Below are 113290 nucleotides of genomic sequence, written 5' to 3'. Positions count from 1 at the left end.
TTTTATTTAGCGGAACCATTGCCGATAATGTGCGCTTCGGCAGGCAGAATGCAAGCGATGAAGACGTCTGGCAGGCGCTGCGAACGGCGCAGGCAGAAGAATTTGTTTTGCAAAAAGATGGAGGCATCGATGCGGAAATTGACCAGGGTGGATCGAATCTATCTGGCGGTCAAAAGCAGCGTCTTTCTATTGCAAGAGCGCTAGTGAGAAAGCCGTCATTCTATCTGTTTGACGATAGTTTTTCAGCACTTGATTACAAAACAGATGCGAAGCTTCGGGCATCTTTAGAAGCTGAAAAAGCGCATGCAGCCCTCATCATTGTGGCGCAAAGAATCAGCACAGTGAAGCATAGTGATAAAATCATCGTACTAGATGATGGGAAAATCGCAGGTATCGGAACACATGAACAATTACTGAAGGAGAACCTTGTCTATCAAGAGATTGTTGCATCACAGGAAGGTCAGGAGGTGGAGCGAGGATGAGTAAAAAAATGTCTTCCGGCATGGGCCATAAAGGCGGTCACCCTAGAGGACCTGTCGCAAAACCAAAGGAATTTAAGAAAACACTGCTTCGTTTGATTGGCTATTTAAAACCAAGGAAGATTCAATTGATCATTGTCTTCATTGCAGCAGTCGGTTCAACCGTCTTTAACGTCATTAGTCCAAAGCTACTCGGGGATGCCACCTCTTCCCTGTTTGACAGCTTTACACAAGGAACAGCTGTACAATTTGATGTCATTTCACGAATCTTATGGCTGCTTGTCGTGCTATACGTCGTTGCTGCTCTCTTTTCATTCGTTCAGCAATATGTCATGGCGGGTGTCTCCCAACAGACCATTGCTGAATTACGGCAAGAAGCAAATGACAAGCTCACACGTCTCCCCCTTCGGTATTTTGATAAAACAACCCATGGGGACACGCTGAGCCGTGTGATGAATGATATTGATAATATTAATACTTCGCTTCAGCAGGCACTCACCCAAGTGATTACATCTGTCATCACGGTCATTGGGATTGTCGTCATGATGCTCTTGATTAGTCCGCTGCTGACCTTGCTTGTTTGTTTAACACTGCCGCTCAGCCTGTTTGCGATTCGCGGTATTACGTCATTTTCTCAAAAGCATTTTAAAGCGCAGCAAAAAGAGCTAGGAATGATCAATGGACATATTAATGAAATGTTCACAGGGCATCAAACGGTTCGTGCGTATGGCTACGAAAAGAAAGCGATCGATACATTTGATCAATTAAACGAACAGCTGTATGAATCATCAAGAAAAGCGCAGTTCATATCCGGATTAATGATGCCATTGATGACGTTTATCGGGAACCTTGGCTATGTGGCAGTCAGTGTAGCCGGCGGGATTCTTGTGATTAACGGGAATATTCGTGTCGGTGATGTGCAGGCGTTTATTCAATACACGCAGCAAATGTCTCAGCCGCTCGTGCAAGCTTCAAGCGTCGCCAACTTGGTTCAATCAGCGATTGCTTCTGCTGAAAGGGTGTTTGAAATCCTGGATGAGAAAGAAGAAAGTGCCGAGGAAGATGCAGCAATTGATCTTGAATCACTTTCAGGCAATGTGAGCTTTGAACAAGTTCAATTTGGATATGAAAAAGACCATCCGATTATTAAAGATTTGAGTTTAGATGTCAACGAAGGACAAACGGTTGCGATTGTTGGGCCAACAGGCGCTGGAAAAACAACCATCATCAATCTTTTAATGCGTTTCTATGAATTAGATCAAGGCTCTATCCGCATCGGCGGCGTCAAAACAACTGATCTCAGCCGTCAGCAAGTACGCGACTTATTTGCGATGGTTCTTCAGGATACGTGGCTTTTTGAAGGGACGATTCACGACAATATTGCCTATGGCAGGCAGAACGTCTCAAAAGAGGATGTCATCAAAGCCGCCAAACATGCTTATGCTGACGACTTCATCCGCACGCTTCCAAACGGATATGACACACTCTTAACAGAAGATGCCGGCAATCTGTCCCAAGGTCAGCGCCAGCTATTAACCATCGCCCGTGCAATTTTATCTGATCCAAAGATCTTAATACTAGATGAAGCAACGAGCAGTGTGGATACACGAACAGAGATGCACATTCAAAAGGCGATGAATGAGTTGATGAAAGGCAGAACGAGCTTCGTTATTGCACACAGACTGTCGACGATCAAGGATGCCGACGTTATTCTAGTCATGAAAGATGGCACCATCATTGAAAAAGGAACGCACACCGAACTCTTAAAACAAAATGGCTTCTATGCAGACTTATATATGAGCCAATTTACGGAGAATCAAGTGGGTTAAATATAAAAAAGGATAGACACGCATCCATGCGGTCTATCCTTTTTTGTTAATCAGCTCGCTTTTTCACTTTTACACTGAGTTTCGTTATATACTCTGCTTCATCTTTAGACATGAGTGAATGAAGCAAATACTCCTCAAATACATCTCCATCTAGCATCATGTCCTCTTTTTCAATTTCATCTAACAAGCGCGAATAAGCAGAATCAATCTCCTCGTATGATCCTTGATCATACATCACCGCATAAAGGCCCGCAGGTTTTTTAACTGCTTCCGGCGCTTCCATTCGGCAAAACAGCTGATCTGACTGATGATAGTGACGCTGAAGGAACTGCTCCTTTTTTAAGACAGCCCCATTTGCCGCAGCCCCTTTTATGCCAATTTCCTTTAGAAAATGTCCAACAATACGAGATATTTCTTCTACGGATGTATTCATGTCAATCGGGTTCGGTGCACTTAATACAACTGGTTCTTCTGGCAGCTCTTGAAACAAGACCTCCCCCATTTTGACAGATGATAGTTCCTGCGTCGTCTCCATGACCCGCATAAGAAAAGACTGGATATCTTGAAGTTTTTCAATCTCTTGTTTGACCTTTTCTATTTGTTCAGCTGCTAGGCTTTGGAGCCTTTCTCGGGAAGGCTCAGTGAAATATTGCTTTAACTCTTTTATCGGAAATTGCACAGCTCGAAGGGATTGAATCGCTATAAAATGATCAAATTGCTCAAGTGTATAGTATCGGTACCCATTTTCATGAACACCAGCTGGCTTAAATAAATCAATTTTATCGTAATAAAACAAGGTGTCTTTCTTTACATCAAATAGCTTGGCAAATTCTCCAGTAAAAAATGTTTTTTGCACATCATTTATCATAACTAAGGCTCCCCTCTTGACTATGGAGTTACTCCACCCTTTATGATAACATGCAGAACACCACTACGCTTGGAAAGGATAAAAACATGAACAACATCACTCAACATGAAGTGGCATTAGAACTTGCAAAAAAAGAGGACTTCCCTTTTATGAAAAATGAGCTACAGAAAGCTTTTACAGCTGGTGTGATCGACGCATTTGGCGATGCGCATGATGGACCGATTCCTCCAGGTGAAGTGATTGATGAATCTTTTCATTCGAATGAACACATCGTTTACCATATTATGCTAAATGACGAAAAAGCAGGCGGCGTTGTCATTAAAATCAACCAAGAGACCCACCACAACTCAGTTGACTTATTATACATCTCTTCATCCTCACACGGAAAAGGCATTGGTCAGGCAGCATGGAAAGCCATCGAGGCGCAATATCCAGAAACGATTGTTTGGGAGGTTGTGACCCCGTATTTTGAAAAACGCAACATTCATTTCTATGTCAATAAGTGCGGCTTTCAAATTGTGGAATTTTATCATATGAAACATCCAGATCCGAACGCACCTCATGCAGCTGATCAAGAAACTAAGCCTTCAGCACCTGAAGAATTTGAATTTTTTAAATTTGAGAAAGTGATGAAGAAAACCTGCTCTAGCTAATAAATATCTGCATCAAAAAAACACTACCCCATGAAAAAAGGTAGTGTTTTTTATATCTCTTCTAGCTTCTAATCTGACCGTTACCCGACAGAAGCAGCTTCGTTGTCGTGAGTGCTGGAAGTCCCATTGGCCCTCTGGCGTGCAGTTTTTGTGTAGAGATGCCAATTTCAGCCCCATATCCAAGTGCACCTCCGTCTGTAAAACGGGTAGATGCGTTATGATAAACCGCCGCCGCATCGATTTCGTTTAAAAACTTAAGTGCCTGCTCTTCATCCTCTGTCACGATGGCTTCTGAATGTTTTGTACCGTACTCTTCAATATGGTGGATCGCTTCCTCAATGGAATCGACTACCTTTACTGCAAGATCAAGACTTAAATACTCATCTGTCCAGTCCACTTCCTCAGCAGGAATGGCGTTTGAAAAATGAGGCAGTGCAGCCTCGTCGCCATGTACGGTGACATGGTGCTCTAGCAGAGCTTCATTCAACGATGCCGCATTTTCTTTCAGCCAATCGCGATGGATGATTAGCGTCTCAAGTGCATTACATACAGCCGGACGATTCGTTTTTGCATTGATGACAATCTCAATGGCTTTTTTCACATTGGCTGTTTGATCAATAAAGACATGACAGTTTCCTGTTCCTGTTTCAAGGACAGGAATGGTAGATTGTTCAACCACGGTTTTAATTAAAGAAGCTCCGCCTCGCGGAATTAAGACATCGATCCATTCTTTTAGATGAAGCATCGCTTGAACCGATGAACGGTCTGTTTGTTCTATCAATTGCACCGCATCACGCGGAATCTTTGTTTGATCTAATGCTTCATGAATAACATTCACAATGGCTTTGTTGGAAGAAATAGCGGAGGAACCGCCTTTTAAAATCACTGCGTTGCCTGCCTTAAGGGCAAGCCCTGCTGCATCGACAGTGACGTTCGGTCTCGCTTCATAGATCATCCCGATCACGCCGAGCGGTACTCTTCGGCTTTTCACATGCAAGCCGTTCTCAAGAGTCCATTCATCCAATATTTCTCCAACAGGATCTGTTAATCTCGTCACAAGCCGCAAGCTTTCGGCAAACTCATGAATTCTTTCTTCATTTAACATTAAACGATCCAAGAGTGCCTCTGAAAAGCCCTTTTCCTTCCCGGCATCTATATCCTTTTGATTCTCTTGCAAGATGAACGTGCTATTTTGTTCTAACGCTTCTGCTAGTTTCAGCAGTGCCTCGTTTTTATCCTCTGTATGAAGTAAACCTAGTTTTTTTGAAACGTGCTTTGCTTTTTTTGCTTTTTCTTTGACCGATGTGACAACTTCAGCTGTCAGTGTCATGGAATTCCTCCCTTTTGGTTAGCAAACTGGTATCGATAAATCTAAATGACAAACAAAAGCTTCAAGATCGACGACATGAACCACTTCATCCTGCAACGAGTCACTGCTCAGTGCAAGTTCGTCAGATGGATAATTCACAATACCAAGCCCGATTTCTCTTCCATCTTGATCTAAAATGCGGACGACATCGCCTTTTTTAAACGAACCCTTTACATTGACAATGCCACCCGAATCAAGGCATTTCTCCCTATGCATGAGGTGTTCCTGCGATTTCTTTTGAACAACAATCTCGCCTTTTGGTCCAGAATGAAAGGCAATCCACTGCTTCTTGTAATTCAGCGGTGCTAAATTTTCATCCGCGGTAAAATAAGTGCCGTCCTCTGTTCCATTAATGGCTTTGTCTAAAATGTGAGGCGTATCCGCTTTGCCTAAAAAGCCGTTAATGCCAGCTGCCATTGAAATTTTAAACGCATCGAGCTTCGATTTCATTCCGCCTGTGCCCACACTGCTGCCTGCATCTCCAGCTGCTGCTTCGATGTCTTCTGTGATGTCTGTGACTTCAAGAATTCTTTTCGCATTCGGATTTGTATGCGGGTTCTCTTCATACAAGCCATCAATATCAGATAAAATGGCAAGGAAATCCGCATCAATGAGTCCAGCTACTTTTGCAGACAATGTATCGTTATCTCCGAACTTCAAGCGGTTAATCGTCACTGTATCATTTTCATTGATAATCGGAATGATGCCTCGATCTAATAACACATTCATCGTGTTGCGCACATTTTGATAGCGCGTTTCATCTGAAAAATCACTTCTTGTGATTAAAAGCTGTGAGGCAATATAACCGTGTGATAAAAATAACGTAGAATATGATTCCATTAAAAGGCCTTGCCCAATTGAGGCAGATGCCTGTTTTTCCGGCAGTGTTTTCGGTCTATCGATAAATCCTAGTTTTCGGTAACCAGCTGCAACCGCACCAGATGAAACCAAAATGACTTCGTGTCCTTCATCTTTGAGTTTCACAATTTGATTGACGAGGTTTTCTATTTTTTTTAAACTAATCTCTCCTTGAAAGCTAGTAAGAGAGCTGCTTCCGATTTTTACAACAATTCGTTTTCTCTCTTTATCTGCGTACACCTTATCACTCCTGTACCTGGGCTCTATTTATTATATAGATACTTTTTGTTTTTGCTGTTTGCTGATCTCTTTTGATCGATTGGCAGCATGTTTGACGGCCTGCTTGATTGCTTCTCCTCCGCCAAAATCATCTAATGCATTCAGTCCTGCAGCTGTTGTTCCATTTGGCGACGTAATTTTCTCTCTCAGAGTAGAAGGGTCCTCCTCTGTTTCTTGCAGCATTTTCGCAGCACCGAGAAGTGTCTGCGCGCCAATTTGGCGAGACAATTCCTTAGATAAACCTGCTTCTTCTCCTGCTTCTTCGATTCTTTCCATTAAGAAATAAAAATAGGCTGGCCCGCTTCCGGCAATTCCAGTGAAAATATCCATTTGCTCTTCCTGAATGGTATACACTTCGCCCATTTCAGATAAAAGAGCCTGACTCATGCTGATATGGTCGTCTTTCACATAACGTCCAGCACATAAAGCGGTCGCTGAAGCCCCGATCGTACTTGACGTATTCGGCATGACCCTCATCACGGGCTGTCCTTCATGCAGCATATCTTCAATATACGATTGCTTCACGCCTGCAAGGACAGACATGATCAGTTGGTCTCTCCGAATATGAGGTTTTAACGATTCAAGTGCTGTTTCAGCATCCTTTGGCTTCATGGCCAGGATCAACATATCCATTTCTTCAAAAGGAAAAGAATCCATTGTGGCTGTTTGTATTCCGTAACGTGTCGTTAGTTCATTCAATCGAATTTGATTTTGTCTGTTTGTTGCGTAAATTTGGCCTAGCGGCATTTGTCCTGATCGCACAATCCCGGCAATCATTCCTTCCGCCATAGAACCTGCTCCAATGAAAGCAACTTTCTTTTGATCAATGATATTGATCCTCTCCCTTGTTCGCTTTTTGTTCGTGTTTTTCGCACGTTAGTTATCGTAACATGATGAGAAATCGTGTCAAGAAAGAGCCAGCGCTTTTCAAAAGTCCCGAATACGCGTTCAACCGCTTGCTGTATGTATACTGACTGCGCTTTTGCAAAACAACATTTTAGATCAAAAGTACTATTCTTATTTGCATCATAGTACCCTTTCGTTCGACTGAATTCCCCATTTTATTTTTGGTTTCGGTGACTTCAATTCTATTTTTTAGAAAGCGCTATCATTTTTAATGACTTTCTATTTTCCTATACGATGAATGTGCTTGAATCTTTCGAACAGACTATTGACATTTTTTAGAAAACATGTCCGTTGAAATGATATTTTACGGGTGATACCGTGAAAGGGAAACTAAGTGAAAAAGGAGCGTTCATAATGAAAGTGAAAGAAAACTATATCAATGTCATTCCAATGAAAGAAATCCGTTCGACCGATGACCTTCTTTTCCCGTTCCCTATTTACAATGAGCTACGTGCGCAGAGTGATATTAGATATGATGAAACAAGAAAGTGCTGGGATCTCTTTCGATATGCGGATATCCAGTCTGTTCTGAAGCAGCCAAAAGTGTTCTCATCTCAGCGAGGAAGAAGCACAACGAAAACGAGTATTTTAACGATGGACCCGCCAAAGCATACAAAAATGAGAGCACTCGTCAATAAAGCATTCACGCCAAAAGCGATTAAACAATTAGAAGATAACATTAAAGACCTGACACATGACCTGCTGCAACAAGTCAAGGATCAGCGTACGTTTGATATCGTGGAAGATCTAGCAGCTCCCCTGCCTGTCATGATCATTGCTGAGCTTCTCGGCGCAGAGGTAAAGGATAGAGCGTTCATTAAGAAACATTCTGATGCCCTAGTAGCAGGTGCTAAGGATGAATCAAAAGAAGCCATTCAAGCAGTAGTCGATATGCAGAAACGCGCAGAGGAAGAGCTGTCCGCTTATTTTGCTCACTTGATCCAAAAACGAAAAGAATCCCCTGCTGATGACCTGATCTCACTTCTTATTCAAGCAGAAATCGATGGTGAGCGTTTAACCGAGAATGAACTACTTGGTTTTTGCATTCTATTACTTGTTGCTGGTAATGAGACAACGACCAATTTGATTACTAATGCAGTAAGACTGCTAACAGAGCAGCCGCATATCGCCGAAGCAGTACGGCAAGACCCCTCTCTTATTCCTCAATTGACCGAGGAAACACTACGCTATTACCCGCCTGTTCAAGCCATTGGGCGAATCGCGGCCGAGGATGTTGAGATTGCAGGCTCGAAAATTAAAAAAGGAGACTATCTCATTAGCTGGGTTGCTTCAGCAAATCGTGATGAACAGAAATTTGACGATCCGGATACGTTCCGTCTTGACCGGAAATCAAACCCGCATATGAGCTTTGGCTTTGGCATTCATTTTTGTCTCGGTGCACCGCTTGCCCGCCTTGAGAGCAACATTGCACTTGAGATTTTACTCCAGACGTTTCAAGACATCACCTGTGCGGCAGATCAGCTAAAACCCATTCAAAGCACATTTGTTTTTGGGGTAAAAGAATTTCCTGTACAGGTCACCCGTTTTTAAAAGTCCCTTTTGAGGGGCTTTTTTTCATTTTCTTCAATTCATCATCTCTTTCTTACCTTCCACCTCCGAACATGCTAAAATAAAGTCCATATAAAGTGATAACGGATTTCAGAAAAGGAGCCAAAAATTCATGACCGATTATACAGCAATGAAAGACGGAATATTCAAATCAGTTTGTTCGTTAGATTGCCCAGATCAGTGCGGTCTTTTGATACATAAAGAAAATGGAAAGATCGTAAAAGTGCAGGGAGATCCAGACCACCCCGTCACCCAAGGCAACATATGCAACAAGGTGCGGAATGTCACAGCCCGTTTATATGATGAAAAGCGACTGACCACTCCTTTGAAGCGTGTTGGCCGCAAAGGCGATGGACAATTTGCTCCGATTACGTGGGAAGAAGCCATTGAAACCATTCGGCAAAAATGGACAAAACTGATTGAAGAAAAAGGTCCAGAAAGTATTCTGCCTTACAGCTTTTATGGGAATATGGGCAATCTAAATGCAGAAGGCATGGACCGCCGCTTTTTCTATCGTCTTGGTTCAAGTCAATTAGACCGGACCATCTGTCAGTCAGCAGGAACGACTGGCTATAAATATACAATGGGTGCAAGCATTGGGACAGATCCAGAAGAGACCATTCATACGAAACTATTCATCTTTTGGGGGATCAATGCCGTGTCGACCAATATGCACCAAATCACCCTCGCACAAAAAGCGCGAAAGCAAGGAGCAAAGATTGTCGTGATTGATGTACACAAGAACCAAACCGGACGGATGGCAGATTGGTTCATTCCGCTTCGACCTGGTACTGACAGTGCCCTTGCCCTTGGCATCATGCATGTTCTTTTTAAAGAAGGACTAACAGATGAAGCCTTTTTAGAATTTTATACAACCGGTCATAAGGAGCTGCGTGAGCATGTGAAGCAGTATGATCCAGACACTGTTGAGGGCATCACGGGGGTTTCTAAAGAGGACATCCTTACACTTGCAAGAATGTACGCAGAAACATCGCCGTCTCTCATTCGCATTGGCAATGGTTTGCAGCACCATGATAATGGCGGAATGAGTATTCGAACCATTTCCTGCCTCCCTGCCCTGACTGGTCAGTGGCTCCACAAGGGCGGCGGTGCGATGAAATCAAACTCTTCTTTTCTCAGCTATAATGAAACAGCTCTTCAGCGGCCAGATTTATTAAAGGAACGCACGCCAAGATCATTTAATATGAATCAGCTAGGCAGTGTGCTGACGAATGCAGCGCCTTCCATTGATTCACTCTTTGTCTACTCGTGCAACCCAGCTGTTGTGACGCCTGAAGCGAATAAAGTAAGAGAAGGTTTGCTGAGAGATGACTTATTTACAGTCGTTCACGACCTATTTCTAACAGAGACAGCTAAGTATGCAGATATTGTCCTGCCGGCCACATCCGCCTTTGAAAATGAGGATTTCTATACATCATACTGGCACCATTATATTCAAATTCAAGAGCCAGTGATTGAACGCTATGGAGAAAGCAAATCCAATACAGAAGTGTTTCGCTTGTTAGCCCATGCGATGGGCTTTGAAGATGAAGCCTTCCGCGAGACAGATGCGGAACTCATGGAACAAGCCCTTCATCATCCAGAAAATCCGCATTATGAGGACATTTCATACGAGGCATTAAAAGAAAAGAAATGGATCAAAGCAAAACGAGGACCTTTCCAAGACTTAAAGCTCTCTACCCCGAGCGGCAAAATTGAGCTTTATTCTGAACAAATGAAAAAAGACGGATATCCGGCGCTTCCTACCTACGTGCCCCTTTATCAGGAAAGCGAATATCCGCTTACCTTTATACCGGGACCGAATCATAATTTTCTTAACTCGACCTTCTCACTTCATGAAAAGCATCAAAAGCTTGAGAAGTTCCCGAAGCTTCACATGAATGAACAAGATGCAAAGGCAAGAAAAATTGAAGATGGTGACATGGTGCGTGTGCTCAATGACCGAGGAGAATGCGAGCTTGTCGTGTCAGTCGGTCACAATGTATTACCTGGTGTTGTGGTCAGCCAAGGATTATGGGCAGATCAAAAAGGCAAAAAGCATCTAGTTAACGGGCTAACACCTGATCGGCTGGCAGATATGGGCGGCGGTGCGACGTTCTTTTCGGGCAGAGTGGAAGTTGAAAAATGATCATAGACAGAAGAAAAGCCAGCAAAAAACTGCTGGCTTTTTTCATTTGGTTTTATCGAATAATCAGCTGGTTGGTCATTACATTCGCACTTCCGTTGCTTCGGTAGCCTTCTACAGTTAATGCTGTTTCATACATTTTCCCCATTGGCATACCTAGGCTTTCCCATTTTCTGAAATGCTCACTGACGGATACAGTACCGCTCGTACGTTTTGTTTGACGTACACTCCAATATTGCTTAAAGGTAGCGTCTCCAATAATAGAAGGCTGATTGACACGTAGCGTTTCATAAATGTCATATGTGCCTCCATCGGCATAAAATGATCCTTTATACGTTCCTGTTGGGCGATAGGTGCCCCATGACTCAACAATGTAGTATTCAGCTAATGGAGATTGTGTCCAGCCATAGACACATAAGTAGGAATTCCCGCCTGGGTTAAAGGCTGCGTTGTAATTGATGGAGATGTTGCCAAGTTGATGATGAGTTTTAGTGGAATCAAACTTCTTCCCTTTTCGAAACAAAGCATTTCCGATATTGTTCCATTGCGCGCTAAATGCCCCGCCGTTATTGAGTGTCATTGCGGTATTTCCGTAATCCTTCCATAATTCAAAATCGTACCCGCTGTGATTGCCTATTCTATTGTCATAAATCGTTTCCGCATGAGCTGGTACAGCCGTCAGTGTCAGCACAAATCCAATACACATCACAAACAATAGCCTCAATCTTTTCAAGTTCATTTTCAATCCCTCTCCTTTTTTCATTAAAATTGTTCTGCCTTCTCTAAGATGAAGCGAGCTCATCACCTCCTTTCATGTCACCCTTTTTGCTAGACGGAACGGTATTGTTCTAACCCAGCATGGATATCTCTTGTTTGTGTATAGACCTTTTGATACAGATGAAACAGATCATCATATATACTTGCAAGCTGCTGCTCTGGCTCATAGACAGCAGCTTGATGAATAAACTGATTTGCACATGCTTCAAGCGACGGATACCAACCGCAGCCAACGGCGGCCAGTATAGCTGCTCCTAAAGCAGGCCCTTGTTCATTGTCTAACTGGATGACCTCTGCCTGAAAAATGTCTGCTTGCATTTGAAGCCATGTCCGGCTTCTCGCACCGCCTCCAATGGAAACAATTGAATCTATGTGTTTCCCAGCTTGCCTGAATAAAGCGATCGATTCATTTAACGAGAAAGTAATCCCTTCTAGCACAGCCCTAACGACATGTGCCCTTTCATGCCGGCTGTCTAATCCAATCAAGCTTCCACGAATGATAGCATCCGCATGAGGTGTTCTTTCCCCGACTAAATATGGCGTGAAGAGCAATCCATTTGCTCCTGGCGCGACATAAACCGCACCCTCTAAAAGTGATTGGAACGATTCCTCTGGAGCCAGTAAATGTTTTATCCAGTTAAGGCTATATCCTGCTGAAAGGGTCACACCCATTGTGTAGAAAGCGTCTTTTTTTGCATGATGGAACAAATGCAGGTTTCCTTGAAGCTCTCTTTCATGATCCTCTTCGTAAGAGAGAATGACCCCAGATGTGCCAATACTGCATAACGTGCGGCCAGAGGATAAAATACCAGCACCAATTGCTCCGCAAGCATTGTCTGCCCCGCCAGCAAAGACTTTTGCACCCTCTTCGATCCCCGTCTCACGTGCAATGTGCGGAAATAGTGTACCAACCTCTTCCTCTGATGAGATCAGTGGCGGACAAATATGAGGAGGAATATCAAATGCCTGACAAATTTCTTCACTCCACGCTTGCTCTCCAATATTTAATAACAAGGTGCCAGCCGCATCAGAATAATCGATATGAACAGAACCTGTTAATCGAAATCTGACATAATCTTTTGGGAGTAAAAACATGTCGATTTGTTGATCAATTTCTGGTTCATGCTCCTTTACCCATAATAATTTTGGCAGTGTGAATCCTTCAAGCGCTTGATTTTTCGTGATCTGTTGGAGCCGTTCCCCCAGTTTTTTTGTAATATGTGTACATTGCGCTGTCGTTCGTGTATCATTCCATAAAATTGCAGGGCGGAGCACCTCGCGGGATTCATTTAAAAGAACCAGACCATGCATCTGTCCAGAGAAGCTGATGCCCTCTACTTTCTTTGAAAGGACAGGCTGCCTTGCCATCAGTTCTTTCATCGCAGCCACTGTTTGCTCAACCCATTCCTCTGGGTTCTGTTCACAATATCCAGGTTTATCTTGAATGAGGCGGTAAGGCTTAGTGGCCTCGCCGCACACCTTTCCATTCTCATCTACTAATATGGCTTTGACTCCGCTCGTTCCAAGATCAATTCCCATCACATACTTCATGTCTTCACTCCTTCAAAACAGGTCCGCTTCTTCAATCAATCTTCTAACAAGTATTGATTTAACCGGGCTTTCAACTGTTCCTCTCTTCCCGATTCGTTTTTGATTAAAGGGTGCTTGAGCGCATACTCTTCTAATGTATGAAAGTTTGCCTTTCCTTCTGAAATGTCACGGCCAATCCCTTCAGAAAAACTGCGATATCGGTGCTTGATCACATCTTCAAACACACGATCTTCTATGAGTCTATGAGCCACCCGAAGTCCTTTTGCGAATGCATCCATTCCCGCAATATGGGCATACAAAATATCTTCAAGCTCAAAAGAAGCTCTTCTCACTTTTGCATCAAAATTGAGACCGCCAGTTCCAAGTCCGCCATTTTGCAGAATTTCATACATGGCAAGAGTTGTGGCATATAAATCGGTTGGAAATTCATCCGTGTCCCAGCCAAGCAGCGTATTCCCTTGGTTCGCATCCACAGAACCGAGCAATCCATGTATTCTTGAGACGCGTAATTCATGCTCAAACGTATGACCAGCAAGCGTCGCATGATTGGCCTCGATGTTCAATTTAAAATGTGAATCTAGTCCGTATTGCTTTAAAAAGGCAATAGATGTCGCTGCATCTGCATCGTATTGATGAGTGGTTGGCTCCTTTGGCTTAGGCTCAATTAAAAATTGGCCAGTGTACCCAATTTCCTTTGCATAATCAACAGCCATATGCAAAAATGACGCCATGTGATCAAGCTCTCTTTTCATATCTGTATTCAGCAGAGTATCGTACCCTTCTCGTCCTCCCCAGAAAACGTAATTTTCTGCGCCAAGTTCTTTAGCTGTTTCGATGCCTTTTTTCACCTGTGCGGCTGCATAGGCAAAGACGTCTGCATGACAAGATGTTGCTGCGCCGTGTACAAATCTAGGATGCTTGAACATATTGGCTGTATTCCACAGCAGCTTGACTCCGCTATCCCGCATGTATTCTTTCATTCTTTCTAAAATGATGTCTAATTGCTGATTCGTCTCTTGAAGCGTATCTCCCTCCGGTGCAATGTCACGGTCATGGAAGGAAAAATACGGAACATCCAATAGATCAAACAGTTGAAAGGCTACTTCCAATCTAGCTTTTGCTAAATCCATTCCGCTATAGGAGTCCCAGGCTCTCTGCATCGTACCAGTTCCAAACATGTCTGTTCCATCAGCAGTCAATGTATGCCAATAAGCGACTGAGAAGCGCAGGTGATCTTTCATTGTTTTTCCGCCAATCATTTCACTTGGATCATAGTGTTTAAAAGCGAGTGGATTTTTTGATTGTTTTCCTTCAAATTGTATTTTTCCGATTCCTTCTAAGCTGTGTAACGTTTTCATATTTGAGTTGGCCATCTTTTATTCCTCCTATGAATATACTTTGTAAGTTGATTCAACAAACTAATGTTCAATTGATGATCAATTCACTTTGAATTTTCCATATTTTTTAGTTTTTTAGAAATATTTTCGTTATAATAAAGTTAAAATCATCCTTCTTACAGATTACATGCGTAGAAAAGCAGCTTTTTTCTTCACTTAATCTAAAGACGAAACAAATGGAGTGGATAACATGGATATCGCTGATCAGAACTTTGTGAAAAAAATAAATCAAAAGCTATTATTAAAAGAAATTCTCCAGCATGCACCAATTTCTAGAGCTAAATTATCTGAACGCACTGGGTTAAATAAATCGACTGTTTCCTCTCAAGTGAGTACATTAATGAAAGAGCAACTCGTCTATGAGATCGGTCAAGGTGAGTCTAGCGGCGGGAGAAGACCGGTTTTACTGATGTTTAATAAACGTGCTGGCTGCTCCATCGGGATTGATGTCGGCGTTGATTATGTCAATGGCATTTTAACCGACCTTGAAGGGTCCATCCTTCAAGAAGAACAGATCAAGCTCCCATCAAGCGCTCCTGATGTGACCATACGCATATTAACTGAATTAATACAGCAGTTGAAGGCCCAAATCCCCTCTTCCCCATATGGGCTCATAGGTATTGGCCTATGTATACCCGGGCTAGTGGATGCCGATCAACAAATCGTGTTTACGCCGCATTCTAAATGGAAAAATGTTGACATGAAAACAACGCTCCAAGACGCATTCCAAGTACCCGTCTTCATTGAAAATGAAGCAAATGCCGGTGCATATGGTGAAAAAATCTTTGGTGCCGCTAAACATTATGATCATTTGATCTATGCCAGCATCGGCACCGGCATTGGAATCGGGATCATTATCAATCATCATTTATACAGAGGTTCATATGGCTTTTCTGGTGAAATGGGACATATGACCATCGACTTTAATGGACCAACATGCAGCTGCGGAAATCGTGGTTGCTGGGAGCTGTATGCATCTGAGAAAGCCTTGTTTCAGTCCCTTCAAACAAATGATCAGCCCATCTCTCATCAAGAATTGGAAAAGCTGGCGACGTTAAATGACATGAAAACCCTCAATGCCCTGCGCAACTTTGGCTTTTACCTTGGGGTTGGTCTCACAAACGTCCTCAATACCTTTAACCCGCAAGCGATTATTTTACGAAACAAGGTGATTGAAGCGCAGCCAACGGTTCTACGTGTGATTCAAGAGGAGGTCTCCTCCAGGATGGATACTCAATTCAGTTCACATGTCGAGCTGCTTCCATCGTCATTAGGACACAACGCACCAGTATTAGGGATGACATCTCTCGTCATTGAAGCTTTCCTGCAAGATGCCACCCTCTCACCATGACAGATTCATAGATAAAAAAGACAGCTCTTACCGTGTTGTCTTTTTTTATTTATCTGTTTCCTCATAACGGAAATAGTTGAAATCAGCAGGAAGACGCTCGCCGCTTGTATCCTGGCACTGCATGCCGACAAATGCCCCTGTAAAAAATCCTCCTCCTCGAATGAAGTCATCAGATAGGTGGCTAGATTCAAATATCACATCAATTTCCTTCCAGTCTTTTTGATCAAATGAATAAGAATAGGTATATGTTTCTTTCTGAACGGTCACTTTTAAATACACATAGGTGACCTCCTCTGAAATGACGATTTTTTGTGCCAATGGCTGAGAAAAGGAAAGGTTTTGACAGGCAGATAATTCAAGAATGCGGCCAAGTTCCTCGTCATATGTCACCTGAAGCGCTGTCCAATTTTCCGTATTGTAATAATTCACAAGACCAGCAGCTTGCTGAAAATTCTCTGGATAGAACAACACAGCTGTCTCTGCTTCAAAATAAAAGCTTTGCCAGCGCCTTGCAACAAAGGCTTGAGTAAACTTAGATGTTAGAGATTCGTGACCATATAACCTTAAATGCTGAGGTTTTTCCGTTAATGAACCGATCTGTTCAGTAAAAGGAATTCTTAATGTTTGAAAGTGTCTATTTAACGTTGATTCTTTAAACTCATCGACTGTATGGTAGGTAGGAGCAAAAACCTTTTCGTTGATCGCTGGCGCTTCAACCTCCAGCGCTCCTTCTTTTCCGCCCACTACATACGGCCAGCCATTCTTCCATTCAAGCTTTTGAATCGCTGTTTCTCTTCCTAAAGGACACCACCCTCTTTGCTGAAAAATAGATTCCTTGCTTGATTGAATAGGGCGGCCAGTCAGATGAGCGAGATACCACTCATTTGTGTGCGTTTGAACAATGGAAGCATGACCGCATTTTTGAAGCGGATGTTCAGGTGAGTGAAAAGCACTTAAAATTGGGTTATCAGGATGAACCTCATAAGGCCCTTCAATCTGCCGGGAACGGGCAATTGTTGCCGCATGCTCGTACCTAGTGCCTCCTTCTGCTGTTAATAAATAATAGTAATCACCGATGTGATAAAGATGCGGTGCTTCTGTCAATTTAATCGGTGTGCCTTTAAAAATGACCTTCCGCTGACCAATGAGTTTCTTTTCCGTCACGCTATATTCCTGCAGGGCAATACCCGCAAAGGAATGGTGCTTTTCTCTATGATCCCACAGCATATTTAAGACGTATTTCTTCCCGCTTTGGTCATGAAATAAAGAGGGATCAAAGCCAGAGCTATTAAGCTTAACCGGCTCACTCCAATCACCATCAACTTCACTTGCCGTCACCAAATAATTATGACCATCTTTAAATGGACCATCCACTACTTTGATATCTGAATAAATGAGCCAAAACTGACCATCTGCATAGCTTAGGCACGGTGCCCATACTCCGCCAGAATCAGGATTTCCTTTCATGTCCAGCTGCGACGTTTTTTGCAAAGGACGCGCAGCAAGCCGCCAATGGACGAGATCCTTCGAATGATAAATTTGTACCCCTGGAAACCATTCAAATGTAGAGACCGCCATGTAATAATCTTCTCCTACACGGCAAATACTTGGGTCCGGGTTAAATCCTTTGAGTACTGGATTGGTGATTTTCATTCAACTTCCTCCTCTTTCACGACCTACATTTTAAAATCATCCATATGATCGATATATACTTGATCCCTATTCTCAAGCTCCCTCACGACTTTTTGGTGCTCTTCTTCATCTAGGTTATAAAAATTAATATCAATCATCGCTAAAATCAGTAAGCATACAGGAATCACTGTTACCGTGATTAAAATGCCAAGCAATGCTTCTGGCGTCTGTATTTGGTTTGCAACATAGCCAAATCGATCGAGTACAAGCCCCGGAACAATCCCGCCTAATGCCATCCCAAATTTAAAGAAAAATCCAATGACTGCGTAGATCAGTCCGCCCATCCTTTTTCCAGTTTTATATTCGCCGTATTCAACAGTCTCAGGAATGAGCGCCCACATGTAAGCACCCGCTGTAATACTCCCCGCAGCAGCAACAAGCCTGAAAATCAGTATTAAAGTGATTTGACTCGGCGGTATCACAAGTAGGGCAAGAAGACCTACGATATTCAGCGATAAAGAATAATTAAGCAGCTTTTTCTTTCCTAACAGCTTGTGCAGCTTCGGAATAAATGGCAGCACCATTAAAGCTGGCAGACTGCCAATGAGTCCGTACCATTTCACTAAATCTTCTCTGCCAAGGTTATACGTCACATAATAGATCCCAACAGAGTTGCTGATCGAGTTCACACCAAAAATAATAATAAAGAAAATGCTTAATACAACAAGCGGGCGATTCACTCGTAATTGGACAAAGATATCACTGAATTTAATCTTTTCCTCTGGCTTTTGAAGCGTGACACGTTCATTCGTGCTTTTAAAACAGAAAATCAGTAATGCGCCGCCAAGAACGCCGAGAAAAGCCATCGTCATCTGCCAGCCAAGTGCTGTATTTCCTGTCGTATCACTTAAAAAGGTCGCAAGAAAAGGAACAAAAAAAGCAACAACTAGACCACCTAGATTGGCAAACACCATACGAACGGACGTAATACTGACAACCTCTTGGTTATTTCTTGTCATTGCGGAAGTTAAAGCACCATAAGGAACGTTGATGAATGTGTATGTAAGCGATAAACCAACATACGTGATGTAGGCATAAATGAGTTTACCCATTTCGGAAAAATCAGGTGTTGTAAAGCAAAGAATGGCAAGTACGACAAAAGGAAACGCACCGAATAACAAATAAGGTCTGAATCTACCAAAACGGCTGTTCGTCCGGTCTACCAATGCACCAATAAATGGATCTGCAAGCGCATCGATGGCGCGAACAACCAAAAACATCGTCCCTGCTGCTGCCGCTGATAAACCGTACACATCTGTATAGAAAAATAATAGATACGTAGAAACAGTAGCGTAAATCAAATTACATGCGAAATCCCCTGAAGCATATCCCACTTTTTCAGACATACGAATCTTCTTTAAATTCTCACTAACCATGAGCTTTCTCCCTTCTTCACTTAGCCTCTTCTAACGAACAGATGACGGAGGGCAGCAGCAATCAATACAGGGAATATAAAGCGCTTTCAATTTGTTATAAAAATGTAGCTGAACATCTCTTCCTTTCAGCTTAGCCCAAATGCGCAGCAAAACAGTCGAATGACAGAATCATCTCCTTCAATATAGGGATCAATACTTGAAATTCATCTTAGTTTATTGACCAAACAAACTAAGATGAATTCATTTTATAAAATCTGATCTGACTTTTCAATATATTTTGAAAAAATAATCCAAATAATCGATTTCTTGTCATTCATCTTGTGAAATGACAAGAAAATCTGAAAGAATTCATTTAAAGGTTGCATTCAAGCTCATCCCATGCTATATTAATCAAGCGATGAGCTGAATTGTGTAAGTCGGGTAACATGTCTCTTTGAGACACACACGAATGTGGCGTGTGGTTATTCCGCCTCAATACGCAAAAGACATCTTCTTAGGAAGATGTCTTTTTTCTTACCCTATTTTTGTTCCATTCTCAACCGGTTCATCTGTCGCTAACAACACCACGTCTTCTTTTGACGGCATGCCTCCTAAGACAAGCACTTCTGATTTGAACCCTGCAATTCTTCTTGGCGGGAAATTAACGACCGCTACGATTTGTTTGCCGGTAAGATTTTCCGCTGTATAACGCTTTGTCAGCTGAGCACTAGATTGTTTTACACCAATTTCTTCACCAAAATCAATCTTGAGCTTCAATGCAGGCACTCTTGCCTCTGCAAAAAATTCTGCTTCTATGATCGTCCCAACGCGAATATCTAACGCCAAAAACTGTTCAATATCTGCCATCTGACTCTCTCCTCTTCATAAAAGGTAACGTAATCTATTGATTATTCATTGTAGCACATTCATTTTGTCATAGAGGAGGTTCAAAAAGCCTATACAGCGTTAAAATCACCTTTATAGTTTACATAATAAATTTATTGTCGTGTATTAAATGTTTGCATCCTGAAAATGAATTCAGTAAAATGGCAAATAATCCTACTGCTTCCTCCCGAATATATTGGGGAGGGTTCACACTTGTTTACATTATCGGATATGTGGACGTTTTGCTGGTCGTTTTTTGTCATTCTTCCTATCGTTGCCATCCTGCATCAGCTTGGCCATATTGTGGTCGCGTGGATGTTTGGAGCAAAGGTTTCCTTTGCGCTTGGCAGAGGGAAAAAAGTGTTGAAAGTAGGCGTCGTTGAAATTAGACGAATCTATTTTCTAGATGCATTTTGCCACTATGAAGAAATGAGGAAAAACAACCGATTGTCGCACATTCTTGTCTACTTAGGCGGTTCATTATGCAACCTGCTCAGTGTTCTCATACTGAACACAATGATCGCCAATGATTTCCTGCCAGAGCACCAATTTTTCTATCAATTTGCTTACTTCTCAGTCTACTATGTATTTTTTGCACTGCTGCCAGTCCAGTATGCAGATCATCATCCGAGTGATGGGCAAGCGATTGTGAACATCATTCGGCACGGTGAACCATGCGACATCATTGACTAGCATGATGACTTTCACTGTCAATATGATAATGAATCGTTAAAAAAGGAATACCGAACAGCTTCATTTGATGTACCGCTGTGAGACTTTGATCTGTCTCCGGCTTCATATGAAAGCTTTCTTCCATTGGCAGTTTCATGGTGATAAAAGGCGTATGCAAATACAATCCTTCGTCACCGGTACTGCCTTTTGGACATGCGCTTTTTAATAGAAAATCTCCTTTCTCATTAAAAGGCTTTAAAATAGCTGTCAGCTGTGAATACGGAAGTGGCAGCGCAATATTCATATAACCCGAAGCTGCATCGTAATGAAGAGCATAAAGTGCAAAAAAGACTTGCTCTCCTTTTACATTGTGACGTATCCAAGCCCGAACATTTTCCCTTTCTTCCTTCGGATGTTGAAATCTAGTCAGACATCCCTGCATCTCATATGGATGACGAGATAACCCCAAATAAAGCTGACCTATTTTCTTAAACACTGGCTGAAGTAAAAAAACAAACGGCCTTACCCACCAATGAAAGCTGACGGCTGCTTTTAATGTAAAAGCCATAGGGTCTTCATAAAATCTGCGAATCACAGGTGACACCCTATCAGCTGAAAACGTCGTTCCATTTAATTCATCAAGCGAATCGACTAAACCCAGCTTCTCATGGTTATGCACGCTTTCCTCTTGAAAAGAGATCAGTTGAAACCGGCCATACACTTTGGAAATCGGAAAGTTCTTCTGCTTTAATTGATCCTTCGGCCCTTCAATCAGCCAGCCAATCAACCCCGGCAAAATCACAAAAAAAGCATTGATACTGCCATGAAACCAAATCATCTGATCCATGCTGATGTAGGTCACACGCATCAGCATACCAGCGGAATAAAGAAGTGATAACACGATCGTCCCCATTAAAACTAAGCTAGAAAACACAACAAGTCCTTTTGCCAAAGTCGACCGAAATCTTGTTTTCATACAAAGGATACCATATATGTAGAGGGCCATCACATAAAGAATGACGCTGAACGTATCAAATAGACGGGAAAAGCTAATCCCAACAGCTATCATCACAGGCGACAGCAAAATCACCCAGCCTGCCGCTTTGTATAAAGCTGTCTCTTTTGTTCGCTGCCTTCCTAAAAATCCATAAAAAAGCGGGATAAAAAAAGCCGAGTAATGAAAATGAATAGCGGTCAAAAGAACAATGATCGGCGAAAATGTCATCACCTGTATATCTGCTGTGTACAGCCAAAACCACAGACCGCCTAAAGCGAGATACATCCATGCGCCATCAATCATCAGCTCATGAAGTGGAAAGATTCCTCTTTTCAGCAAACGACAAAAGCCAAATAACGCCAATAAGATTGTATATAAAAGCCATCCCGATGCAAACCAAGCGGAATGATAGATAAAAGCAGTGGTTGCACAAAGAGCCGCTAGTGGAAAGGCTTTCATTAAAAAGCCGATCAGCCTCTCTGGCTTGTGTTTCTTCCCTTCTTTCTCAAAAAAGTGTAAGGCAGAGGGAACAAAAAATAGAATTGCCATGAGAACAAAAAATTCTGCTACCCGGCCTGTCATGAAACGGGTGGCGATAAAACAAGCCATGAAGATCAGACTGGATGTCAAATGCCACTTATTCATCATGAGACACCCTTTCTGTAAAACGGCCTTTATATGTAAAAAGAGTACCAAACAGGCGATTTTTCACGTGGACATCAATGGTATATTCACCTGCATGTTCATCGTAGCCTTCCGTTACATCTGACACACCATAAAGCCATGAAGGCAGCGGCCATTCCCTGCCGAATATCAAAAACTTCTGCCGGCCGGATTGGATGTGTAAGAAACCATGCTTTGTTACTGTAAAATGAAGCTCTGACACAAGAAGTCTAGGCTTTCCAAAGTAGTCTAGTACTGTATGACTCTTCTGATCAATGATCATATCTGCATCAAAGTGCCGCTCCTTCTTTGGGAAATAAAACGTTCGATACCAGTGCATCCCTTCCTCCCCCTTATTTGTCACAAAGGGCTCGTTGACTATTTGAAAAGGAATGTTTCTCCCTCTCTCGGGGAAAAAACAACGAAACAGTGGACCCATTCTGAAGATCAACCGAATGAGTCTTGACCCACCGCCTATTTCCTCCATGGTGCCTTCAGCAGAAAACGCGCGGTTGTATCTCTCTTTTAGCTTTGGATGCAGCTTATCGTAATCCTTTACTTGATGACGATGAACGACCATGTCTACCTCCCCTTTTTCGTTTGATGGAAAATACATCTACACAATCTTTTAGATTGATCATACCTGCAATCGACAAAATGAAAAATGCACTCATCACAAGCGGCTCATGAAGCGTCGTTTGCGGGGATAGGACCCCTATACAAAGCATGATGAGAAGAAACATACTTTGAAAAATGAATAGATATTTCTTTGATAGCTTGGGAATTAGCCATGATACGCCTAAAAGCGCATAAAACAATCGGAAACTCGTGCTATGATCAAAAGCCGAATGTGAAAAAGGAATGACCGCTTGGCATAGCCAGACGATGGCAAACAGCAAACAAATCCCGTAATGAGCAAGTGTTCTCTCTAGCAGCAAACGGGGATGTGTTCCCTTTTCAAGCCACGTCTTTAATGCCCCAAAACTAAAGGCTGTCATAAACCCGATCATTGGGCGAAAAAGAATCCGGTCTGCCCATGTCCATCCTTTTCCTTCTTTCGTTTTGTAATCAAATTGAGTTTGAAACACAATGTGGTCGCTTGTTTTCATATACTTCCAGTAGCCGCTGCCTTCTTTGATAAAAGACAATGGGTGTGACGATTTGAAATGAAGTGAGGATGCCCGCTCATTCCGTTCATCCATCATTCTTGTTCGATAAGCTCCTGTCCCTGTTACACTTAAACCAAACCCTAGATGCTTTTCATACAAAAAGGATTGGGGCTGTTCATTTTGAGGTTCATTTAATGAAATGGTTGAAAAGCGAAAATCCCATTGTTCATGAAGCTTTGGATTTTGCGTATATTCCCATACTTTCTCTATCGGTGCATGAATGGTTGTTTCCACATAAACAGGCTTTCTTTTCATCTGCCTCTACTCCTCTATGTGAATTATTTCACATAACAAGCATACCATGTTTCACAAAACTGTCAAATGTTTATTCTTTTTTTGTCAAAAAATTGGTTTAAGATGGTCGCCTCTTTAACATATCGGTTCACTACCAAAAAAAGACCTGTCAATGAGACAGATCTTCTTTTTGCAACACACCTGAGATATAAAGCTTGACCGCATAGCTCACACTGTCTTCAAGCTGTTCTTTTCGTTGAAATCCATTTTTATTTGAAATATCACCGAAGCCGTGCAATAAGCTTCTTAGTCCTCTGACCACATGTGTCATCTCTTCTTCTTTGACACCAAAACGGGCCATGATGGATTGGACAAATTCAACAAGGCGCTCTGCCTCACTTCTTACTTTTTTCTCCTCCATATGTGAAAAGGCCGCTTCATAAAGGCCTGGATGTTCGCGGACAAATTCAACATACTGTTTGGCAAAGGCTAACACAGCTTCTTCTTTATCCAATCCCTCTGTTACGTGTATACCTTCTTCACGTAGCATGGACAGCCCTTTTTCTGCGAGTGCCGCCTGAATTTCAAGAAGACCAGATACATGATTATAAAGAGAAGGTGGTCTGATGTTCAGCTTTTTAGACAATGTAGCAATGGTCAATGCAGAAAAGCCCTCTTCATCAACAAATGCGGCTGCTGTATCGATGATTTTTTCTTGCGTGATACCCATTCTTGGAGACACGGTTTACTGCTCCCCTTTCTTTAACTGATGCTGCCTTTTTGTTATGGCAGCTTGAAGCTTGGCATGAGGTTCCATGATAAGATCACCATGTCCTACTGCAAGACAAGATAAGGGAAGTGCCAGCAATTTTTCGGCACTTTTGAGTGCTGTTTCTGCATCCCAAGTGGCAAAAGCCGGGAACGGGAAGGTCAAGCGAAACTCACCCGTTACGAATAAACCGCCTTTTGTCACAAGTGCATCTCCTGCAATGACAATCCCTGACCTTTCATCGTATAAAGAAATGCTTCCAGGTGTATGTCCTGGTGTTGCGATGACTTTAAGTGACCCAATCTCGTCCCCTTCTTCGACAAGCACATCTGGTTTTGTGTGAATGTCTTTTGAAAAACTGCCTTTAATTTTTTGCTGAGGTTCACCAGGAAGCAAGGAAAAATCACCTTCAAAAAGGAGGGCATCGCGTTTTGATAAATAAACGACTGCCTCTGGAAAAGCCTTTTTCACTTCATCTAGTGCACCGATATGATCCATATGACTATGAGTGAGAATAATCTTGTCGATTGGCTTGTCTTTTTTGTGCGCAAATTCAATGATCGAGCTTGCTGCCATTTTTAAAGCAGCATCAATTAATATCAGTCCATTTTCTTCCTCAAATACATAGCAATTTACCGGAAATAGACGCGGCATCAATGTGAGCTGGTGCAGGCGATCAAAAGTTGTCAATCTCATCATATGTCCTCCTAAAACTAATGTTGTTAGTTTTATATTAACTAATGATATTAGTTTTAGCAAGCATTTCTTCATCAACCGCAATATAAATATCAATTTGCGCTTCTTTTGGATCTATAGATCTTTCATCATACCATTCAAAGTCGCCTGTATATGTGCGGTATTGGCGCTCATCCCACGCCCAAATCTGCTGCCATGTCTCCAACACAACCTCTTCAATAGGTCCCTTTCTCGTTCGGAATTTTGCGTAGGTCGATGAAGGAATCTCTATGACATGTTCTACCTGCTGATCCACGAATTGCCCAGCAGTAAATAAATAAGAGCCATGCTCATCTTTTTCATAATCTGAATATAATCCTATGACGGGCGCTTGCCCTCCGTGAAGCTGCTGCGCAAAAAATTGTTGCCAGAGTGGAGCAATCTTCCGCTCTTTTGTTTGCTCCATTTCGTTTGTTGTTCGAACAGACAACCCTTTCATCCATTGTTTCTCTAATGTCACGATATCGTACATACATTCTCATCTCCTTTTTTTCTATCATATAAAAAGAAACCTGACAACATTGTGTCAAGTTTCTATTCGTTTGAGAAATTGTTTCAACTGAATGTCAAACGCTTCTTTGACATGCTTCGGGGAAAGAATGTCAACATCTGGACCTAAATGGAATAGGAAACTATTTAACCAATCATCAAGAGGTACGGTAATGGTGGCAAGGTAAGTGCCGTCTGAACAAACATTCAATTCGTTCTCATCTACCCACTCCTTCACTTTCCCCACTGATGCTTCCGTTAACCTGAGCGTGACAGAGCTGACCGACGGTTGTTCTTGCCAAGAATCATTCCAAGGCTTTTCTTCGTTTTTGATTCTTTTCGGTTGAAAATACCCTGAAATGGTGACAAGACCCGTCATTCTAGTTAGCTTGAACAGACGAAAAGCTTTTTTTACACAACAGAACGCATACAAATACCAATGCCTCCCTTTTAAAACGAGCGTATAAGGCTCCACTTTGCGTGGAAGTGTTTCACCTTTCGCATTGCGGTAAGTAAACTGAATGTATTGGTGCGCTGACGCAGCTGTATGAATGAGCTGGAGCTTCTTTTCTGCCTGGCTGTCTTTTCCCCAGGAGCTTAAATCAATGAAGACATGATGCTGCTTTTCGTTTTCACACGTATGCGTGGGAATAAGCGATTTGATTTTTTTCAGTACATGTTCGCTTTCTTTAAAGGAATAGGCACTCGTCATGCTTTCGAGGGCTGTTAAAATGACCTCGATGTCATCATCGGTAAATAATTTTTTCTCTAAACGATAATCCTCAATAAGTGAAATGCCTCCACCTGCTCCTTGGGTTGTGACAACAGGGATTCCCGCTTGATTGATGGTATCAATGTCACGATAAATGGTCCTCGTGCTCACTTCGTGAAGTTCAGCAAGATCTTTCGCCTGTACTTGCTTCTTGCTAATGAGCAGCATCACAGTAGATAAAATGCGGTCGATTTTCATGACTTTTCCTCTTTTTCATAAATGTAGGTTTTGTTTTGATAAAAAAAGAAAGAATGGTAAAGATAAGTAACAGCCAGCATTCGTTTACATCCCTGCACGTGCAGGAGGAGGTTGCATCATGACACATAACGTGTGGCAATTGTTCATGATTGGGAGCATTATGTTGATCTGCATCATGATTCGAATGAATCGAATGAGACGCTTTCAGCTTGTACGCCCCATCAGGCTTTTGATGAGAATGTATCTCTTTGGTCTTTCAGCCCTTATTCTCCTATCAGAAGGATGGCAAAATCATAATATCCTCATCTATGCCGCTATTGGTATGCTTTTTGGAAGCAGCCTAGCTGTTCATGCCTATCAGACGATTCGTATGAAAGAAGAAAATGGCCGGCTGTATATGAAAACGAGTAAATGGATTGAAAGCTTCATTTTGTGTTTGTTTTTATCCAGGCTTAGTTTTAAGCTGGTTGAGCTCACAAACCATTCGATGACCAAAATCAGTGTCGTTGAACTGTATCAGCACATCGTGAGCGATGATGCGATGACCATGCTCAGCTTTTTTCTTTTAGCTGCTTACTATGTTGTTTTTTCTTTTCACATGATGAAAGCAAATAAACGATCGACACATGTGCATCATGCATAAAAACCTTCCTATATGAAAGTAGGAAGGTTTTTTATCAATCGTGCTGTGCATGGTGAATCATCTGTTCAAGCACTTCCATCACATGCTGATCTTCAGGGCTGTAAAAAATCGAGGTCCCTGCTCGTCTAGATTTCACGAGACGAAGGTTTTTTAAAAAGCGCAGCTGATGAGAAACGGTTGATTGCATGAGATTCAGTGTTTCTGCTATATCATTTACCGAGTGTTCACCTTGAGACAGCAGGTGCAGAATTCGAATACGTGTCGGATCAGATAAAGCTTTAAAGGTTTGGGAGACAAGAAATAGACTTTCTTCATCCAGCTCCATCCGTTCCTGTTCTTGATTTGTATTCAGTTCTTCCTTCATTTTGCTTCACCTTTCTTGTCCGTCAAATCACGACTTATTCTATGTATCATCATATACCAAAACGTCCGGCATGCAAAGAGAGCACACTTTAGAAAAAAGATTTACTCAAATAGCATTGACACTTGGTAGCATTCTTTTTAAAATGAGCATTATTTATTCATTTTTTTAGAGGAGCTGATAGGCAAATTGACTGAAGAGCCAAGACTAAAACGCAGCCTGACTGTCTTCCCACTTGTTGTGATCGGGCTTGCTTATATGGATCCACTTGTCGTATTTGATTCATACGGCATTGTGGCTCAGCTGACGAAAGGACACGTCGCTACAGCTTATATATTTACGTTACTTGCATTACTATTGACAGCGCTTAGCTATGGGAATATGGTGAAGGCTTTTCCAAAAGCAGGATCTGCTTATACATACGCGCAAAAAAGTATTCATCCTCATGTTGGCTTTCTTGTAGGCTGGACACTTTTACTGGATTATTTATTTTTGCCTATGGTGAATTTTGCGATTGGAAGTGCTTATTTAACCGCAGCCTTTCCTGATGTACCTCATTACATTTGGATCACCATACTTGCTATCGCCATAACGACTGTCAATGTAATCGGTATCCGGCTTACAGCCAACATCACGGCACTATTTGTGACCTTTCAGGTCATTGTCGCCGTCACTTTTGTTGGGTTTATTATGTATGGGCTCACGCAAAACGCAGGCAGCGGGGAATTATTGTCCGCCCGGCCTTTTTATTCGGCGAGCTTAGATCCAGCGCTTATTTTTTCAGGAGCAACCATTTTATGTTTTTCGTTTCTAGGATTTGATGCGATTTCGACCCTGTCTGAGGAAACCATTAAGCCAAAAAAGACGATCCCACTTGCCATCTTCTTAACCGTCGCCATTGGAGGCGTACTGTTTACCTTGACGTCTTATTTTTTGCAGCAAGTATTTCCAAATTTTCAGCAGTTCAAGCATCCCGATGCGGCCTCACTTGAAATTGCGGATTTTGTGGGCGGCGCCTTTCTCCACTCGTTCTTTTTAGCTGGCACAATGGTCGCTGTTATCTCTTCTTCCTTATCGTCACATGCAAGTGCAGCAAGGCTATTATATGCAATGGGTAGAGATGAGTCGTTACCGAAGCGCTTCTTCGGATATATACATCCGAGATTAAAAACGCCTGTTTTTAATATTTTATTAATTGGTGCTTTCTCCTTAACCGCAGTCGTTGGCGAACTTGAAGTCATTTATTCCTTTATCAGCTTCGGCGCGTTGATTGGATTCACATTAGTGAACTTATCTGTTTTTGCGTACTATTTCATTAGACAAAAACAAAGAGGTGTACTCAATACATTGAGATACGCAGTGATTCCTCTGTGCGGGACGGCCTTTTGTATATGGCTGTTAACGAACATCAGTACAAATGCATTAATCATTGGTTTGCTTTGGCTGATTATCGGTTTTGTTTATTTCTGCTACAGACTGAAAACAAGACCCGAATTTACATTTGGGTACGATTGATTATAAGGTTTTCACTTGGTATCTTGTGCAGGATATGGCATAATAAAAAGGCTGTACTTCCCTTTTAAAAGCGGGGCAAAACAGGGGTGAACTGACCTTGAAAAAGAAAAAAACAGGATGTTTTGCCATTTCAGGCTGCTTCACGATTTTTCTGTTTGTTTTCGTATTAGCAGCCATTGTCATGTCCTTTAATCAAAAGGAGTTAAAAAAGCTGCCGATTGATACGGAATCAATTGTTTTGTCGAGATTGGATGATTTCAAACCGCTTGTAGAAACAGAGTTAAGAGATCAAGATTTAGATCAATATACCGCGTTAATCCTCGGTATGATGTATCAAGAATCAAAAGGCAGAGGCGGAGATCCAATGCAGTCCTCTGAATCTCTTGGTTTGAAACGAAATGAAATCAATGACCCTCAGAAAAGCATTAGACAAGGAGTCCATCATTTTTCTACTATGTACAAGCATGGGAAGAAAAAAGGCGTTGATTTGGAAACCATTATCCAAAGCTATAATATGGGAATTGGCTATATTGATTTTGTTGCAAAAAACGGGGGAAAACATTCCGAGAAATTGGCAAAACAATACTCTAAAAAGCAAGTGAAACGAAACCCAGAAGTCTATACGTGCGGAGGCAACAAAGATAACTTCCGCTACCCATATTGCTTCGGTGACTTCACTTATGCTGAAAAAGTAAAAGAAAAAACGAAAACAGTTGAAGAAAAGATGAAATTGGCTTCGTCATCCTCACCATCATCGTAAAAAAAGCACTTCCTAAATGGAAGTGCTTTTCATTTTATCGATGTTCTTTCCCGATTTCCGGCAGGATCGTTTTCGCTAAATGCTGATCCATTTCCTCATATTCATCATAATGAATCGTTTCATACAGCTCTTGTCTCGTTTGCATGTCCTTTAGCATTCCTTGCTGCGTCCCCTTCTCCATGATTTCTGTAAATAAACGCTCATACGCTTTTGCAGCGACTCTGAGTGATGACACAGGGTAAATGACCATTTGAAAGCCAAATACAGAAAATTCGTCTGCATGATAATAAGGCGTCTTGCCAAACTCCGTCATATTTGCAAGGAGCGGTCCTTTAATATTGTTTGACGCATGCGTGAAGTCCTCTGCTGTGATGAGTGCCTCAGGAAAAATAGCGTCAGCTCCTGCTTCTACGTAAAGATTGGCCCGGCGGATGACATCCTCCATCCCATTTACGGACCTTGCATCGGTTCTCGCAATCACTAAAAGCGTTGGTGCCGCTTGTTTGATGGCTTTGATTTTTGCGATCATCTCTTCTACTGGAACGAGCGATTTTCCGTTTAAATGTCCGCATTTTTTTGGCATTTGCTGATCTTCAATTTGAACAGCTGCCACCTTACTTTCTATCATTTCCTTTGCCGCCCTTGCAGCATTCAATACACCGCCATAGCCAGTATCCATATCGACCAAAAGCGGCAGCTGAGAAGCTCGAATGATTTCCTTTGCTTTTTCAGCTATTTCCGTTGAATGGATCATGCCGAGATCAGGCAATCCTTTGCTGGCACAAAAGGCGGCTCCGGATAAATAGAGCCCTTGGAAGCCCATTTTTTTTGCATAGAGCGCAGACATTCCATCGTGAACGCCTGGAATTTGAAATAAAGCTGATTTGTGCATTTGTTCTTGAAAGGCTGCGGCTAAATCTACTTGACTTGATTCATCATTCACGATCCACACACTAATTCCCTCCCTTATATGACGAATAAGTCCATAAATGCTGGTACGGTTGTTGTTTTTAATTGATTTGGATTTTGACAGAGTGACACAATTTGATCCACTTGTTTTTGTGGAAATCTCGTCTTCAAATGATAGAGCCATTTCTTTTCAAGCAGAGGAATGCCTTCCTGCCTTCTTCTGCGATGACCAAGTGGATATTCAATTTCGATTCGGTCTGTCATCGTCCCGTCTTTAAAGAAGATCTGCACACTGTTTGCAATGGATCTCTTTTTCGGATCTAAATAATCCGCTGTATATTGTTTATCTTCTTTGACGACCATTTGATCCCGGAGACGATCAATGACCGGATTTTGCGCCGTTTCTTCTTCATAATGGTCAGCTGTGAGCTCACCATAGATTAATCCAATCGCAGTAATATATTGCAAGCAATGATCGCGGTCTGCTGGATTATACAGCGGTCCCTTCTTATCGATAATCCGAATCGCTGATTCATGTGTTGTAATCTCTACTCGGTCAATGTCATCTAATCGACCTTTTACAGCGTCATGCAGGATCATAGCAGCCTCTGCAGCCGTTTGGGCATGGAACTCAGCAGGATAAGCAATTTTGAAAAGCACATTTTCGATGACGTATGATCCTAGCGGCTGAGCGAGTGTGAGAGATTTCCCTTTCATCAGAACATCTTCAAAGCCCCACTTCTCTGCACTAAGCGGCGTTTGGTAGCCCATTTCCCCTTTGAGTGTCATCATTGCGAGTCTCACCCCGCGGCTCGTTGCATCACCCGCTGCCCATGATTTCCTTGATCCTGTGTTCGGGGCGTGGCGATACGTCCTAAGCGGTGAATTATCAACAAACGCTTGCGATAAAACATGCTGCACGTCTTCCTTTGTTCCGCCAAGCAATGCACATACAACAGCACTTGTTGCTACTTTGACAAATAGCACATGATCCAAGCCATTGCGATTCAGACAATTTTCTAAAGCCAGCACGCCTTGAATTTCATGTGCTTTGACGATCGCATGTAGTACGTCATTCATCGAAAGCGGCTCTTCCCCGTTTGCAAGCCGTGTTCTGCTGATGTAATCACTCACAGCTAATATCCCGCCTAAGTTATCTGACGGATGTCCCCACTCCTCTGCAAGCCACGTGTCATTATAATCTAACCAGCGAATCATACAGCCTATATCAAAAGCCGCTTGAACAGGATCTAGCACAAAGGAAGTACCTGGAACTCTTGCTCCATTAGGTACAACGGTTCCAGGGACGATCGGTCCAAGATGCTTCGTACATTCAGGAAAATTGAGCGCCAGCATTCCGCAGCCAAGTGTGTCTATGAGCACATAGCGTGCCGTTTCAATGGCTTCTTTACTCGTAATTTCCCCGTCTACTGCATAGGCTGCGATTTCTTCTAATAGCTGATCCGTTTGATTGGCGACTGCTGTTTTATTCATGTTCATTCCCCCATTTTTCCATCATCATCTGAAACTTTTAATCCTCTTGGCCCTAAATAACGGACTCTCGGTCTGAAAATGCGATTATGCAAATGCTGTTCAATGACATGAGCAGCTAATCCACTTGCCCTTGCAGCAAAGAAAATCGGTGTATAAAGTGAAATTGGAATCCCGAGCACGTAATAAATAGGTGCGGCATAATAATCAAGGTTCGGATAGAGGTTTTTCTTCTCTTTCATGTATGCCTCTCCTGCTACACACATGTCATAAAGCGTTGTATCTCCCTTTGATTCCGTAAGCGTTTTCAATGATCGTTTTAAAAGAGCGGCTCTTGGGTCCATTTTTCTCATGTATACCCTATGGCCAAAGCCCATCATTTTTTCCTTTGCTGCTAATTTTCGCTCAATCAGCGCAAGGAAGCCTTCCGTGGTTTTCCCTTCGAGAAGCATATGCATGACAGCTTCATTCGCTCCTCCGTGCAAGTCACCTTTTAATGAAGAAATTGCTCCAGTAAAAGCACCATACATATCAGAATGTGTGGATGCGATAACTCTAGCCGCAAACGTTGAATTAGGCAGCTCATGTTCACTATATAATGTGAGTGTTTGGTCAAAAGCGGTGATTTCGTCTTGGGTTGGCGTGCGTCCGGTTAGCATGGTTAAAAAGGTTTCAGTGTAGGATTTGGTCTGATCTGGAGAAATAGCGGCGTCTTTTGTGAGAATATGATAGCTTCCAGCGACAATGGCCGGTAGCTGGCCGAGTAATCGAACAGCACGCTTTTGCTGGCATGCTTCTGATCGATCTTGTAACGCATCATCGTACCCACTAAGAGCAGATATGCACGTTCTCATGGCATCCATCGGATGTGTGGTTTTTGGCAGTTTTGTTAAAATGGTTTGAATGGTTGGATGTAAGTTGGTTTGTGAGGAAATGTCTTGCTGAAACTGGTGATATTCCATCGCATCTGGTAATCTTCCATAAATAAGCAGATAGGCTGTTTCTAAATAGGTCTTTTTTTGTGCCAACTCGATGAGGTCATACCCGCGAATTACAATCTCTTCTTGCTGCACATCTAAGTATGAGATAGACGTTTCGCTTGCCACAATGTCTTCAAGCCCCGGTTTATACTGCAGTTGTTCAGTCATCATATAACCCCCGTTTCGTTCAATTGTTGTTCTCCAAACGAGCAAACGGCCAAAAATGATGTGAGTCTATAGATGGGAAGATACCGTGCAAGTCGGATACCCAATTCCCATTTTATCCAAAGCACTGCATCTTGTAAATAAAAGAACGTATGTCCAGTTGGACATACGTTAGCTGTAGTATGGAGAAATCATCATATACACAATGACGCCAGTGAGACTGACATAAAGCCACAGCGGCATGGTCCAGCGAGCAATTTTACGGTGACGCTCGACTTGCATCTGTGCGCCTCTAAACAGCGTAATCAGGGCAAGCGGTACAATGACTGCTGATAAGACGATATGTGTGATTAAAATAAAGAAATAAATTGGACGGATAATCCCTTCTCCTCCGAAATGGGTATCAGCTGCCATTGAGTGATAGGTCACATACGAAATTAAAAAGACAAGTGTCGTTGAAAATGCAGCAAAGATAAATCGTCTGTGCGCTTTAATGTTCTTTTGTTTAATCATGATGAGTGCTGAAAGTAAAAAGATAAACGTAAAGCTGTTCATCACGGCATTAAGTAACGGCAAAAATGTAATATCCAGATGGCTAAATTTATCTGATTTTGGCATTAAAAATAATAAAGCGATTAATCCGTTGATGGCAATTGTTAAAATGATCACAATACCAGTAAAATTTTTCGGTTTTTGATTCTGTTCGTTCATGTTTGAAAACCTCTCTTTATTAGTTCCGACTAAGAGTATGTTATTTAAATTTCTCTATAAAGTCAATGAATTCGCTGTCTTCGTCGAATTTTAGACAAACTTGCAGGTTGCAGGCGTTCTAACGGCTTGAAAGATCCATCCACTTCCTTTAAAATTGGAATTTATGTGATTTTGATCATTTCTGATAGGAAAGGAGTAATGGACTTGTCAATCTTACAGGAAACAGCCAACGATGTGAAGACGTTAGAGCAAGAATTACAGCAATTGCAGTTCCAAATGTATCGAATGCAAGAAAATATGAAAGATATTTCGAAAAAAGCAAAGATCATTGGCATTGATCAAGCGAAAGAAGATGAGTGGCTGATCGTCTCTGCCATTGAAAGTGCAGATACATGTAAAATTATGCTCAGCGATTGTGAAAAAGCTTTTCGCGGACAATCTGATTTTTCCTTAATTGCGGAATATCCTGAAGAAGGAAAGATTCATATTGCCGATATTAAAGGCCCGCCAGATAATGGATACGGCTCCATCTGCATGAAGCATTTAAAAGAAATCGCAAGAGAGCAGAACATACCCGTGATTACTGGCGACCTCGTCAAAAGAGACTGGGATCACGTAGATCGCTTAATTCATTTTTATGAAAAGCATCAATTTGATGTCCAGATCAATTGGAAAGAACAAAGCGGAGAAATTTATTGGGTGGACAGCTAACGACAAAAACTAGCGTGTATCATAAGATATGCGCTACTTTTTGTCGAAAATGCAAATTTTTCTGAAAAATATGTGTATTTTTGACCCAAAAAAGGGTACAATAAAAGCATCAGGCCGCCACCTGATGCTTTCTTCCAAAAAACAATTGTTTACTAGTTAAGTACTTTTACTTTGACTGATTTTACGCCCCAATTTTTCGCTTGGGATTTGCTTGGTACATGTACATCAATTTTGTTACCTTTAATTGCGCCGCCAGTATCTGCTGCGATGGCTTCACCATAGCCTTCAACATAAACCTTACTTCCTAATGGAATGACATTAGGATCTACTGCAATGACTTTTGCATTTGGGTTTTTGTTTAAGTTTACCCCTGTTGCAGTAATACCTGAGATGCCACCATCATTTGCTGTATAAGCCGTAGCTGTAACAGTCATTTCTTTTTGTACACTCTGACTAGCAGAAGATGATTCTGCTTTAGCTGTTTCCTTTTTAGGAGCAGCTTTTTTCGTTGTTTGCTCTTTTTGGACAGGTTCCTGTTTTTGAACAGGTTCTGAGCTTACCGGAGCCGAGCTTTGGCCAGCAACACTTAGTGTTGAACCAACCATAATTATATCTGAGTTTAAGTTATTCCAAGACTTAATATCGCTAATTGACACATTGAATTTTTGAGCGATTTTCCAGAGGCTGTCCCCCTTCTGGACTTTATACTGCTCCTGAGTTTTCTCTTTTGAAGAGATTGTCAATTTATCACCTACATAGATCATATCAGTAGATAAATTGTTCCAACCCTTTAGGTCCTTTAGAGACACATCATTTTTTTGTGAGATTCCCCAAAGTGTATCACCTTTCTGTACAGTGATTTCCTTTGCAGAAGCTTGCTGCGCTCCAAATGCTGTTGTTGAGATTGCTGCAACAGCAACCAAGGACATAATAGTCTTCTTCATAAAGTAAATCCTCCCTTGTTAGCTTTTTATGGCGGCTAACGAGTGCTATCGTAACATATGTAAATGTCAATTCAATAACAAAACGATATGTTTTAGATTACAGTTCCTTTACATGAAACATCTCTCTCCATTGGTAAATCAGACCACAAAACGGCTTGATTCCCTGCCATATCAAGGTTTTAAAAGGATCAAAAACGGCCTGATGAAAACGTGTCCAAGTGCAGCGAAAAATATTTATTTTTCTTCTTCAAACTCTTTATTTTTTCTCTTTTTCTATAAATAAACGAATTTCTTCTAAAAAAACATCTCCGTATTTCTCTCTTTTTTGAGCGCCAATCCCCTTAATTTGGAGTAATTCATCATCTGTTTGAGGCTCTACCGCTGACATTTCCTTCAATGTTTGATCAGAAAAGACAACAAACGGCGGAACACCTTGCTCTCTAGCTAGCTTCATTCTCAGCGATCTCAATCGCTCAAATAATGCATCGTTTTCTTGAATGGCTTCTGCTTTGATTGCCTGCTTCTTATACACAGCCTCTTGTCCAACTAACACTTTCTTCCCTTTATGGGTCACCTTCAGTGTTGGGTAAGCTCCTTCAGACATGTGCAAATACTCTTCTGTAATTAAAAATTCAATGAAGTCACTGATTTGCTGAGCCGAATGTTGTTTCATTAAAGCATATGTAGGGAGACGATCGAAACCTAGCTCTAGCACTTTTTTGTTTTTAGAGCCCGCCAGTACTTGGGCGATCATCATTTTACCGAAGCGCTCATTCATTCTCACTGTACAAGATAACACCATCTGTGCTTCTCTTGTGACCTCTTCACGCTCTCTTTCATCAAGGCAGTTGCTGCATTTACCACAAGGCGAACTAGCTGTTTGATCAAAATAATCCATCACAAATTGCTGCAGACATTGCTCAGTATGACAGTAATCCACCATTTGCCTTAATTTAAGCAGCTCATGCTGGTAGCGCGTCTCATCTTCTATTGACTGTTCAATGAGAAAGCGCTGCACTCTTACACCTTGAGGTGAAAACAGTAAGATGCATTCACTTTCAAGCCCATCTCTGCCGGCACGCCCAGCTTCTTGATAGTAGCTTTCAATATCCCTTGGAATTTGATGATGGATCACAAAACGGACATTCGACTTATTGATTCCCATGCCAAATGCTGATGTGGCGACCATCACCTGGATATCATCATTTAAAAAGAGGTTTTGCTGCTCTTCTCTCGTATGATCATCCAATCCACCATGATAAACGCCAGCTTTGATCTTTTGTTTTTTTAGTCGATGATAAATATTATCCGCTTCTTTACGAGTGGCTGTATAAATAATGCCAGACTCAAGACTGTTTTTCTTCATATATTGTGTGATAAAACGTTCACTGTTTTCTCCTTTGATCACTTGAAAGGACAAATTTTCTCTAGCAAACCCAGTAAAGACGGTTTCTTCTCCGTTTATGCCAAGCTGTTCACATATATCTTGGTGTACCTTTTTCGTCGCTGTAGCTGTTAATGCGACAATCACCGGTCTTTTTGACAGCTTGTTCAAGCATTCTTGAATGAAGCGATAACTTGGCCTAAAATCATGTCCCCACTCGGATATACAATGCGCTTCATCAATCGCGATTAAAGGAATCGTTAACCGATCTAACAGCTGAAAAAAACGTTCATTTTGTAAGCGTTCAGGTGTAATATAAAGCAGTTCATATTCCCCATTTTCGCATTTTTTCAGCCTTTCATTCATTTCAGCTGCGGACAGAGTGCTGTTTAAAAAGGAAGAACGTATGCCCATCTCATTTAACGCATCAACCTGATCCTTCATTAAAGAAATAAGCGGAGATACTACGATCGTTGTACCTTCCATCATTAGCGCAGGGATCTGATAGCAAACTGACTTCCCTCCGCCTGTCGGCATAATGCAGACGGTATCCTTTTGTTTATTTACAATCGCTTCAATAGCTTGTTTCTGTCCTTTTCTAAAGGCATCAAAGCCATAATATTGTTTCAGGAGTGCTTCTGCTTGTTCTAACATTCAATTCCCTCTCCGTCATTTGTTTTGTCCATTTTAACATAGATTCTTGCCTCTACAGGCGATCAGTCGAATTTCGTCTTTTTACATAATAAAAAGCCATTTTCCGAAATGGAAAATGGCTTGAATCATCCTAGGAAAAGCTGCGGATGCCGTAATCTAAGTAAGAAAGTTTTAAACCACCACTCCTCAAAGTGGGTGTTTGCAGAAACGTTCCTGTCTTCCTCTCTAAGGAGGCATGACATTCCGGCTTCAATATAAAACTCCCTATTACAGCTTAAAGGTTAAAACTTAATTAACATTACGCGCATCGCAGCCTTTAAACTATATTACACGAAAGTTTATTAAATTTCAAGAGATCTTTTTTCTATGAAATACTCATGTATACAAGATATTTGTCATTGCATACATAAGAAAAAATTATTCTGAAAAAATGTAACTTCGATTTATTATCCTATTTTTCTTCGTCTATGTCAACATCCTGCTCTTCCTCTAATCGTTCATACGTATCTGAATGCATCTGATCCATTGTTTGTCTATTTGTTAAATCACGCATTTGATCTGAGAAATTACGGTCAAACTCGTTTGGGTCTTGAGTGGTTTCTTCATTTTTCTTCACATCGATTGAATAACGTGTATAGGGAACTGCTTTTAAACGTTCATATGGAATGTCTTTCCCTGTTTTCTCACAAATCCCATATGTTCCGTCTTCCATTCGTTTCAGTGCTGCATCAATTTCAGCTTCAAGCTGGCCATCAACTTGGTCCAACGTTTGTTCGGTAATGCGGTCTAAATAAATGCTCCCATGATCAGCGATATGGTTCCCAACACCATTTGAAATCTCGCTCGATTCACTTAGCATAGATTCTTCTTTCTTTTTTGACCCTTTTACATCTTCCTTTAATTGATTCAATCTTTCGTATAAATCAGCTTTTTGTTCTTTCGTTAAGCCCACGGTCAATCACTCCTTTCTTATTACCTTCCCGCTGCAAGGGAATTGAAAACATCAAAAAAGCCGCCGCCTTATTGGCAGCAGCTTGCTTCTCTTACAGGGTGCGAAGTGCTTCTTCTACTGGTTTATCCCCTTTAATTAAGTCAAAGGATTTATTTTTCACATTGGATTCTGTTAAGCTTTCCACTAGTACAGTGGCTACGTCCTCTCTTGAAATCTCAATGTTTTGATTATCTGAAATATGCTCCGCAGCTTCAATCTTTCCTGTCTTTTCCTCATGCAGCAAGGCACCTGGACGGACAATGGTATAGGAAAGTCCAGACTGTTTTAGATGTTCATCTGCTTTTCTTTTCGCCTCATAATAAATTTCCATACTTCCTTGCCCTTTTCCCTGGTTTGGATCATCGGCATTAAAGGAACTCAGCATCACAAAATGCTGAATGTTTTCTTTTTTCGCTGTGTCGACAAGACGTTTTGCACCTTCTTGATCCACTGCAATCGTCTTATCTGCACCTGTTTTGGAGCCTGAACCAGCTGCAAAGATGACAGCATCTGCTTGTTTCACAGCATCTGTCACATCCTTTTCAAGATCACCGATGACAGGCGCTGCACCTAGTTCTTTTAGCGCATCCGCTTGTTTTTCATCTCGAATGAGAGCAAGCGGCTCATGTCCTTTTTCTTTTAAATAACGAATGACGAGTCTACCTGTATGTCCATTTGCTCCAGCAACTAATACTTTCATTGTTCATTCTCCTTTCTGTATCTGTTTCATCTTTATCCTTTTTTGCTATCATTCAAACACCTAAACAAAAAAGCCCTTCCCAGAAAATATGGGGAAGGGATCAGACAATGTGCGATCTATTAAAATAAATACGTAGAATGAGAAAAGTGCATGTGATCTATGTAATCGCAAGGTTGATCAGCAAATATGTTTTGTCAAAATGGCTTGAACATCACTCAAATCGGTCTCTTTTGAAAAATCGAGTTCAAATACTTTTGAGCTTGTGACAAGCAGCATACCTGTGTCCTGATCAAACACGCCAGCTTCTTGAATGGCAAAACTTTCAATTGATCGATATGGCAAGGAGACCCTAACTTTCTTCTTAGAAAATACGCGGTTATCGCCAAAGATCAGTCGTTTATTGGTGAAACAAATTTGGTCGTGACGCAGTCTGTAAACAGCTTCAATTCTTTCCCCTTCAATTAGTAAGGATTCGAATTTCTTATCATTTTGTTTACTGACAGAAAAAATACCCACGTAAACCCCCTCTTCCTCCATCAAATTCCTTTATGAAAAAACGGCCACACGCTCTGTGGGTACGTTTTGTTCTCACTTATAGAATACGCTATAAATGATCGTTATTCCATTACGAATAGATTAAATTTCATTTAACTTTTTCTTTTTGATTCGATGCTCTTTCCTCTACTTATTTAGACAGTTAAAGCAGGAAAAAAGTTTCAGTTCTTTTTGAGAAAAATGGTTGAATTGTGACCAATAAAAAAACAGTGATTTTTTCAAATCACTGTCAGCGTGTAGACAAACCCTCGCATTCTTTGTCAGTCCGGTGCTCACGAATGTCAAATTCGCTCCGCGCCGGTACTCGTCCTTCCTAGGGCTGCAAAGGTTTTCATGTCACACTGAAAAAGAAGACAAAGTGCTAAAATAAAGATCATTTTAGCACTCTGTCAACAATCTGGACTATTCGTCTTTTGGTGTTTCAATGGTTCCCTCGGCATATACATCGGAAATCTGCTCAAGCGTAATTGCCATATCAGCATCTTCGTTATCATGCCAAGCATTTTGTTGATTCTGCTCATCTGTTTGCTTCTTTTTCATCATCATCACCCTTTACTGTTTTTCTTAGTATGAGTGATGATGATCAAAATCATTCAGCAGAAAAGTCTTCGAAATACTCTTTATAATACCCGCCTACTTTACCTGTATTATCAACGACAAACAGGAATTCTTCTGTTTCATTTTTCACTTCATATGTGCTTCCAACCGTTAGTGCACGGTCGACCATATATTTTTTCGCATTCGTATGTATACATTTTACTTGTTTTAACGTTTGAGCCGTTTGCCAGTTTTGATGGATCATGATTTAAAAACTCCTTTTTTCATCTATACATTTATTTTAGCCAATTTTTCATGAAATGCAATGAGTGTTATGGATTGCTTTCAAACATGTGGTGTAATATGATGAATGTATACGTTTACATCCATGTGCGTATACTAGATCATTTGCTTCAGGTCCGCTTTTTCACCTAGAACTCGCAGAACAACCCATATCTTTAAGGAGGTTTGTTTATTTATGAGCTCTACAACACTTCAAATTAGTTCAAAACTCGAATCTTTTCTCCAAGGGACGAAAAAACTCTACATTAATGGTCAGTTTGTCACAAGTCACGATAACAAAACCTTTTCAACTCCTAACCCAGCCACAGGTGAAACCCTTATTGATGTATATGAAGCAGGTGCAAAAGACATTGATGAGGCAGTAAAAGCAGCCAAAAAAGCCTTTCATGGTCCTTGGCGCTCCATGTCTGCCGCCGAACGCGCCCGGCTCATGTTCAAGCTTGCTGATTTAATGGAAGAAAACCAAGAAGAGCTCGCTCAGCTTGAAACTTTAGATAACGGAAAGCCAATTAATGAAACAACCAATGCAGATATCCCTCTCGCAATCGAGCATATGCGCTATTATGCGGGCTGGACAACCAAAATAAGCGGACAAACCATTCCTGTCAGCCAAGGATACTTTAATTATACCCGTCATGAGCCTGTTGGCGTTGTTGGACAAATCATTCCTTGGAACTTCCCGCTGCTCATGGCCATGTGGAAAATGGGTGCTGCACTTGCGACAGGCTGCACCATCGTGTTAAAACCAGCAGAACAAACACCCCTCTCTGCTCTTTATTTAGCTGAATTAGTGGATAAAGCCGGCTTCCCAGAAGGTGTGATTAACATCGTACCTGGATTTGGCGAAACAGCTGGGAATGCGTTAACCGATCACCCTGATGTGAATAAGCTTGCCTTCACGGGGTCAACAAGTGTTGGGAAACTCATCATGGAGAAAGCAGCCAAATCCATTAAGAGGGTCACATTAGAACTTGGCGGAAAATCACCAAATATTATTTTGCCAGATGCCGATTTAAAGAAAGCCATTCCAGGTGCTTTAAATGGGGTCATGTTTAACCAAGGTCAGGTATGCTGTGCAGGTTCTAGGGTCTTTGTTCACCGGAGCCAATATGATGAGGTTGTCGATCAAATGGCTGAATATGCGACATCCCTCAAACAAGGAGCCGGTCTTCATCAAGATACGCAAATCGGACCTCTCGTAAGTAAAGAACAGCACGAGCGCGTGTTAGGCTATATTGAAAAAGGTAAATCAGAAGGTGCAACAGCCGTTGTCGGTGGCGATTGCCCTTATGAGGCTGGTTATTTTGTCTCCCCTACTGTTTTTAAAGATGTAGAAGATGACATGACCATCGCAAAAGAAGAAATCTTTGGACCTGTCCTATCTGCGATTCCTTACGATTCCATTGATGAAGTGGTCGAAAGAGCCAACCAGTCTGACTATGGTTTAGCCGCAGGACTTTGGACAGAAAACTTAAAGCATGCCCATGACATTGCTGCACGTCTTGAAGCAGGCACGATTTGGGTCAACTGCTATAACGTCTTTGATGCTGCCTCCCCGTTTGGAGGATACAAGCAATCAGGTCTTGGCAGAGAAATGGGATCATACGCCCTTAACAACTATACAGAAGTCAAAAGTGTGTGGATTAATCTCCAAGACTAATGACGCCTATAAAGCCGGTGACCATGTCATCGGCTTTTTTGTAATTGCATGTGACAGGCAGGCTCCTGAATATAGTAATAAAGGAAAGGAGCATGGCCGAATATGCAAGATTTTAAAACAAAAGTAAACGAATATATTGATGAATTGCACATGCAACTGCAGCGCAGACAACGAGAAGATGGCGCTTTTGTCTTTTGCTTTGAAGGGCCAATGATGACAAATGCTTTTTTGATTATGCTGTTAAAGGCTGTCGGTGATTCGGATCAGGCTTTGGTTCATCAATTGGCAGAAGCTATACGCGAAAAGCAAAATGAGGAAGGTTCTTTTTCTTTGTATCATGATCAATCAGGACATGTAACCGCGACTGTGCAAGGCTACTGCGGGATGCTCGTGTCAGGCAGGTATCAACAAGATGAGCCGCATATGGAAAAAGCAGCACATTTTATTCGATCAAATGGCGGCTTGAAGAATGTTCATTTTATGACAAAGTGGATGCTTGCTGTCAATGGCATGCACCCTTGGCCATACTTCTATGCACCACTTTCATTTTTACTCATCCCTACATATTTCCCGCTTCACTTCTATCATCTTAGTGCATATGCAAGAATTCATTTTGTCCCAATGATGATTGCACTCAACAAACGATATGCCTCTCATGAACAGTTTCCAAGCTTAGCACATCTCGATGCAAACATGTCTAAAAATCCTTTTGACTGGTTTATGGCAAGAGAAGAACGTTCCACTCACCACTTTCTAGCATACATGCGGTCGTATACTGCACTCGACAGCCGGCTCGACTTTTTCGGGTATGAGGCAGCGAAGCGGTATATGTTTGAACGACTTGAAAAAGATGGCACGCTGTACAGCTATTTAAGTGCCAGTATTTTTATGGTCTATGCACTCATGAGTCTTGGATACTCTCCGGGACATCATCTCATTTTAAAAGCAGTCAAAGGGATGAAACAGCTAGTCACTGACTGTGGGGGCAGGAAATATGCTGAGAATTCTACATCCACTGTTTGGGATACAGCGCTTGTCAGTTATGCTTCTCAGCGAGCAGGCAGAACACAAAATGATCCAGCTATCAAAAAGTCTTTTACGTACTTACTGAACCGGCAGCAAATGAAGAAAGCAGATTGGGCGATCCATAACCGGCATGCGGCTCCGGGAGGCTTTGGTTTTTCAGATTTAAACACAAATAACCCAGATTGCGATGATACGCAAATTGTGTTAAAAGCCGTTCCTCAAACATACGCTCCCGTTCAGTGGAAACGAGGATTTGATTGGCTTCTTTCCATGCAAAACCGGGATGGCGGCTTTTCAGCTTTTGAAAAAAATCAAAATCACTTCTTGCTTCGTCATCTCCCGCTCGAATCTGCTGAGGATGCGGCCATTGATCCTTCTACGCCTGATATTACAGGTCGTGTGCTCCATCTTATTGCTCTTGAAGAGAACAACATGTCACCACTCATGCAAAGGCAAAAAGATCATTGTGTGAAATGGCTGCTTGATCATCAAGAGAAAAACGGATCATGGTTCGGCAGATGGGGCGTTTGCTATATTTATGGTACTTGGGCTGCGTTAACAGGACTAAAGGCTGCTGGCATCTCCTCATCGCATTCTGCTGTTCAAAAAGCATGTCGATTTTTAAAAACAATTCAATTAGAAGATGGCAGCTTCGGAGAATCGTGTAAAAGTGCAGAGGTTAAAAGGTATGTCCCGCTTCCATTTGGAACAGTGGTTCAAACAGCTTGGGCTGCTGAGGCACTTTTACAATATGTGCAGCCAGATGACAAAGTGATTTTAAAAGCCATCTCATTTTTGATTCAACATCAGCACTCGAGTGAAGCCTTGCACTATCCAGTAGGTATTGGTCTTCCAAAGCAATTTTACATCACCTATCATAGCTATCCATTTGTCTTTCCAATGATGGCTTGTTCCACATTTTTAGAAGAAATGAGGCGTAAAAATGAATAAGGAAGAATATCGCATGCAGCTTAAAGATTGGCTTAGCTCCATTCAAGGTGCAGTTCAAGATGACAACACCCGTCAGAAAGCAGAACATTTATCGTTCATCATGAATGATGAACATTCCAGTGAAGAAGAGTGGTACGAATTGGCTGAAAGTATTGCAGAGGATATAATTCCACAAGATGCAATGCGAGATGTGGCAGTTGGCAGCCATCAATTACCCCCTCTCCCTTACCGGTATGATGCACTAGAACCGTTTATTTCAAAAGAGGTGATGTATTTGCATCACCAGAAGCATCATCAATCATATGTTGATGGTCTGAACCAAGCTGAGCTTGCCTTAAAAAGAGCAAGAAGAACCAATGATTTTAAAATGATCAAGCATTGGGAACGGGAGCTAGCCTTCAATGGTGCGGGACACTATTTACATTGCATTTTTTGGTTTTCTATGAGTCCTTCAGGCAAACGAAAGCCCACTGGTCAAATGCTTCGTCTTATTGAACAATCGTTTGAAAGCTATGATGCATTCAAATCCCAATTTTCAGCTGCAGCCAAACAAGTTGAAGGTGTCGGATGGGCCATTCTCGTATGGGCACCAAGATCTCAGCGATTAGAGATTTTACAAGCAGAACGCCATCAATTTTTATCACAATGGGATGTGATCCCTCTTCTAGCTCTTGACGTATGGGAGCACGCCTACTATCTGCAATATCTGAATGAAAAAGCGACATATGTAGATCGCTGGTGGAATGTCGTTGACTGGCGTGAGCCAGAAGCACGCCTTAAGCAAGCTCAGCAAGTGAAATGGACCCCTTTTTAAAAACGCTACTCCATGTAGGCATTTGCTTATATGGAGTATTTATAGTTTACATAATATTATTATCACCACTAAAAGAATGGGTTGTTTTTTCAGAAAATTCATTTAAAATAGAAAAGATATGTGTAGAAAGAGAGCTGAAGCAATGAATGAAGATTTTATTAACCATTAGTCACTTTGCAGGAAGAACCTTTGCAATTTGGGTCATTTTATTTGCGTGTCTTGGATTTGCCTTTCCTGCCGAATTTTCTAAGATTGGACCTTATATTCCTTTTTTACTCGGTATTATTATGTTTGGGATGGGGCTTACCCTGTCTGCTGAAGATTTTAAAGAGCTGTTTCGAAAACCTCTCTATGTGCTGATTGGGGTTCTGGCGCAGTACACACTCATGCCGCTTATCGCCTTTCTATTAGCTTACGGATTACAGCTTCCTTCTGAAATTGCAGTAGGCGTTATTCTTGTGGGCTGCTGCCCAGGCGGCACAGCATCCAATGTGATGACCTTTTTGGCGAAAGGAAATACGGCATTATCTGTAGCCGTCACCACCATATCGACCCTTCTTGCTCCGATTTTAACACCTGTCTTTATTTTACTCTTTGCAAGATCATGGCTACCTGTATCGCCGGAAGCGCTATTTTTGTCAATTGTACAAGTTGTGTTGATCCCAATTATCTTAGGTGTCATCGTTAAATTGTTTTTCAAAAAACAAGTGACCTATGCGGTTCAAGCATTGCCGCTTGTATCTGTCGCCGGAATTGTAGTGATCATTGCAGCGGTTGTCAGTGCAAATAAAGAGCAGATTCTTCAATCTGGGCTGCTAATATTGGCCGTTGTGATCTTACATAATGGACTTGGTCTTTTATTTGGTTACCTTATTGCAAAGTGGTGCAAAATGGATATCCCTTCTCGAAGAGCCATCTCGATTGAAGTAGGCATGCAAAACTCTGGACTTGGTGCAGCTCTAGCGACAGCACACTTCTCGCCACTTGCAGCCGTACCAAGTGCCATTTTTAGTGTGTGGCATAATTTATCTGGTTCCTGGCTTGCGACGTATTGGTCAAAGAGAGGAAATACTGAAAATGAAAAGAAAAAAAGCTAGCACCTTTAATGGGTGCTAGCTTTTCAAATTAAAGATTATCCTTCAAGCAAGAGCTGCTCTGGATCTTCAAGTAAGTTTTTAATCGTGACAAGGAATCCAACTGCTTCTTTACCATCGACAATCCGGTGGTCGTAAGAAAGAGCTAAATACATCATCGGACGGTTCTCAAAACGTTCTTCATCAATTGCCACAGGTCGAAGCTGAATTTTGTGCATCCCTAAAATTCCAACTTGAGGGCTGTTTAAAATTGGTGTTGAAAGCAGTGAACCGAATGTTCCGCCGTTTGTGATCGTGAATGATCCACCTTGCAGCTCATTTAGAGACAATTTGTTATCTCGTGCTTTTTTCGCAAGATGACCAATTTCCTTTTCAATCCCTGCAAACGACAATCTGTCTGCATCACGGACAACCGGTACGACAAGTCCTTCGTTAGCAGCAACAGCGATGCCGATGTCATAAAATTTCTTCAAGACGAGCTCATCACCTTGAATTTCTGCGTTAAGCAGCGGATATTTCTTCAGTGCTGCTACAACTGCTTTTGTGAAGAAAGACATGAAGCCAAGCTTTACATCATTTTGTTCAAGGAAGGCATCTTTACGGCGTTTTCTTAAGTCCATCACAGCCGTCATATCTACTTCATTAAATGTCGTCAGCATTGCAGCCGTTTGCTGAACCTCAACTAAACGTTTTGCAATCGTTTGTCTGCGGCGCGACATTCTCTCACGTTCAATTGGCTTTCCTGGTTGTTCATTTTGCACCGCAGCATTTGCTTTTGGCGCGGCTTTTGGTGCACTTGCAGGTGCTTCATTTTTTTGATAAGAAGCGACATCCTGCTTTCGTACCCTGCCCAGCGGATCTACGGTTGGAATTTCAGATAAGTCTAGTCCCTTCTCTCTCGCTAGTTTTCTAGCTGCAGGAGAAGCGATGGTTCTGCCATTACCAGATTTCGGCTCTTCTTTCACTGCTTCTTCTTTTTGAGCAGCTGCCGGTTCTTCTTTCGAAGCTGGTGCAGACTCTTGCTCAGGTGCTGGAGCTGCGGACTCGCTTCCGCCAGCTTCACCCGCTGCAATTGTTCCGATGACTTCTCCAACTTGTACAGTGTCACCAGAATCCTTCAGCACTTCTTTCAGTACACCAGATTCTTCTGCTGTCAGTTCGACATTGACTTTATCTGTTTCAAGTTCTAACAGGTATTCTCCCTGCTCCACATAATCGCCTGGCTGCTTTAGCCATTGAGCTATCGTTCCTTCCGAGATCGATTCCGCTAATTCAGGTACTTTAATTTCCGCCATTTTTCATTTCCCCCTTAGTTTTTGCGAGTCAAGCTATCAGATACAATTCGTTCTTGTTCTTTTTTATGCACAGTTGGATCACCCTCAGCCGTACTTGAACGTCTTCTTCGACCGATGTAACGTACTTTTACTTTTTCAGACGCAATTTCACGTAAATATGGCTCAATGTATCCCCAAGCCCCCATATTTTGTGGTTCTTCTTGCGCCCATACGATTTCTTCTAAGTTTGTTAGTTTTGATAAAATCGCTTTAATATCTTTGGCTGGGAATGGATATAGTTGTTCGACTCTCGCAATGTGAAGCCAATCTTTCGGCTCTTCCATTTGAGTAAAACGATCACTAATATCGATTGATACCTTCCCGCTAGATAGCACGAGTCGCGATACTTTTTCGTGATCATGCACAAGGCCTGGTTGTTCAAGAACTGGTTGGAACTGTCCATCCGTTAATTCCTGGACTTCAGACAATGTGTTCGGGTTACGAAGCAGACTCTTCGGTGTCATGATGACAAGCGGACGAATCTCTTCACGAAGCAGCATTTTCGCCTGTCTTCTAAGAATGTGGAAGTATTGCGCTGCACTTGTGAGGTTCGCCACTGTCCAGTTATTCTCAGCAGCTGATTGCAGGAATCGCTCTGTTCTTCCACTTGAATGCTCAGGACCTTGTCCTTCATATCCATGAGGCAAGAGCATCACTAGACCTGATTTTTGTCCCCATTTTGCGCGTCCAGCTGAAATAAATTGATCGAAATACACTTGAGCCGCATTTGCGAAGTCTCCAAATTGAGCCTCCCAAATGACTAACGTTTCAGGAGAATAGACATTATAACCATATTCAAACCCGATGACTGAGCCCTCTGACAGTGGACTATTATGAACAGTAAATGATGCGTTTGCATCACTCAGCTCATGAAGAGCAATAAATTCATCTCCAGTTTGACTGTCGTGAAGAACAAGGTTTCTTTGAGCAAAAGTACCTCGCTCTGAATCCTGTCCGGTCATTCGAATTGGCGTACCGTCTTTTAATATAGATGCAAATGCAAGTGCTTCCCCAAGTGACCATTCTACTTTACGGTCATCTGTAAACACTTTTGCACGTTTTTCAAGGATCCGTTTAAGCTTACCAAATACTTGGAAATCGTCCGGCCAGCTGATCAATTCTTCATTCAGCTTTCGTAATACATCAAACTCTACGGATGTATCCACTGCTGGGAAGCCATTTGATACTGGTTCTGGCAGTTCAATTTCTTGAATCGTATGCTCTTTCTTTGAAGGCACCTTTTGATAGGCCTCTTCTATTCTCGTCGCTACAGCCTGCTCGATTTCTTCACGCTGCTCTTTCGTTAGAAGACCTTCTGTGACAAGTTTATCTGCAAAGATATTCTTGACCGTTTTGTGCTTTCTGACTGCATCGTACAGCATCGGCTGGGTCGTAGAAGGCTCATCCATTTCGTTATGACCGTATCTGCGGTAACCGATCAAGTCAATTAAGAAATCCTTCTTAAAGCGTTTGCGGTATTCTACAGCTAATTGAACAGCCGCTAAACATGCTTCTGGATCATCTGCATTGACGTGAACAATTGGAATCTCAAACCCTTTTGCAAGGTCACTTGCATATTTCGTTGAACGAGATTCATTGCTTTCCGTCGTAAATCCGATCATATTGTTTGCAATGATATGGATTGTTCCGCCCACTTGATAGCCTACAAGTTGACTTAAATTTAATGTTTCTGCCACAATTCCTTCCCCAGGAAATGCCGCATCACCATGAATTAAGATGGCTAATGCCTTTTCAACGTCTTGTACTGGATAGCCCTTTTGAGTACGTAATTCCTGAGCAGCACGTGTGCTTCCTTCAATGATTGGATCAATGAATTCCAAGTGACTTGGGTTATTAGCAAGCGTGACTCTCGCACTCTTTGTATCTTCGTCTTTAATTTGACGATCTGCTCCAAGATGGTACTTTACATCACCTGTCCACCCGTAGCTGATGCCAATAGAGCCTTCTGATGGAACAAGCTCTTTATTTGGCGCATGCTGGAATTCTGAGAAAATAATCTCATATGGTTTTCCTAACACATGTGCTAATACATTTAAACGGCCTCTGTGTGCCATTCCAATGTTAATATTTGAAGTCCCTTGTGTAACAGACTCTGAAATAATTTCATCAAGTACTGGGACAAGTGCGTCTAATCCTTCTATTGAGAAGCGCTTTTGCCCAACAAATGTTTTATGAAGAAACTGTTCGAACTGCTCAACTTCTGTTAATCTCTTGAATACAGAAACTAGTTTATCGGCTGGTTTTTTCTTAAATAGTTCACCAGACTCGATTGATTTTGAGAGCCAGTTCCGTTCTTCGAAATCATGTACGTGATCAAACTCAAATGAAATGGTACGCTTATACGTATTTCTCAAATGGTTAATGGCTTCTATGCCGTTTGAAATGTGTTTTGGTGCGTCAGGACTAATAATAGATATTGGAATATTCTTGACGTCTTCTTCTGTTAAACCGTATTCCTTTAAAGGAAACAGCTCTTGTAATTCCTTTTCTTTGCGAAGAGGATTGACGGAAGCATTTAAATGGCCATACGTTCTGATGTCTTCTGCCAGTTTAACGACTGATGCTATCTTTTGGATTTGTTCAGAAGTAACTACGCTATTTTCTTTTTTCCCAATTTCCTCCTTCATTTCACTCGGTGGTGCACCAAGTTCATCAAATATGCCTCTTAGATCTTCATCAACACTAGTAGGATCCTGGACATACTGATCGTAGAGCTCGAGCACATAGCCGAGGTTCGGACCATGAAATTCTTCCCAACTCAACGGTTGTTTCACATCATTTTGAAACATTTTGAACACTACCCCCAACTTTGATCATCAAGTGATTGAACACTATCTCGATATAACTTCCAGAACACAATGACCAAATTTATGTAATAAAACGCTTCCAATAATATTCTACCACTGTTTCGGATTACTTTCTACATTCTTTGTTCAATTAAAGATAAAAAATTCACAGAAAAACAAAAAATTTAAATCATTCCGAAAAATATTTTGAAGAAAGGGGCAAAACCTTATGCCCCAATGCTTTTATGCAGTAATTTCTTCAGTAACGGATATAAAACATCTGGCAATGTATCGACATCTGGTACAAAAATGCTGAACTTGCCATACATATCTTGAATGGTTTTCATCTGTGCTTCTTCGATCGGTGAATTGGATAAAAACACATTGATTACTTCAATGCCTTTTTTCCTCGCCTCAAGCACTGCTTCATGTGTATCGACGATCCCATTTTGTTCGTAGCTGAATGCAGCTGGCTCTCCGTCGGAAAAAACAATGAGAAACTTTTGCTCTTCTCTTCGTTTTAATATCATTTTTGTCATTTGGCGAATCGCATAGCCATCCCGGTTATCCTCTTCTGGCTCAAGAGACATAATGGAAGGACCTGCATCAAATAAAGAATCTTTGAACGACACGACTGTGTTGAAATAGTTCGGCTGACTTGTTTCTGATGCGTCGTTTGTATCTTCCCAAAACCCCACAATTTGATGCGGGACTTGAACGGACTTTAAGGCTTCATGGAATAGAACAATGCCTTTTTTCGTCTCGTCCATCTTGTCAAACATGCTAGCAGAACAATCCACTAATAAAGTGAAAACAGCATCAATCTCCGAAGAAGGTGCCTGTTTTTTATAGAAAAGACGCGGATTCGACTCTGTAAAATAACGAATGAGCTTTTTACTCAGACGTCCTGCATGAAGATCCGTTTTTGGCCATGTTTTTTTATGTTCGAGCGTTTTTTGAATCATCTGTTTTAACCGTTTCTGATACGGCTCAATCTCCTTGGCGTGCTGCTTGTATACATTGATTTGTTCTGGCGCGGGAGGATCTGGTGAAATCATGACTGGAAACGCATATTTGTTCTCTTTTCCATTCTCATGAGCATCCGCTCCGCTTTCCTCGCCTTCAGCCTCTTCCAGCGCCTCAAGCTTTGAATAATCTTTTCGGTGAGTCTGCTTGGCAGAGCCTTGGACAGTGCCAAGTGCTTGATCTCCGTCATCGCCTTCTCTTGCTGCATCCTTCCCGAGATCACTTTTCCCGCCGTGCTCTAAATCAAATTGAAGGAAGCTTTTTGACGGCGCTTCTGTTTCTCGATGCCACACTTCCATATACTCTTGGTGGATGTCTTCATCGCCCTCTTTTTCCCGGTCGACTTTGATGTCCTCGCTTAATTTAGGTTTTCTTTTTAAGTCATGAAACAGCGGTTCTTTTGCCGCTTTTTCATAGTCCAATTCCGGGAAGAAAAAGTACGTATTCAGCATATCTTTATCAAGAAGCTCATCAAAGCCTTCCATTAATTCTTTGACGATGACTGCGATATCTCCGGTTGAACGCGCTTCATATACACGCTCAAGACTTGATTCAATAAATGGAATCATTGGGTTGATCCGCTCGTGAAGAGGCGGAATTTCTTCTAGCGGTGAATCCGCTGTCAGCTTCACATACATTGCACAATAGAGTGCATCCGTTAAAATGCTCCGCTCTTGGTTAATCGTTAATTGCGTCTTAAAATGACGCCGGTATAGCTCTCTTCTTCGTTTAAATACCTTTTTTGTTCCTGGGCGGTCACGTTTAATCCGCTCTTCAATCCGGATATCTTCAAAGAGCATAAACAATTGTTTACACAGGTCAGGAATGGACATTGTATGAGCATAGCGAATGATTTCCTGAAAGACAGTCAGATCACTATAAACGGTTCCTACTGCACGGAGGAATACATCACTTTTCAGTCCGGCTGTCATGTCTTCCTGTTTACGGTCATCCCAAAAATGGCTGATGAAAATTTTCTTTTCAAAAGGATCATAGTAGGACTGCACTCCGTATTCAAGCTCGACATCATCACTTTTTGCTAACGTTTTGGCTAAATCCGTTAATTCCATAAATAAAAATGAATCGATTCTGCTGTCATTAAATTTGATGAATTTCAAAACTCAGAACCTCACTCGAATAATGTTTGGGCAATATTTCTTACCGCTGCTTTTTCCCGGTCATCTTCTAGCTTTTCAACAATCCCTCGTTCAACTGCACGAAGCGGCGGGATGTATTGCGCAAGATCACATGTGTCTAGAAGGGCGCGAATGGATGCTGCTTCTTCACTCACCTGCCCGTTGTGTGCCTGTGTAATGAGGTCTGATGAGAGCTGCACGAATTGATCGATTAAACGTTCATCCTTTAATACAGATTGAGATTGCAGTACATCCTTTAAGATGCCGCCGCCGATATATGGAACGTCAATGACAACAAATCGGTTTTTTAATGCTTCATTTAGAGGCACTGTGCCGACATAGCCTTCGTTGATTGCCGCTATCACGCCAAAGCCTTCATCTGCTCGAACGACCTCTCCTGTAAATGGATTTGTCATCATTTTTCTGTAGTCGAGTACACCGTTTAAAATAGGCAGAGTTTCTGGCTTTGCCATGTTGATTTCATCAATATATAAAAGATGGCCTTTTTTCATTGCTTTCGTTACAGGTCCTTCAATAAATTCAATAGAAGCAACTTGACCATCATTGTGAATGGTTTTATAGCCAATCAAGCTTTCTGCATCAAGATCAACCGAGCAGTTCACACTGTGCATCGGCTGCTGAAAGAAAGCAGATAAAGTTTCTGCTAATTTTGTTTTACCTGAACCAGTCGGCCCTTTTAAAAGAACGTTTTTGCCGAGTGCTAGTGCAATCATCGCATCTTGTATGATAGACGTGTCCTGTGATTCATAGCCGCCTGTTCCAATAAGCGGACGGAATTCTTCTTCTAGTCCTTTTGCTTTTGCTTCAATCATTGCTTGAATTTCTTCTGGGAGTAATTGTTCGTTAAACATGTATGATTAATTCCTCTCTTCGATCATTTTCCTCACCAAGTATACTAAAAAAACCTTTATGCACTCAATACATAAAGGCTAGACATCTGTTATTTTACCATTTCTTTTGTGATCGCTCCGCATGCGATGCGTTTCCCTGAGTTTCCAGAAGGGTTGCTTAAGTAATCATCTGCTTCTGCATGAATGATAAAGCTACGCCCATTTTGATCGATTAATTGGTTCGATCCTCCCTTTAACGTCACATCTGGTACATTCACGACAACATCAATTTGTCCATCTGCCCCAACTTCTAAATTAGGCATATCTCCAGCATGATGACCCTTTGGGTTATCAAAGCCATGCTCCCGGTGTGTTGGATTAAAGTGAGCCCCTGCCGTTTCAAAATCTGGCGCTTCACATCTTCCTGTTTCGTGAATATGGAAGCCATGAGGACCTGGCGGCAGATTTTTCGCTTTCACATGTAAATCCAGCCCGTTTTCTGAGGAGTCTCTTACTTCGATGCTCCCTATTTTTTGCCCGTTTTCATTGATGAGTGACGTGGTAACTGGTGCTTGCTTAGGTGCTGCAACTTCAATGGTTTCTTCTGTCGTTTCTTTTTTCGGCGGTGCATGACAAGCTGTTGCAACAAAGACCAGACACATCATGATCAACCACACTGACTTTTTCATATGATTGCCCCCTTTTAATATCAGTATGGACAACCTGATCAATAGGCAAACAAAAAAAGCCGAAAATCGGCTTTTTTAGAAGAAACGTTTTGCACCTAAATAGGCTTTTTTCCAATATGGATTGCTTAAGTTTGAGATCCCCACTCCGTTGTCACTTGCGTGAAGGAAATCTCCTCCGCCAAGGTATAGTCCCATATGAGATGGACCCGCTTTGTACGTTGTGAAATAAACAAAATCGCCAACTTGAGGTGTGCTCACAGGTGTCATCATACTCCAGTAGCCTGCAGTGCTTAATCTCGATACAGACGAAACCTTGTTAATGAGATAATAAACAAAGCCGCTGCAGTCAAATCCAGATGGTGTATTGCCGCCCCATCTGTAAGGAATGCCTGTCAGCTTTTTACCTTCTTGAATCATCGTCGTGATTTTTGCATTCATTGGCACATCGGGTTTGTTATTGTTGACCGGCTTTGTCGAGCCGTTAGACGTAGAACCATTCGACCCAGTTGAGCCTGAAGCTGCACCATTAATTTTGAGAACTTGTCCAATTCTAAGCACATCGCTTTTTAAGCTGTTGGCTGTACGGATGGACTGAACTTGCACTTTAAATTGATTCGCAATTTTCCATAAAGAATCGCCTGATTTTACAGTATAAGATGTTGCTTTCCCGCTTGAAGACTGGTTACTGTTTGAATTGCTTGGTTTAGTAGGTTTCGGCTGACTTGGTTTTGATGCAGCCGTCCCTTTTACTTTCAATACTTGATTCGGATAAATCATATCAGATTTTAATCCGTTCAATGTTTTGATTTCACCAATCGACATATTGAGCGAATTCGCAATTTTCCAAAGAGAATCCCCTAATTTGACCTTGTATGTACTTGATGAAGATGAACTATTTGAGTTCGTTGTCTTATTGTTTGAGCTGGAATTTGAAGAGGAGTTTGATGACTGGCTCCCGCTTGTCTTCGTGCTTCCAGATACCTTTAGCTTTTGTCCAGGACGAATTAAGTCACTGTTTAAGCTGTTTAGACTTTTTAAGCTTGCCACTGACATTTTATGATTTTTCGCAATGAGCCATAAAGAATCTCCAAGCTTTACTGTGTAGCTTGATGTCGTTGAAGCATTTGATTTCGTTGCTTTTGAACCAGTTGACGAACTGGATTTTTTGCTTTTTGCGCCAGGAATTTTCAAGCTTTGTCCTGCAAAAATCATCGTCGTTTTTAGTTGATTAAGAGATTGAAGCTCCGAAATACTTGTATTGTACTGTTCGGCAATCTTCCAAAGTGAGTCACCGCTTTTCACCTTGATCGTCTGTGCTTCTGCCGGTGCAGCAAACACAGCTGAGCCAGCGATCGCTGAAACTGTGAGGCCGGTTACTACTTTTTTCTTCATAGATAAATCTCCGCCTTTCATGATTTCATTCAACAAGACTTATGTACTAGTTTTAAGTTTAGCATTTAACGACTCTGCTTCTCTTGCACTATTTTATCTTTATTTCTATTATATTACTCGACATGTAGACGTTGGGCAATAACAAATAGGCTAAAGCAGTCAACTCAAAATGCTAAAACAAAGCCATATCGTTTGTATCGGCCGTTTGCTGTATTTATAAACATTTTTTAAGGAATTTTTAAGTTGACGTTTAGAAATTTGTCAAAACAAGCACGCTGCTAGTTTCATAGTTCTATTCTACATGACAAATTTTTCTGTATCAAATGACTTTTTACTTAATTGCCTGTTTTTTCTCCTCAAATGAAAAAAGCATCCTTCCGAATGAAGAATGCAGCGATTGGTTTTTTATTTTCTGATTTCAGGTTCTTTTACAGTGAGCGGATAAAGGACTCCTTCTTTCGCAAATGACATTTTACCCGTTTCCTCTGAAACGACGAGAACAAGTGCATCGGTCATGCCAGAGAGTCCGATCGCAGCCCTGTGTCTTGTCCCGAGAGAAGGACTGACTTTTTTTGAAGTAAGCGGGAGCACATTTGCCGCAGATACGAGCGTATTTTCTTTGACTAAAAGCGCACCATCATGAAGTGGATTTCCTGGGTAGAAAATGCTTTCAATTAATGAAGCACTAATTTTCGCATGGAGATTTGTCCCTCTTTGAATAAAATCCTCGACCTCATCCCGCCTTTGTATCACAATCAGTGCCCCGTGCTTTTGTTTTGATAAGCTCTCAATGGCTAACGAAAATTGAGCAAATCCAGGAGTGAATTCTTCCATATACGATTGTAAATAAAACGAGGAAGCCTCTGCATGCATTTCATTAAACTCATCATGTAATGACTCGAGATCACAAAGTAGACATTGCTCAATCTCATCAAGGGAATCGATAATGTCACTTGCATCCTTCATAATTTTCATCAAGTGTGTTCTCATGCCCACTTTAAATTGCACTTCTTCATTCGTACGATTGATCATTTGACCTTTTCCCTCCTCCTTTTCGTTGTCATAAAATAACAAATTATGTGCATTCTATTGTTATGGAGGTGACTTAATATGACCATTCAGAAAGTGATTCAATATGCTTGCAGCATTTTAGGTGTTGTCAGTCTTTCCTTTATTTATGCCCAAATGTTTAAAAAAACGAAGCCATCTAAGAAAAATAATCCGACAGAGAATTGATTTTTTTACATAGCATGATATAATCCTCTCGTTATTTCTGTTCAGAGAGGAACTTATGATGAGAGAAACAAATAGCATTCGAGCTAAGGTGACACTATTTTTAACCATTTTGATTCCGATTTTAATCACTCAAGCGGGTCTTTCGCTTATTACGTTTTTAGACACCGTGATGTCTGGAAAAGTGAGTGCAGAAGACCTTGCGGGTGTTGCGATCGGTTCTAGTATTTGGACACCCGTTTATACAGGACTTGCTGGTATATTAATGGCCGTTACGCCAATTGTCGCTCAGCTGATGGGCGCAGGGCATAAAAAAGATGTTCCTAAGGCTGTCTTTCAGGCGATTTATTTATCCTTTCTTTTAAGTATCTGTGTGATTGCAATTGGAACAATTAGCATCCCTTACGTATTAGGGGGACTTGGACTTGAGCAATCCGTAGAGGATATTGCGCGGCATTTCTTAAGTTTTCTTGCTTTTGGTATCATCCCGCTGTTTGGTTATTCGGTGCTCAGGTCATTTATTGATGCATTAGGGAAAACACGTGTAACGATGTTTATCACGTTAACAGCACTTCCGATTAACTTTGTGTTAAACTATGTATTTATTTTTGGGAATTTTGGCTTTCCAAAGCTTGGCGGTGCGGGAGCTGGTCTTGCTTCTGCGTTGACGTATTGGGCGATTTTCATCATGAGTATTTGTATTGTCATGAAAGCAGAACCATTTGCCTCATTTCGTTTGTTTCAGAAACTGCCTCAAATCAATATCTCCCGTATGGGGCAAATACTGAAAATCGGTCTTCCTATTGGGTTTGCGATCTTTTTTGAAACGAGTATCTTTGCAGCAGTTACGTTATTAATGGGTCACTTTGATACTGTGACGATTGCAAGTCACCAGGCTGCGATGAACTTTGCTTCCATCTTATATATTTTACCGCTCAGTATCTCGATGGCTTTAACGATTGTCGTTGGGTTTGAAGCTGGTGCCAAGCGTTATAAAGACGCGCAAAGCTATAGCTATATCGGAATTGGAACGGCGGTATTATTCTCCTTGTGTACGGCAGCACTCATTTTATTATTTAGACCAGAGATTGCTGGTTTATACACAGCTGAATCGGCTGTTTTACAGTTGACACAGCAATTTTTGATTTATGCGATCTTTTTCCAGCTGTCAGATGCCATTGCTGCACCCATTCAAGGGGCGCTGCGCGGCTATAAAGATGTTAACTATACGCTCATTGCCGCATTTGTTTCATACTGGGTGATCGGCCTTCCTTCCGGCTATCTGATTGGCACCTATACCTCGTATGGGGCATTTGGGTATTGGATTGGTCTCATTGCCGGACTTGCCGCTGGTGCCATTGTCCTCTTTATCCGTCTCAGATTGATTGAAAAACGATTGCTTCAACAAGCGCCCAATCACTAAATACGACACAAAAAAACAGCTGATCGATGTCAGCTGCCCAGCGTGTAGACAAACCCTCGCATTCGTTGTCAGCTCTGCGCGCCGGTACTCACGAATGTCAAATTCGCTCCGTTCCGGTGCTCGCCCTTCCTAGACTTCAAAGGTTTTCTATCAAGCTGAAAAAAAGAAGACAAAGGGCTAAAATCAAGATCATTTTAGCCCTTTGTCAACAATTTGAGCAGCTGATCAATGTCAGCTGCTTTTTTTATTTAGTCATTCCATTGGTACGTCCAGAAAATTTCTTCATCGAACCATTTTTGGACGACAGGTTCTTTGTTTTTCAGCTTCTGTTCAAGCTCTCTCAGCATGCCTTCTGTTTGCGTTCTATGCGCTCTCAGTGCATTTAATTTGATATCTGCTACATCTGTAATGTCGATCGTAATATCTGCATTTCCAAGCACTTCTTCTCTATTTTTCGTAATGGCCATGCAGTATGTGACAGGACGGTCTTCTTTTTTCTTACGATAAAGAGCGCGAATCACCGCTTCCCCTGTCGCATCATGATCAGGGTGTACACCGTGTCCAGGATAAAACGTCACAATCAGTGTAGGTTTGACTTCATCAATAATGGTTTCCATCACATCAGCTAAATACTCGTCGTCTTCAAATTCCAATGTTTTATCACGAAGTCCAAGCATACGTAAGTCTGTGATATCCATTTCTTTGCAGGCGTTGATTAATTCCAGTTTTCTTAATTCAGGAAGTGTTTCACGGTTAGCGTATGTTGGGCTGCCCATATTTCTGCCCATTTCCCCAAGTGTCCCGCATGCATACGTGACTGGGATGCCGCGTTTTCTACTTTGTGCAATGAGACCTGCAACCCCAAACGATTCATCATCTGGGTGAGGCAGCATCACTAGTACATGTTCATTCATGACTCGTCACCCTTTCTTCTACACCTGAAATGGTGTTTCACTAATTTGTAATGAGATCGCTAGTTTCCCGTCTGGCAAGTGCCCAGCTAACAGCAGGCGGCCATGGTCATCAAACACATAATCCGTTAATCCTTCTGCATAAATCCAGCCATCTTCTGTTTTCATTCCAACACGGTACGGACCTTGTCCTTTTATTTTCGCCTGTGAATAGATGACTTTCGCATTGCGGATATAGGCAACGACCGTCATATTTTGTTCATTTACATGAGCTGAATAAGAACCAGTGGTCGTTTCAAGATGAACGAAGACTGGACGATTTAAAAACGATTCAAGATGTGCTGTGACATCTTCCGTTTGAATTGGTTTCATGAGTGGTTCCTTCCTTCATTTTGAATTAATTCGCGCAGCTTTTTTGTATGTAAGCTGATCAGCTGCAGCTGATGATCATGCCGAAGCCCACTTTCTAATATTCTCTCTACAGCGAGTACATATTTTTGATGAAATGATTTTCTCGCCCTCGGATGAGTGCGCGCATCGCTTAAATCATCACATATTGCCTCGTGTAAAGAAGACATATCATCGACATCAAGCTGACGATTTTTCCATAAAGATTGATAAGCAGCTGTAAGCTCATTGGCTGATGACATGTAATCACCTCTACAGTTTTGGTAACAACTTATTATGACATGATCCGCCTTCAAAAAAAAGCAAACTGCTCGTAGGACTTAATGAGAATTCGCTGTTTTTTTCATGCGTAATTGAGAGGTCGTAAACAATAAAATCGCCACCCAGATACAAAGAAACGTCACAATTTTAGCTGAAGATAAATGCTCGTGATACACAAATAACCCTAAAAACAGCGTAATCGTTGGTGCAATGTACTGTAAAATACCCACTTGATAAAGAGGAATTCTTTTTGCCCCTTCAGAGAATAAAAGAAGCGGTACCGCAGTAAAGACCCCTGCAAAGAATAAGAGACCAAGCGATCCGAAGCTGTTAGGATTCATTGTCACCACAGGTTCTTTTAAGAAGAACAATAAGTACACAAGAGCTGCCGGGGCTAGAAGCAGCGTTTCAATTGTCAAACCAATGGCACTCGTGAAGCTCATTCTTTTTTTAATCAATCCATAAAAACCGAAGCTAAAGGCAAGTAATATTGCCACGACAGGAAATGAACCGTACTGAATCGTAGAAAGAATCACCCCAGCTGCGGCAATTAAAATCGCAATGGTTTGTAATTTATTGAGCCGCTCTTTCAAGAAAATGATGCCTAGTAAAACAGAGACAAGCGGATTAATATAATACCCTAAACTAGCTTCTAGCATAAGATGATGGTTGACTGCCCAAATGTACACATACCAGTTAACCGATATTAAAATAGCAGATAATAGTAATGAAAAAAGTGCCTTGCCATCGAGCATGAGACCCTTCACTGTCTGCATCGCCGGCCGGACTTGTTTTAAATACAGAAGAATACCGCACATAAAAACAAATGACCATAAAATTCTGTGCGCTAAAATTTCGCCTGACGAAATATGTTCCATCAGTTTCCAATATAACGGGAATAATCCCCATAATGTAAAAGATGCTGCCGTATAGAGAACACCTTTTGATTGCTGTTGTTCGTTCAATCTAACCATTCCTTTCTAAACCTATCGTATATTATAGCACGCACTCAAGTGAATGGGCATATACTAATTCAGGGCATTTAGAAAGGATGATTTGCATGTTTGACTGGAACCGATTATTCCCTTTTCAAAAGCAATTTTCAAAAGAAGCCTTAAAGAATTCAGACCCTAAAGACGTCGAGCAGTACGTCAATCAAGTGATGGAAAGTGTATTCGGATCCAATTATCCTGCTCAGTTCCCTTTTCAGGACCCACTCTCTCAACATCAAAAAACGAGAGAAACAGACGTCAAAAAAGAAAAAGAACCCGAAGTGGAAGTGTTCGAAACCACTGATCACGTGTTCGTTAAGATTGAGCTTGCTCGGCCGAGCACAGAAAAAGTAAAAATTAAACATACAGCCAACCTGCTGTTTATTGATCATTTTCCTGAGGAAGGCACGCAGAAGAAAGTCGTCCTCCCTGCTGCTGTCAAAAGAAAAGGAACGAAGGCTTCGTATCAGGACGGTATTTTGGAGATTATGTTTTTAAAGCATGATGATCCGGGGATTTCTGAAATCGATATTCCATTATAAAAAGCCTGCTTTGATATAGAAGCAGGCTTACTCTTTTTTCTTAATAGTATGGTGGATATCCTCCGCCATAAGGTGGTGGAACAGGCGGTGGTGGTGGTGGGTAATATGGACGGGGATAATTAAAAATCGCACTTCCTAAAAACCCGCCAAGCAGTCCGCCGACTAAAGGAGCGCCAAAACCAAAAAACAAAGGGACTCTGGATTCATATGGCGGAATGCCAGGGGCGCCGCCTCGGAAATACGGAGTATGAGGGTACATGCATTTCTCCTCCTTTGTCATGTGCCTAAGATCAGCATATTCATCAGGAGTCAAAACGTTTGGGCAAACCTGAAACTAGGCTTGTTCCTTTTTTTCATGAGATTCTGTATATTCCCCTGCCCACCTAGATACCTCATGAAACACATCATTTAGCGCATTTCCTTTTTCAGTTAAACAGTAAATGACTTTCACAGGCGTCTCAGGCAATACAGTTCGCTCTATAATCCCTTCTTGCTCAAGTTCCTTTAAACGCTCTGCGAGCATTTTTTGACTGATGGATGGGATAATGTCCGTCATGTCTTTAAAACGCTTTGGACCATCAAGCAATACATGAATAATGAGACCGTTCCACCTTTTGCCTAGCAGTAAAAAAGCTTGCTGAATGTGTGGACATAATTGAAATTCCATAAATTTCAGCCTTTCTTTTCATGATTGTTTGACAAACTAACGGTATACAATTTAAAATATATCTCTAGTTACAATAAGTAAGTTTCTCACTTTTTAGTTATTGTACCATATTATTTGCAAAAACGGGAGGAAATATCCACATGGCGACTGATCAAAAAACGATTGACATTTTAAAACAAAGAGCTTCAGTAAAAGAGTACGATACAACTCATGAAATGACAAAAGAAGAGTTAACAGAGCTTCTTGATATCACAACAAAAGCACCATCCGCGTGGAACCTTCAGCATTGGCATTTCACTGTCTTCCATAGTGCTGAATCTAAAGCGAAGTTACTTCCAATCGCTTACAACCAAAAGCAAATCTCACAAGCATCAGCTGTTATTGCTGTACTAGGTGATCTTGAAGCCAATCAAAATGGTGAAAAAATCTACAGTGAGCTGGCAGAACAAGGCTTCATTACTGAAGACATCAAAGAAACATTGATGACTCAAATCAATGGCGCATACCAAAGCGAGCAGTATGCACGTGAAGCTGCGTATTCAAATGCTTCATTAGCTGCTATGCAATTAATGATTGCTGCAAAAGCAATGGGCTATGATACATGCGCAATGGGTGGTTTCAGTAAAGACGCCTACATCAAAGAATTCAATGTAAGCGGCCGATATGAGCCAGTCATGCTGATTTCAGTTGGTAAAGCAGCGAAAGAAGCTCATAAAAGCAATCGTTTCGACATCGAAGAAGTATCTGATTTCCTTTAAAATTGGCAAGGCCTCAGCTTTCATGCTGAGGTTTTTTTATTTGGTTTCAATATTATTTCTGCATATTTTCTTTTCACTTTACCCCTTTTCACCTCCACTTTTTCTCCTTTTTAAGAATGAAAGCGTTATATTAGTATGATATTCAGCGAAATGATTGTTTTTTCTGAAAATGGTCTTGTGATCTAATCTGACAACTGCTATTATTATGAAATTACAAAAAATTCAGGAGGAAATCATGAATAAAAAATTGATACTGGCACTACTTATAGCGATTCCATTCATCGGACAGCTCGCACTGCTGCCCTTTGCGAATCGTATCCATCCATTTGTGATAGGCCTGCCTTTTTTCCACTTCTGGCTCTTACTATGGATTGTTCTCACACCAGTCTGTACATTCATCATTTACCGCATGCAACATTCAAATGGAGGAACTGACTAATGCAAGGAAATTTAACAGCTTTATTGATTACAGCAAGTATCATTTTCATCGTCGTGGTCATTGGATTTGCCGCTGGCCGTGATAAATCATCCAGACAGTCAGTAGAGGAATGGTCTGTCGGCGGGAGAAAATTTGGCGGGCTGCTCGTCTGGTTCCTCGTTGGCGCAGATTTATACACAGCTTATACCTTTTTAGGGCTCACTAGTACAGCCTATACAGCTGGAAGTGTCGCTTTTTTCGCTATTCCCTATTCAGTTCTAGCGTATTTTATTGCTTATTTCTTCTTACCAAAGCTATGGACGGTTGCGAAGAATCACAACCTCACAACGCTCGCTGATTATGCACGTGAGCGCTTTGACAGCAAGCTGTTATCCAGTCTAATTGCAATTATTGGAGTACTTATGCTCATTCCTTATATTTGTCTTCAACTGAGCGGGATTCAAGATACGTTAACTGTCGCTGGAACTAGTTATATTAATGTGAATGCAGTTGTTATTATTTCATTTATTTTAGTCGCACTTTATACATTTTTCAGCGGGATTAAAGGTCCTACATATACAGCCATTATTAAGGATATTCTCGTTTGGGTCATCATGCTGTTTATGGTGGTTTCACTGCCAATCATTCATTTTAACGGCTGGACTCCGATGATGAATACGTTAGCTAAGGAAGCTCCACAGCTTCTGACAATTCCTGACGGCGGTCCTAAAGGCATTTTATGGTTCATTACCGCTTCAGGTGTTTCTGCCCTTGCTTTGTTTATGTGGGCACATGCGGCAACAGGGGTATTTACAGCAAAAAGTGCAGATGCTATCCGTAAAAACAGCATGTTTTTGCCTCTTTATAACATCGTATTGATTTTGGTCATCTTCCTTGGATTTATTGCCTTTTTGGTCTTACCAGAAGATACGAATCCAAGATTTGCACTTCTTCATTTAATTCAAACGTCATATGGCGGCGTGATGCAGGGTCTTGCTTATTCAACGATTGCACTGGCTTCCCTCATTCCATGCTCGATCATGGCCATTGGTGCATCGAATTTATTTGCCAATAATTTATATCGTGACTTAATTCATCCGAATGTATCACCTAAAAGGTTGACCATCATCACTCGTTCAATGGTGTTTATCGTGATCGGACTGGCTCTATTATTCGGAATGCTCTTTCCAACAGCACTTGTGACGCTTCAGCTCATTGGTGTTTCAGGAATGGTTCAAATCTTCCCAGCCATTGCGATCAGCTTGTTCTGGAAAAAACAATCGAGAGAAGCAACGATTGCGGGGTTAGTTGTTGGCATCATCGTCACCTTTACAGCCAATATCTCACAAGTCACGTTCGGTCTTTATGAAGGGTTTCTTGGTTTACTAGCAAACGTTGTGGTCATCCTGATTTTGAATCCATTCTTCCAAAAGAAGGTCACATCCAATTCTGTCATGAATGAACTATTTGAAAAAGATCAAGACAAAACAGAAGCGATTGGAAACAACGCGTAAATATAAAAAGAGCAGTCCCCCTATGAGGACTGCTCTTTCTTTATTTCATTTCTTTTTTCAAGACTTCAATGGCTTTTTTCATTTGAGTATCATTTTTCTTTAGCTTATCTTGGATCTTTGTCATCAGTACTGTCGTTGTATCTCCCGTCAGAATTCCGTCTGCTTTCAGATCGTTGTCTGTTTGGAAGCTTTTGACGATCGTCTGGAAGGCTTGATCATACTCACCATTTGCTTTTGCTTTGTAGTCAAGCGCTTGGAACATTTTTTGAGCCGCTTTGACTTCATCTCCATTGTCATTCAGCTGATACGTTTTTTTCGGGCTTAAGTATGGCAGCTTTGCATAACTTGGGAGCGATGCTTTGACCTGTGGTTCAATTCCTTTTTTATGAATCCACGAACCATCCGGCGTTAGCCACTTGGCAATGGTTAACTTGACACTAGAACCATCATTATAGCTTTGCGCATTTTGAACAGTTCCTTTACCAAATGTCTTTTCACCAATAATTTTGATACCTGAAGATTGGTGCAGAGCCGCCGCCATGATTTCTGCAGCGCTGGCTGAGCCGCCATTTACAAGGACAACTGCCGGCTGATGAACTTTGCGTTCTTTTTCAGCCTTGTACTCTTCTTTCTTCCCTTTTTCTTCAACTTGCATGATGACTTTCCCTTTATCGATAAAGTCATTACTCATTTCAATCGCTTCTGTCATAATGCCGCCTGGATTATCTCTCAGGTCAATGACAAACCCTTTTGCCCCTTTTTTCTCGAGGTCATCAATGGCTTTATCTAACTCTTTTGACGTTGTTTCAGCAAAGGACGTAATTTGGATTTCTCCTATTTTGTCTTTTGTGAGTTTTGCATACACTGTTTCAACTGGAATGGTGTCTCTTGTGATGGTCACATCAACATTTCCCACTCCTTGGCGGTTAAGGTGAAGCTTGACATCCGTTCCTTTTTTCCCTCTGATTAGAGAGACTGCTTGATTGACCGACATGCCTTTTGTGCTTTTTCCATCCACTTTTAAAATACGATCATGAGGTTTCAACCCGGCTTTTTCAGCAGGAGAGCCTTTAATCGGTGCGACAATTAAAATTTGTCCATCCTTCTCTTCTACTTGTGCACCAATTCCTTCAAATGATGAAGAAATGGTGTTGTTAAATCCTTCGGCTTCCTCCTGATCCATATATGTAGAGTATGGATCATCAAGTGATGCGATCATTCCTTGAATCGCACCATCTACTAGTTTTTGATCATCCGTTTTTTCGTAATACTCATCTTTTACTTTCGTATACGCAGCCATGAGTTTACTAAACTTCTCATCTCCTGAGACATTGACAGTCCCTTGTTTTGTGATCACAAATGTAATCGCTGAGGACAGTGCCGCTGTCACCAAAATAGCGATGACGATCTTAAATTGTTTTTTCAAAAAAACACCACCTTTATCTCCTTTCATTATTATCAAGGACGATGCTTCATCCGTCAACCAAAGGATCGAAGTTCTCTTTGAAAAGATAAGCCATTTGACCTTGCATTGCATAATCTTTAAAGAGGAACTTGATAAGGAAAGAAGGGATTTTATGAGTGATTATGTAGAAATGCTTGCCTATTTTGGCGTATCTAGTGCCCATCCTGGCGGAATTGAGTTAACAAAAACGATGCTTGAGCATATAAAATTGATGCCTGATGCGCGCATACTGGATGCGGGATGCGGGACTGGACAAACGGCGGCATATTTAGGCAATATCGGTTATCAGGTGGAGGCGATTGATACACACCCTTTGATGATTGAAAAGGCTAATCTGCGATTTGAGCGAGAAGAACTGCCGATCCGCGCACTGCAAGCATCGATCGAACAGCTGCCATTTCCAGATGAAGCGTTCACTCTTCTGATCAGTGAATCTGTTTTGAGCTTTACCAACCTTCCAGCGGCACTTGCTGAGATTAAACGCGTGCTTGCCCCTGGAAGTCAACTTGTTGCGAATGAAGCAGTATTAAAAGCACCCCTTACACCGAAGGAGCTTGCCGCCGTTCGAGATTTTTACGGGTTTCACGCACTCTTTTCACTTGAAGAATGGAAGGAGCAGCTAAAAGCAGCAGGATTTCATGACGTTCGCATTCTCTCATTTGATGATCACATGGTACAAGAGGAGCCGACAGAAATGGAATTATCTGAATATATCCCGCCTTCTCTTTACGAAACGATGCAAACACACTACGATCTGATTCAAGCGCACCGAAAGCAGCTAAGCCACATTCTATTTGAATGTACCGTATAAAATGAGCGAATCTCCTATATGTTTTGTCCAAACTCTATGAGGTCTCTCGCATAGGATAAGAGGGAAAAGAGTTTGTCATAAGGAGGAAAAATATGGAGCGCTATCAAAAGCTTTGTCAGCAGCATATGGGGAAAGTCGCTAGAATCACAGATCGTAATGGCAGAGTACATGTCGGACGCATTGAGCGGGTGACAAACCGCAAAGTGTATATTCGTCCAGTCGGCGGTTCTCGCGGCGGCTTTGGCTTTGGTTATTACGGAGGGTATTACGGCTGGGGTGCCGCTTATGGCATCGGGCTTGGTTTCATTACAGGTTTCGCATTAGCAGGATTGTTCTTTTTTTAAAAGAAGAATAAAGAAGGCCCCCCGAATAGCTGGGAGGCCTTTTTATTTGATTAAATTTTCTTCACTTTATTCATGTACTCTTCAAATGTTAAATCGTGATCATGCATCGCTTTTGCTGCTTCTTTTCCAACATAGCGCAGATGCCACGGCTCATATTCATATTTTGTCATGTCTTCTTTTCCTTTTGGATAACGAATGATAAAACCATATTTATAGGCGTTTTTAGCCACCCATTTGCCATCAGGTGTTTCACCAAACTTTTCAGAGATGTCAAAGCCGGCACTTTTTGAGGAAATGTCCATTGCAAGGCCTGTTTGGTGTTCACTTTCGCCTGGTAAAGCTACTGCTTCTTGCGCTTTTTCTTTGCCTTTTAACTTGACTTCACTATCAAAAATGACCTTTTGACGGTCATAGGAGCGATAGCCAGATACGGCAGCCAGCTCAAAGTTTTTCTTTTTCGCATCTTTGAATAATGTCTCAAGTGCTTCTGCTGCTTCTTTACGAATATATCGTTTTTCAATATCCTCTGAAAAAGAGAATTCTACTTTTGGAACAACGAGATCAGAAGGTTTATAGGTTCCTGGTAATGCGTATTCTTTGTTGACAAGTGCTAGCACGTTTGCAGGATTTTGAATGGTTTTCAGCCCGCTTACCACTTTGATGTCATTGAAATATTCACTCTTTAACGTCAGCTCTTGATCCGATGAATCTGCTGTATTGTTTGAGTTTTGCTGGGTAGATGAATTTTCTGCGCTTTTTTGTTCGTTTGTTTTGTTCGATTCAGATGTACCGCTTTTTTGATCCAGCAACTGGCAGCCCGATAGTGCGGCTGTCAAACCAAGAATCGATGCGATTGAGAGTATTTTATAGCTTTTCTTCATGACATACCTTCCTTTTGCTCTTCTAAAAAAATAAAGATGCGCTACATCGTAGCACACCCTTTATACTATTATAAAACGGAGTCTAGCGCAATTAAGATCATTTCGTCAAATGTCGTTTGACGCTCTTCAGCCGTTGTTTCTTCTCCTGTGAGAACATGATCACTCACTGTCAGAATGGATAACGCTTTACGATCAAATTTTGCTGCAAGCGAATATAGAGCGGTTGTCTCCATTTCAATTGCTAGAATTCCGTATTGAGCCATGAGCTCAAGTGGTTTTTCATTGTAAAATTGATCTGCTGTAAATACATTACCGACACGAACAGCGACATTTTTTGCTTCTGCTGTGTCGTATGCTTTCTTAAGCAGTCCAAAATCAGCGCAAGGTGCGTAATCAATCGGTCCAAACGCCACACGATTCATTTGTGAATCTGTTGAAGATGTTTGAGCTAAAATGACATCTCGTACGTTGACATCCCTTTTAATAGCCCCGCAAGATCCAACGCGGATTAAGTTCTGAACATCATAGCTTTGAATGAGTTCATTCACATAAATCGAAATAGAAGGTACGCCCATTCCGGTTCCTTGTACAGAAACGCGCTTTCCTTTGTAGGTTCCAGTATAACCATACATTCCGCGCACTTCGTTATAGCATTCGACATCTTCTAAATATGTATCTGCAATATATTTCGCACGAAGCGGATCGCCTGGCAGCAATACCGTTTCTGCAATTTGTCCTTTTTCTGCTCCAATATGTACACTCATTTTTTTAGCCTCCACTTACGTTTACTATGTGTTTTATCCTATTTAGTATAAACGATTGAGCCCAAAAAAGAAAATACCAGCTAAAGCTCGAGCTGGCATCGAAAATCTCTATTTAACTCATCGTCAACAGTCGTTTACTGCGTTTCCATCCTGCCGGAAAAAGCTGATAATAGCATTTTCCCTTTTTCTTATCATCAATCACAACAATATCACCTGTTGTGATAAACCGTGCATTGTAATCACTAGGGACTGTATCATGTACATTAAAGGTCGAGAATGCTTTTTCCAGAACATCCAGGTGTGTTCTGCCGCCAATCTTTGTCCGGTACACAGGCTGATGCCCACTTGCAGCGCCATATTCAGGTGTCTGATAAATGGTTAAGTGAAATGCTGAAGGTTTCTTTTGAAAAAATCTCAACGTCAATTGCATTCAAATCCCTCCCCTTTTATATAAAATTGGCTGGGGTCTGTCAATTTCCTTCTTCTATTTTTGTCGAATGATAGACAATTTTTCGTCAATCTTTTTACAAATGAGAAATAAAGCAAGTCCTATCGCAAAACCGCCTGCAACATCTGTCAAAAAATGAACGCCGATATACATTCGGCTGATCCCAATCAAAACAACACAGACCCCTGTGATCAAGTAGACGATTTTTTGTCTTTCTTTCAGCCATGGAATCATTTCAACTAATAGATAAGCTATAAACGGATAGATTGTGGCTGCATTCATCGAATGTCCGCTCGGAAAGCTGTAATACGTTTCATTGACAAGATGATCAAAGGCCGGACGCTCTCTAGCAACCAGCCCCTTTAGTTCATGGTTGATGGTCTTTTCTGTGAGATATAATAGAAAAAGCATCATGATAGAGTAATAGCGCTTATACATGAATAAAGCGACACTAAAAATGAGCATGATGGGCACGAGCAGCGCACTAATGCCAAAGTCCGTCAAAGTCAGCATGACATCATTTAAAAAAGGGAGTCTGATGCTCTCAAACCATAAGATGATCTGGTTGTCCAATGCTTGACCCGCTCCAGATACCATGAGCGCAGCAATGGCACCAAATAAAATTAAAAGAAATAGGATATACACGCGAAAGATTCTCCTCCCTCTCTTCAGAATCACTTCAAAGTATAGTGCCTACCACGCCTCTTCTTCAACTATCATTGTTTTTTTCAGCATATATTCAAACGTAATGTCAGCCAGCTCAAACGTTTCCAGCTCAGCAGGTATGTACCCTCTTTTGACCAGCTCCATGTAGAAGAATTCCGCAATTTCCTCTGTATCGATCACCAAATCTGCTTCTTTCATGACATTCCGCCTCCTTTTTTATGATGTATGAACGACGCCTGTTTTTTATTACAGTTTGTCATAATGGCTCATTCCATACATATAAATGCAGTAAACAAAAAGAAAAGGGGTTTGAGGCAATGAAATGGTTCAGCATATTAGATGGAGAAATGTTTGATCAGGTGATGGGCCGTATCTTGAGGGGATGGTTTTATGTGATTGTTTTTTTCTGTGTGCCTTATTTTTTATTCGTGTTAGGACAAGTCTTTCTTTAACCAAAATGCTCGTGTAAACTTTCCAATATAAAATCCATCATATCTTTGTATTCTGGATCTTCGAAAAATTCGTAGAGAATTTTATAGTCATTATAAATATCAAGAAGCTCATCCACTATAGATACAGCGAGAAATTCTAGTGATGCTTCGCTTTCTTGTTTCTCTTCTAATTGTAATAGAGCTGTTTGCACCATATCTTCTTCCATTTCTTTTGAGGTTTCACCGACGTAATGCACAAAAAGAAGCTGATGAACGAACTGGTCCATCTCATATTTCCTTAGGACAAGCGTTAAGTCTTCCTCTTCTGTTTCCAGCCACTCTCCGTCCTTTAGCCTCGTGAGTTCATAAATGACATCTTCCCAGCCATCATCAAGGTATCGCCATATTTCAGTCCGATGCCCAATAATTTTAAATAGCTCTTTTCCGTAATCTTTTACATATACAACATCGCCAATGAGGAACTCATATTCAATGTCCAGCTTTTCTGTATCCACAATCACCCCGTCGTACTCATCGTAAAGCTGAAGTGATGTTTCAAAATAAAGCACCTCATTATGATTGACCTCATACAAATAGTGCTGGTCAATTTGATGGACTTTTGTAATCGTTCCGACTGTGCCGTACATGACAACGACGACAATATCCCCTACTTGATATTTTGGTGCTTTCGCCTTCATTCTGTCTCCCCCTTGCCCGACTTTTGGTCTTAACGTATCGTATGCCGGCGCAAGGAATTCTGCATGGGCAACCACACCATGCAAAACGCCATTTTATTTCTCATCAAAAAACCGCTTCTCCCATCTGGAAAAAGCGGTTGTGTGTTATTTTTTTTTGACTTCTACTTCATATTGCTCAAACGCTTCGTCAAATGTTGTCATTGAGCTTAAATAATCGCCATTTAATTCTAAATAGGCACAAAGCTCATGATAATCAGTGGACGCTTTCGGGAAGCTGTGATCCTCATAAGCAGCATTTGCAAAATGGCTGATTTCATCTTTCGGTTTTGGATGTCTGTACTTCATTAAATAATGGTAAAACGACTTCACCTGTTTTTCCCTCCGCGACACTCTATTTTGTTGTTATATTATACAGCAATTTGATGACTTGTATAGGCGGAGGTACAACTTATGATGAAAAGTCAAAGTAATTTCGCTTTAATAACCGCTCCATGCTCATTAATTCTTCGTATGAAATTTTTTCTGGAAGTTTTGTCTGATCCACTAAAATTAATTGATCTTCTATCCCTTTAACCGTTTCATCTTTTTGATATGTCATACCGCAGTGTGTGCAGGAAATGGACGGTGTTTCGATGATTTCAATGGATTGTGTGCCAGTGATCAGTTCCCAATAGACTGTTGTCTGCTCTGCGTTTGCTTTGTTTTCCTCACACCAATCACATGTCAGCAAGGTTATTTCTCCTCCTTTACAGTTTGATCTTTTTTGAGCTGCGCTTGATATTTTTTCTCTTTTAATTCATCTCGTTTTTCACGTTTGTTTTTGAGTGTGTCATGCTCAGGATTTGTCTCATATGCTTCTCTTCGTTTCATTCGGCTTAAATTCTCTGGCGTAAACGATTTCGCCTCATCCTCAAATAGTGCGGTAATACCAATTGCCGGGTCTTGTTTCTCTTCATAAATTTCATTAAAATACGCATCTGCCTGGCCTGCGACGTAATGCTCTGGTTCAGGGTAAGAGGTGATGACACCTTCAAAGTTACGAAGGACGACTTTGTCAGGGCTTTGCGATAATAAATAATTTGGCTGCAAGGCGATCTTTCCTCCGCCTCCTGGTGCATCCACAACAAAGCTTGGCACGGCATAGCCGCTCGTATGCCCTCTTAAGCCTTCTATGATTTCAAGACCTTTTGATACTGGTGTTCTAAAGTGGCCAATGCCCTCAGATAAATCACACTGATAAATATAATAAGGTCTGACCCGTATCATCACGAGATCGTGCATCAGCTTCTTCATAATCGGCACACTGTCGTTAATTCCTGCAAGGATGACGGCCTGATTACCTACAGGCACGCCGGCATTTACAAGACGTTCGCACGCTTCTTTTGCTTCTTTCGTAATTTCAATGCTTGTATTGAAATGGGTATTCAGCCAAACTGGATGATATTTTTTCAAAATCTCGCACAGCTCATCTGTAATGCGCTGCGGAAAGACGACCGGCGCGCGGGTTCCTATGCGAATGATTTCAACATGCGGAATGTCTCGTAAGTTTTTCAAAATGTATTCAAGCACTTGATCATTGATTAAGAGCCCATCTCCGCCGGAAATTAACACATCCCGCACCTCAGGTGTTTCTCTAATATATCCAATGGCAGCATCTAACTGCTTTTTTGGCACGCCCATACCGATCTGACCGGAAAAACGTCTTCTCGTACAATAGCGGCAATACATGGAGCACTGATTTGTTACAAGAAAGAGCACACGATCTGGGTACCGATGCGTTAACCCCGGGACAGGTGAGTCTTCATCTTCATGCAGCGGGTCTTCCAGGTCATATTTTGTTTTATGAAGCTCCTCAGCAATTGGCACAGATTGCATACGTACTGGACATCTTGGATCGTCTGGATTCATCAATGAGGCATAGTAGGGTGTAATGTTAAGTGGAATGGTTTTGGTGGAAATCTTCACCCCTTCTCTTTCCTCTTCTGTTAAGTTTACGACTTTCTCTAAATCTTCAAGCGTTTTCACGGTATGCGTCAGCTGCCAAATCCAGTCGTTCCACTTTTCCTCAGGTACATCTTTCCAAAGTTCAATGTCCTTCCAATGACGCGCCGGTTCATATAGTTTTTGATTCATATCCATTCCCCCTATCAGCATTCACCTTATACTATGCAAGTTATGTGCCAACATGGGAAAATGCCCCTATTCTTTATAGAAGGAGCTTTGCCCGTGATATTCACTGGATGGTGATGCCTATATTTCGGCATCTGCATATTTCTTCAGTTTATATTGCAGTGTTTGTCGAGGGATTTTTAAAGCAGCAGCGGTTTTTTTAATATTGCCATGATGCATGTTTAAAGCTTCTTGAATGAGTGTTTGTTCAAATGAAGAAACCTGACTTTTTAAGGAGACATTAAGTGTTCCTTCCTCAAGCTTCTGCGTACGTAAATGAGCAGGAAGGTATGAAGGTGTGATGTCTTCCGCTTCCTTTGGCATCATCAATACGGCATGCTCAATGGTATGTTTTAATTCTCGAACGTTCCCCGGCCAGTGGTGAGCCATAAACAATTGCTTTGTTTCTTCAGAAAGGCGTTTGACGTTTTTTGAAAACTGCTGATGATAGGTTTGAATGAAATGGCGGGAAAGCAGGGGGATGTCTTGCTTTCTCTCACGAAGCGGCGGGATATGAAAAGATGACACATGCAGTCTATAAAATAAGTCTTCTCTTAAAATTTGCTTTTTCACCGCTTCAAATGGGTCCATATTGAGTGCAGTAATGAGTCTTACATCTACTTGAATCGCTTTTGCATCTCCAATGCGGCGCACCACGCCATCCTCTAACACACGTAATAATTTCGTCTGCAGCGTGAGCGGCATCGCTTGCAGTTCATCAAGAAAAAGCGTGCCTCCATCAGCTAATTCAAAGAGCCCCTTGCGATCAATTGCGCCTGTATAGCTCCCTTTGACAGATCCGAACAATAGGCTTTCAAGTAGCGATTCTGGGAGTGCCGCACAGTTTTGCGGAATGAACACTTGGTTTTTCCGATCAGATTCATGAACGATGGCTTGAACGAGCACTTCTTTCCCTGTCCCTGTTTCCCCGTAGACAACAACTGATGACGGATAAGCAGCAGCTTTTTTTGCCTTTTCAAGCATTTCATTTAAGAGCGGATCATTTGTTAAAAATGAAGAAAAATCATGCATTTGTTCTGCCCCAGCCGCATCGTGTATTCGTTTTTTTTGATCTAAACGATTCGAAAGGGCTGACAGCTTCGATACATCTTTTGCGACTTCGACTGCACCTATTAACTGGCTGTCTTCAATAATAGGCAATGTCGTATTGACGGTCTCAATTCTTTCGCCGTTTTTATTCAAATAGGTTTGCAGCGAATGATAAATGGGCTTCCCTGTTCTCAAAACATGCATGAGCGTACTTGTTTTTTCTGTTAAAGAGGGATACACATCAAGGATGTACTTGCCAATCACCTCTTCTTTTTGTAAACAGTCAAACTTAGCGGCATTATGATTGTAAAAGATCGTCATTCCTTGATCATCTACAACATGGATGGCTTCATCAATGGCTTCTAAAATTAATTCAAACCAGTCCGCTCTTTCGACAACCTTCCCCATTCTTTCCCCCTCACTTTCAGTGCCGAAAAACCGGCATCTATTGCCGGATTTTCAGCGGCTTGATCATCTTCATCACACGTTCTCCTGTCCTTTCATGTTTCGCTTTTTCCTTGCAACTTCCTGCTTTTTTTGTCAATAGCGTCAAAAAAGCACCCCTCTTATGAGGAGTGCTTTCGCCCTGATGTTTGATAAAGAGACATATCGAATTCTTGCAGCGATTCCATATACAGCGGCATTATCGGCTTTCCTTCTTGAAATAATGTAAATTGGGAAGGGTATAAATTAATTGGCTGATGATAAAAAGCAAATCGCTTTACAACCTCAGGGTCAATACGACAAAAAGTATGATGCATCAGTAAATAGACATCTTGTTTCCATTTAAAGAGCCGCCTGTTTGGCGGATTAAATACTGGTGACACTTGAATCATGCCGCACTCTTCATACATCTGAAGCCGTTCATTTGAAATCGTATAGATATCTTTAGGGTGAAACTGAAAATATTGCACGTCACGCTTTGAAGCAAACCGCCTTCTTTTCTGACCTTCAATATAATAGAATGTTTTCCCATGATCTGCCGTGACAACTGTATAATTAGGTACTGCCAGCATGTCTTTCATCTCATATTTCATCGCACATAACGACGGAACCCGAATGGCGCGTCTGTTTTTTTCGTTCACCCAGCACCTTTCAATTTGATGAAGATTCCCGTCTGCGATTTGGTAGTAATCCCCTTCCTTTTCAATCACCGTTCCGTCAATGAGATCATACGGCATACTCGAAAACAAATGATGAAAGGAATGAGGCGTTTTATACGTTGTATCAAGTACATCTCTTAATGGAAAAAAAGCAGCAAAATCATTCAGCCTCATCCAAAAAACAGAATCTGCATGATGCCAGTGTTTCGGCTCATCAGCCCAATATTGTCCGTATTTTTCATGAATTAGCGGAAGCAAACGCCTTCTGTGCATGACCGAACAATGGTCCACTTGAAAGGACGCATGCTCCAATATTTGGTCTGCTTCACGCACAAAGTTCATCGTCTCAACTAATTGCTTATCAACATGCACGACCCGCTGCGAGGAATACACAATATCGATATGAGGCTTCGACTGAAAAACATCCACCATTTTCTGCAAACGATCTTGATGATACACGGTATCATCGGTTAAATAACAAATGAGCTCACCTGTTATACGAGCTAGCGCTTCATTAATTAGTGTCGCATACCGTACGGTTAACAGCCGTTTTGCAGGATGAACCGTGCGTGAATACAGATGAATGCGCTCATCTTCTAAATAGGGCTGGATCTTTTGGATGGTGCCTTGTTCTGAGCCATCATCCATAATGAGAAGCTCCCAATTTGAATACGTTTGTTCCACCATACTCTTTAGCACACGATCAATGAAATCAGGTTTATTGTAGCTTGTTAAAATCACCGATACTTTCATGATCATTATCCTTTTTAGTTAGATTAAAAAGCCCCCCAGCTGACGATGTTCACGTAAGGAACATTCACTCTTAGCTGATTTGTCGCGTTTTTAAAGACCGCTACTGTATCAAAGAGCTGCACAACAACTACGTTTTGAAGGACATCTCCATTGACTAAATGAACGCGTGGCACTGGAATGCCAAGTTCAAGCCACGGACGAAGTAATTCTTTAATATCTGACACACTCTCTTCCTCACTTTCTTCTAAAAGACGAAGAAGAAGTAAAATCAAGATGACTTCAAGTACTCCTTCTGCTTCTAGTAATTCTTCGTTCCAACCATTTAATAATTGATCAAATTCCATTCATAATCCCTCTCTCTTCGCATTTAATCTTTACTAGAGTATGAGATTCACTTCATTTAGCCTCAGCATTTGAAAACATTTTTAAAAATGTGTGAAGTGATTAATTGATAAAAAGAGCAAGGAATCAGCGTTCTGCTTATACCAAAAAAAATGAACGGCATATACATAGGGGTGAGTTTGAATTGATGAAGAAAGGATGGGAAAAAATGAGCGACAAGCGTGCCGAATTAAAAAAAGAACTATTGAAAGTGTTTTTCAAACCGCTTACTCGTACATTAACAGTTAATCTTGAAGAAGGAGGAGTACAAATGGAAGAAAAATTGAATGATTTATTAAGTGAAGTGGCAGCCGAGGCATCACCTTCAGATTCTGCTACAACACTCGATGTATCTCAGCCAGCAAGATGGATTTTTGCAAGACTTGCACCAGGAACCGTCATTAGCATTGTCACTGACTCAGGTGATTTAATCGGGCCAGTTCAATTCGTAGCATTCAATGCTTTAACGGGTGTTGTATTTGTTACACAAGAAAGCTCAGTTACACCAACAGGCTCTGCAACGACTTTATTAGATGTAGATAAAGTTGAAAGTGTTACGTTCACATCTTAATGTGAGAGGGCCATCATGAAGCTTCTTTATATCAGCTCTGGCTACGGCGGAATCTATCATATGTTTGATCAATGGGTAGAAGAGAGCTTCATTGATTCCCCCTTTTCATGTGTAAAGATTGACAGAGAATCTCTACCCGCTCACATGCACAAAATCCGGACATTTTCTCCGGATTTTGTTTTGATGATGATCGGTGATCATGTTCCGAGCGAAGTGCTTCATCAATTCAAACAAGAAAAGATCCCGATCGTTTTGTGGATGACAGAAGATCCTTTTTATACAGATGTGTCAGCTGCTTGCACGCGTGATGCGCGGCTCATATTAACAATTGATGAAGGAGCTTTGCCTTTTTACAAGCAATTGGGCATAGTTGACGCCTACTACTTTCCCATTCCGGCAAATACACGTATTTTTCAAAAAAATGAATCGCCTGAAAAGATGTGCATCTACGACATTGCACTCGTTGGCTACCCTTATCCCAACCGCATGAAAGCCATTGATACACTCTTACAACAGAAAAAATGGCGAATTCTCGTTGCAGGTAAGGAATGGCATCGTCATTTAAATAAGTCACGAAGACATGATCGCGATCTCACATTAGTGACCAATTGGCTGAGCCCTCAGCAAATGGCGGACATCTATCAGCAATCAGCGATTGTTCTTAACCCGCACAGACCGGCTCAATTTGCCTATAACAAAAACAAAGCCATGATTCAAAATGTAAGCCTGAACAATAGAGCGTTTGATATCGCTGCAGCTGGAAGCTTTCAATTGACGGATCTACAACCGCCTCAAGCTTTTTCAAGCTTCGCTTTTTATAAAGATGAGGACGATTTGCTGGAACAGGTTGAATATTATGGATCAAATGCCGAGAAAAGAAAAGCAATCGCACGAAACAATTACGAACAAGTCGTTTCATGGAATACATTTGAGTCATTTCCACACAGACTTTATGAAATCGTAAAAAGCGCCCTATGACCGGGCGCTTTTCTCGTTGAAATTCTTCTTATACCTAACCCTCCGCATCTCTGCGAGCCAATAAGACTTTCTCCGCTTTCTCAAGATCTTCTTCCTGTTTGACCACAAGTGATTTTTGGGAATCCATGATATACGCTCCAACAGATCCTTCTAAAAAGGAATGAATGCATTCTTTTGCATATGGAACATGAAAAGCATACACTGCTCCATTTAAACGGCCATACGTATATGGCTGCTCATGCTTTGGCATGAAAAAGTAATGATTGTCCTTATATAAAGTGGCTTCATTATTCTCATGCAGTGTCCATGTCTCATTTGGGTTTTCTAGCGCCTCTGTAAAAGATGCCACGCAGTCATAGCTCCCTTCTACTAGAAGCTGCAAGCACTTCTCAATATCTTCCGGCTGTCTTAAAGGAGACGATGGATGCAAATATAGAACAATATCAAAGGTTTTCCCCTCACGCTCTAAGTAAGCAAGCGCATGCTTCACCGCTATGAGTGACGGTGTTTGTTCTGTTACATGACTGTCTGGAAGTTCTATCACACGGGATCCGTAGTGAGAAGAAATGATTTGTGTATTGACATCCTCTGTAGAGACGATGATTTCGTCTAACTCAATCATTTGCAGTAACGGCTGAATGGTCCAATAGATGAGCGGCCGCTCCGCCAATACGCGAATGTGTTCATCATGCTGATCGCGCCTGCTTCTAAAAGCTGGTATCAAGGCTAAAATACGATTTCCCCTATACATGTATTCCCTTCTCCCCTCGCGCAAAGCTCTCTACATATTCTTCCGAGCTGATCGCAGTACTGAAGTGTTCAGGTCTCTCATTTTTCTACTTATTCTCTTATCTCTCCATATTCTATTAAAACGTCATGCAGATGGTTATAATGTGTTCACCTAATTTATATAGAAAGTGGTTCTTTTCCTCAAACGGATACCACTCTTTCACATATGATGCAAAGTAGAGAAATGAGAGTTGGGGGATTAGATATGTCCAAAAAGATAGAAACGAGTTTGAAGGCTTTTTTTCGTGACAAAACGATATTAGTTACAGGCGGTACAGGTTCAATCGGACGTCAAATTGTGAAAAAATTAACATCATGCTCTCCAAAAAAGATTATCGTCTTCAGCAAAGATGACAGCAAACAATACATGATGAAAAATGAGTATGCGGATCACCCAGAAGTCGCCTTCGCTTTAGGCGATGTACGAGATGCAAGCCGCGTGAGACAGCTCGTCAAAGGCGTTGATATCATCTTTCATGCAGCCGCCTTAAAACAAGTACCTACTTGTGAAGACAATCCGTTTGAAGCCGTGCAAACAAATATTATCGGCGGGCAGCACATCATTGAGGCTGCAATCGAACATGAAGTCAGTCATGTTGTCAACATCTCCACAGACAAAGCAGTTTCTCCGACAAATGCCATGGGTGCAACAAAATTAATTTCAGAAAAACTATTTTTCCAAGCAAACGAAAGTATTCTGAACCAAAAAACATTGTTTTGCTCTGTGCGTTTTGGCAATGTGCTTGGATCAAGAGGTTCCGTCATTCCCATCATGCTCCAGCAGCTGTTAAATGAAAAACCTTTGACCGTAACTGATCCTCATATGACACGTTTTTTTATGTCCATCGAAGAGGCTGTCTCCCTCACACTTCAAGCAGCCATCATGATGAAAGGCGGCGAAACGTTCATTCTCAAGATGGAGTCATTACAGCTTGCTGATCTCTTAAAAGCGTTTCATGAATATGCTGCTCAAATCAATGTCTCATCTCCGGAAATTCTCGTTGTCGGGAAAAGACCTGGAGAAAAGCTTCACGAAGAGCTTACATTTCCGCACGAAGCAGATGCACTATTTGAGCATGAACAATTTTATGCCATTTTACCAAGACCAAAACTGCATGCTTCCTTTCAAAAAGTCGACTTAACCAATTACACATCCAATGAAGCGCCTCTCATTACAAAAGAAAAGCTATTCCGCATCATTGAACAATTACATCACACGCATCATAAAAAATAAAAAATCGTCACACGGAAGCAGATGCCTTCCATGTGACGATTTTTTTTTAATAGATCAATCAAATAGATGTTTCAAATCCCCATAGCCTTCTTTTTCAAGATCATCTTTTGGGATAAACTTCAAAGCGGCTGAGTTAATACAATACCGAAGACCATTTGGTCCTGGTCCATCAGGAAAGACATGACCTAGATGAGAATCAGCTGTCTTGCTGCGCACCTCTGTCCGCACCATCCCATGGCTCTTATCCACCTTCTCGGCTACTTCCTCATCTTCAAGCGGCTTTGTGAAACTCGGCCAGCCGCAATGGGCATCAAACTTATCTAAAGAAGAAAAAAGCGGCTTGCCTGAAATGATATCTACATAAATGCCTTCTTCTTTATGATCCCAGAATTCATTTTGAAATGGCGGCTCAGTGCCATTATTTTGTGTGACTTCATACTGCATTCGGTTTAATTCTTTTAGTCGTTTTTCTTTATCGTTTGTCATGATTTATCACTCCAATGGGACTCAATAAAACCCGCTCTGCCAGAACCGACATGATATCGTTCGTAGTGCATTTTGTTCTTTTTATAATAGTGCTGATGATACTCCTCTGCGGGATAAAAAGGAGCAGCATCTAAAATTTCTGTCACAATTGGCTTTTGAAAGATGCCGCTTTCGTTCAGCTTCTCTTTCGATGCCTCTGCAAGCTTTCTCTGCTCATCATGATGAACATAAATACCTGTGCGGTAGGACTCTCCTCTATCACCAAATTGCCCGCCATCATCTGTTGGGTCTATTTGCTGCCAATACAGTTCTAATAGCTTTTCATACGGGAATACGTCTGGATCAAACGTGATTTGAACCGCTTCTCTATGCCCCGTTGTATTTGTACATACTTCTTCATAGGTCGGATTCACTGTATGTCCGCCAGTATACCCTGATTCAACTTTGATAATGCCCGGCTGTTCATCAAAAGGTTTAACCATACACCAGAAGCAGCCTCCTGCAAATGTGGCTAATTCTTGTTTTTCAGACATATTAGTGCCCCCTTCATTTAAAAAATGGTATCATCATATTATAACATGATGAAAAATAATGAAAATGATACGACTCGTCTACCTAAATGATAAAAAAGCATTTTGTCGTATTTTAAAATATAATGGGGGTTTAATGATTGGAACAAAGAAAAAAAATGATGTATGAAATGGATACTTTACTGAGAACCGTATTTAAGCAGATCCGTTATGAGATTAACAGCCTGCTCGAAAACGAATTATCTCGGAATGAATTTCTCATTTTAAATCTGCTTCGTGAGCAAGGTGCAAAAAAAGTAACGGAATTTGCGTCCATTCTAGGAGTGTCAGCAAGCCATATCACAGCTGTGACCGACACACTCGTAGAAAAGGGCTGGATCACCCGTATCCGTTCTAAAGAGGATCGCCGCATCATCAAAATCCACTTAACCGATAAGGGTAAGGAAATTACTGAGCATTTTGAGAAAAAGAAAACAGAATACTTTATGGAGCGATTTGAGTCATTCGACGACGAAGAACTGAAAACAATGATCAAATTATTTAAAAAGCTGGATAAAAGTCAAAAGGATTAAGCATAGAATTTAGCGCACTGGACATGCTACGGATAAAAAGAGGTGGAATAAACCATGACAAGCCCTTATCTTTGTCCAAACTGTAAAACGAACAGAACGCGCTTTAATCTGATTGAGCAGCTTTCAGAACCTGTGAAACTTGACCCTGCGACCGGAGCAGTTGTCGAAAGATACGAAGGAGAGCAGCTTTCTCCTTTTCACATGAGCTATCAAGGTCCTCAAATAAAAGTCCAGTGCGGTGTTTGTGGTCTCATTGAGGATGAAAAAACGTTCATTAAGCTAGCTGAATATCATCAATATTCTTCTCCTTCTTAACATGCGGGCCTGACGGAAAACGTCAGGCTTTTTTCTATGCTTCGTTTGCCTATACAGATCGCCTTTTTCATGCATACGCTACAAAAAACACCATCGCATAAGAAAGTAGGGATTGATACATGCAGCAGCTCTTTTATCATAACTATCCATACCGTCCACTCGCTGCGGGCTTCGAGCACCCTCAAAGCAGCCCTTCATCCAAAGCCTTTATTCGGCTTTTTCACGCTGCCCCAGATCTTAGTGAGCTCGCTGTTTATGTGAACCGGAATGAGGTTTTGAAAAAAATGCCTTACAGCCAGTTAACAGCTTATATGGAGTGGGATGAGGGAATGTATGAGATAGAAGTGTTCAAGCTAGCTACAAAACAAAGAGTTCTTCATTCTCGTATGAAAATTAAACGTGACGAGATTTACACCCTATGTATCACGGGTGCACATGCAGGTTTTGCGCTGCTGACAGAGCGGCAAGACCCTCTGATTCAACATAAGGACCTGTCAGCCCTTACATTTGTCCACCTTTCTCCAGACCTTCCTTCCATTGATATATATGAACGTGATAAAGGGGTGTTAGCTAAGGAGCTTCACTATGTAAACAGCACTCACATTCATCATTTCTCCCCGAATAAATATCATTTTGAATTGAAAGCCGCCGGCACTCAAAGTATACTGCTTGATATCCCAAAAGTTCATCTGCAAGCAAATCGCGCATACCTCATTCTGCTTCATGGATTTGCTAACGGAGAGCCAGAGCTTATGGCGAAGGTGGTCTTGTCTCAGCAAATATAAAAAAGAGCCTTTTCCATAAAGGAAAGGCTCTTTACGAGACATCTTCAGCTTTTTCTTGCTTTTGAAAATCAAAAGCAAGAATCATGATACCTAGAAATAATGCACAATAGGCAATATTTAAGTAAAACTGATCGATATTTTCTGCTCTTAAATCAGTGGCAGCTGTGATGCCAAAGTACGCAGCAAATAAAAACGACAGTAAACTAAAATATTGATAGACTCGCTTCATGATTTCACTCCTGACTCACTTTCTATTGCTTTGGATGATAATATGAGAACTCAATTTCATCGTTCTCTAGATCAATTTTGTTTGCTTTCACATACATATCATTCGTCAACGGCATTTCTGAAAGGCGCACTTCAACCGTTTTTTGATCCGGTTTCACATGAACGAATTCTGGCAGTTCATAGAACTGGCCCATGTAGCTTAGAACAAAACTAATCGGAATGCTCAATTGTCCAATTGAAAGGCCATCCACTTTCAAAAGCACATCACCATTATCTTCGACAGTTGGCGTAAATGAGACGTTTGCATCAATCGTCGAAGAGAAAGCTTTAATGGCGCCTGTTACTTTTACATCTTGATCGATCGCCACATGAAAGTCTGGCATATCGCTTGACCCTTGATTTTTCAAGTAATCATTGATAAAGCTGGTGAGTGATTCCTTTGAGCTAGATATATTAAAAGAATACTCGCTTTTCAATTCTTTAGTTGAAGCGGATTGACCGCCTGGCATTAACATCAAAATACCGCAGGCAAGTACAATCAATAGATTGATTGCAAGTAAAATAAAAAATAAGCTTTTCCACTTTTTCATACGTTCACCCTATTCCTTCGGCAGTCCTTCTTTTTTCACTTTGGAGAATAAACGATTTGCCATAAGAGAGTACCCCTTTTGGTTTGGGTGGAAATCATCATCTGCCAGTAATTTTTCATCAGAATCTTCCTCAAATAAATCTGCTACATTGATCATATCAGCGTTGCCATCTTTTTTTAGTTCTTTTTTGGCGACGGCATTCCAGTCTTTGACGACTTCATCAATGTCTTTCAGCTCAGTGAGACTGAATTTAAAGGGATTATACATGCTTACATACATGATCTTCGCATGGTCATTATGTTCTCTCAGTTGAGCAAGAATGGTTTTAAAGCGCTCCTCAAAAGGCCCCTGCTCTTTTTGAAAAGGAGCAAACGTCAAATTGAGTACATTTTGACGAACGACATGCATTAAGTCATTGCCGCCGATCGTAAAGAAAATATAGTCAGCATCTTTCAGACCGTCTTGCACCTTTTTTTCTTTTAATCTTTTTAATAAATCTACCGTTCTACTGCCTTTAATGGCATAGTTTTTTAATGTGACAGATTGCACGCCGTCCACTGCTTCTAACTTGTCACGGGTCATGCCTGCATATCCTTTTTTTTGTTGATCTCCGATTCCTTCTGTTAAGGAATCTCCAACCGCTGCGATGGTAATATGTTCTTTTACGTCTTGTGTGTCTTCTAGTTTATCCTTTATGCCAGCCTCTTGCGCGGAACATGCAGAAAGAACAAAAGCTAGAGACATCACAATCAAAATCAAACGAGCCTTCAAACGATGATGTCCCTCCTTTTTCTGATTAAAAAAGTGTATCATGTTTTTGCTCATTTGAACATCTTTATGCTAGCTACGGATCAGCGTTTTGATGTCCTTGATGATGTCATCATATGGCGTGTTTTGTACACCATCATAATTTTTCATCACTTTTCCTTCTTGATCAACTAGGAAAAACAATGACTGATGAATCACTTGGTCTTCATCTTCAGGTTTCTTCACAATGGTTTTAAAGCTTTTCATTGCGAATTTTTCAATTGCTGACTGCGAGTAACCAGTGAGGAAATCCCAATTTTTAAAGGATAAAGGATATGCTTTTGCAAATTCCTTTAGCTTTTTCGGTGAATCTACCTCCGGGTCCACGCTAAAGGAAATGATATGCGCATCCAATTTTTCTTCTTTTAACCGTTTTTGCAGCTCTGTCATATGTGCAGTCATCGGCGGACAGATCGTTTCACAGCTTGTGAAAATAAAATCTGCCACCCATACTTTCCCCTTCAAATCATCCAATGACACCTTTTGTCCATCCTGATTTTCATATTCAAACGGCTGTATTTGATAATTTAACGCATCTTTGATTTGTCCATTTGAACATGAGACTAAAAGAAGCACGCTTATGATCATAAGCGCACCAAGTGAGGCTCCCCTTTTTTTAAGCATGGTACGTCCATCCCCTTTTCGAAGTCAATCGGTATAAAAAGTAAAGCCTATTGCACCTTTTCCAGTGTGACACGAAATAATTGGTGTTGTGTAGGCGATGTCAACAGGTGCTTCAGGTGTATGATCAAGCAGTGCTGATTTGAGCTTTTCAGCGAGTTCTAATGCATCTGCATGCGCTATCCCAATGGCTTGAACTGTTTTTCCTTTCACCGCCTGTACATACTGTTTGGTTAAATAGCGGACAAGAGCAGAATAGCTTCTCACATTCGCTTCTGGCGTGTATACCCCGTCTGTTAAGCTGGCAATTGGTTTGATGTGAAGAAGTGAGCCGATCAGCGCCTTCCCTCTTCCAATTCTTCCACCTTTCACGAGATTTTCTAATGTATCGATTGTGACAAATAGCTTTGTTCCAAGACGGATTTTATCCATTTCTTTGATAATGTCTTCACGGCTTGCACCATTTTGTGCAAGTTCGGCTGCTTTGGTGACTTGAAACCCTAGTCCATATGAAATAAAGTTTGAATCAATCACCGTGATGCTTCCGTCTACCATTTTCGAAGCGCTTTCAGCAGTTTGAACCGTACCACTCATCCCACCCGTTAAATGGATACTAATGACTTCGCTTCCATCTGCCGTCAGCCTTTCATATAATTCGACGAATTGACCGATCGCAGGTTGAGACGTTTTCGGCAATTCCTCAGCGGCCTCCATTTTTTCAATAAATTCATCTGGCTGTATATTCACTCGGTCAATATAATCAACCCCAGAAATGGAGATATTGAGCGGAATCACGTGAATGGAAAGATCATTGATTTTTTCTTGCAGAAGGTCCACTGTTGAATCTGTTACAATTTTAATTTGTTTCACTATTGTCTCATCCTTGCTGTCTTAGTCTTTACTTATGATATTACCTTATTTCGTGCAAACTTGAAAACAACTGTCATGACGTTTTTGAAATTGTCACATTTTCTTCTTATCATGAAAAAAATCCTTGCCAAGCTGAGCAGCAGCCATTTTAAAACAGCCGCTCACTCCCTTTGACAAAGATTCCTTTTTACGCATTGTGTTTCAGTGTAGGCTCCTGATAGATCTGCTCATATGTGCTCCACTTGACGTTACGTTTCACATCCTCTCTGAAAGAGTACACAGCTCTCTTTCCTTTAGATACATAGACTTTTTTCAAGAAAGCTTCAAGTCTAAAGGTGAGCATGAAACGATACGGCTCATCTCCCTTTAGTACAGGAACTTCTGTTACCTTGATCTGAGCTCCATCCATCCGTCTAAAACATATTGTTTTGAGCAGCACAAACGATCAATCCTCTTTTCCAATGTTCTGTTACGCCTAAATAAATAGGTGGAATAAATCTTGATCTTTATTCACTTCAACATAATGGAATCCTTTTTTATTCATCCGTTCAATGAGCGCCGCATAGTCATCTCTTTCTTTCAATTCGATGCCAACAAGCGCGGGTCCCTTGCTTCGGTTATTCTTTTTCGTATATTCAAAGCGGGAGATATCATCATTTGGCCCTAATACTTCATCTAAAAATTCCCGAAGCGCACCTGCTCTTTGCGGAAAATTGACAATGAAATAATGTTGAAGCCCTTCATAGATCATCGACCGTTCTTTGATTTCCTGCATTCTGCCAATATCATTATTTCCTCCACTGACAATACAGACAACATTTTTCCCTTTAATCTCCTCGCGATGGGCATCCAGCGCTGCGATCGGAAGTGCGCCTGCCGGCTCTGCTACAATCGCACATTGATTATAAAGCTCTAAAATGGTTGTACATACTTTCCCCTCAGGTACAAGACTAATTTTATCGACAACAGATTGTAGCGATGTAAACGTCTTTTCGCCAATCCGCTGAACCGCTGCTCCGTCTACAAACTTATCAATGGAATCAAGTGTCACAACCTTGCCCTTTTCATGAGAGGCATGGAGTGAAGCTGCGCCAAGTGGTTCGACGGCAATGATTTCGGTTTCTGGGGCGATATTTTTGATATATGTACCAACTCCAGATAACAGACCTCCACCTCCAACACTTGCAAATAAAAAGTGAGGCTCCACTTCGATATCATTTAATATTTCTACAGCTGTCGTTCCTTGTCCTGCCATCACATCTAGATCATCAAACGGATGGATAAACTCACGCTTTTCTTCATCTCCGCATTTAACTGCTTCATGATATGAATCATCAAACGTATCTCCGGTTAAGATAATTTCAACATATTCTTTTCCGAAAAGCTCTACTTGAGATACTTTTTGCCTTGGTGTCGTAGCAGGCATAAAGATTTTTCCGTGGATACCTAGATATTTACAAGAATAGGCAACACCTTGTGCGTGATTTCCTGCACTTGCGCAGACAATGCCGTTTTTTAGTTTATCTTTTGGAAGCTGGCTCATTTTATTAAAAGCGCCTCTTAATTTAAAGGAACGAACTACTTGCAGATCCTCTCTTTTTAAGTAGACATTACATTCATATCGTTCAGAAAGTCGCTCATTTTTTTGAAGAGGTGTATGAATGACTACATCCTTCAAATTTTGATGGGCCTTTAAAATGTCTTTCACTTGAATTAGCGTGTTTTCTTTGAGCAACGGTTTCATGTACAAGATCCTTTCTCTTTAACCTTATTTAATTTGTCATTATAACATGAATATTCAAAAAATAAACCAATAGATCATAGATCAAGCATAAATTTCATAAACTTTTTCGTTTCTCTGTACATTTGGTTTTATTGGGTGTTACAATAGAACCAATTGGAACCATAAAGAAAGGAATCACCCGATGACCACACATTCGTTTACATCTATATATGGAGAGCATCAAGAAATGAAGCGTGCCATTCACCTGGCAAAGCAATTCACAAAGCACGAGCAGCCTGTCTTGATCACAGGAGACATTGGCACAGGCAAAACACGATTTGCCCATGAAATTGCTCATGCATCGGCTTCAAACGCTTCACTGACACATCTATATTGCCCCATCTTAGATGAAGATACCTTGCAGAAAGCCTTCACGGAAAAGACCCGTCAAATCCTTTATTTAGACGAAATCGCCGCATTAAGTATTCCTATGCAGCATCAGGTTGTTCGTTTTCTAGAAACATCTCCTGCAACAAAAATCATTGCCACTTCGTCTTTATCAATAGAGGCATTGAGGGTTTCATCTACCTTTTTACCTGAGCTGTTTTATCGCTTAAATGTTTTCCATTTGCCCTTACCGTCATTAGCAGATCGAAAAACTGACATTCCTGTGTTAACAACTGCTTTCTTTCAGGAGCTGAGCATGGCGCCTGATATTGATCCAAGTGTTTGGGAAACCTTGCAGGAGTATCCGTTTGAAGGAAACGTACAGGAACTCAAAAATATCGTTCATTATGCTGCAGTCATTCTCGAGGGGCAAACGGTATTTTTACACCACCTGCCGCCTTTTGTGTTAACCCCTCTTTCGCCGGAGGTAAAAGGAAAAAAGGAAGATCATCAGCTCACACTAATGGAAAAACAAGAGTTTGTTTTCCTGCTAGAAGCCATTAAATCTCTCAATGAGAAAGGTGAAGCAGCCAGCAGACGCATCTTGTCTGAATTAAGCAAGCAAGGCGACATCCCGCTGACCCCTCAGCAGGTGAGGAGCCGATTAGATGATCTTGAGAAAAAAGCATACGTGACGAAAGGAAAAGGCAGGGCCGGCACAAAGATTACACTTGAAGGTCTTTCATTCCTGAAGTCACTTGATGGTTATATACCGGTTCAATAAAAGGAGGACATCCATTGTTTACTGTAAAAGAAGAAATTGCAAACGCCATTACACATGGCATTGGCGTTATTTTATCCATACCAGCCATTGTTTTTCTCGTGTTATTCGCTGTTCAATACGGCACTATCACAGAGATCGTGAGCTTTTCAATATTTGGGGCATCCATGCTGCTGCTCTATTTAAGCTCGACCTTGCTTCATAGCATTCGGCACAAAAAAACAAAAGATGTATTTGAAATCCTCGACCACTCGGCTATTTATGTATTGATCGCTGGTACCTATACGCCCTTTTTACTCGGACCATTAAAAGGCGCACTCGGCTATACGCTTCTTGCGATTGTATGGGCTCTTGCTGCTGGCGGAATTGTCTTTAAAATCTTTTTCGTCAAACGGTTTATCATTGTGTCCACCCTCGTTTATTTATTAATGGGCTGGATGATTATCATTGCCATCAAACCACTTTACATTGGATTAACGGGCGCAGGATTTGGCCTCTTGCTGTTAGGCGGTCTATTGTATTCGGTCGGAACCATCTTTTATATTTGGCGGAAAATCCCCTATCATCATGCCATTTGGCACAGCTTTGTTCTCGGCGGCAGTGCATCCATGTTCTTCTGCATTCTCTTCTACTGTGTGAACATTCCTGCTGCATGAAAAAAACCAGCATCCGAAAGTGGATGCTGGTTTTTCTATGCTCGCTTTTGGGCGTAATCGCTCATCATGACAGGTGCTTTAATATGAATATCAACATTAACAGGGCGCAGCCTTTTCACGACTTTCCCAGTTAATAGACGCTCCGTTCCACTTGTTTCAACCGGTACAAGCGGACAATCACAATCTTCAGCAAGTGCCTCTGCCATGTGACGATATAATTCCGAAAGCAATACACTCTGCCCCGATAAGATTCTTTCCTTTGCTTCTTCTAATAAGGCATCATCAGATTGATTCTGATGAATAACCGCCATCTTCTTCAGCCATTGTTTTAAAATGGGATATCGAAAAAGATTCGGCTTTGCCATGAAAGCAAATGGTTTTTCAAGGTGACCAATCAATAATGTCGTTGTGACTGGATTCAGTGCCTGTGTGATATAAATAACGGGTCCATCTGGCAGCTTCTTTTGCTGGTGAATGGTCATAACTGATCCTGACTGGTCAATACATCCTCGGGCAAACCTTTTTGCATGCTCATGAATGAGATGCATTCGTTTCGTATAGGAAATGCGTGGATCAGTAAATTCATGGGCATGCAAATGCCTCATACTTTTAAAAAAGGATACAACAACATAAAGTGTTAAAAACCAATAACGAAACAACCGTACTCCTCCTACTCATTTATCCTTTTTTGTCATATACGACAAATTCATAATTGTAGGGGTTCTTTTCGTCACGATGGCCTTTTTTGCGTGATACAACCGTCCATTCGTTTTCATTGTAATCAGGAAAGTAGCGGTCTCCTTCAAACGCATGGTGAATATGCGTGATATATAGACGATCCGCATATGGCATCATTTCTTCATACAGCTTAGACCCGCCGATGATAAATAACTCGGTCTCGCTTTCCCCAATTGCCAAAATATCGGCAATGGAATGGACAACCTCGCATCCTTCTGCTTCAAAAGAAGAACTTGTTGTGAGCACGATATTTCGGCGGTTAGGCAGCGCTCGTCCAATGGATTCAAACGTTTTTCTGCCCATGACAATCGTATGGCCGCCTGTGACCTTCTTAAAATACGCTAAATCAGCTGGTAAATGCCAAGGCATTTGATTATCTTGACCAATGACTCTGTCTTTTCCTGTCGCCACAATCATCGAAATCATACACTGACTTCTCCTTTAATATGCGGATGCGGATCATAGTTCTCAAGTACAAAATCATCGAACGTGAAATCGAAAATGCTCTTCACATCTCTTGTGATGCGAAGCTGCGGAAGCGTGCGTTCCTCGCGCTCTAGCTGCATTTTCACCTGCGGAAGATGATTCTGATAAATATGTGCATCTCCTAGCGTATGAACAAACTCTCCTGGCTCAAGATTTGTGACTTTGGCAATCATCATCGTGAGAAGAGCATATGAAGCAATATTAAATGGCACGCCTAAAAAGATATCTGCCGATCTTTGATAAAGCTGGCAAGAAAGCTTCCCGTTTGATACGTAAAATTGAAACAGACAATGACATGGTGGCAGTGCCATTTGATCAATTTCAGCCGGGTTCCAAGCGCTGACGATCAGTCTTCTTGAATTCGGATTATGCTCGATATCGTGGATCAGCTTTGTGATCTGATCCACTGTCTCACCGTCCCCACTAGCCCAAGATCGCCACTGCGCTCCGTATACACGGCCCAGTTCGCCATTTTCATCTGCCCATTCGTTCCAAATACGGACACCATTTTCCTGAAGATATTTGACATTTGTATCACCTTTTAAAAACCACAGTAACTCATGAATAATTGATTTCAGGTGCAATTTCTTTGTTGTTAACAGCGGAAATCCTTCCTGCAAATCAAATCTCATCTGGTAACCGAACGTGCTGATTGTACCTGTTCCCGTTCTGTCACCTTTTTCATCCCCGTGCTGTAATACATGACGGCATAACTCTTTGTATTGTTTCATTTTTTTCATCCTTTATTTATGTTCTTGTTGTAGTTTACCTTATTTCCGCTTTTGTTTAAACACCAAAAAAACATGCCTGCATAATCATGAGCAGACATGTTTTTCTTTTATACTTGATTCACTCGATCCTGCTCTTCGTCCTTAATATCTTGGTGTGAGTGAGCAATACGGCTAGCTGCTGCTGCGGCAAGCGCGGCGACAAGATCATCAAGGAAGGTATGCACTTCACCTGGACGCCCTTCATCTAATTCCTTGATAATACCAAATTTCTCTTTATCTAAATAACCGAAGTTGGTCAAGCCGATTGATCCATATACATTGACAATGGAAAGCGGAATAATCTCATCAATTCCATATAGCGGCTCATCTGTTTCAACTAAGTGCTGCAAAGGTTCTGGCAACAGCTTTTTTTCTGCCAGCTGATCAAGGGCAAGTCCTGTTAAAACCGCATGGACAATTTCCCTTTTATTCAACACTTTTTCAACATTTTCAATACAGACACTAAGTGGAAGGTTTGGATGATATTTTTCTTGAAGCTTTAGCACAATGTGTGCAATATCTTCAATTTTCACTCCGCGTTCGTTTAACATTCGTTTTGTAATCTGCACCATTTCGTTCATTGTATACTTTTTCAATTGGCATGACATCTCCTTCTAGTGGCTCATCCAGCTCGGCGGGGTGTTTTTGTCCCAGTAAATATTACCGAGTTCATGATGCGTCTGGAATCCATCTTCTGCTGTATGGTAGTGAAAGTTAAACCAATATCCGCTGTGTGGCGGCTGATCTCTTCTCACATGAAAACGGAGCAAATCTTCTCCAGTCTTCCGGTTGTAGATGTGAAAGATTTTTTCGCCATTTCCGCTTGAAGGCTGATCAGTTAACACAACATCTTGAAATTTTTCGTCATCTTTGAAATTTGTTAAAACATCGGTTAACACTTGTTCAATTTTCGGTTGAATCTCTTCTCTGTACTCGTCTTCAATGACAGGTGTGATTTTACGGCCGAATTTGAGAAATGACTGATTTTCTGCACTTGATAGAACCTCTTCCTTATATTGCTCAAAGGGGTCTACCTGCTCTTTGCTTGCCTCTTGCGATCGTTCCCAGCCTGATGTATCATAAACCGCTGTATAAGGCGTTTTATCAGGTGAAGAAAGTTCAGATGGCTTGTCTGTCATCAAAGCCGACGGAGGAGAAACCAAACCAAAAGTTGCAATGGTAAAGAGCGCAACAAGCGTTTTTCTCATCCACATCTTCATGATATCTAATTCCTTCCATAAGTTATCATACTGCTATTCTAGCATATAATGAATTTTCAGTCATTCAATTTGGTCACTGATTTGAGACTTTCTTTTTCATAATAAAACGTTTACAATGACAGTAATGACAACTAAAATTTGGGAGGAATGGGTATGCTTGAAGGCTTTTTCGTCACAGCTTCCTTGCTGACACTGTTTTATTTTGTCTATATGGAGATTACAGATTAAAAGCCCTTAGAGAGGGCTTTTTCAAATTGTTGACAAAGGGCTAAAATGATCTTGAGTTTAGCCCTTTGTCTTCTTTACAGCGTGATAGAAAGCCTTTGCAGTCCTAGGAAGGACGAGTACCGGAGCGGAGCGAATTTGACATTCGTGAGCACCGGCGCGCAGACCTGACACCGAATGCGAGGGTTTGTCTACACGCTGTAAAAGCCCTTAGAGAGGGCTTTTTTCTTTCTCGATATACCCATAATGAAATTGGGCTGTTTTTCGTTTGATGACGTGAAATTGGTAAGAGTCCGCTTTAAATCGTGTGCTTTTCCAATGATCTTTTAACACCACTCTTTTTCTTGCCACCCTTAATGCTTCTTGCACGGCTGCTTCGTGATCAAAGTCGTGCTCTGCCGCATGACGTAGCGGCGCTATACTTGTAGATTCTTGGATCGTTTCCTCAAACATCGGATCAAAATAGACGATATCAAATGAACAGTCAGGATACTTCTTTAGCTGCTCGATACTGTCTCCACTGATAACAGAAATCCGTTTCATCGCTTCATCAGCTTCCTCTATCCCCGTCTCCCATGTATTCAGTCCTTCTTTCACTAGTAACGCCGTAATGGGATTCTTTTCAATACCGACGACCTGTCCATTCCTGCCTGTCGCACAGCTTGCAGTAATCGCATCAGACCCTAAGCCAAGTGTGCAATCTAAAAAGGAATCTCCCGGCTTTAGCTGTGCTGCTTCAATTAAAGGATCCTTTTCTTCGCGCAAGAGCCGCTTCAACCTGAACATCGCTGAGCTTGGATGAAAGAAGAACTTTTCACCATTTGGCTGATACCATTCAAATCTTTCTTTTCCGACAACAAGGACATCTCCTCGTTTCATCGCAAGCTGCTTGACAGATTGTTTGCGTCTTTCTACATACTCACCATGTAAATCCTCTGCAAGAGCCTTCGCTGTTTCAATCGTTTGTTCATTTGCTCTAAAGCTTGTTGTAATGAGCATATCGTTCCTCCATCATGATCAAGAAAAAATGCCCTGATCTAGTTACAGGGCATTTCAACACGTGTATTAGCAATGTTTTTCAAATGCAGTTAAGACATTTTTCATGATATCTTCCATTTCACGACCTTCAATTTCGTCACGCGGGATAAAATGAACGAGTTCATTTCCTTTTAAAAGGGCCATAGAAGGAGATGATGGCTCTTCACCTGTGAAATATTCTCTCATTTTTGCTGTTGCTTCCCGGTCCTGCCCAGCAAATACTGTGACGATTTTGTCTGGCGCTTTTGCTGCCTTCATCACAGCTTGAGTCGCTGCTGGGCGTGCTAAGCCGGCAGCACAGCCGCATACAGAATTAACAACAACAAATGTTGTTCCTTCAGCTTCTTGCATCGTTTGTTCTACTTCTTCTTCCGTCGTCAGTTCTTGGAATCCTGCACTTGTCAGCTCTTGGCGCATTGGCACAACGAGCTGGCGCATATATTCTTCATATGCCATTGACATAAAAAAGCCCCCTCTAAAATCCTTATGTTGTGAATAAAGGATACTATAGAGAGAGCCAATTTTCAAATGTTCTATTTCAGATTAAATTTTCATAATTCCGCCTGTGTTGGCTGATGTCACAAGTTTTGAATATCTGGCAAGATAGCCCGTTTTCACTTTTGGCTCAAAGCCTTTCCAGTTCGCTTTTCGTTTTTCCCATTCTTCCTCTGGAACCTCTACGCTTAAAATGCGCTGCTCAATATCAACCACGACATGGTCACCATTTTCAACAAAGGCAAGCGGGCCGCCTTCAGCTGCTTCAGGAGAGACGTGTCCGATAGACAAGCCGCGAGAAGCGCCGGAAAAACGTCCGTCCGTAATTAAAGCAACCTTTGGTCCAAGACCCATCCCGACAATTTGTGAAGTAGGAGCAAGCATTTCTGGCATACCAGGTCCGCCTTTAGGTCCTTCATAGCGAATGATGACAACATGTCCTGCTTCTACTTTTCTATTAATGATGCCTTCAAGAGCTTCTTCTTGGGATTCAAATACGATCGCAGGTCCTTCGTGACGTGTGATCCCATCTTGTACTCCGCCCGTTTTAATGATGGCTCCATCTGGCGCAAGGTTTCCAAATAAAACCGCTAAGCCGCCCTTTTCAGTAAATGGCTTGTCGATTGGATAAATAACGTTATAGTCTTTAACCTCGTGACCTGCAATGTTCTCACCCATCGTTTTCGCTGTGACGGTCATTGTATCTAAATGAAGGGCGCCTTCTTTTTTGGACAATTCATTTAGCGCAGCTGTGACACCGCCTGCTTCATGTAAATCCTCAATATAAACATCCGAAGCTGGAGCAAGTTTTGATAAATGAGGCACACGCTCTGCTACTTCATTGATGCGTTCAAGTGAATATTCAACACCTGCTTCATTTGCGATCGCCAGTGTGTGAAGAACTGTATTCGTTGAACCACCAAGTGCCATATCTAATGCAAATGCGTTATCAATTGCTTTCTCAGTCACAATATCACGTGGTTTAATATCCTTTTTAATGAGCTCCATTAGTTGTTTTGCTGACTTTTTCGCAAATTCTCTTCGCTCTGGTGATGTCGCCAAAATCGTTCCATTTCCAGGAAGAGCAATTCCAAGTGCCTCTGCTAAACAGTTCATTGAGTTTGCTGTAAACATACCTGAACAAGATCCGCAGGTCGGACAGCCAAACTGTTCTAATTCATTTAATTCCTCTTCGTTAATTTTACCTGACTGGTAAGCACCGACGCCTTCAAATACAGAAGAAAGGGAAATCTTTCTGCCATCACTTGTTCTACCCGCTTCCATCGGTCCACCGCTGACAAAGACCGTCGGAATATTGACACGCATTGCTGCCATCATCATCCCAGGTGTAATTTTATCGCAGTTAGGAATACAAACCATTCCATCAAACCAGTGAGCAGATACAACGGTTTCGACAGAGTCAGCAATGATTTCACGGCTTGGTAGTGAATATCTCATCCCGATATGGCCCATCGCAATTCCATCATCGACCCCAATCGTATTAAATTCAAATGGGACGCCGCCAGCTTCACGAATGGCTTCTTTCACAATCTTTCCGAATTCCTGAAGATGGACATGTCCTGGGACAATATCAATATAGGAATTACAAACAGCAATAAATGGCTTGCCGAAGTCCTCATCCTTTACTCCCGCTGCTCTTAGTAAGCTTCGGTGAGGTGCTCTGTCAATTCCTTGTTTAATCATATTACTACGAAGTTCTGCCATCTGTTTAAAAAGCCTCCTATACTACAAGTCTTGTTGACTGTATGATTTTGAGTTGATTTTATTTTACAAATTTTCTGTTTATTTAGCCACCGATGAATGACCGATGACCAGCATGGCTGCTGAAGCTAGTGTTCAGCATGGTTCGTGTCATAAAATCTGACCTCCAATATTCTATATTGGTACTACTATATAGAGTTTTTTCGTATATTTCAACAATATTCAAAATAATTTTTCTAAAAAAATTTTTCTGTCTATGATTTTAGAAAAACAAGCTACCTATCATTGGCAGCTTGCTCATAAGTCTCATCATTCTGATGCATTTTTTCTACTTTCTGTCATTTGCTTCCATACTGAGCCTTTCGCTTCTTCTCCGTGCTCAATGCGCTCAATCGCCATTTTCACTTGAAGGCTGACTTCAAATTCAGGGTCATGCTCAGCTTCTTTTAATGCGTCAAGTGCTGTTTCGTCACCTTCTTCATAAAGAAACATCGCTGCACGCCAGCGAACAAGTTTACTTGGATCCTTTAATGATTCGATCATTGCTTCTATAGCGCTCGGGTCACCAAGGTCTGAAATGCAGTCTCCAGCGGTTCTGCGGACCGTCACTGTTTTATCTTTAAGCCCTTTATATAAAATAGGCAGAATAGCAGGATCTTCAATCATTCCAGCATTCACAACGGCTTGTCTGCGAATCGATGTTTTAGGGTCCTCCATTGCTTTCATTAAAACAGGTATATCCTTTTGCTCTGGCTGCATTTGCTCTAAATGGGCAAAACGCTTTTTCCAATCTTCCTCGCGCAGCATTTCTTCTGTCACATCATATGCCTTTCGGTTCACCTGTCGATCTACAGCTTCTTGTCCTTCTTTGACTGCCTCTGTTAAGCGGGCTAAACGTTCGTCATCATAGGCTGCTTGGAGCTCTTCTGTCACTTCCTGGCCGATATCTGCAAAGTCACCAAAACGAACGCCATGTTCTTTCCACACACGTTCAAATACGACATTGTCTGAACTGCTTCTGAGCTTTAAAATGGCTGCTTGGAAGCGTTCAGGCATGCCAAACCGCTCTTCTCTTTCACCGTCCGTTAATTTGACTTGCATCGGAATCCCATTAAACATTTGGATGAACACTTTGACTTCGCCAAATGTGTCACCGCCAGACTGCGACCCTTCCTGAAGGCCTTCTGTTTCTTGACCAAAGGCTTCTCTGACCTGCTGCAAAATGCCCTGCCAGTCAAACTTTGCATTACGCTCAACCGCTAAGAAATCTGCGACATGATAAACACCTTTTACACCTTCAATGTTCAAAATACGCTTAATCATCTCTGGCGCTTCGTCTTTTTGATCCTTTTTGTAGTTGTTGCTTTTCCCGCCGGCAAGTGCTTCTGTCAAAATGACCTTCATCGTATTTGGACTTGGCGTCGGTTCTATCGCTGTTATTTTCATCTATACATCCTCCTTACACACATAAAGACCCTACTCATCTGTAAGGCCGCATTCTTCTTTCCATGTCTTGATAAATAGGCTCATCAAATCATGCCTCTCCTCAGCAAGCTGCTTTCCAGAACGAGTGTTCATTAAGTCTTTTAATTTGAGCAGTTTTTCTTCCATATGTTTTAGCACGGAGCCCTGCTGCGTGTCCTTTGTATAGTGGGGTTCCCCTTTTGCGCCTGCATAAGTAAACACCCTCGCAATACCGGTTGCTCCTATCGCATCGAGCCGATCTGCGTCTTGAACAATGGCCCCTTCTAACGTTATTGGTCTATTCTGCTTATGTCGATGACGAAAAGACATCGTTGTAATGATGTCCATGATATAACAAATATCTCGCGTATGAACTTCCCAAGAAAGGAGCTGAAGCTCAAGCTGCTTTGGTGAAAGCTTCCATTCACCCGGCAGCTTTTCATCTATGACATCATGAACAATCGCTGCCATTTCGATCACAAACAGAGAGCCGCCTTCCTGATTAGCAATCTGGCAGGCAAGCTGCCGCACACGATCAATATGAGCCGCATCGTGTCCAGTCGGTTCATATTTCAGCCGATCTGAAACAAAGGAGGCAGCTGCCTCCAATTGTTTTTTCTGCATGACGGTGAGCACCTTATTTGTCCAAAAGAGCGATGATGGAGCTTTCTAATTCTTTTGGTGATGTTTTCGGAGAGAACCGCTCAGTGACTTCTCCGTTTTGATCCACGATAAATTTTGTGAAATTCCATTTCACTGTTTTCGTGCCAAGTACACCTTTTGCATGACTTGTTAAATGTTTGAAGAGCGGGTGCGCGTTGTCACCATTGACATCTACTTTCGCAAACATAGGGAAGGTCACCCCATAATTCAAAGAACAGAATTCTTGAATGGCTTCTTCTCCTTCTGGTTCTTGGTTCATAAATTGGTTACATGGAAATCCTAAAATTTCAAGGCCCTTTTCATGATATTGATCATATAGCTCCTGCAGTTGTTTAAATTGAGGAGTCAGTCCACATTTGCTTGCTGTGTTGACAATAATGAGTACTTTTCCTTTGTAATCTGCCATTGATTTTTCTTGACCGTTAATGGTCTTGACCTGAATATCATAAATTGACATCTCATAGCCTCCTAGGATTCACTTTTTCCTATCGTAACATGCTTCTTTTATAAAATCGCTTTTTATGCTTCCGGTTAAAAGAGTCCTGTCACACTGCCGTCTTCTAATAAATCCATCTCGAGCGCCGCTGGTTTTTTAGGTAATCCAGGCATTGTCAGAATGCTTCCAGTTAAAGCAACAATAAATCCTGCTCCTACAGATGGTTTTAACTCACGAATCGTAATGGTAAAGCCCTTAGGTCTCCCAATTAAAGCTGGATCATCTGAAAGTGAATATTGCGTTTTTGCCATACAAACCGGTAAATGCCCCCAGCCGTTTTCCTCGATGGCTGCCAGCTGTTTTCTTGCTTTTGAAGTGAGTGTGACCCCGTCTGCTCCGTAAACCACTTTGGCAACTTTAGATAATTTTTCTTCGATGGAATCATGCTCTTCATACAAATAGGAAAAGCTGTTCTTCTTCTTTTCAATAAGTGTAGCGAGTTCTTCGGCAAGTGCTGTCCCGCCTTCTCCTCCTTCTTCCCATACATTCACAGCTTGGACTGGGTGGCCATGTGCGTGGCACCAATCTTCTATCGCTTGAATCTCTTCTTTTGTATCAGTGATAAATCTGTTAACTGCGACAATGTACGGAAGACCGAAGGCTTGGACGGTTTCAATATGCTTTTCTAAATTATGTATACCTTTTAATACAGCTTGTGCATTCTCTTCTTTGAGTTCTGTTTTCTTCATTCCGCCATGCATCTTTAATGCTCTGACAGTCGCCACAATGACAACTGCACCAGGCTTGAAATCACCAGCTCTTGTTTTAATGTGCAGGAACTTTTCTGCTCCAAGATCTGCTCCAAATCCAGCTTCTGTTACGACATAATCGGCTAATTTCGCCGCCATTTTAGTTGCAATTAAACTATTACATCCATGCGCAATATTGGCAAAAGGACCGCCATGAACGAGGGCCGGAGTTCCTTCAATCGTTTGTACAAGATTCGGTTTGAGTGCGTCTTTTAAAAGTAACGTCAGAACACCTTCATATCCAAGTGCACCAACAGTGACCGGCTCCCCGTCTTGATTATAGGCAACAACAATAGAAGAAAGACGTTTTTTCAAGTCGGTTAAGTCTTCTGCTAAACAAAGGATGGCCATCATTTCGGAGGCAACCGTGATGTCAAACCCGTCTTCTCTAGGATACCCATTTACCTGTCCACCAAGTCCGACAACGACCTGTCTTAAAGCACGATCGTTTAAATCAAGCACTCGCTTCCATACAATGCGGCGCGCATCGATGCCAAGTTCATTTCCGTGATGGATATGGTTATCAATGAACGCAGATAAAGCATTATGTGCAGAAGTAATGGCATGAAAATCTCCTGTAAAATGAAGATTGATTTCTTCCATTGGTAGCACCTGTGAATATCCTCCACCTGCTGCACCGCCTTTTATACCCATTGTAGGACCTAATGAAGGCTCTCGCATTGCTATGATTGCTTTTTTCCCTATTTTTTCGAAGGCTTGACCGAGCCCGACTGTGACGGTGGACTTCCCTTCACCTGCTGGCGTTGGATTGATCGATGTGACAAGGATCACATGTCCTTCTTTTTGTTCTTTTAAACGGTCAAAAATAGTCAAAGATATTTTCGCTTTTGTGAAACCATAGCATTCTAATTCTTCGTCATGTATTTGCAGCTTTGCTGCGATGTCTTGAATAGGTCTCAGCTTTGCCTTTTGGGCGATGTCAATATCTGATAAATGCTTTGTGATCATAAATAAACGGCCTCCTTTTTTTCGAGAAACAGCTTTGTTTTTGCTCTGTTTTTCATTGTAACATAATTGAAACATTGAAATATCGCCAGAAAGTTCCTATAATGAAATGAAATTATCTTTGGTTCAGGGGGTGGCGAGTTGCCTATTAACATACCAGTTCATCTGCCGGCAAAACAAATACTAGAGAGCGAAAACATTTTCGTCATGGATGAGACAAGGGCATTCAAGCAAGATATCCGTCCTTTGAATATCGTGATCTTAAATTTAATGCCAAAAAAAATACAAACTGAAACGCAGCTGCTAAGAATGCTCGGAAATTCTCCTTTGCAAGTGTACTTTACGTTTTTGATTCCAAGTACGCATACACCGAAGAATACGTCGAGAGAGCATCTAGATGAATTTTATACGACCTTTGAATCGATTCGCCATAAGAAATTTGATGGAATGATCATCACCGGCGCACCAATTGAGCATTTAGCTTTTGAAGAAGTATCCTATTGGAAAGAGCTGCAGGACATTTTGGACTGGAGTAAAACGAATGTGACGTCTACTCTTCACATTTGCTGGGGTGCACAGGCAGGCCTATATCACCATTATGGTATTGAGAAAATCAAGCTTGCTGAGAAAAAATTTGGGGTATTTGAGCATCTTGTGAAAGAGAAAAAAGAAAGATTAGTCAGAGGTTTCGATGAAGTATACTATGTCCCACATTCGAGGCATACAGATATTAATACAGAACAATTAAAAAACACGCCGAATTTGAAAGTATTGAGTGTCTCTGAAGAAGCGGGTGTTTGTTTAATTGTTTCAGATGATGATAAACAAGTATTTTTAACTGGACATCCTGAATATGATACGGACACATTGAAGCAGGAATATGAAAGAGATTTGTTGAAGGATGATACAGTCCAAAAACCTGTCCACTATTTTATAGAAGATGGTGACACATTAGTCCCAGTGAATCGATGGAAAGCCCATGCCACTTTACTGTTTATGAACTGGCTCAATTATTATGTTTATCAAGAAACACCATACGTTTGGGAATAAAATAGACTGTAGTCTGATGATAAATGGCCAAAATGTGTTAAAATACAAATGGCTCTGTCTTCCATTATCAATTTAGTCTTGTCGTTTTTTAAAATTAGTTTAATTCTTTCGTAACGAATGATATGCTCTGACTGTTTATATGTTATCTTTATGTATATGTAGACCTATGAGATTAATAGTTTTCGTACGAAGTTTTGTTGTTGTTGATTACATTTGAGGTGAATATTCTTGAATACCAATAAAAAAATATTAATCTTGACCGCAAATTATGGAAATGGACATATGCAGGTGGCTAAAACACTGTATGATGAGTGCAAATCTCAAGGCTTTGAGCATGTTGTAGTTTCTAATTTGTATCAAGAATCAAACCCCATTGTGTCGGAAGTGACTCAATATTTATACTTGAAGAGCTTTTCCATTGGGAAACAATTTTATCGCTTGTTTTATTACGGTGTAGATAAAATTTACAATAAACGCAAATTTAACATTTATTTAAAAATGGGAAATAAGCGTCTTGATGAACTTATTCAATTACACAATCCGGATATGATTATTATTACATTCCCGATGATTGTTGTTCCTGAATACCGGAACAAAACAGGAAAAGTCATCCCGACATTTAATGTCATGACAGATTTCTGTCTTCATAAGATTTGGGTACATGAAAACATCGACCGGTACTATGTTGCAACCGATTATGTGAAACAAAAATTAGTGGAAATCGGCACACATCCAAGCGATGTCAAAGTGACAGGCATTCCTATTAGACCACAATTTGAAGCAGACGTGCCAAAATCGAAGATTTATAAAAAATATGGATTATCATCAAACAAAAAAGTTCTTCTGATTATGGCCGGTGCTCATGGTGTACTGAAAAATGTCAAGGAATTATGTGAAGCATTGCTTCTAGACAGTGAAGTACAAATTGTTGTTGTATGCGGAAAGAACGCAGCGCTGAAACAATCACTAAGCGATCTTGAACAAGCACATCCAGATCAATTGAAGGCGCTTGGATATGTGGAACAAATTGATGAATTGTTCAGAGTAACAGATTGTATGATCACAAAACCAGGTGGCATTACTTTAACAGAAGCAACTGCAATCGGCGTCCCAGTCATTCTTTACAAGCCTGTCCCTGGACAAGAAAAGGAAAATGCTCATTTCTTTGAAGATTATGGGGCAGCCATCGTCATCAACAGACATGAAGACATTTTAGAATCTGTGACCAACTTGCTTCAAGATGAAGAAAAGTTAGAAACCATGAAACAAAACATGAAAAATCTTCACTTAAAGCATTCTTCTCAAACCATTTTGGAAGATATCGTTGAGCAATCAGATATCATCACGAATAACAAAACGTATGCTCGCGCATTATCATAAAAGGTGTCCGTCAATGACGGACACCTTTTTTCTTTATCCTTGATTTCCATTTGTTGTGTACACTTCTTCAAACGGCTGCACGACAACAAAGCCGCTTCCGCTAAATTTCATTTGAATAGACTCTCCGCTTCCTCTGCCAATAAAGGTTTTGAATGAAACATCTGTCACAAATTCAGTTTTTAAATCCCCTGACCATGCAACTGTCGCATTTGGATCTGTATAGACAGAGTCACCCGGCTGAACAATCAATGTGAGCGGCTCATAATGACTCGTAATCGCAGCAAGGCCTGGTCCTTCTAATTTGACATTAAATAATCCGCCTGCAAGCATCCCCGACACTTTTTTCATCAATTTGATATCCCAGCGGACTGAAGGTTCAAATGCGAGCAAATCATTCCCATTCACAAAAATGGATTCGCCTTCAGCCAAACGAAGAATTGAGATTTTTTTGCCTTGATCTGCTACATATAATTTCCCATCACCTGTTGCCTTCATGAGTGAAGTGCCTTCTCCTGACAGCATTTTTTTGAACATCTTTGAGACGCCATGTTCAAACACGCCCTCACGTTCAAACTTAATTTTGCCTCGGTACGAAACCATGGAACCTGTTTTTGCCCAAATGGTATCAGTCAAATTAATTTCTAAAAGTCTTGATGTTTCAAGTTCGAAGACCCCTTCTCCCTTATCTTCCTGCTGCGTATTCTGAACAAATTCTTCGAGTGTATAACGATTCATGATAGCACCTCTTTCTGTATTTTTTTTATATACGGACAAACTGTGCATAAAGTTTCAGAAAATGGGGACGGTTTAGCTATTATTGTTATTTGTCAAAAAAAATCAAACATTCTGCTCAAAATTTGGCTCTCCCGCTTGACGCTTTACTTTTGATGGTGTATAGTGGAACCATCATTTAACAACTGCAAAGTCGTTAGGTGATGAAAATTTTTTTTAGTATGCCAAAAGGTATGCTACAGTACTAGGAGGAAAAAGCAATATGCAAAACGGTAAAGTAAAATGGTTCAATAATGAAAAAGGTTTCGGCTTCATTGAAGTTGAAGGCGGAGACGATGTATTCGTTCACTTCACAGCTATCGAAGGTGACGGTTACAAGTCTTTAGAAGAAGGACAAGAAGTTTCTTTTGAAATCGTTGAAGGTAATCGTGGACCTCAAGCTGCAAACGTAACAAAAATCTAATCAACTAAATCAATGATGCAAAATAAAGAGAGGCTTATGCCTCTCTTATTTGATTTTCAGCTGAATTTCAATTGCTAAAATATTTTGCTTCAGTCGTTGTTCAATTTCAGAGATATCTTTTTCGAGAAAAGGTCTTCCCTTCTTTGCTACATCTACAAGTTGCTCTAGATCGCTGTACACCTCTTGAAATGTTCGATGTAATACCGTTTCGAACTCCTTATTATTCATACCGGCCTTCCCCTTTTCCTCTAATATCCGTCACTTAGTCAAAAAGTAACTCAACCAAAACTTTCTATAGTTATATCGGCTCATTTTTCGGAATATGTTCTTTTTTTACACATTCTATCCGTTTTTTTTCAAGAGCGAATGTTTGAGCAGGGAAAACCGGTCCGTTCGTTTATTTTTTGAGCAGCGTTTGGCCATATTCTTTTATTTTCTCTCCAACAGTGCATTGCTGTATGCAAAAGGAATGGGCATATTTTTTGCCAAATTCTTTTCGAAAATGCTTCTTAATCAAACAATCTGAACAATACGTGTCTTGAAGATCGGTCAATTCTTGTACTGCTGTTTTTTTATCCACATTATTCAGCTCCGTCTGCTTCTAATTTCAATGTACTTTCGATTGGGACGTCTGCAAGAATCTGTCTTGCAAGCTGATCCGCTTCTGCATTTTGTTTCCGATCGATGGCTTCATAGGTTGGCGTCAGCTTCAGCTCTTTTAAAGCCGCTTCAATTCGGTCAAGCCATTTGTTATGTACATCATCATAACAAGGCCATTCACCTTTTAACTGATTCATGACAACAAGTGAATCTCCTCTAATCGTGACAGAATTTCTGCTTGCCCCCAGGTCTTTTAAAGCTTTTACTGCCTCAAATAAAGCCGCATACTCTGCTTCATTATTGGTACTCCCTTGGAAAGGCTGATTTTTTCTCAATCGATAAGCGTCTTTTCCTAGCTTATAGTAGACGACAACACCAAGACCAGAGTCACCGGTTTCTTTGTGAAAACTTGCATCAAAATAGACTTGAAGCTGATCAGGTTCAAGCTTTAATTCTTCATTTAGCTTTTCAAGCTCTTTTATAGACCACATAGCCCCTTTTTCATCTTCAAATGACAGAAGTGACTGTGGTTCTTTTTTGTCAATATGTTTTGCTAACCTCAAGGCCTCTTTTAGCTCCAACCAATCTTCTTGGTAAAAAGCAATGGACCCAATTGATTTCACTTTCATTGTGTAGTGTGCTCTTAGTTTCATTGATCACATCGCCTTCCCGTGCTTTTAAGGTAAACATACGTTATGCTATAATCAAAAAGTTACATTTACAATGAGAAAGGAAGTTCATGTCACTTGTTTAATGAAGGTATTTGGATCTTATTTGCGATCATTAATTTTATCATTGTTCTTCTATTTTATAAAGGATTTGGCAAGATGGGCCTTTTTGTCTGGATTGGCTTTGCGACGGTTGCCGCAAATTTACAAGTTGTCAAAACCGTTGAATTATTCGGCCTAACCGCAACACTTGGAAATATTTTATATGGCAGTGTGTTCTTTGCAACGGACGTATTGAATGAAAAATATGGACAAAATGAAGCGAGAAAAGCTGTCTGGATTGGTTTTGCTACCCTTTTAACACTAACTGTTGTCATGCAGGAAGCCTTGCTTTTCCATCCCGCTCCATCTGATATCTCACAATCATCGCTGGAAACCATATTTGGCTTTATGCCAAGGGTTGCACTTGGCAGTCTCGCTGCTTATATCATCAGTCAAATGCTAGATGTTTATGTATATTCTTTTATTCGCCGCATATTTCCTTCCGATGGCGCGCTCTGGGTGCGCAATGCCGGAAGTACGATGATTAGCCAGCTTCTTGATACATTGATTTTCACGACCATTGCCTTTCTTGGCACGTATCCATTTCATGTATGGATAGAAATCTTCATCACGACATATGTCATTAAATTTATCGTCGCTGCGATTGCAACACCTTACGCGTATGCAGCGAAAAAAATGGTTCCGCTTGATGAAAGGGTGAAATGATGTGCCAGCAGAAATATACATTGACGGTGCGAGTGCAGGGAATCCGGGTCCCTCTGGCATCGGCATTTTCATCAAATATAATGGAAAGGCTGAGTCCTTCTCCATTCCTCTTGAACCCATGAGCAATCACGAAGCAGAATTTTCTGCTCTGATCGAGGGGATGAAAATATGCGCAGAAAAAGGATTGCGTACCGTTTCATTTCGAACAGATTCACAAGTAGTTGACCGCGCAGCCAATGTAGGATTTGCTAAAAATCCAGCCTTTCAGCACTTTATCAAAGAGATGATCGAGCTTCAAAGCCAGTTTGATTTATTTTTTATTAAATGGATTCCGAGTAAGGAAAATCAAATAGCAGATCAGCTCGCCAGAAAAGCGATTCACCTATCTAAAGGATGAATCGCTTTTTTTCGGTTATGCTAATGTGTGTGAGGTGATACTGATTGGATAAAGAAAATAAAGGTCGTGTCACAAATGGGACAACCCCACAAGGTGATGCGCAAACAAAAGATAAACAGCCACTATCTCAGCTGGAAAATAGAGCAAAGAAAAGCAATACAAAAAGATGAACCTTAGAGATCGGCTTTAGCTGATCTCTATTGTACTTAATCGATTCATCATCGGTTCGATTCCTTTGATTTGATGGTGCCTCAGCATAGCAGCAGCACGTTCTTGATTGATGTTCATTTTCGTCTCATCCATTGGACAGCTGAGCGGGACATCACATTTAATCTCTGCCAATAGACGAGAAAGCTTCAAATCTTCTAATCCTGCTTGCATTTTCTTTTGCTGCGCAGCCGTTAGTTCATGGACATTTTCTAACAAACCGTCAATCGTTTCATATGTTTGAATAAATTTTAAAGCAGTTTTTTCTCCGATTCCTTTGACACCTGGATAATTATCACTTGCATCACCCATGAGTGCTTTCATATCAATGAGTGCCTTTGGCGAGATTCCCATTTCCTCTTCAAATAAGGCTTTTGTATAATGCTTATAATTGCCAATTCCTTTTTGCATCAGGGCAACAGTCACTTGTTCATTCAAAATTTGCAGCAAATCTTTGTCACCAGTTAGGACAGTCACACGTGCTTCTTTTTGGTAAAGCGTAGCAAGTGTACCAATACAATCGTCTGCTTCAAAGCCCTTTAAACCAATGTTCACAATTCCTAGTTCTTCTGTAGCTTCTTTTGCTAAATCGAATTGCGGAATGAGCTCGACAGGCGCCTCTCCTCGATTTGCTTTATACTCTTGAAACAATTCGTTTCGATAGGTTTGGCTTCCCATATCCCAGCAGCACACAATATGAGTTGGCTCAAATGTCTGTACAGCTGTTAATAAGTGCTTCAAATAGCCATTCACTCCATTTGTTGGTACACCGTGGTCATTTATCATAAAATTGCGATGGACAGCCGTCGCATAAAACGATCTGAACAAAAGCGCCATTCCATCTACAAGCAGTACGTGTTTATTCATTCTCTTAAACTCCCTTTTCAAAACAATACTCCCATTCTATCACAGAACACAAAACTAGACATGAAAAAGGCGCCTTCTTCTTTTACAAAAGAAGAGGCAGCCCGTTTACTTTTGACCGTATTGCATTTTTTTCGTTTCTGCTTCTGCATAGGACGGCATGTCTTTTTGTTTAGGGTCACGCTCATCCTGCTGCTTTGTCTGTTGCTTTTTTTTCATGATCATTCCCCTTTCTCGGTACATTCATTAAGATGACCAAAAAAGAGAAAGTTACTCTTTACTTCTGTTTCTGCTCGACATACTCTCTGACCATATCATTCGTCACAAGCTTACGAAGCGGAACAATACCGCCTCGTGCAAGCTCATTCATCTTCGACGTAATGGCGTTGATCTCGTCTGTTGTAAATGGCTCGTTTTGCTCACATTTGACAACAGCCATCTCTATTGCTTGTTCTCTTTTCTGTTCAAGCTCAAGAAAGGACTGAATATGAGCATGCTGCTTTTGTGAGTGTGCTGAAATCTCTTCGTGTACGCTCGTCATTTTCTATCAACTGCTTTCTTTTTTATTTAGTCTACCATGAATCAAATGGTTTTCAACTGGTTCTTCCATTCTTCTGTTTGTTCATAAACTTGTTCAATGACGGCCTGCTCTTTGGCATCTGTCGTTAGGCTCGTGATAAATGTTTGTTTTTGTTCACTTAGCTGCTCGAGCGCTTCTGTTTCATATCTTTCCGTAAACGTCTTCACCATCATGTCGTACCTGCTCAGTAATTCTTCTTTTTCTTTATCAGCCCATTTCGTGGTTAACTGATGAAGAATGTCTCGAATCGCTTCAATAAACGCAGCCTTTCCATTCTGTTCAAAGAAAACTTTCGGTGATTTTTGTTTCTTTAAGAGCGGTTCGAATGGCGTTAGTTCAGCTTCGATTTCAATTTGTTTCAGCTCAGCATTTTTCTCTTCAGGCGGCGACAGTGAGAGAGAAAAGTAAGGGTCTTCTGCACATGCCGCTTGCAATCCTTTCTCCCACTCCTCTTGGAAGTATTGATGAATAAACGATTCCATTCGGATATCAAGCGCCTTTAACTCCTGTACAAATTCAAATTCATAATCCTTTAGTGCCTTCTCAAGTGCTTTTTTCAATTGCTGTCCGAAATTCCCTTGAGATATTCCAGGATAAAAGGCTGTCTTAAAGAGATCATTCGCAAATAATGAGAGGCGCTGCACAATATGATAGAGCTGCTCATGTAAGTCCTTTTTCACGCTTTCTGTCACTAGCTTAGATTGCTTTATCTGACTCATTTGATCAAGAATCGCTTCATAGGATGCGTCTATCTTTTTCTTTTCCGCTTGCTTCTCATCTTCTGACTGATGCAGCGTCGCATGCAGTTTGTCGACCGTTCTACATAACGTACGTGCTTCAAAATATAACAGCTCGATCGCATCTTTCGTTAGTTCTTCCTCTATAAAATAGTCGAGCTGCTTTCTAAGCTTTGCGTATTGATTATAAGCTGTCTCTCCCTTTCCTTCGATCTCTTCCTTACTGGATACATGATGAAGGTTTGGGTTTCTTATCCCTTCTTTTGTGAGCTCATTTTTCACATAGTCAAAGACGGTGTCAAGCTCTGCTTGATCCTTTGCGAGATCAGCTGCATTGATAATAAAGAACATTTTATCCATGCTAAATGAATCTTTTACAAGCCCAAGCTTACGTAAAAATGACCGATCTGCCTTCGAAAAAGAGTGCTGGTAGTAAGTTAAATAAAGAAGCGCATCTGCGTCCTTCATATATTGAAAGGCGATCTCTGTATGACGCTTATTCATACTGCTAGCGCCTGGCGTATCAACAATAGTCAGCCCTTTATCTGTTAGAGGTGTACTCAAATAAACCGTTACTTCCTTCACCACACAAGAAACAGCTTCTTCCGCCACATATGGTCTCAGTTCTTGAAGGGTGACATGAAGCGGCGTTTGCTTAGTAATGTGATCAACGAAACGGGTATGTGCTTGTAAAAAATGTTCAACAATGACGCGGTGATCTTGTTCAAGCTGTCTTTTTTTAAGCGTTCGTTTGAGCTTGGATGTAAACGCCTCCCCTTTTTCTTCTGAGATCGTAAATCCTAGGATCTGATTGAGCTCCTCTAATATATCCTGTTCTGTTTTGAACACCACTTTGACACTTTCATGCGGGTGATCTTCCGTCGGCCGCGTTAGCTTGTTAATGGTTGCCGTTGTTGGTGTGGGAGAGGATGGCAGCACCTTTCTCCCGACGAGTGCATTTGCAAAGGAAGATTTCCCCGAACTAAAAGCCCCAAATAAAGCGAGTGTGAATTCTTTCGCTTGCAGCCGTTTTGTTCGTTTTTCAAAGGACTTTCTTTGAGATCGGAGCGCATCTAATGGCAATAAAATCTGAGAAAGCTGCTCAAACTGGGCAATCGACTGTGCCGTCGTGACATGCTGTGACTGACGCATTTGAGGTTGATCAATCTGCTTGTTCGGTTTTTCTTGGTCGCTCTCTTCAGGTTGAATGGTCGCTTGCTCCTGCTTTAGCAGATCATGCTGCATTTGTCTCTTTTTCGCATAAAACCAATCTTCTTCGATCTGTTCATCCGTTCCATTTTGCCATATATCCCATACATGCTGAATATCTCGCTTCATTTGTTCATTTTTTCTGGTGCATTGCTCGAGTGTTTGGAGCTCTTTTGCAGACTGAGCCCATTTTTCTTGCTGCTCTGCTTGATCTTCCATAAGCTTGGCTTTCAGCGACTCCACCATTTGTTCAATCAGTGGCATCGCTTGCTGCTTAGCCTGTCTTCTCAAGGCTTCGCCAGCATCTTTTGCATATTGCAGTACGTATTCATTGGAGAACGTTGCTCCATGATGAATCACACTTTCAAGAAGTGATTCTTGTACAGGTGTTTCAAACGCCATCACTTGATTTAATAACTCTTCACCAAGCTGATGCTTCTTGACTTCTTTTTTTAGTAGCTCAGCAATATGCCAGTCCACTTCTGCCTTCATTCTCGCTTTGACATCTGTTAAGAAGTCAGTTGCCCGTTTTTCTTTTTCCTGCTCAGTTTTATTTTTAGCAAAAAGCAGTCCCACTTTAAAGCCAGGTGCTTTTGATTCAATATAGTCGCTTGCGAGTTCTCTCATTTTAAATGGAGTTAGGTTGGCATTTTTCAAAATGCTCTCGACGTCAGTAGATACTTCTTCTTCTAACTGCTTGGCTCCATTTTCAATGAAGTGATTTTTCGCTTCCAAATCCTTTACTTCTTTTCTTTTTTCTTGGAGCTGTGACTCAAGCTCCTCACCTTGCAGCTCTTCTTTTATCGAGTCAATGTGTTCTTTTAAGACATGCTCAATTTTCTGCTCCGTATAAGCCCGAAGTGAGGCTTTCGGCAACGTCTGTAATTCTTGCAGTTTTTTGATTAAACGAATCATTTCATTTCTTGGATGCGTCTCATCGGTTACAGATGTAAAGTATAGATGATCTTCTTCAATGCCTTCTTTAAGGAGCATGTCAACCACTTGATTTTTGTAGTCTTCAAATGCTGTCTCATGCTCATCATGCCGGTCCACTTGATTCACGATGAAATAGAGATTTGGCACTTTTTCTTTGATGGAGCGAATGAAACGAATGTTTTCTTCAGAATGAACATGGTTGTAGTGAACGACATAAAAAAGAGCATCTGCTTGATGAAGAATAGACGCAGCAGACATAAAGTGGGCATGATCCGTGGAATCAATTCCTGGCGTATCAATCAGTGCCACTTTTTCTTCAAGGCCTCTATAGTCACCGCTAATTTCCACCATCTCAATCTGTTCTCCATCCTTACAGAAACGCTGTACTGCTTCTTTATCATAGGAGCCGCTCATTTTTGCAAAACGGCCATCAGAGGTGTGAAGCTGCACTTCACTTTCCCCTTTCCTCACGACGACCAAGTTTGCACTTGTTGGGATTGGACTCGTTGGCAAAATGTGATCATGAAGCAGATGATTCACAAGTGATGACTTTCCAGCAGAATAGTGGCCGGTAAATGCGATATATACTTCTTCTTCTGCTTCCTTTTTGATAATCGATGCAAGTTTGGCAGCGCGCTCATGATCATCCCTTTTGAGAAAGCTTTGATATAAAGCTCCTGTAGTTTGAACGAGCGAATCTCGAATAGACAAGTCTTTCATGACGATAAACCCCTTTGTTTTTAGAAAAGTCAGTTATGTATGTGATACCATTTTACACAAAATAAAGAGATTTTTCTTCTGATCTGAGGAAATAAAAAAAATCTGCTGCCCGATCAGTCGCAGTTGACTGGAATCAGGAAGCAGATTTTTTGGAGACACCTTTTAATACGAAGCCAATTAATAGGCTGTACACACACACCGTACCGAGTAAGAAAATCATTGTCATGTGATCACCGTCCATCCTTCATGATTGAGAATGCTTATCATTAATGAAAGTGTAGCACAATTGATAATGATTTTCAATATTAATTTAGCAAATACTGATTTAATGCTTTCTCCTCTGTTTGAATTCGTACAGCCATCATCCATGCATTTAAACATGTAAACAAAATGGCAGTGACATACGCATCAAACAATAGCGGGATCAGTAAAAGCTCAATCGCCACGACTACATAGTTAGGATGTTTCAACCAGCGATACGGCCCTTTTTTTACAATCATCGCGTTTGGTACGACTAAAATTTTCGTATTCCAGTACGTCCCAAGGGAGCATAATGCCCAGTATCGAATGGCCTGTGTAGCCATGAGAAAAAGGAGCAGCACAAGAAAATAACGGGACGGCCCCTTATGTAAAAGCCCTATCTCAACTATAAGTGAGAGAAAAAAAGCCGTATGCATAGCGACCATATAGGGATAATGACTAGCACCAAATTCAATGGCACCTAGTGCTCTTACTTTCTTTTCATTTCTTTTGGCCACAAGCATTTCAATGAGCCGCTGACAAACGAAGAAACCGATGACAAGCCAAATGATCATGACAAGACCTCCTCCCACTTCATAAGCAGCAGCTCTGAGGAAAAGCCCGGACCAAGCGCCCCGCAAAGTCCCATCTCCCCCGCTTCAGCTGATTGATGTTCCAGGAAATGCTTGATGACATACAAAACTGTGGCAGAGGACATATTTCCGTGTTGTTTGAGTACTTCTTTTGAAGAAAACAGCTGATCCTCTCGTAAAGATAGACTTTCAACATAGGCATCAATCACTTTTTTTCCTCCAGGATGGGCTAGAAATACGGATAAGTCATTAGTTGAATATCCTTGCTCCTCTAAAAATTGATCCACCTGCTCTTTTAACCAGCCGGAAATCAAACTCGGAATGTCACGGGAGAAAATAACCCG

Annotated in this window: 124 protein-coding genes and 1 other RNA gene (2 of these 125 cut by a window edge); 37 read left to right on the top strand and 88 right to left on the bottom strand. The window is 41.3% G+C overall.

The annotated features are described in order from the left end of the window. A protein-coding gene (locus tag QRN39_RS10805) for an ABC transporter ATP-binding protein (RefSeq protein ID WP_284907247.1) crosses the window boundary here: on the top strand, positions 1-482 show its 3' portion. It extends 1252 nt beyond the left edge of the window; 482 of the gene's 1734 nt are visible here — the last part of the coding sequence; the start codon falls outside the window, past its left edge; the stop codon is at positions 480-482. Continuing rightward, positions 479-2308, top strand: coding sequence for an ABC transporter ATP-binding protein (locus tag QRN39_RS10800; RefSeq protein ID WP_284907245.1), 1830 nt, complete (start codon positions 479-481; stop codon positions 2306-2308). Before QRN39_RS10805 ends, QRN39_RS10800 begins: the two co-directional genes overlap by 4 nt. 46 nt (positions 2309-2354) lie before the next feature. On the opposite strand, the gene QRN39_RS10795 is transcribed toward QRN39_RS10800, so the two are convergent. Then, positions 2355-3176, bottom strand: coding sequence for a MerR family transcriptional regulator (locus tag QRN39_RS10795; RefSeq protein WP_003216074.1), 822 nt, complete (start codon positions 3174-3176; stop codon positions 2355-2357). Between the two features lie 86 nt (positions 3177-3262). Here QRN39_RS10795 and QRN39_RS10790 point away from each other — a divergent pair, with 86 nt between their 5' ends. Beyond that, positions 3263-3829: a GNAT family N-acetyltransferase gene (locus tag QRN39_RS10790; protein WP_253622510.1), complete on the top strand. Its 567-nt coding sequence runs from the start codon at positions 3263-3265 to the stop codon at positions 3827-3829. A gap of 61 nt (positions 3830-3890) precedes the next feature. Here the strand turns inward: QRN39_RS10790 and QRN39_RS10785 are convergent, their stop codons facing one another. From QRN39_RS10785 to proC, 3 genes are read right to left on the bottom strand one after another with little or no spacing between them, the layout of a single operon-like run. After that, complete coding sequence (locus QRN39_RS10785) at positions 3891-5159, bottom strand: glutamate-5-semialdehyde dehydrogenase (protein ID WP_284907244.1); 1269 nt, start codon at positions 5157-5159, stop codon at positions 3891-3893. Between the two features lie 18 nt (positions 5160-5177). Continuing rightward, positions 5178-6296, bottom strand: coding sequence for a glutamate 5-kinase (gene proB / locus QRN39_RS10780; protein ID WP_284907243.1), 1119 nt, complete (start codon positions 6294-6296; stop codon positions 5178-5180). Positions 6297-6326: 30 nt separating this feature from the next. Next, positions 6327-7124 (bottom strand): pyrroline-5-carboxylate reductase, encoded by a 798-nt coding sequence (proC, locus tag QRN39_RS10775; RefSeq protein ID WP_229200375.1) that lies wholly within the window; start codon positions 7122-7124, stop codon positions 6327-6329. A 471-nt stretch (positions 7125-7595) separates the two neighbouring features. Between proC and QRN39_RS10770 the strand changes: the two genes are divergently transcribed. Together QRN39_RS10770 and QRN39_RS10765 are read left to right on the top strand one after the other, a co-directional pair. Continuing rightward, positions 7596-8792 (top strand): cytochrome P450, encoded by a 1197-nt coding sequence (locus QRN39_RS10770; protein ID WP_284907242.1) that lies wholly within the window; start codon positions 7596-7598, stop codon positions 8790-8792. Between the two features lie 130 nt (positions 8793-8922). Then, positions 8923-10959 carry a molybdopterin oxidoreductase family protein gene (locus QRN39_RS10765; protein ID WP_284907241.1) on the top strand — a complete coding sequence of 679 codons (2037 nt, stop codon included), beginning with the start codon at positions 8923-8925 and terminating at the stop codon, positions 10957-10959. A 52-nt stretch (positions 10960-11011) separates the two neighbouring features. Here QRN39_RS10765 and QRN39_RS10760 read toward each other — a convergent pair whose 3' ends face one another. From QRN39_RS10760 to xylA, 3 genes are all read right to left on the bottom strand, one after another. Further along, on the bottom strand, positions 11012-11695 hold the full coding sequence (locus tag QRN39_RS10760; protein WP_050943981.1) for a glycoside hydrolase family 11 protein: 684 nt from the start codon (positions 11693-11695) through the stop codon (positions 11012-11014). Positions 11696-11784: 89 nt separating this feature from the next. Then, complete coding sequence (gene xylB / locus QRN39_RS10755) at positions 11785-13284, bottom strand: xylulokinase (protein WP_284907240.1); 1500 nt, start codon at positions 13282-13284, stop codon at positions 11785-11787. 35 nt (positions 13285-13319) lie between these two features. After that, entirely contained in the window at positions 13320-14657 is a 1338-nt protein-coding gene (gene xylA / locus QRN39_RS10750) for a xylose isomerase (protein ID WP_284907239.1), read from the bottom strand. A 214-nt stretch (positions 14658-14871) separates the two neighbouring features. Here xylA and xylR point away from each other — a divergent pair, with 214 nt between their 5' ends. Further along, positions 14872-16032 carry a transcriptional repressor XylR gene (gene xylR / locus QRN39_RS10745; RefSeq protein ID WP_284907238.1) on the top strand — a complete coding sequence of 387 codons (1161 nt, stop codon included), beginning with the start codon at positions 14872-14874 and terminating at the stop codon, positions 16030-16032. Between the two features lie 45 nt (positions 16033-16077). On the opposite strand, the gene QRN39_RS10740 is transcribed toward xylR, so the two are convergent. The 3 genes from QRN39_RS10740 to csaA all read right to left on the bottom strand — a co-directional run bounded on the left by QRN39_RS10740 (position 16078) and on the right by csaA (position 19946). Further along, positions 16078-17685, bottom strand: a complete 1608-nt coding sequence (locus QRN39_RS10740; RefSeq protein WP_284907236.1) for a glycoside hydrolase family 43 protein — start codon at positions 17683-17685, stop codon at positions 16078-16080. Positions 17686-17708: 23 nt separating this feature from the next. Next, on the bottom strand, positions 17709-19100 hold the full coding sequence (locus tag QRN39_RS10735; RefSeq protein WP_058014922.1) for a glycoside-pentoside-hexuronide (GPH):cation symporter: 1392 nt from the start codon (positions 19098-19100) through the stop codon (positions 17709-17711). 513 nt (positions 19101-19613) lie between these two features. Beyond that, positions 19614-19946 carry a chaperone CsaA gene (gene csaA / locus QRN39_RS10730; protein ID WP_003215734.1) on the bottom strand — a complete coding sequence of 111 codons (333 nt, stop codon included), beginning with the start codon at positions 19944-19946 and terminating at the stop codon, positions 19614-19616. Positions 19947-20177: 231 nt separating this feature from the next. On the opposite strand from csaA, the gene QRN39_RS10725 reads away from it, so the two are divergent. Then, positions 20178-20657 carry a site-2 protease family protein gene (locus QRN39_RS10725; protein ID WP_003216048.1) on the top strand — a complete coding sequence of 160 codons (480 nt, stop codon included), beginning with the start codon at positions 20178-20180 and terminating at the stop codon, positions 20655-20657. Here the strand turns inward: QRN39_RS10725 and QRN39_RS10720 are convergent. The 7 genes from QRN39_RS10720 to QRN39_RS10690 all read right to left on the bottom strand — a co-directional run bounded on the left by QRN39_RS10720 (position 20647) and on the right by QRN39_RS10690 (position 26662). After that, positions 20647-22278, bottom strand: coding sequence for a YndJ family protein (locus tag QRN39_RS10720; protein ID WP_284907235.1), 1632 nt, complete (start codon positions 22276-22278; stop codon positions 20647-20649). The genes QRN39_RS10725 and QRN39_RS10720 overlap by 11 nt on opposite strands. After that, positions 22271-22876 carry a DUF4166 domain-containing protein gene (locus QRN39_RS10715; RefSeq protein WP_284907233.1) on the bottom strand — a complete coding sequence of 202 codons (606 nt, stop codon included), beginning with the start codon at positions 22874-22876 and terminating at the stop codon, positions 22271-22273. Before QRN39_RS10715 ends, QRN39_RS10720 begins: the two co-directional genes overlap by 8 nt. After that, on the bottom strand, positions 22839-23720 hold the full coding sequence (locus tag QRN39_RS10710; RefSeq protein WP_284907232.1) for an SRPBCC family protein: 882 nt from the start codon (positions 23718-23720) through the stop codon (positions 22839-22841). Before QRN39_RS10710 ends, QRN39_RS10715 begins: the two co-directional genes overlap by 38 nt. Before the next feature lie 148 nt (positions 23721-23868). Beyond that, the gene (locus tag QRN39_RS10705) at positions 23869-24441 is read right to left on the bottom strand and encodes a TetR/AcrR family transcriptional regulator (RefSeq protein WP_050943937.1); all 573 of its coding nucleotides are present in this window, start codon (positions 24439-24441) and stop codon (positions 23869-23871) included. A 3-nt stretch (positions 24442-24444) separates the two neighbouring features. Then, on the bottom strand, positions 24445-25164 hold the full coding sequence (locus tag QRN39_RS10700; protein WP_106028815.1) for an MBL fold metallo-hydrolase: 720 nt from the start codon (positions 25162-25164) through the stop codon (positions 24445-24447). A 37-nt stretch (positions 25165-25201) separates the two neighbouring features. After that, positions 25202-25675, bottom strand: coding sequence for a GyrI-like domain-containing protein (locus QRN39_RS10695; protein ID WP_284907231.1), 474 nt, complete (start codon positions 25673-25675; stop codon positions 25202-25204). Between the two features lie 54 nt (positions 25676-25729). After that, the gene (locus QRN39_RS10690) at positions 25730-26662 is read right to left on the bottom strand and encodes a helix-turn-helix transcriptional regulator (RefSeq protein ID WP_284907230.1); all 933 of its coding nucleotides are present in this window, start codon (positions 26660-26662) and stop codon (positions 25730-25732) included. Between the two features lie 118 nt (positions 26663-26780). Here QRN39_RS10690 and QRN39_RS10685 point away from each other — a divergent pair, with 118 nt between their 5' ends. After that, positions 26781-27305: a CcdC protein domain-containing protein gene (locus tag QRN39_RS10685; protein WP_050943933.1), complete on the top strand. Its 525-nt coding sequence runs from the start codon at positions 26781-26783 to the stop codon at positions 27303-27305. Between the two features lie 34 nt (positions 27306-27339). Here QRN39_RS10685 and czrA read toward each other — a convergent pair whose 3' ends face one another. Continuing rightward, positions 27340-27669 carry a Zn(II)-responsive metalloregulatory transcriptional repressor CzrA gene (czrA, locus tag QRN39_RS10680; protein ID WP_007500691.1) on the bottom strand — a complete coding sequence of 110 codons (330 nt, stop codon included), beginning with the start codon at positions 27667-27669 and terminating at the stop codon, positions 27340-27342. A gap of 186 nt (positions 27670-27855) precedes the next feature. On the opposite strand from czrA, the gene QRN39_RS10675 reads away from it, so the two are divergent. Further along, positions 27856-29181 carry an APC family permease gene (locus tag QRN39_RS10675; protein WP_003215735.1) on the top strand — a complete coding sequence of 442 codons (1326 nt, stop codon included), beginning with the start codon at positions 27856-27858 and terminating at the stop codon, positions 29179-29181. Positions 29182-29278: 97 nt separating this feature from the next. Then, positions 29279-29941, top strand: a complete 663-nt coding sequence (locus QRN39_RS10670) for a lysozyme family protein (protein ID WP_003215897.1) — start codon at positions 29279-29281, stop codon at positions 29939-29941. Between the two features lie 34 nt (positions 29942-29975). On the opposite strand, the gene prpB is transcribed toward QRN39_RS10670, so the two are convergent. The 4 genes from prpB to QRN39_RS10650 all read right to left on the bottom strand — a co-directional run bounded on the left by prpB (position 29976) and on the right by QRN39_RS10650 (position 34197). After that, positions 29976-30893: a methylisocitrate lyase gene (gene prpB, locus QRN39_RS10665; RefSeq protein ID WP_106028812.1), complete on the bottom strand. Its 918-nt coding sequence runs from the start codon at positions 30891-30893 to the stop codon at positions 29976-29978. 14 nt (positions 30894-30907) lie between these two features. Next, positions 30908-32344 carry a bifunctional 2-methylcitrate dehydratase/aconitate hydratase gene (locus QRN39_RS10660; protein WP_050943930.1) on the bottom strand — a complete coding sequence of 479 codons (1437 nt, stop codon included), beginning with the start codon at positions 32342-32344 and terminating at the stop codon, positions 30908-30910. A 2-nt stretch (positions 32345-32346) separates the two neighbouring features. After that, positions 32347-33489: a citrate synthase gene (gene mmgD / locus QRN39_RS10655; RefSeq protein ID WP_050943929.1), complete on the bottom strand. Its 1143-nt coding sequence runs from the start codon at positions 33487-33489 to the stop codon at positions 32347-32349. Between the two features lie 168 nt (positions 33490-33657). Beyond that, complete coding sequence (locus tag QRN39_RS10650) at positions 33658-34197, bottom strand: DUF420 domain-containing protein (protein ID WP_003215636.1); 540 nt, start codon at positions 34195-34197, stop codon at positions 33658-33660. A 198-nt stretch (positions 34198-34395) separates the two neighbouring features. Here QRN39_RS10650 and QRN39_RS10645 point away from each other — a divergent pair, with 198 nt between their 5' ends. Then, positions 34396-34908: a hypothetical protein gene (locus QRN39_RS10645; RefSeq protein ID WP_050782689.1), complete on the top strand. Its 513-nt coding sequence runs from the start codon at positions 34396-34398 to the stop codon at positions 34906-34908. Positions 34909-35060: 152 nt separating this feature from the next. On the opposite strand, the gene QRN39_RS10640 is transcribed toward QRN39_RS10645, so the two are convergent. From QRN39_RS10640 to QRN39_RS10605, 8 genes are all read right to left on the bottom strand, one after another. Next, positions 35061-35852 (bottom strand): LysM peptidoglycan-binding and 3D domain-containing protein, encoded by a 792-nt coding sequence (locus tag QRN39_RS10640; RefSeq protein WP_003216022.1) that lies wholly within the window; start codon positions 35850-35852, stop codon positions 35061-35063. A gap of 256 nt (positions 35853-36108) precedes the next feature. Beyond that, positions 36109-37890: a DNA helicase RecQ gene (recQ, locus tag QRN39_RS10635; protein WP_050943928.1), complete on the bottom strand. Its 1782-nt coding sequence runs from the start codon at positions 37888-37890 to the stop codon at positions 36109-36111. A 133-nt stretch (positions 37891-38023) separates the two neighbouring features. Further along, positions 38024-38209, bottom strand: a non-coding RNA gene (gene ssrS, locus QRN39_RS10630) — 6S RNA. A 132-nt stretch (positions 38210-38341) separates the two neighbouring features. Beyond that, entirely contained in the window at positions 38342-38842 is a 501-nt protein-coding gene (locus tag QRN39_RS10625) for a TraR/DksA family transcriptional regulator (RefSeq protein ID WP_284907228.1), read from the bottom strand. A gap of 91 nt (positions 38843-38933) precedes the next feature. Continuing rightward, entirely contained in the window at positions 38934-39581 is a 648-nt protein-coding gene (locus tag QRN39_RS10620; protein WP_003216148.1) for an SDR family oxidoreductase, read from the bottom strand. A 177-nt stretch (positions 39582-39758) separates the two neighbouring features. Continuing rightward, positions 39759-40097 (bottom strand): PH domain-containing protein, encoded by a 339-nt coding sequence (locus QRN39_RS10615; protein WP_003215537.1) that lies wholly within the window; start codon positions 40095-40097, stop codon positions 39759-39761. A 441-nt stretch (positions 40098-40538) separates the two neighbouring features. Next, positions 40539-40676, bottom strand: a complete 138-nt coding sequence (locus QRN39_RS10610; protein ID WP_223250615.1) for a DUF4025 domain-containing protein — start codon at positions 40674-40676, stop codon at positions 40539-40541. A gap of 49 nt (positions 40677-40725) precedes the next feature. Then, positions 40726-40938, bottom strand: coding sequence for a DUF6501 family protein (locus tag QRN39_RS10605; RefSeq protein ID WP_003215772.1), 213 nt, complete (start codon positions 40936-40938; stop codon positions 40726-40728). 213 nt (positions 40939-41151) lie between these two features. Between QRN39_RS10605 and QRN39_RS10600 the strand changes: the two genes are divergently transcribed. The 4 genes from QRN39_RS10600 (at position 41152) to QRN39_RS10585 (ending at position 46524) form a co-directional block, all read left to right on the top strand. Next, the gene (locus QRN39_RS10600) at positions 41152-42636 is read left to right on the top strand and encodes an aldehyde dehydrogenase family protein (protein WP_003215950.1); all 1485 of its coding nucleotides are present in this window, start codon (positions 41152-41154) and stop codon (positions 42634-42636) included. 102 nt (positions 42637-42738) lie between these two features. Beyond that, positions 42739-44613 (top strand): terpene cyclase/mutase family protein, encoded by a 1875-nt coding sequence (locus QRN39_RS10595; RefSeq protein WP_284907227.1) that lies wholly within the window; start codon positions 42739-42741, stop codon positions 44611-44613. Next, positions 44606-45427, top strand: coding sequence for a superoxide dismutase (locus QRN39_RS10590; protein WP_284907226.1), 822 nt, complete (start codon positions 44606-44608; stop codon positions 45425-45427). Before QRN39_RS10595 ends, QRN39_RS10590 begins: the two co-directional genes overlap by 8 nt. Positions 45428-45573: 146 nt before the next feature. Further along, positions 45574-46524, top strand: a complete 951-nt coding sequence (locus QRN39_RS10585) for a bile acid:sodium symporter family protein (protein WP_284907225.1) — start codon at positions 45574-45576, stop codon at positions 46522-46524. Positions 46525-46559: 35 nt separating this feature from the next. Here the strand turns inward: QRN39_RS10585 and odhB are convergent, their stop codons facing one another. The 7 genes from odhB to cdaS all read right to left on the bottom strand — a co-directional run bounded on the left by odhB (position 46560) and on the right by cdaS (position 56788). Continuing rightward, entirely contained in the window at positions 46560-47816 is a 1257-nt protein-coding gene (gene odhB, locus QRN39_RS10580; protein ID WP_003215695.1) for a 2-oxoglutarate dehydrogenase complex dihydrolipoyllysine-residue succinyltransferase, read from the bottom strand. Positions 47817-47830: 14 nt separating this feature from the next. Then, the gene (gene sucA, locus QRN39_RS10575) at positions 47831-50665 is read right to left on the bottom strand and encodes a 2-oxoglutarate dehydrogenase E1 component (protein ID WP_003215743.1); all 2835 of its coding nucleotides are present in this window, start codon (positions 50663-50665) and stop codon (positions 47831-47833) included. A gap of 224 nt (positions 50666-50889) precedes the next feature. Beyond that, positions 50890-52806, bottom strand: coding sequence for a vWA domain-containing protein (locus tag QRN39_RS10570; RefSeq protein ID WP_050943922.1), 1917 nt, complete (start codon positions 52804-52806; stop codon positions 50890-50892). A gap of 11 nt (positions 52807-52817) precedes the next feature. Then, entirely contained in the window at positions 52818-53696 is an 879-nt protein-coding gene (locus tag QRN39_RS10565; protein ID WP_050943921.1) for an ATP-binding protein, read from the bottom strand. Between the two features lie 89 nt (positions 53697-53785). Next, positions 53786-54364 carry a superoxide dismutase family protein gene (locus QRN39_RS10560; RefSeq protein WP_106032559.1) on the bottom strand — a complete coding sequence of 193 codons (579 nt, stop codon included), beginning with the start codon at positions 54362-54364 and terminating at the stop codon, positions 53786-53788. A 75-nt stretch (positions 54365-54439) separates the two neighbouring features. After that, positions 54440-55756: a C40 family peptidase gene (locus tag QRN39_RS10555; protein ID WP_050943919.1), complete on the bottom strand. Its 1317-nt coding sequence runs from the start codon at positions 55754-55756 to the stop codon at positions 54440-54442. A gap of 405 nt (positions 55757-56161) precedes the next feature. Then, complete coding sequence (gene cdaS, locus QRN39_RS10550; RefSeq protein ID WP_034620466.1) at positions 56162-56788, bottom strand: sporulation-specific diadenylate cyclase CdaS; 627 nt, start codon at positions 56786-56788, stop codon at positions 56162-56164. 78 nt (positions 56789-56866) lie between these two features. Between cdaS and QRN39_RS10545 the strand changes: the two genes are divergently transcribed. Together QRN39_RS10545 and QRN39_RS10540 are read left to right on the top strand one after the other, a co-directional pair. Then, the gene (locus tag QRN39_RS10545) at positions 56867-56992 is read left to right on the top strand and encodes a hypothetical protein (RefSeq protein WP_003215647.1); all 126 of its coding nucleotides are present in this window, start codon (positions 56867-56869) and stop codon (positions 56990-56992) included. Positions 56993-57050: 58 nt separating this feature from the next. Continuing rightward, on the top strand, positions 57051-58412 hold the full coding sequence (locus QRN39_RS10540) for an MATE family efflux transporter (RefSeq protein WP_050943918.1): 1362 nt from the start codon (positions 57051-57053) through the stop codon (positions 58410-58412). A 248-nt stretch (positions 58413-58660) separates the two neighbouring features. Here the strand turns inward: QRN39_RS10540 and bshB2 are convergent, their stop codons facing one another. From bshB2 to rarD, 4 genes are all read right to left on the bottom strand, one after another. Beyond that, a complete protein-coding gene (bshB2, locus tag QRN39_RS10535) occupies positions 58661-59326 on the bottom strand; it encodes a bacillithiol biosynthesis deacetylase BshB2 (protein ID WP_284907224.1) in 666 nt (221 codons plus the stop codon). 18 nt (positions 59327-59344) lie between these two features. Next, the gene (locus tag QRN39_RS10530) at positions 59345-59695 is read right to left on the bottom strand and encodes a YojF family protein (protein WP_284907223.1); all 351 of its coding nucleotides are present in this window, start codon (positions 59693-59695) and stop codon (positions 59345-59347) included. Further along, a complete protein-coding gene (locus QRN39_RS10525) occupies positions 59692-59973 on the bottom strand; it encodes a hypothetical protein (RefSeq protein ID WP_003215525.1) in 282 nt (93 codons plus the stop codon). The genes QRN39_RS10530 and QRN39_RS10525 overlap by 4 nt, the downstream gene beginning before the upstream one ends. A gap of 78 nt (positions 59974-60051) precedes the next feature. Further along, on the bottom strand, positions 60052-60957 hold the full coding sequence (rarD, locus tag QRN39_RS10520) for an EamA family transporter RarD (RefSeq protein WP_012010264.1): 906 nt from the start codon (positions 60955-60957) through the stop codon (positions 60052-60054). Between the two features lie 95 nt (positions 60958-61052). On the opposite strand from rarD, the gene QRN39_RS10515 reads away from it, so the two are divergent. Beyond that, positions 61053-61526 carry an Hsp20/alpha crystallin family protein gene (locus QRN39_RS10515; protein ID WP_003216069.1) on the top strand — a complete coding sequence of 158 codons (474 nt, stop codon included), beginning with the start codon at positions 61053-61055 and terminating at the stop codon, positions 61524-61526. Between the two features lie 40 nt (positions 61527-61566). On the opposite strand, the gene QRN39_RS10510 is transcribed toward QRN39_RS10515, so the two are convergent. Then, positions 61567-61785 (bottom strand): hypothetical protein, encoded by a 219-nt coding sequence (locus QRN39_RS10510; protein WP_003215921.1) that lies wholly within the window; start codon positions 61783-61785, stop codon positions 61567-61569. A 75-nt stretch (positions 61786-61860) separates the two neighbouring features. Next, the gene (locus tag QRN39_RS10505; RefSeq protein ID WP_003215692.1) at positions 61861-62193 is read right to left on the bottom strand and encodes a winged helix-turn-helix transcriptional regulator; all 333 of its coding nucleotides are present in this window, start codon (positions 62191-62193) and stop codon (positions 61861-61863) included. A gap of 140 nt (positions 62194-62333) precedes the next feature. On the opposite strand from QRN39_RS10505, the gene QRN39_RS10500 reads away from it, so the two are divergent. The 3 genes from QRN39_RS10500 to QRN39_RS10490 all read left to right on the top strand — a co-directional run bounded on the left by QRN39_RS10500 (position 62334) and on the right by QRN39_RS10490 (position 64883). Then, positions 62334-62951, top strand: a complete 618-nt coding sequence (locus QRN39_RS10500) for a nitroreductase family protein (protein ID WP_003215532.1) — start codon at positions 62334-62336, stop codon at positions 62949-62951. A 235-nt stretch (positions 62952-63186) separates the two neighbouring features. Next, positions 63187-63390, top strand: coding sequence for a DUF3311 domain-containing protein (locus tag QRN39_RS10495; RefSeq protein ID WP_003215965.1), 204 nt, complete (start codon positions 63187-63189; stop codon positions 63388-63390). Next, positions 63390-64883 carry a sodium:solute symporter family protein gene (locus QRN39_RS10490; RefSeq protein ID WP_106035426.1) on the top strand — a complete coding sequence of 498 codons (1494 nt, stop codon included), beginning with the start codon at positions 63390-63392 and terminating at the stop codon, positions 64881-64883. The genes QRN39_RS10495 and QRN39_RS10490 overlap by 1 nt, the downstream gene beginning before the upstream one ends. Before the next feature lie 40 nt (positions 64884-64923). Here QRN39_RS10490 and QRN39_RS10485 read toward each other — a convergent pair whose 3' ends face one another. Next, a complete protein-coding gene (locus QRN39_RS10485; protein ID WP_137055085.1) occupies positions 64924-66309 on the bottom strand; it encodes a S41 family peptidase in 1386 nt (461 codons plus the stop codon). A 151-nt stretch (positions 66310-66460) separates the two neighbouring features. Between QRN39_RS10485 and QRN39_RS10480 the strand changes: the two genes are divergently transcribed. Both QRN39_RS10480 and QRN39_RS10475 read left to right on the top strand, forming a co-directional pair. Next, a complete protein-coding gene (locus tag QRN39_RS10480) occupies positions 66461-67159 on the top strand; it encodes a class I SAM-dependent methyltransferase (protein ID WP_284907222.1) in 699 nt (232 codons plus the stop codon). Positions 67160-67251: 92 nt separating this feature from the next. Continuing rightward, positions 67252-67503, top strand: coding sequence for a hypothetical protein (locus tag QRN39_RS10475; RefSeq protein WP_003216113.1), 252 nt, complete (start codon positions 67252-67254; stop codon positions 67501-67503). Between the two features lie 50 nt (positions 67504-67553). On the opposite strand, the gene QRN39_RS10470 is transcribed toward QRN39_RS10475, so the two are convergent. The 12 genes from QRN39_RS10470 to cgeC form a co-directional block, all read right to left on the bottom strand. Continuing rightward, positions 67554-68384, bottom strand: coding sequence for a M15 family metallopeptidase (locus QRN39_RS10470; RefSeq protein ID WP_003216072.1), 831 nt, complete (start codon positions 68382-68384; stop codon positions 67554-67556). Between the two features lie 68 nt (positions 68385-68452). Beyond that, positions 68453-69148 carry a purine-nucleoside phosphorylase gene (deoD, locus tag QRN39_RS10465; protein WP_012010274.1) on the bottom strand — a complete coding sequence of 232 codons (696 nt, stop codon included), beginning with the start codon at positions 69146-69148 and terminating at the stop codon, positions 68453-68455. Positions 69149-69260: 112 nt separating this feature from the next. After that, positions 69261-69578, bottom strand: a complete 318-nt coding sequence (locus QRN39_RS10460; protein ID WP_050943910.1) for a hypothetical protein — start codon at positions 69576-69578, stop codon at positions 69261-69263. A gap of 54 nt (positions 69579-69632) precedes the next feature. Next, complete coding sequence (locus QRN39_RS10455) at positions 69633-70241, bottom strand: phosphatase PAP2 family protein (RefSeq protein WP_284907220.1); 609 nt, start codon at positions 70239-70241, stop codon at positions 69633-69635. Between the two features lie 48 nt (positions 70242-70289). After that, complete coding sequence (locus QRN39_RS10450) at positions 70290-70460, bottom strand: YozD family protein (RefSeq protein WP_003216084.1); 171 nt, start codon at positions 70458-70460, stop codon at positions 70290-70292. A 250-nt stretch (positions 70461-70710) separates the two neighbouring features. Beyond that, positions 70711-71391: a hypothetical protein gene (locus QRN39_RS10445; RefSeq protein ID WP_012010279.1), complete on the bottom strand. Its 681-nt coding sequence runs from the start codon at positions 71389-71391 to the stop codon at positions 70711-70713. A gap of 144 nt (positions 71392-71535) precedes the next feature. Beyond that, positions 71536-71760 (bottom strand): YozE family protein, encoded by a 225-nt coding sequence (locus QRN39_RS10440; RefSeq protein ID WP_003215834.1) that lies wholly within the window; start codon positions 71758-71760, stop codon positions 71536-71538. Positions 71761-71839: 79 nt separating this feature from the next. Next, positions 71840-72121: a YokU family protein gene (locus tag QRN39_RS10435; RefSeq protein ID WP_050943908.1), complete on the bottom strand. Its 282-nt coding sequence runs from the start codon at positions 72119-72121 to the stop codon at positions 71840-71842. 2 nt (positions 72122-72123) lie between these two features. Beyond that, positions 72124-73524: a lysine 2,3-aminomutase gene (gene kamA, locus QRN39_RS10430; protein WP_003215473.1), complete on the bottom strand. Its 1401-nt coding sequence runs from the start codon at positions 73522-73524 to the stop codon at positions 72124-72126. 117 nt (positions 73525-73641) lie between these two features. Then, positions 73642-75018: a sigma-54 interaction domain-containing protein gene (locus QRN39_RS10425; RefSeq protein WP_284907219.1), complete on the bottom strand. Its 1377-nt coding sequence runs from the start codon at positions 75016-75018 to the stop codon at positions 73642-73644. Positions 75019-75176: 158 nt separating this feature from the next. After that, a complete protein-coding gene (locus QRN39_RS10420) occupies positions 75177-76472 on the bottom strand; it encodes a glycosyltransferase family A protein (protein WP_310024907.1) in 1296 nt (431 codons plus the stop codon). A 17-nt stretch (positions 76473-76489) separates the two neighbouring features. Then, the gene (gene cgeC, locus QRN39_RS10415) at positions 76490-76810 is read right to left on the bottom strand and encodes a spore maturation protein CgeC (protein ID WP_050943905.1); all 321 of its coding nucleotides are present in this window, start codon (positions 76808-76810) and stop codon (positions 76490-76492) included. Between the two features lie 206 nt (positions 76811-77016). Between cgeC and QRN39_RS10410 the strand changes: the two genes are divergently transcribed. Further along, positions 77017-77418: a hypothetical protein gene (locus QRN39_RS10410; protein WP_065098203.1), complete on the top strand. Its 402-nt coding sequence runs from the start codon at positions 77017-77019 to the stop codon at positions 77416-77418. Positions 77419-77433: 15 nt separating this feature from the next. Then, positions 77434-78396: a CgeB family protein gene (locus tag QRN39_RS10405; RefSeq protein ID WP_284907216.1), complete on the top strand. Its 963-nt coding sequence runs from the start codon at positions 77434-77436 to the stop codon at positions 78394-78396. A gap of 34 nt (positions 78397-78430) precedes the next feature. Here QRN39_RS10405 and QRN39_RS10400 read toward each other — a convergent pair whose 3' ends face one another. Further along, entirely contained in the window at positions 78431-79147 is a 717-nt protein-coding gene (locus tag QRN39_RS10400; protein ID WP_284907215.1) for an acylneuraminate cytidylyltransferase family protein, read from the bottom strand. A 243-nt stretch (positions 79148-79390) separates the two neighbouring features. Between QRN39_RS10400 and QRN39_RS10395 the strand changes: the two genes are divergently transcribed. Continuing rightward, positions 79391-80419 (top strand): SDR family NAD(P)-dependent oxidoreductase, encoded by a 1029-nt coding sequence (locus tag QRN39_RS10395; RefSeq protein WP_050943901.1) that lies wholly within the window; start codon positions 79391-79393, stop codon positions 80417-80419. Between the two features lie 54 nt (positions 80420-80473). On the opposite strand, the gene msrB is transcribed toward QRN39_RS10395, so the two are convergent. After that, a complete protein-coding gene (gene msrB, locus QRN39_RS10390) occupies positions 80474-80905 on the bottom strand; it encodes a peptide-methionine (R)-S-oxide reductase MsrB (RefSeq protein WP_012010290.1) in 432 nt (143 codons plus the stop codon). Continuing rightward, positions 80902-81438 (bottom strand): peptide-methionine (S)-S-oxide reductase MsrA, encoded by a 537-nt coding sequence (msrA, locus tag QRN39_RS10385; protein ID WP_050943900.1) that lies wholly within the window; start codon positions 81436-81438, stop codon positions 80902-80904. Before msrA ends, msrB begins: the two co-directional genes overlap by 4 nt. Before the next feature lie 155 nt (positions 81439-81593). On the opposite strand from msrA, the gene QRN39_RS10380 reads away from it, so the two are divergent. From QRN39_RS10380 to QRN39_RS10370, 3 genes are all read left to right on the top strand, one after another. Continuing rightward, the gene (locus tag QRN39_RS10380; RefSeq protein WP_370339267.1) at positions 81594-82007 is read left to right on the top strand and encodes a MarR family transcriptional regulator; all 414 of its coding nucleotides are present in this window, start codon (positions 81594-81596) and stop codon (positions 82005-82007) included. Between the two features lie 54 nt (positions 82008-82061). Further along, positions 82062-82322 carry a hypothetical protein gene (locus QRN39_RS10375; RefSeq protein ID WP_012010293.1) on the top strand — a complete coding sequence of 87 codons (261 nt, stop codon included), beginning with the start codon at positions 82062-82064 and terminating at the stop codon, positions 82320-82322. A gap of 119 nt (positions 82323-82441) precedes the next feature. Then, a complete protein-coding gene (locus QRN39_RS10370) occupies positions 82442-83107 on the top strand; it encodes a DUF4397 domain-containing protein (RefSeq protein WP_284907214.1) in 666 nt (221 codons plus the stop codon). Positions 83108-83138: 31 nt separating this feature from the next. Here the strand turns inward: QRN39_RS10370 and ypmT are convergent, their stop codons facing one another. The 7 genes from ypmT to ilvA all read right to left on the bottom strand — a co-directional run bounded on the left by ypmT (position 83139) and on the right by ilvA (position 87967). Beyond that, positions 83139-83336 (bottom strand): protein YpmT, encoded by a 198-nt coding sequence (gene ypmT, locus QRN39_RS10365; protein WP_012010295.1) that lies wholly within the window; start codon positions 83334-83336, stop codon positions 83139-83141. Between the two features lie 22 nt (positions 83337-83358). Next, positions 83359-83925: a YpmS family protein gene (locus tag QRN39_RS10360; protein ID WP_050943897.1), complete on the bottom strand. Its 567-nt coding sequence runs from the start codon at positions 83923-83925 to the stop codon at positions 83359-83361. A gap of 9 nt (positions 83926-83934) precedes the next feature. Beyond that, a complete protein-coding gene (locus QRN39_RS10355; protein WP_034620452.1) occupies positions 83935-84696 on the bottom strand; it encodes an SGNH/GDSL hydrolase family protein in 762 nt (253 codons plus the stop codon). A gap of 69 nt (positions 84697-84765) precedes the next feature. Continuing rightward, entirely contained in the window at positions 84766-85356 is a 591-nt protein-coding gene (locus QRN39_RS10350; RefSeq protein WP_003216134.1) for an SCO family protein, read from the bottom strand. A gap of 24 nt (positions 85357-85380) precedes the next feature. Beyond that, positions 85381-86223: a DegV family protein gene (locus QRN39_RS10345; RefSeq protein WP_284907213.1), complete on the bottom strand. Its 843-nt coding sequence runs from the start codon at positions 86221-86223 to the stop codon at positions 85381-85383. A gap of 187 nt (positions 86224-86410) precedes the next feature. Further along, positions 86411-86662 carry a YpmP family protein gene (locus QRN39_RS10340; protein WP_003215729.1) on the bottom strand — a complete coding sequence of 84 codons (252 nt, stop codon included), beginning with the start codon at positions 86660-86662 and terminating at the stop codon, positions 86411-86413. A 36-nt stretch (positions 86663-86698) separates the two neighbouring features. Continuing rightward, positions 86699-87967, bottom strand: coding sequence for a threonine ammonia-lyase IlvA (ilvA, locus tag QRN39_RS10335; RefSeq protein ID WP_003215464.1), 1269 nt, complete (start codon positions 87965-87967; stop codon positions 86699-86701). 181 nt (positions 87968-88148) lie between these two features. Here ilvA and QRN39_RS10330 point away from each other — a divergent pair, with 181 nt between their 5' ends. Together QRN39_RS10330 and trhA are read left to right on the top strand one after the other, a co-directional pair. Next, on the top strand, positions 88149-89117 hold the full coding sequence (locus tag QRN39_RS10330) for a sigma 54-interacting transcriptional regulator (protein ID WP_284907212.1): 969 nt from the start codon (positions 88149-88151) through the stop codon (positions 89115-89117). A gap of 14 nt (positions 89118-89131) precedes the next feature. Then, the gene (gene trhA, locus QRN39_RS10325) at positions 89132-89770 is read left to right on the top strand and encodes a PAQR family membrane homeostasis protein TrhA (protein WP_003215766.1); all 639 of its coding nucleotides are present in this window, start codon (positions 89132-89134) and stop codon (positions 89768-89770) included. A gap of 35 nt (positions 89771-89805) precedes the next feature. Here the strand turns inward: trhA and QRN39_RS10320 are convergent, their stop codons facing one another. The 12 genes from QRN39_RS10320 to QRN39_RS10265 all read right to left on the bottom strand — a co-directional run bounded on the left by QRN39_RS10320 (position 89806) and on the right by QRN39_RS10265 (position 100805). Further along, complete coding sequence (locus tag QRN39_RS10320; RefSeq protein ID WP_284907211.1) at positions 89806-90429, bottom strand: lysophospholipid acyltransferase family protein; 624 nt, start codon at positions 90427-90429, stop codon at positions 89806-89808. A gap of 19 nt (positions 90430-90448) precedes the next feature. After that, positions 90449-90934, bottom strand: a complete 486-nt coding sequence (locus QRN39_RS10315; protein ID WP_003215564.1) for a dihydrofolate reductase — start codon at positions 90932-90934, stop codon at positions 90449-90451. Beyond that, positions 90931-91725, bottom strand: coding sequence for a thymidylate synthase (locus tag QRN39_RS10310; RefSeq protein ID WP_050943892.1), 795 nt, complete (start codon positions 91723-91725; stop codon positions 90931-90933). Before QRN39_RS10310 ends, QRN39_RS10315 begins: the two co-directional genes overlap by 4 nt. 107 nt (positions 91726-91832) lie before the next feature. Next, positions 91833-92360 (bottom strand): phosphatidylglycerophosphatase A family protein, encoded by a 528-nt coding sequence (locus tag QRN39_RS10305; protein ID WP_003215861.1) that lies wholly within the window; start codon positions 92358-92360, stop codon positions 91833-91835. 18 nt (positions 92361-92378) lie between these two features. Further along, positions 92379-92984 (bottom strand): YpjP family protein, encoded by a 606-nt coding sequence (locus QRN39_RS10300; RefSeq protein ID WP_003215665.1) that lies wholly within the window; start codon positions 92982-92984, stop codon positions 92379-92381. A gap of 435 nt (positions 92985-93419) precedes the next feature. Then, a complete protein-coding gene (locus QRN39_RS10295; RefSeq protein WP_226803612.1) occupies positions 93420-94208 on the bottom strand; it encodes a class I SAM-dependent methyltransferase in 789 nt (262 codons plus the stop codon). 66 nt (positions 94209-94274) lie between these two features. Next, a complete protein-coding gene (locus QRN39_RS10290; RefSeq protein WP_113387095.1) occupies positions 94275-94709 on the bottom strand; it encodes a BrxA/BrxB family bacilliredoxin in 435 nt (144 codons plus the stop codon). 81 nt (positions 94710-94790) lie between these two features. Beyond that, on the bottom strand, positions 94791-96467 hold the full coding sequence (gene ilvD / locus QRN39_RS10285; RefSeq protein WP_050943890.1) for a dihydroxy-acid dehydratase: 1677 nt from the start codon (positions 96465-96467) through the stop codon (positions 94791-94793). A gap of 306 nt (positions 96468-96773) precedes the next feature. Then, entirely contained in the window at positions 96774-97910 is a 1137-nt protein-coding gene (locus QRN39_RS10280) for a conserved virulence factor C family protein (RefSeq protein ID WP_284907207.1), read from the bottom strand. A gap of 30 nt (positions 97911-97940) precedes the next feature. Then, the gene (locus QRN39_RS10275) at positions 97941-98552 is read right to left on the bottom strand and encodes an HD domain-containing protein (protein ID WP_284907204.1); all 612 of its coding nucleotides are present in this window, start codon (positions 98550-98552) and stop codon (positions 97941-97943) included. Positions 98553-98565: 13 nt separating this feature from the next. Then, complete coding sequence (locus QRN39_RS10270; protein ID WP_003216059.1) at positions 98566-99048, bottom strand: glutathione peroxidase; 483 nt, start codon at positions 99046-99048, stop codon at positions 98566-98568. Between the two features lie 74 nt (positions 99049-99122). After that, positions 99123-100805, bottom strand: coding sequence for a formate--tetrahydrofolate ligase (locus tag QRN39_RS10265; RefSeq protein ID WP_050943888.1), 1683 nt, complete (start codon positions 100803-100805; stop codon positions 99123-99125). Positions 100806-100943: 138 nt separating this feature from the next. On the opposite strand from QRN39_RS10265, the gene metA reads away from it, so the two are divergent. Further along, entirely contained in the window at positions 100944-101852 is a 909-nt protein-coding gene (metA, locus tag QRN39_RS10260) for a homoserine O-acetyltransferase MetA (RefSeq protein ID WP_003215782.1), read from the top strand. Between the two features lie 228 nt (positions 101853-102080). Next, on the top strand, positions 102081-103232 hold the full coding sequence (locus tag QRN39_RS10255; protein WP_003215454.1) for a diglucosyl diacylglycerol synthase: 1152 nt from the start codon (positions 102081-102083) through the stop codon (positions 103230-103232). A 33-nt stretch (positions 103233-103265) separates the two neighbouring features. On the opposite strand, the gene QRN39_RS10250 is transcribed toward QRN39_RS10255, so the two are convergent. Further along, a complete protein-coding gene (locus QRN39_RS10250; RefSeq protein ID WP_050943887.1) occupies positions 103266-103967 on the bottom strand; it encodes an AIM24 family protein in 702 nt (233 codons plus the stop codon). Between the two features lie 259 nt (positions 103968-104226). Here QRN39_RS10250 and cspD point away from each other — a divergent pair, with 259 nt between their 5' ends. Then, complete coding sequence (cspD, locus tag QRN39_RS10245) at positions 104227-104427, top strand: cold-shock protein CspD (RefSeq protein ID WP_003215784.1); 201 nt, start codon at positions 104227-104229, stop codon at positions 104425-104427. A 45-nt stretch (positions 104428-104472) separates the two neighbouring features. Here the strand turns inward: cspD and QRN39_RS10240 are convergent, their stop codons facing one another. The 3 genes from QRN39_RS10240 to QRN39_RS10230 form a co-directional block, all read right to left on the bottom strand. After that, complete coding sequence (locus QRN39_RS10240; protein WP_003215507.1) at positions 104473-104655, bottom strand: hypothetical protein; 183 nt, start codon at positions 104653-104655, stop codon at positions 104473-104475. Between the two features lie 169 nt (positions 104656-104824). Further along, positions 104825-105007, bottom strand: a complete 183-nt coding sequence (locus QRN39_RS10235; protein WP_003215998.1) for a zinc-finger domain-containing protein — start codon at positions 105005-105007, stop codon at positions 104825-104827. A gap of 1 nt (position 105008) precedes the next feature. After that, entirely contained in the window at positions 105009-105680 is a 672-nt protein-coding gene (locus tag QRN39_RS10230) for a ribonuclease H family protein (RefSeq protein WP_003215694.1), read from the bottom strand. 93 nt (positions 105681-105773) lie between these two features. On the opposite strand from QRN39_RS10230, the gene QRN39_RS10225 reads away from it, so the two are divergent. The 3 genes from QRN39_RS10225 to QRN39_RS10215 are packed head-to-tail and all read left to right on the top strand — an operon-like array spanning position 105774 to position 107030. Further along, complete coding sequence (locus QRN39_RS10225) at positions 105774-106463, top strand: queuosine precursor transporter (RefSeq protein WP_003215661.1); 690 nt, start codon at positions 105774-105776, stop codon at positions 106461-106463. 1 nt (position 106464) lies between these two features. Beyond that, positions 106465-106860 carry a reverse transcriptase-like protein gene (locus QRN39_RS10220; RefSeq protein WP_212045979.1) on the top strand — a complete coding sequence of 132 codons (396 nt, stop codon included), beginning with the start codon at positions 106465-106467 and terminating at the stop codon, positions 106858-106860. 44 nt (positions 106861-106904) lie between these two features. Then, positions 106905-107030 carry a hypothetical protein gene (locus QRN39_RS10215; RefSeq protein WP_003215584.1) on the top strand — a complete coding sequence of 42 codons (126 nt, stop codon included), beginning with the start codon at positions 106905-106907 and terminating at the stop codon, positions 107028-107030. Positions 107031-107046: 16 nt separating this feature from the next. Here the strand turns inward: QRN39_RS10215 and QRN39_RS10210 are convergent, their stop codons facing one another. The 6 genes from QRN39_RS10210 to QRN39_RS10185 all read right to left on the bottom strand — a co-directional run. Next, positions 107047-107934 carry a 5'-3' exonuclease gene (locus tag QRN39_RS10210; protein ID WP_212045978.1) on the bottom strand — a complete coding sequence of 296 codons (888 nt, stop codon included), beginning with the start codon at positions 107932-107934 and terminating at the stop codon, positions 107047-107049. A 274-nt stretch (positions 107935-108208) separates the two neighbouring features. Further along, positions 108209-108472, bottom strand: a complete 264-nt coding sequence (locus tag QRN39_RS10205) for a YpbS family protein (RefSeq protein WP_050943884.1) — start codon at positions 108470-108472, stop codon at positions 108209-108211. 41 nt (positions 108473-108513) lie between these two features. Further along, positions 108514-112113 (bottom strand): dynamin GTPase, encoded by a 3600-nt coding sequence (gene dynA / locus QRN39_RS10200; RefSeq protein WP_284907189.1) that lies wholly within the window; start codon positions 112111-112113, stop codon positions 108514-108516. A 133-nt stretch (positions 112114-112246) separates the two neighbouring features. Then, positions 112247-112333, bottom strand: coding sequence for a Fur-regulated basic protein FbpC (locus QRN39_RS10195; protein ID WP_223251174.1), 87 nt, complete (start codon positions 112331-112333; stop codon positions 112247-112249). Positions 112334-112418: 85 nt separating this feature from the next. Next, positions 112419-112928, bottom strand: coding sequence for an isoprenylcysteine carboxyl methyltransferase family protein (locus tag QRN39_RS10190; RefSeq protein WP_284907187.1), 510 nt, complete (start codon positions 112926-112928; stop codon positions 112419-112421). After that, positions 112925-113290, bottom strand: partial view of a type III polyketide synthase gene (locus QRN39_RS10185; RefSeq protein ID WP_284907186.1) — the final stretch only. Its footprint extends 735 nt past the window's final position; only the last 366 of its 1101 coding nucleotides appear in the window; its start codon lies beyond the right edge, outside the window; the stop codon is at positions 112925-112927. The genes QRN39_RS10190 and QRN39_RS10185 overlap by 4 nt, the downstream gene beginning before the upstream one ends.

It is taken from the genome of Bacillus sp. lyk4-R2A-2 (assembly GCF_030209735.1).
GTDB classification, from domain to species: Bacteria; Bacillota; Bacilli; order Bacillales; family Bacillaceae; genus Bacillus; species Bacillus pumilus.
Note: the sequence above shows the minus strand (reverse complement) of the source record. Positions and strands in the feature narration are given on the sequence as shown.

What these genes read in the sequence shown, in the direction of transcription:
- QRN39_RS10800 (WP_284907245.1), top strand. Translation starts at nt 479, where the DNA reads ATGAGTAAAAAAATGTCTTCCGGCATGGGCCATAAAGGCGGTCACCCT.
- QRN39_RS10795 (WP_003216074.1), bottom strand. Translation starts at nt 3,176, where the DNA reads ATGATAAATGATGTGCAAAAAACATTTTTTACTGGAGAATTTGCCAAG.
- QRN39_RS10790 (WP_253622510.1), top strand. Translation starts at nt 3,263, where the DNA reads ATGAACAACATCACTCAACATGAAGTGGCATTAGAACTTGCAAAAAAA.
- QRN39_RS10785 (WP_284907244.1), bottom strand. Translation starts at nt 5,159, where the DNA reads ATGACACTGACAGCTGAAGTTGTCACATCGGTCAAAGAAAAAGCAAAA.
- proC (WP_229200375.1), bottom strand. Translation starts at nt 7,124, where the DNA reads ATGGCGGAAGGAATGATTGCCGGGATTGTGCGATCAGGACAAATGCCG.
- QRN39_RS10770 (WP_284907242.1), top strand. Translation starts at nt 7,596, where the DNA reads ATGAAAGTGAAAGAAAACTATATCAATGTCATTCCAATGAAAGAAATC.
- QRN39_RS10765 (WP_284907241.1), top strand. Translation starts at nt 8,923, where the DNA reads ATGACCGATTATACAGCAATGAAAGACGGAATATTCAAATCAGTTTGT.
- QRN39_RS10760 (WP_050943981.1), bottom strand. Translation starts at nt 11,695, where the DNA reads ATGAACTTGAAAAGATTGAGGCTATTGTTTGTGATGTGTATTGGATTT.
- xylB (WP_284907240.1), bottom strand. Translation starts at nt 13,284, where the DNA reads ATGAAGTATGTGATGGGAATTGATCTTGGAACGAGCGGAGTCAAAGCC.
- xylA (WP_284907239.1), bottom strand. Translation starts at nt 14,657, where the DNA reads ATGGCCAACTCAAATATGAAAACGTTACACAGCTTAGAAGGAATCGGA.
- xylR (WP_284907238.1), top strand. Translation starts at nt 14,872, where the DNA reads ATGGATATCGCTGATCAGAACTTTGTGAAAAAAATAAATCAAAAGCTA.
- QRN39_RS10740 (WP_284907236.1), bottom strand. Translation starts at nt 17,685, where the DNA reads ATGAAAATCACCAATCCAGTACTCAAAGGATTTAACCCGGACCCAAGT.
- QRN39_RS10735 (WP_058014922.1), bottom strand. Translation starts at nt 19,100, where the DNA reads ATGGTTAGTGAGAATTTAAAGAAGATTCGTATGTCTGAAAAAGTGGGA.
- csaA (WP_003215734.1), bottom strand. Translation starts at nt 19,946, where the DNA reads ATGGCAGATATTGAACAGTTTTTGGCGTTAGATATTCGCGTTGGGACG.
- QRN39_RS10720 (WP_284907235.1), bottom strand. Translation starts at nt 22,278, where the DNA reads ATGAATAAGTGGCATTTGACATCCAGTCTGATCTTCATGGCTTGTTTT.
- QRN39_RS10715 (WP_284907233.1), bottom strand. Translation starts at nt 22,876, where the DNA reads ATGGTCGTTCATCGTCATCAAGTAAAGGATTACGATAAGCTGCATCCA.
- QRN39_RS10710 (WP_284907232.1), bottom strand. Translation starts at nt 23,720, where the DNA reads ATGAAAAGAAAGCCTGTTTATGTGGAAACAACCATTCATGCACCGATA.
- QRN39_RS10700 (WP_106028815.1), bottom strand. Translation starts at nt 25,164, where the DNA reads ATGAGATTGACAACTTTTGATCGCCTGCACCAGCTCACATTGATGCCG.
- QRN39_RS10695 (WP_284907231.1), bottom strand. Translation starts at nt 25,675, where the DNA reads ATGTACGATATCGTGACATTAGAGAAACAATGGATGAAAGGGTTGTCT.
- QRN39_RS10690 (WP_284907230.1), bottom strand. Translation starts at nt 26,662, where the DNA reads ATGAAAATCGACCGCATTTTATCTACTGTGATGCTGCTCATTAGCAAG.
- QRN39_RS10685 (WP_050943933.1), top strand. Translation starts at nt 26,781, where the DNA reads ATGACACATAACGTGTGGCAATTGTTCATGATTGGGAGCATTATGTTG.
- czrA (WP_007500691.1), bottom strand. Translation starts at nt 27,669, where the DNA reads ATGAAGGAAGAACTGAATACAAATCAAGAACAGGAACGGATGGAGCTG.
- QRN39_RS10660 (WP_050943930.1), bottom strand. Translation starts at nt 32,344, where the DNA reads ATGAATAAAACAGCAGTCGCCAATCAAACGGATCAGCTATTAGAAGAA.
- mmgD (WP_050943929.1), bottom strand. Translation starts at nt 33,489, where the DNA reads ATGACTGAACAACTGCAGTATAAACCGGGGCTTGAAGACATTGTGGCA.
- QRN39_RS10650 (WP_003215636.1), bottom strand. Translation starts at nt 34,197, where the DNA reads ATGAACGAACAGAATCAAAAACCGAAAAATTTTACTGGTATTGTGATC.
- QRN39_RS10645 (WP_050782689.1), top strand. Translation starts at nt 34,396, where the DNA reads ATGGACTTGTCAATCTTACAGGAAACAGCCAACGATGTGAAGACGTTA.
- QRN39_RS10640 (WP_003216022.1), bottom strand. Translation starts at nt 35,852, where the DNA reads ATGAAGAAGACTATTATGTCCTTGGTTGCTGTTGCAGCAATCTCAACA.
- recQ (WP_050943928.1), bottom strand. Translation starts at nt 37,890, where the DNA reads ATGTTAGAACAAGCAGAAGCACTCCTGAAACAATATTATGGCTTTGAT.
- QRN39_RS10620 (WP_003216148.1), bottom strand. Translation starts at nt 39,581, where the DNA reads ATGAAAGTATTAGTTGCTGGAGCAAATGGACATACAGGTAGACTCGTC.
- QRN39_RS10610 (WP_223250615.1), bottom strand. Translation starts at nt 40,676, where the DNA reads ATGAAAAAGAAGCAAACAGATGAGCAGAATCAACAAAATGCTTGGCAT.
- QRN39_RS10605 (WP_003215772.1), bottom strand. Translation starts at nt 40,938, where the DNA reads ATGATCCATCAAAACTGGCAAACGGCTCAAACGTTAAAACAAGTAAAA.
- QRN39_RS10600 (WP_003215950.1), top strand. Translation starts at nt 41,152, where the DNA reads ATGAGCTCTACAACACTTCAAATTAGTTCAAAACTCGAATCTTTTCTC.
- QRN39_RS10595 (WP_284907227.1), top strand. Translation starts at nt 42,739, where the DNA reads ATGCAAGATTTTAAAACAAAAGTAAACGAATATATTGATGAATTGCAC.
- QRN39_RS10590 (WP_284907226.1), top strand. Translation starts at nt 44,606, where the DNA reads ATGAATAAGGAAGAATATCGCATGCAGCTTAAAGATTGGCTTAGCTCC.
- QRN39_RS10585 (WP_284907225.1), top strand. Translation starts at nt 45,574, where the DNA reads ATGAAGATTTTATTAACCATTAGTCACTTTGCAGGAAGAACCTTTGCA.
- odhB (WP_003215695.1), bottom strand. Translation starts at nt 47,816, where the DNA reads ATGGCGGAAATTAAAGTACCTGAATTAGCGGAATCGATCTCGGAAGGA.
- sucA (WP_003215743.1), bottom strand. Translation starts at nt 50,665, where the DNA reads ATGTTTCAAAATGATGTGAAACAACCGTTGAGTTGGGAAGAATTTCAT.
- QRN39_RS10565 (WP_050943921.1), bottom strand. Translation starts at nt 53,696, where the DNA reads ATGTTTAACGAACAATTACTCCCAGAAGAAATTCAAGCAATGATTGAA.
- QRN39_RS10560 (WP_106032559.1), bottom strand. Translation starts at nt 54,364, where the DNA reads ATGAAAAAGTCAGTGTGGTTGATCATGATGTGTCTGGTCTTTGTTGCA.
- QRN39_RS10555 (WP_050943919.1), bottom strand. Translation starts at nt 55,756, where the DNA reads ATGAAGAAAAAAGTAGTAACCGGCCTCACAGTTTCAGCGATCGCTGGC.
- cdaS (WP_034620466.1), bottom strand. Translation starts at nt 56,788, where the DNA reads ATGATCAATCGTACGAATGAAGAAGTGCAATTTAAAGTGGGCATGAGA.
- QRN39_RS10545 (WP_003215647.1), top strand. Translation starts at nt 56,867, where the DNA reads ATGACCATTCAGAAAGTGATTCAATATGCTTGCAGCATTTTAGGTGTT.
- QRN39_RS10540 (WP_050943918.1), top strand. Translation starts at nt 57,051, where the DNA reads ATGAGAGAAACAAATAGCATTCGAGCTAAGGTGACACTATTTTTAACC.
- bshB2 (WP_284907224.1), bottom strand. Translation starts at nt 59,326, where the DNA reads ATGAATGAACATGTACTAGTGATGCTGCCTCACCCAGATGATGAATCG.
- QRN39_RS10530 (WP_284907223.1), bottom strand. Translation starts at nt 59,695, where the DNA reads ATGAAACCAATTCAAACGGAAGATGTCACAGCACATCTTGAATCGTTT.
- QRN39_RS10525 (WP_003215525.1), bottom strand. Translation starts at nt 59,973, where the DNA reads ATGTCATCAGCCAATGAGCTTACAGCTGCTTATCAATCTTTATGGAAA.
- QRN39_RS10515 (WP_003216069.1), top strand. Translation starts at nt 61,053, where the DNA reads ATGTTTGACTGGAACCGATTATTCCCTTTTCAAAAGCAATTTTCAAAA.
- QRN39_RS10510 (WP_003215921.1), bottom strand. Translation starts at nt 61,785, where the DNA reads ATGTACCCTCATACTCCGTATTTCCGAGGCGGCGCCCCTGGCATTCCG.
- QRN39_RS10505 (WP_003215692.1), bottom strand. Translation starts at nt 62,193, where the DNA reads ATGGAATTTCAATTATGTCCACACATTCAGCAAGCTTTTTTACTGCTA.
- QRN39_RS10500 (WP_003215532.1), top strand. Translation starts at nt 62,334, where the DNA reads ATGGCGACTGATCAAAAAACGATTGACATTTTAAAACAAAGAGCTTCA.
- QRN39_RS10495 (WP_003215965.1), top strand. Translation starts at nt 63,187, where the DNA reads ATGAATAAAAAATTGATACTGGCACTACTTATAGCGATTCCATTCATC.
- QRN39_RS10490 (WP_106035426.1), top strand. Translation starts at nt 63,390, where the DNA reads ATGCAAGGAAATTTAACAGCTTTATTGATTACAGCAAGTATCATTTTC.
- QRN39_RS10480 (WP_284907222.1), top strand. Translation starts at nt 66,461, where the DNA reads ATGAGTGATTATGTAGAAATGCTTGCCTATTTTGGCGTATCTAGTGCC.
- QRN39_RS10475 (WP_003216113.1), top strand. Translation starts at nt 67,252, where the DNA reads ATGGAGCGCTATCAAAAGCTTTGTCAGCAGCATATGGGGAAAGTCGCT.
- QRN39_RS10470 (WP_003216072.1), bottom strand. Translation starts at nt 68,384, where the DNA reads ATGAAGAAAAGCTATAAAATACTCTCAATCGCATCGATTCTTGGTTTG.
- deoD (WP_012010274.1), bottom strand. Translation starts at nt 69,148, where the DNA reads ATGAGTGTACATATTGGAGCAGAAAAAGGACAAATTGCAGAAACGGTA.
- QRN39_RS10460 (WP_050943910.1), bottom strand. Translation starts at nt 69,578, where the DNA reads ATGCAATTGACGTTGAGATTTTTTCAAAAGAAACCTTCAGCATTTCAC.
- QRN39_RS10450 (WP_003216084.1), bottom strand. Translation starts at nt 70,460, where the DNA reads ATGAAAGAAGCAGATTTGGTGATCGATACAGAGGAAATTGCGGAATTC.
- QRN39_RS10445 (WP_012010279.1), bottom strand. Translation starts at nt 71,391, where the DNA reads ATGAAGGCGAAAGCACCAAAATATCAAGTAGGGGATATTGTCGTCGTT.
- kamA (WP_003215473.1), bottom strand. Translation starts at nt 73,524, where the DNA reads ATGAATCAAAAACTATATGAACCGGCGCGTCATTGGAAGGACATTGAA.
- QRN39_RS10425 (WP_284907219.1), bottom strand. Translation starts at nt 75,018, where the DNA reads ATGGGGAAGGTTGTCGAAAGAGCGGACTGGTTTGAATTAATTTTAGAA.
- QRN39_RS10420 (WP_310024907.1), bottom strand. Translation starts at nt 76,472, where the DNA reads ATGATCATGAAAGTATCGGTGATTTTAACAAGCTACAATAAACCTGAT.
- cgeC (WP_050943905.1), bottom strand. Translation starts at nt 76,810, where the DNA reads ATGGAATTTGATCAATTATTAAATGGTTGGAACGAAGAATTACTAGAA.
- QRN39_RS10410 (WP_065098203.1), top strand. Translation starts at nt 77,017, where the DNA reads ATGAGCGACAAGCGTGCCGAATTAAAAAAAGAACTATTGAAAGTGTTT.
- QRN39_RS10405 (WP_284907216.1), top strand. Translation starts at nt 77,434, where the DNA reads ATGAAGCTTCTTTATATCAGCTCTGGCTACGGCGGAATCTATCATATG.
- QRN39_RS10400 (WP_284907215.1), bottom strand. Translation starts at nt 79,147, where the DNA reads ATGTATAGGGGAAATCGTATTTTAGCCTTGATACCAGCTTTTAGAAGC.
- QRN39_RS10395 (WP_050943901.1), top strand. Translation starts at nt 79,391, where the DNA reads ATGTCCAAAAAGATAGAAACGAGTTTGAAGGCTTTTTTTCGTGACAAA.
- msrB (WP_012010290.1), bottom strand. Translation starts at nt 80,905, where the DNA reads ATGACAAACGATAAAGAAAAACGACTAAAAGAATTAAACCGAATGCAG.
- msrA (WP_050943900.1), bottom strand. Translation starts at nt 81,438, where the DNA reads ATGTCTGAAAAACAAGAATTAGCCACATTTGCAGGAGGCTGCTTCTGG.
- QRN39_RS10380 (WP_370339267.1), top strand. Translation starts at nt 81,594, where the DNA reads ATGATGTATGAAATGGATACTTTACTGAGAACCGTATTTAAGCAGATC.
- QRN39_RS10375 (WP_012010293.1), top strand. Translation starts at nt 82,062, where the DNA reads ATGACAAGCCCTTATCTTTGTCCAAACTGTAAAACGAACAGAACGCGC.
- QRN39_RS10370 (WP_284907214.1), top strand. Translation starts at nt 82,442, where the DNA reads ATGCAGCAGCTCTTTTATCATAACTATCCATACCGTCCACTCGCTGCG.
- ypmT (WP_012010295.1), bottom strand. Translation starts at nt 83,336, where the DNA reads ATGAAGCGAGTCTATCAATATTTTAGTTTACTGTCGTTTTTATTTGCT.
- QRN39_RS10360 (WP_050943897.1), bottom strand. Translation starts at nt 83,925, where the DNA reads ATGAAAAAGTGGAAAAGCTTATTTTTTATTTTACTTGCAATCAATCTA.
- QRN39_RS10350 (WP_003216134.1), bottom strand. Translation starts at nt 85,356, where the DNA reads ATGCTTAAAAAAAGGGGAGCCTCACTTGGTGCGCTTATGATCATAAGC.
- ilvA (WP_003215464.1), bottom strand. Translation starts at nt 87,967, where the DNA reads ATGAAACCGTTGCTCAAAGAAAACACGCTAATTCAAGTGAAAGACATT.
- QRN39_RS10330 (WP_284907212.1), top strand. Translation starts at nt 88,149, where the DNA reads ATGACCACACATTCGTTTACATCTATATATGGAGAGCATCAAGAAATG.
- QRN39_RS10315 (WP_003215564.1), bottom strand. Translation starts at nt 90,934, where the DNA reads ATGATTTCGATGATTGTGGCGACAGGAAAAGACAGAGTCATTGGTCAA.
- QRN39_RS10310 (WP_050943892.1), bottom strand. Translation starts at nt 91,725, where the DNA reads ATGAAACAATACAAAGAGTTATGCCGTCATGTATTACAGCACGGGGAT.
- QRN39_RS10300 (WP_003215665.1), bottom strand. Translation starts at nt 92,984, where the DNA reads ATGAAGATGTGGATGAGAAAAACGCTTGTTGCGCTCTTTACCATTGCA.
- QRN39_RS10295 (WP_226803612.1), bottom strand. Translation starts at nt 94,208, where the DNA reads ATGCTCATTACAACAAGCTTTAGAGCAAATGAACAAACGATTGAAACA.
- QRN39_RS10290 (WP_113387095.1), bottom strand. Translation starts at nt 94,709, where the DNA reads ATGTCAATGGCATATGAAGAATATATGCGCCAGCTCGTTGTGCCAATG.
- ilvD (WP_050943890.1), bottom strand. Translation starts at nt 96,467, where the DNA reads ATGGCAGAACTTCGTAGTAATATGATTAAACAAGGAATTGACAGAGCA.
- QRN39_RS10280 (WP_284907207.1), bottom strand. Translation starts at nt 97,910, where the DNA reads ATGAAAATAACAGCGATAGAACCGACGCCAAGTCCAAATACGATGAAG.
- QRN39_RS10275 (WP_284907204.1), bottom strand. Translation starts at nt 98,552, where the DNA reads ATGCAGAAAAAACAATTGGAGGCAGCTGCCTCCTTTGTTTCAGATCGG.
- QRN39_RS10270 (WP_003216059.1), bottom strand. Translation starts at nt 99,048, where the DNA reads ATGTCAATTTATGATATTCAGGTCAAGACCATTAACGGTCAAGAAAAA.
- QRN39_RS10265 (WP_050943888.1), bottom strand. Translation starts at nt 100,805, where the DNA reads ATGATCACAAAGCATTTATCAGATATTGACATCGCCCAAAAGGCAAAG.
- QRN39_RS10250 (WP_050943887.1), bottom strand. Translation starts at nt 103,967, where the DNA reads ATGAATCGTTATACACTCGAAGAATTTGTTCAGAATACGCAGCAGGAA.
- cspD (WP_003215784.1), top strand. Translation starts at nt 104,227, where the DNA reads ATGCAAAACGGTAAAGTAAAATGGTTCAATAATGAAAAAGGTTTCGGC.
- QRN39_RS10240 (WP_003215507.1), bottom strand. Translation starts at nt 104,655, where the DNA reads ATGAATAATAAGGAGTTCGAAACGGTATTACATCGAACATTTCAAGAG.
- QRN39_RS10230 (WP_003215694.1), bottom strand. Translation starts at nt 105,680, where the DNA reads ATGAAACTAAGAGCACACTACACAATGAAAGTGAAATCAATTGGGTCC.
- QRN39_RS10210 (WP_212045978.1), bottom strand. Translation starts at nt 107,934, where the DNA reads ATGAATAAACACGTACTGCTTGTAGATGGAATGGCGCTTTTGTTCAGA.
- QRN39_RS10205 (WP_050943884.1), bottom strand. Translation starts at nt 108,472, where the DNA reads ATGACGAGCGTACACGAAGAGATTTCAGCACACTCACAAAAGCAGCAT.
- dynA (WP_284907189.1), bottom strand. Translation starts at nt 112,113, where the DNA reads ATGAAAGACTTGTCTATTCGAGATTCGCTCGTTCAAACTACAGGAGCT.
- QRN39_RS10195 (WP_223251174.1), bottom strand. Translation starts at nt 112,333, where the DNA reads ATGATTTTCTTACTCGGTACGGTGTGTGTGTACAGCCTATTAATTGGC.
- QRN39_RS10190 (WP_284907187.1), bottom strand. Translation starts at nt 112,928, where the DNA reads ATGATCATTTGGCTTGTCATCGGTTTCTTCGTTTGTCAGCGGCTCATT.